Here is a 113750-nt window from a genome sequence, read left to right as displayed (position 1 = left end):
CGGCGGCGCCGGCGATCTTGGCCAGGTAGGCGGATCGGGACTCGGCGCTGCGGTCGGCGAGGCGACGGGTGACCTCGGCGACGACAGGGTGGACGGTGGGGATGTGCGCGGTCATCAGGCTTGCTCCTCTTCGTACCACGTACGGCCGGTACGGCCGATGAGCCGGTCGGCGCCCGCGGGGCCGGCGCTCCCGGCCGGATAGGTCTCGGGGACGAGGTCCAGGTCGGACCAGGCGGCGATGACGGGATCCGTCCACCGCCAGGCGGCCTCGACCTCGTCGCGGCGCATGAACAGGGTGGAATCGCCGCTCAGCACGTCCATGAGCAACCGCTCGTAGGCCTCGGGAGAGCGGGTGGCGAACGTGTCGGCGAAGCTGAGCTCCAGCGGGACCGACCGCAACCGCAGCGCGCCCGCGCCGGGGGTCTTGGCCAGCATGGTGAGGTGTATGCCCTCGTCCGGCTGGAGGCGGATGACGAGACTGCCACCGCCGGTCGCGGCGCCGGGGAAGATCGTGTGCGGCACGTCCCGGAACCGGATGACGATCTCCGAGCGGGCGCGGTCCATGCGCTTGCCGGTGCGCAGGTAGAAGGGCACGCCGGCCCAGCGCCAGTTGGCGATCTCGGCGCGCAGCGCCACGTAGGTCTCGGTGGTGCTGTCGGTGGGGCCGCCGGGCTCGTCGAGGTAGCCGAGCACCTCGGTGCCGTGCAGGACACCGCTTCCGTAGCGGCCCCGCACGGTGTCCTCGCGGACGTTCTCGCCGGCGAGGGGCTTGAGGGCTTGGAGGACCTTGAGCTTCTCGTCGCGCACGGCCTCGCGGTCGTAGCTCGCCGGGGGCTCCATGGCGGTCAGGCACAGCAGTTGCAGCAGGTGGTTCTGGACCATGTCGCGCATGGCCCCGGCGGTGTCGTAGTACCCCTTGCGGCCACCGACGCCGACGGTCTCGGCCGCGGTGATCTGCACGTGGTCGATCCACCGGGAGTTCCACAGGGGTTCGAGGAAGACGTTGGCGAAACGCAGCACCAGGAGGTTCTGCACCGTCTCCTTCCCCAGGTAGTGGTCGATCCGGTAGGTCTGCTCCTCGGTGAAGATCGCGCCGACCTCGGCGTTGACGGCCTGCGCGGAGGCGAGGTCGCGGCCCAGGGGCTTCTCCATGACGACCCGGGAGTCGGCGGTGACCAGACCGGCGTCGGCCAGGCCCCGGCAGATGGCACCGGAGATCATCGGCGGGACCGCGAGATAGAAGACGCGGTCGCGGTCGGGGTCGAGGGTGTCGGCCAGCTCGGTCCAGCCGGTGGGGTCGCCGCCGACGTCGACGGTGATGTGGGAGAGCCGGTCCAGGAACCGACGCAGTACAACGGTTTCGGGGACCTGGACGGCGTGGTGGCCCTGGACCGCGGCGTCGGCCTTGTGCCGCAGATCGGCGTCGGTGAGCCCGTCGCGGGAGACCGCGATGACGCGGGTGCTCGGGTGGAGGTGGCCGTCGCGGTCCAGCAGGTACAGGGAGGGCAGGAGTTTGCGCATGGACAGGTCACCGGTGCCACCGAAGACCACCAGATCGGTGGGGCGGGGCGCGGACTGCTGCGGCATGTCGAGGTGCTCCAGCGTGGGGATGAGGTGACGGAAGGGACGGAAAGCGTGCGGGGTTCGCCGAGCCGGAGAGGCGGGAGGTCCTCCGAGCGGCGTGGTCCGTTCGTCCCTTTCGACCTTAAGCCCCGATATGGTAAAAAACCAAGCACACTTCAGAACACTTCTTTACAGAAGATCCCATGTTCGGAAACCTGACCGAGTGGTTGAATGAGATATGGCCAGAACCCCGGGACGCCTGTCCTCCGCTGCCACGACGAGCGGTCATCTCCTGGAGCTCATCCGCACCGGCGCGGCGACCAACCGGTCCGAGCTCTCCCGCGCGACCGGGCTCTCCCGTCCCTCCGTCGCCCTCCGCCTGACCGAGCTCATCGACAGCGGCCTGGTGATCGAGGGCAGCGGCACCGTGTCCAGCGGTGGTCGCCCCCCGTCGCTCCTGGAGTTCAACGCCGACAGCGGACTGCTGCTCACCGCGGCCCTGGGCATGGCGCGCAGCCAGGCCGCCGTCTGCGACCTCAACGGTGAGATCCTCGTCCGCACCCCCGGTTCCCCCAACATGGCCTCGGGCCCCGACGCCACCGTCCCCTGGCTGCTCGAAACCTGGGCCGAGCAGCTCACCTCCCTGGGCCGGGACCGCGCCGAGGTGCGCGGTGCCGGCATCGGCCTGCCCGGCACCGTCGAGTTCCACGCCGGACGCGCCGACGACCGCCCCCTTCTCGGCAAATGGGCCGGCGTGCCGCTGGCCCCGCTCATCGCCGAACGCTTCCCCGTGCCCGTCATGGTCGACAACGACGTGAACGTGATGGCCTTGGGCGAACACCTCGCCGGCGGTCACGGTCACCCCGGCGACATGGTCTTCGTCAAGGTCTCCACCGGTATCGGCGCCGGCCTGATCTCCGGCGGCCGACTACTGCGCGGCGCACTCGGCGCGGCGGGAGAGATCGGCCACATCCCCGTCCGCGACGGCCAGGGACTGCCCTGCCGCTGCGGCAACACCGACTGTCTGGAGGCCGTCGCGGGCGGTCCACGTCTGCTGGAGCTCGCCGCGGAGGAGGGCCGGGAACTCGACAGCATCAAGGAGTTGATCGCCTTGGCCGCGGCGGGGGATCCGGTCGCGGTGACGCTCGTCCGCGATGCCGGCCGACGGCTCGGCGAGGCCCTCGCCGGGGCCGTCAACCTGCTCAACCCCGAGGTCGTCGTGCTCGGCGGAGACCTGTCCGAGGCCTACGACCACCTGGTCGCGGGGGTGCGGGAGATGGTGTTCCAGCGGTGCACCGCGCTGGCCACCCGGCAGTTGCGGGTGGTGGCCAGCAGTCTGTGGGACGACGCGGGGGTGCGTGGCTGCGCGGCCATGGTGGCCGAGGAGATCCTCTCCCCCGAAGCGGTGAACAAATTCCTGGCGGGATAGATCCCACCCCGAGGGGAAGACCCCTCTCGGCGGTCCCGCACCGGGCCCACCGACCGTGACCGACGGCGCCCCCGCGCGCCACCCCTCCACCTGCGACGACGCCGTCGCCTCCGTGCCGCGTGCCCGCGACGGCACTTGACAAGCACCCCCTGCGTGCCGAATAGTCACCCACCACCCGGCCCCGCTACCGCACGCCTCCCCGCCCCCCACCGTGCGGATCCCCGCCCGGAAAGGTCTCCGAACCCGTGCCAGACGTCCTAGCGAACCCGATCGTCCTGATCCTGCTCGGCGCCGTGATCAGCCTGGTCACCAGCGTCGTCGTGACCGGCTTCCAGGCCCGTCTGCTGCGCCGGAACGAGGTCCGCGAGGCCTCCCGGGCCTCGGCCCGTCGGCTCACCAGCACCTTCATCGCCGAGCGCGACTCCTCCGACACCACGGACGGTTTCCTCGCCGAGGCCGAGATGACGGTCATGTCGATGACCGAACGCAAGACGCGGGAGCGACTCACCTCCATCCTGCGCCTCCTGCGCGAGCGTGCGATGCCCGAACTGGAGGAGCTGAGCGGTGTCCGGGCCGACCGGGCGCGCCTGCTGCTGTGCGAGCACGCCTTGGAGGTACTGGGCGCCCACCTGCGTTCCGAGCGACTGCCCGAGACGCCCGCCGAGGTCAAGCAGATGCTGCGCGTGGAGGAGGAGGCGCTCAACATCCGCTCGGGTGACAAGGCGCTCCCGGTCGCCCCCGCCGAACCCATCACCAAGAGCCAGGTCACCCCGCGCCCCCGGCACACCGGGGCCAAGGCCCCGAGTGCCTCGGCTGCTTCGGGTACCTCCGGGACCTCCCGCAAGAACACCAAGACGACCGGCCGGACCACCGCCAAGTCCGCGGCCAAGACCACCGCCGCGACCGACGAGCAGCCCGGCAAGGACAGCGCGTTCTGGGACGACTGATCCCGGCGCACGGATCGTTCGTACCGAACCCCCCTGACCCGCCGCCCGTGCCAAGGCTTGGTCAGGGAGGCGGGTCGGAAGTGCTCTTTGCGGGCATCGGTGAGAAAGTCGGGCATGCGAGCGTCGACCGACGGCGCATACCGGCGAAAGTTGTGCGGCGCAATTGTGGTCACCAGCCCCGCGCTCGGACATCTTGAGCGCGCACTCCGCGAGAACTTCACCTAGGATCACCACCACACGCGGGTTCCCCCGTCGACGGCCGTGCCCTCCCCTCGGCGCATCCTCGTCCCCCGAGGTCACCGCCCGTCGCACCGCCACCGCCCATGGCATCCCGCGATCAGATCACGCGCGACCTCCGCCCTCCCCCGGACACGGACTCACGGCCCTCCCTTGGGGCCGGTGTCCGACCGTTGGCACGTCCCGCCGTCCGAACTCACCGAGATTGCACGATGACCGCTGACGAGAACGTCTCCGCCACAGCAGGAGCGGACACCCTGCCGGAACCCGAAAAGGGTCCGGCGCACACCACCGAACGGGCCGGGGAACCCCCCGACCCGGAACCGTCCGTGACGGAGTCCGGTGGCGGGATCGACCCCACCACCGAGAACGGGCCCCGGCAGGACCCGGAGCCCGTGCCCGGTCCGGAACCCGCGCGGGGCCCGAAACGCGCCGAGCCGGTCTGGCGGATCGGCCGCTCCGGCCGGCTGGAGCGGGTCGGGGACGCACCGGACGACGGCTACGACGAGGACGACGTGATGGCCCTCGTCAACGCCACCGCGACCACCGGCGCGCGAGCCGGGAACGACGCGCCCGGGCTGAGGCACGCGTCCGGACCGAAGCACGCGTCCGAGAACGACGGCACCGATGACGCGAAGGCCGACGCGCCCTCCTCGGCACAGGCGACCGGTCGGGCCGCCGAGCACGGGGAACCGGACCCGCCCGCGGGGGCCGGCGGGTCCGGCGGTTCCGGCGGCGAAGGCCCTCCGAACGCCCCCGTCCCGGCCGCTCCCGGGGGCGGAGGAGGGGACGGACGCCGCCGACGACGCCTGCGGCGGGCCGTGGCGTGGACCGCGGCCGGGCTGGCCGTGGTGCTGACCGCCGGGGTCGCCACCGCCTACGGCTACTATCACTCGCTGCGTTCCGGCATGGTGCGGCACGATCTGGAGGCCGCCCTCGACGAGGGCGAACGCCCGGAGAAGATCAACGACGCGGTCAACATCCTCTTCATGGGATCGGACGGGTACGAGGAGGGCAGCACCGCCTACAGCAGCGAGTTCGAGGGCGAGCGTTCGGACTCGATCATGCTGGCGCACATCTCGCCGGACGACCGCGTCTCGGTGATCAGCTTCCCCAGGGACTCCCTGGTGGACCTGCCGCAGTGCGACCCCTACGGCACCGCGCAGGGGACCTACGGCTACTTCGGGATGATCAACGCCGCCATGTACCACGGCGGTCCGCCGTGCGTGGTCCGCACCATCGAGACGCTCACCGACATCCGTGTCGACCACTTCGTGCACCTGAGCTTCATGAGCTTCCGGGACGTGGTGGACGCCATCGGCGGAGTCGACATCTGCATCCCCGAACCGATCAAGGACGAACGCTCCAAGCTCGACCTGGACGCCGGGGAACAGACCCTCGACGGGGACCAGGCGCTGTCGTTCGTCCGGGCCCGTTACGAGATCGGCGACGGCGGTGACATCGGCCGGATCGACCGCCAGCAGATGTTCATGGCCGCGCTGGCCGACCAGGCCATGCGGGGCGAGGTCCTGGGCAACCCGAGCAGGCTGCACGGCATTCTGACGGCGGTGGCCCAGCACAGCGCGACCGACGAGCAGCTCACCCTGGACCGGATGCTGTCGATCGCGGTGTCGCTGTCCGACGTGGACCTGAGCGACATCGAGTTCCACACCGTGCCCTGGTACCAGGCCCCCTTCGACCCCAACCGCATCCTCTGGTACGAGGACCGGGCCGCGGAACTGTTCGAGGCGGTGCGCGAGGACCGGCCGCTGCCGTCGCTCGTGGCGGCCGACGACGCGCCGGTGCCGTTGGAGCCGCCGGGCGCCTCCCCGAGCGCGGTGGACTCCCCCAGTGCCGTGGCCTCGCCGTCGCCGGACCTTCCGGCCGCCCGCGCCGGCGAGGGGCGCGACGCCACCTCCGACCCGTGTTCCGACGGTCTGGGTTTCGGTACGAACGAAGAGTTCGAGTAGACGACGAGAAGCGGCCCCGGACGCCCATGGGCGTCCGGGGCCGCGGTGCGCCCGGGGCGACGGTGATCCCGCTCCCGCGTCGTGCGCCGAGGAACCCCCACAGTCCTTCGGTGTCACCCGCGCGGGCGGATCCCGCTCATCGCCCCGGGCGGTGTGCGCCCGCCACGACCCGCGGGCGCACTATCCGGTGAGGCTTCAGACGAGGTCGCCGATCGGGGCGTCGGCCACGGTGGGCTCACCCAGGGCGGGCAGGCCGTTCACGCCGACCAGGTCGCCGCCGACGGAGTCGGTGGCGGGCAGGGTCGCGGGCAGGTCGGTCGGCGCGGGCAGGGCGAGCAGGTCGTTCGCGGCGGCGTCCTCGACCAGCACGGCGGCGTCGTCCCCGAGGACCACGGCGGGCAGCTCCGACAGCGTGTCGTCGGGGGCCGCCTGGGGCAGCACGCCGTCGACCGGCAGGGCGTCCGCGATGGGAAGGTCGTCGGTGAGGTACAGCTCGGGCAGGCCGCCGACGGGCGCGGACTGGGGCAGGGTGACGGCGTCGGAGCCCAGGACCAGGTCGGAGACGATGTCCGCGGCACCGCCGCTGAGGTCGGTGTTCTGGCCGGTGACGGGCAGGACCGGGCCGTTCATCGGGACGACCGCGCCCAGGTCGGCGGCGTCCAGGTCGGTCAGCCCGGCACCGGTCTCGTGGGTGCCCCGGCCGACGGCCGCGCCCAGCTCGTTCACGGTGCCGTCGAGCTGCCCGGCCACGCCCTCCATGGACAGCGGGCTCTGGGCGGGGTGGCTCAGCGGCAGCGCGCCGCCGGTGTTCGGACCGACCGCGTCGAGCAGGCCCAGCCCACCGAGCCCGTCGAGGAGGCCCAGCCCACCGACCGCACCACCCAACGGGTCGCTCTGCGGAACGGTCGGCGCGGACAACGGCAGCAGACCGCCGGTACCCAGGCCGAGCCCGTCGAGCAGGCCCAACCCACCGACCGCGCCACCCAACGGGTCGCTCTGCGGAACGGTCGGAACGTCCACGGGCAGGGATCCGGTGACGGCGTCCAGCCCGAGGTCGGTGCTGTTGCCGTCGAGGGCGACGGGGGCGTCGGCGGGCAGGGAGTCGGTGAGCGCGTCGGTCACGGGGGTGACGGCGCCGCTCTGGGGCACGGTGGGAACGCCCGCGGGCAGGGCGTCGGTGACCCCCGAGCCCTCGACGGCGTCGAACACGGGGGCGAGCTCGGACGTGGAGGCGCCCAGGGGCGAGCCGGTCACCGGGGCGGAGTTGTGCTGGACGTCGGGGGCCGCGGAGATGGTTCCGGGCTGCACCTTGGCCAGGTCGCCGACCGGAGAGCCGATGCCCTCGGTGAGGACGGCGGGCAACTGCCCGCCCAGGTCGTTCAGGGGAAGGCCGTCGGTGACACCGCCGAGGGTGTCGGCGCCGGCGATGCCGGAGCCGAAGGCGATGAATCCCGCCGCGCCGGCGGCCACCAGCAGGGTCTTGGCTGAAGTGCGGGCGGTGGTGTACATGAGTGTCCTTCCGAGGTGGCCGCGTGGTGCGGCTCGTGATGTGTCCTGTCGAGTGGGCGGTGGGCGGGTGTCGGTTCCCACCGCCCGGGGAGAGCCCCTCCCCTGGCCAAGAAGGAGGTGCTCGGTTTCTCAGTGATCGACCTGGCGGGCCGTCGACTGATGTGAACCTCGCGAGGACGCGCGGCTCACATCAATCCCCAGAAGGGTGCGGACGGGGTCGCTCACCGTGAGGGACCATGGGCGTTCCGCGGCTGGGAAGGGTGTGCCAGGAATGGTCGACGTGCGACCGGGAACGCCGCTCTAGTCGGGTGAGAAGGTGGGCTCGTCGGCGTCCTCGGCCGGAACCGAGCGCAGGACGTGCCAGGCGGCCTGGACGAGGCCGGGAGCCGGGGCCGGAGCCGCGGAGGCGGGCAGGTAGCCCGCGAAGAACGCGCCGCCCTGGGCGACCCCGGAGGGGGCGGCCGAAGCGGCGGAGGTGGTGCCGCCGGTGACGCCGAGCGGAGCCGAGGCGACCGTGCCGCCGGCGTCGGCGGTCCGCACCGGGGTGTCGCCCTCGACGAAGGGCGGTACGGCGGTGACCCGGACGACCGGAACGTCCGGCGCGACCTCGGTGATCCCGGTGGCTCCGCTGTCGGCGACGCGTTCCGGCGCGGGGACGTCGTCCCGTTCGGCGGACGGCACGGTCTCCACGGCGGTGTCCGGCGGGACGACCTCGGACGGTCCGGCGATCGGGACCTCCGCGATGGGCGCGGTGACGACCTGTCGCACGGCCTCGTCGAGGTGGCGGGCGACGTCCTCGGTTCCGGCGGGCGCCTGCGGCGTCGCGGCCGTGGACTCCTCCAGGACCGCCCGGGTCCGTTCGACCTCGGCGCCGACCGTGGAGACGGTCTCGGTCAGCGGTCGTCCGAGTTCGGCGACGGCCGCACCGTGGCGCGGATCGACGACCCCGACGGGTACCGTGACATCGGCGCCCGGTCCCTCCGCGGCCCCGGCCGGCTCGGCGCCGGCCAGCCACAGGGCGCACAGCACGCCCGCCACCAGAGCGGCGAGCAGAAGCGCCCGACGCACCGGTGCGGGGCACACGACGGAGCGGGCGCCGTGAGCGCTCGCGATGCCGTGGGCTGTGAACACCGGGGTTCCTTCCGTGGACGGGGAGCCGGGAGCGCGATGGGGGCCGGGCCTCCGGTGTCGTGGACACCTGGGCATCGCGGGCTCGTCGGGGGGTCGGACGCGGAGTCCGGGAGACCCTTCCTGCGTCGACTGACGGCGACGTTAGCATGAATTGGGGAGGCCGTGGCTCGATTCCGCGGCAATTCCCGCCCAGGTGAGATGGCGTCTGTACGGACAGATGTGGCAAACCGGGAAAAAAACAACGACAATTCATCTATATACGTCCGAGGAAAAGCACGCATTGCGAGACCGCCCGATCGGCTCTGCGGAGGTTGACCCACACATGACCGAACTCCCCCAGAGTCCCCGGCTGTCCCCCGGCCACCTGGAAGACCTCCTCACCGATGCGCACGGCCGGCATCGGGACATGTCCGACCAGGCCAGAATGCGCTCCCTGCTCCAAGCGGTGCTCACCATCGGGGGCGACCTCGATCTGGCGACCGTGCTGCGCCGGCTCACCGAGATGGCCGCCCAACTGGTCGGCGCCCGTTACGCCGGTCTGGGGGTGATCGACGGGGACGGTGGTTTCAGTGAGTTCATCCCGGTGGGGATCGGCCGGGAACAGGCCGAACGGATCTCCCGGTTCCCCCACGGCAAAGGCGTCCTGGGCGCACCCCTGCACGACCGTTCCCCGTTGCGTCTGGCGGACCTGCGCGATCACCCCGATTTCGGGGGTTTTCCCGACGGGCACCCGCCCATGTCGAGCTTCCTCGGGGTGCCCATCCAGGTGCGGGACGAGATCTTCGGAAACCTGTACCTGACCGAGAAGGCCGACGGCGGCGAGTTCGACGAGGACGACGAGTCGGTCGTCCTCGCACTCGCCACGGCCGCCGGGGTGGCCATCGAGAACGCCCGCCTGTACGAGGAGGCGCGGCTGCGCGAACGGTGGTTGGCCGCCTCCACCGAGATCACCACGCGTCTGCTCTCCGGGGCCGCCACCGGGGAGGTACTGACCTACATGGCCGCGCAGGCGCGCGAGATCGGCGGCGCGGACACCGCCGTGATCCTGCTGCCGGACCCTCGTGCCCGGGACCACCTGTTCGCGGAGATCGCCGACGGCCCCATCGCGCAGGAGATCCTGGGCACCCCCGTGGAGATCCACGGAACCGGGTGCGGTCGGGTCTACGAGTCGGGAGAGCCGATGAGCATCCCCGACCTGCGGCTGGTCGACTGCCCGATGCTCACCCAGCGCGGTTACGGCCCGGGGCTGCTGGTGCCGTTGGGCACCCCCGGGAACACGCGGGGGGTCCTGCTGCTCGGGAAACTGTCGGAGCGGGCGCCGTTCCCCTCGACGGTACGCCGGATGCTGCACTCCTTCTCGGTCCAGGCGGGCATCGCGCTCGAACTGGCCGAGGCCCGTCAGGACACCGAACGGCTGGTGGTGCTGGAGGAGCGCGACCGGATCGCCAAGGACCTGCACGACGTGGTCATCCAGCGGTTGTTCGCGTCGGCGATGACGCTGATGAGCACGATGCGGCTGATCTCGTCCCAGGAGGCGGGGGAACGGGTGCAGCGCACCATAGACGAACTCGACGCCACGATCAGGGAGATCCGCTCGACGATCTTCGCGCTCCAGAATCCGCCGAGCCGGCAGGACACCTCGTTGCGCGGACGCATCCTCAAACTCGCCGAGAACACCGCCTACAGCCTGGGGTGCCACCCCGGGGTGAGCCTGGACGGGCCGATCGACGCGTCGGTACCGGACGAGGTCGGAGAGCAGTTGCTGGCGGTCCTCGGGGAGTCGCTCAGCAACGTCGCCCGACACGCGCGGGCCACGGAGGTGCACGTCTCGGTCACGGTGGAGGAGACCGCGACGACCGGTCGGCCCACCACGCTGACGCTCACCGTGACCGACAACGGGGTGGGGCTGCCCGAGGAGGGGCGGCGCAGCGGACTGCGCAACATGGACGAACGGGCCCGCGCGTTGGGCGGTGGTTTCTCCGCGCGGCGCGGGGAGACCGGCGGCACGGTGCTCACCTGGAAGGTGCCGGTGCCCGACGACGGGACACCCCCGTTCGACACGTTCCACTGACGGTCGAAGGCCGTCCGCGGAGGGCCGTGGGGACGACGGGCGGGCGAGGAGGCCGCCCCGGCGGCGACCGTGCCTCGAACCCGGTCGCCGTTCTCCGGGAGCCCGGTCGCGCCGCAGGCCACGGCCTCCCGCGGGGGCGGCGGGCGGGCGCACGAGTCAGTAGCGACGGCCCCGCAGTTCGGCGACCAGGACGGCGGCCTGGGTGCGACGCTTGAGGTCGAGCTTGGACAGCAGGGCCGACACGTAGTTCTTGACGGTCTTCTCCGCCAGGTAGAGGCGTTCGCCGATCTGACGGTTGGTCATCCCCTCGCCGATGAGGTCGAGGATCTGGCGCTCCTGCGGCGTGAGCTCGGCCAACGGGTCGGGTTCGGCCTGGGCGCCGCGCAGCCGCTCCATCATGGCGCCGGTGCTGCCGGAGTCGAGCAGGGAGCCGCCGGAGGCGACGGTGCGCACGGCGCCCACGAGGTCGGCGCCGTGGATCTGCTTGAGCACGTACCCGGCGGCCCCGGCCATGACGGCGTCGTACAGGGCGTCCTCGTCGGCGAACGAGGTGAGCATGAGGCAGGCGATCTCGGGGTGATCGGAGCGGATCTCCCGGCACACCTGGACGCCCGAACCGCCGGGCAGGCGCACGTCGAGGACGGCGACGTCGGGTACCACGACGGGGATGCGGGCCAACGCCTGTTCGGCGGTGCCGGCCTCACCGACGACGGTCATGTCCTCCTCGGTCTCCAGCAGGGCCGCGACCCCGCGTCGGACCACCTCGTGGTCGTCCACGAGGAACACCCTGATCGGCTTCCGAGCGTTCTCGGGTGCACCGCCCGTCATCCCGTTCATCCTCATTCCTGTGCCATCCCCGCATCACCGCGCCTCGGACACGTCTCCGGGATAGACGGTAGTACGTGCGCGGGGCCACGCGGGGGCCTTATGACACAGAACTCCTCCGACAAAGGTCCTGCACACGGACATATCACCCAAGATGAGGGCGAAAACTCCGAAGCGGTCCGGTCTCAGGGGCGGCGCTCCGACCACGGTCGCGCGAGTTCCAGCGCGCGACAGGCCGCCAGGACCCGGGCGTCCGCGTGACGCGGGCCCACCACCTGGAGCCCCACCGGCAGTCCCGCCGACGTGAACCCGCACGGCACGCTCGCCGCCGGTTGCTGGGTCATGTTGAACGGGTGGCTGAACCCCGCCCACGCCGTCCACCGCTCCCCCGCGAGTTCCGGCGGGCACTCCCGACCGGCTTCGAACGCCGGGAACGGGGTCGCCGGGGTGAGCAACAGGTCGTGCTCCGTGTGGAAGCGCCCCATCCGGGCGCCCATCTCCATGCGCGACGCCATCGCGGTCAGGTAGTCCTGCGCCGAGAAGGCGAGCCCCTCCTCGATGATCTCCCGCAGTCCCGGGTCCAGCAGGTCGCGGTCGGGGCCGGTGACGCGCTCGGTGGCCTTGGCCGCGCCCGCGTACCACAGCACGTGGAACTCCCATCGGGCGTCGGGCAGCCCCGGGTCGGCCTCCACCACGTGCGCGCCCAGGTCGGACAGGACGTCGGCGGCAGCGAGGACCGCCGCCGTCACCTCCGGGTCCACGGCGAGCCCGCCCAGGGTGGGGGCCAGCGCGATCCGCGTCCCCCGGATCAGGTCCCCGGGTTCGGTGCGCAGGCGCACATCGCCCAGGCCCGGCCCCGGCGGGGCCAGCGCGGCCCAGTCCCGGTGGTCGGATCCGGTCATGACCTCCAGCATGAGCGCGGTGTCGCCGACGGTACGGGTCATCGGCCCGGTGTGGGCGAGCGAGCCGAAGGGGCTGGCCGGATAGTGCGGGACCAGCCCCCAGGTCGGCTTGATCCCGACGATTCCGCTGAAGGACGCGGGAATGCGGATGGAGCCGCCGCCGTCGGTCCCCGTGGCCATCGGGACCATACCGGCGGCCACGGCTGCCGCCGAACCGCCGCTGGACCCGCCCGGGGTGGTCGCCGGGTCCCACGGGTTGCGGGTGACTCCGGTGAGCGGGGAGTCGGTGACGGCCTTCCAGGCCAGTTCGGGGGTGGTGGTCTTGCCCACGAAGATCGCGCCGGCCTCCCGGAGCCGGGCGACGGCGGGGGAGTCCTCCTCCCAGGGGCCCTCCGACGGCGTGGTCAGGGAACCCTTGAGGGTGGGATGACCGCGCAGCAGGTGCACGTCCTTGACCGCGACGGGGACCCCGTCCAGCGGGCCGACCGGCGCACCGCGCTCCCAACGCTCGGCGGAGGCCCGGGCGGCGGCGCGCGCCTCGTCGGCCAGGACCAGGCAGAAGGCGTTGAGGCCGGGATCGTCGCGGTCGATGCGGGCCAGCGCCGCGTCGACCGCGGTCACCGGGGAACCCTCCCCGGTGGCGTAGTCGGCCAGCAGACGCTCGGCGGAGACGTCGGTCGCGGTGGCGGGAACGGGTGCGCGTCCGTCGGTCGCGGCCCGGTCGGAACGTAGCGTCACTTCGGCCTCCCATAGGGGGTTCAGCCGGGAACGTAACCCCGGCGCTTGTCGACGACGTTGCGCGGTTCGCGCCCGTCCAGGTAATGGGAGAGCTCGTCCAGGAACAGGTCGACCAGTTCCTCACGCCAGCCGACGACGTCGCCGGACATGTGGGGGGAGACCACGGATCCCGGCCGGCTCCAGAGCGGGCTGGAGGCCTTGAGGGGTTCACGCTCGAACACGTCGAGCGCGGCTCCGGCGATGACGCCCGAATCCAGGGCGTCGACCAGGTCGGCCTGGTCGACGATGGGCCCGCGGGCCACGTTGATGAGACGGGCGGTCGGTTTCATCAGGTCGAGGAAGTGCCGGTCGACCAGGCCGCGTGTGTCGTCGGTGAGCGGGGCGGCGATGATGACGTGGTCGGCCTCGGGGAGTTCCCCGAACAGGGTCGGCTCGCCTCGGGGACCGCGTTCGGCGATGCCGGAGAGCACGACGGCGCCGAAGTCGGGGTCGCCGTCGCGAGCGCGACTGCCCGACGCACGCACCTCCATGCCCACGGCGGTGAGCAGGCGACCGATCCGTCGGGCGATGGGGCCGGTGCCGACGATGAGGACGCGTTTGCCCCCGACCCGTTCGGTCTCGCGGTGCTCCCAGCGGTGTTCGCGCTGGTACTCCCAGGTGCGGTGGAAGTCCTTGGCGTAGGCGATGATCAGGCCCAGGACGTATTCGGCGATGGGCTGCTCGAAGATGCCGCGCGAGTTGGTGACCACGACGTCGGATTCCACCAGGGCCGGGAACATGAGGTTGTCCACCCCGGCGGTGGCGGCGTGCACCCAGGTGAGGGTGTCGGCCTTGGGCCAGGCGGCGGCCAGGGCCTCGGAGAAGAGGTCCCAGACGAAGAGCACGTGGGTCCCGGGCAGTTTGGCGGCCAAGTCCTCGGCGGTGGCGTACACGACCCGGCCCAGAGCCGGGTGGTCGTCGATCCGTTCACGGCCGGGCGGCAGGTCGCCCTCACCGTGCAGGACCAGCAGCCGGGGGCGGTCGGGCGGGGACGGGACGGCACTGTTCACTGGGCTCGCGCTCTCCGGTCGGCGTCGTCTGTCGGCAACGCTAGGGAGCCGACATGGGATTGTCAACAATCGACAAACAGGCGCTTCCGGGAGGACCGGGACGCCGGGGCCCGCCTCGGTGGTGCGGCTTGTCTCGAAGAACGACTTGATCGTAAGATTGTCGACAATCAACAGTCCGCCGGGGCACCCGCGTCCCGGCGCGGAATCATCCGCGCGACCGCACCGTTGGACCGGACCGTCCGCGCCGACAGCACTCGTCCCGTGGTCTCCGGGCCTGTGAGGAGAGCCATGACCCGCGTCGGGTTCCTGTATCCCGGTTCCAGCGCCGAGGACGATTACAAGGCCTTCGAGGAGCTCCTCGGCAAGGACGTCGAACTCCCCGTCGTGCACACCCCGCTGCGCGACGACCGGCATCGCCTGGACACCCTGCTCGAAGCCGGCAGCGAGGAGTCCCTCGTCAAGGGCGCCCAGGAGATGGCCGCGCTGAACGTGGAGGCCGTCGTCCAGGCGTGCGCCGGCAGCGGCTTCGTGCACGGCTGGAAGGGGGCCCGCCGCCAGGTGGAGTGGGTCCGGAACACCACGGGGACCCCGGCGTCGAGCACCTCGTGCGCGTTCGTGCACGCACTGGCCCGGCTGCGGCTGTCGAGGGTGGCGATCGCCGCCACCTACCCCGACGAGATCTCCCAGCGGCTGGTGGAGTTCCTCTCCGAGGCCGGGGTGACCGTCGTGTCCGTGGCGGACCACGACGTCACCAGCGCCGCGGAGGTCGCCCACCTCGACCCGAACGAGGTGCTCGACTTCGTCATCTCCAACGATCACCCGCGCGCCGAGACCGTGCTCGTCCCGGACACCGCCCTGCACAGCGCCCACCTCATCGACCCCATGGAGGCCCTGCTCGGCAAGACCGTGCTCACCGCCAACCAGGTGAGCGTGTGGGAGGGGCTGCGGCTGGCCGGACGCACCGCGCCGCGGGCGGGCGGTCCGGGCATGCTGTTCCGTGCCGGATCGGCCGCCGTCACGAGCGTGCTGCCGCCCGGTTGACCTCGACGCCCAGCAGGAACCCCACCACACCGACAGGAAGACGCCCATGCCCGCCCACGGTCGACTCACACCGGTCCCCCGCAGATCCACCGCCGAGCTCATCGCCGAGCAGCTGCGTTCGGCGATCATGTACGGCTCCCTCGCCCCGGGCGACCAGCTCGGCGAGGCGGACCTGGCCGGACGGCTGGGGGTGAGCCGCGGCCCGCTGCGCGAGGCCATGCAGCGCCTCGTCCAAGAGGGCCTGTTGCGCAGCGAACGCCACCGAGGACTGTTCGTGCGCGAGCTGACCCCCGCCGACGTGCGCGACATCTACGTGGCCAGGCTCGCCGTGGAACGCGCGGCGTGCGAGCTGATCATGCGCGGCAACCGGGGGGAGGCCGTCGCCCGGCTGACCCCGGCCGTGCACCTGCTGGCGGAGGCCGCCGCCTCCGGCGACCGGAGTGCCATGAGCGACGCCGACCAGGAGTTCCACCGGACCCTCGTCAGCTGCGCGGGCAACACCCGGCTGGAACGCATGGCGCAGACCCTCCTGGTGGAGACGCGGATGTGCCTCACCGTGATGCAGACGGTCTACCCCGAACCCGACGAACTGCTGGAGGAGCACCGCCGCATCCTCGACGCCATAGCCGACGGTGCCGAGGACCGGTTGCTGGAGCTCATCGAGGCGCACATGAACGACACCGTCGAGCGCGTCAACGGGCAGGTCCCCGTCGATCCCCCCACCCCCTGAACCCTCACTCGACCGAGTCGTCCGGCATGGCGCGCGGCGGCCCTCCCGACCGGTTCGGTGAGGAACACCGGCGATCCGTCGCGCGTCCCGGCGACGCCGAGAACGGCGGGGATCTTCGCGCCCCTGCTCCGCACACGAGAAGTCGCACGGTCTCTTCGGGCGGCGAAGATCCCCGGACGAGGGATCACAGGCCGCCGATGCCGACGTACTTGGTCTCCAGGAACTCGTCGATGCCCACACGGCCGCCCTCGCGGCCCAGGCCGGACTGCTTGACCCCGCCGAACGGCGCCGCCGGGTTGGAGACCACGCCCTGGTTGAGGCCGACCATGCCCGTCTCCAGGTTCTCGCTCACCCTCATGGCCCGGTTGAGGTCACGGGTGTAGAGGTAGCTCACCAGACCGAACTCGGTGTCGTTGGCGGCGTGGACAGCCTCCTCCTCGGTGTCGAAGGTCAGTACCGGGGCGACCGGGCCGAAGATCTCGGTGGAGGACAGCTCGCTGGCGAACGGTACGTTCGCCAGCACCGTCGGCCGGTAGAAGTGGCCCGGACCGTCGCCGGGACCGCCGCCGACCAGGACGGTGGCTCCGCGTTCGACCGCGTCGTCCACCAGGTGCTGCACCTTCTGGCGGGCCTTGTCGTCGATGAGCGGACCCACGTCCACCCCCTCGTCCAGGCCGCGCCCCAGCCGCAGGGCCCCCATGCGCTCGCTCAGCCGGCGGGAGAACTCCTCGGCGATGCCCGCCTGGGCGTAGATGCGGTTGGCGGCCGTGCAGGCCTCGCCGATGTTGCGCATCTTCGCGAGCATCGCGCCGTCGACCGCCGCGTCCAGGTCGGCGTCGTCGAACACCAGGAAGGGCGCGTTGCCGCCCAGTTCCATGGAGGTGCGCAGCACCTGGCCCGCGCTCTGCTCCAGCAGGCGGCGCCCCACCCCCGTGGACCCGGTGAAGGACAGCTTGCGGATGCGACCGTCGCTCAGCAGGGGTTCGGTGACCGCGCCCGGATCGGTGGTGGGGATGACGCTCAGCACGCCCTCGGGCAGGCCCGCCTCGGCCAGGATCCCCGCCAGGGCCAGCGCCGACAGCGGCGTCTGGTGGGCGGGCTTGAGGATCATGGTGCACCCGGCGGCGATGGCCGGGCCGATCTTGCGGGTGCCCATCGCCATGGGGAAGTTCCACGGGGTGATGAGCATGCAGGGCCCCACCGCCTGGCGCATGATGAGGAACCGGGACCTGCCGTCGGGCGAGGTGGCGAACCCGCCCTCGATCCGCACCGACTCCTCGGAGAACCAGCGCAGGAACTCGGCGGCGTAGGCGATCTCGCCGCGCGCCTCCGCCAGCGGCTTGCCCATCTCCAGGGTCATGAGGACGGCCAGGTCCTCCTGGCGCTCCATGAGCAGTTCGTAGCCCCGGCGCAGGATCTCCCCACGTTCCCGGGGGGCGGTGCGCGCCCAGGACGGTTGGGCCCGGTGCGCGGCCTCCAAGGCGGTGAGCGCGTCCCCCTTGCCCGCGTCGGCGACCTCGCAGAGCACTTCGCGGGTGGAGGGGTCCTCCACCTCGAAGACGGCGCCCGACGCGGCGTCGCGCCACGTTCCGCCCACGAACAGTCGCTTGTCCACCTGTGCGACGACCCGTGCTTCCTGATCCGACATGTTCACCGCTCCCGGTCGAGACATCGTTGGGGTCAGACCTGCCCGGCGTGCGTCCCCTGGACACCGCCACGGGACGGATGTTTCCATAGCCGTGTCGATTGTCAACAATCCTACGGACATGCGCGACAACGAATCGAGGCATCGTATGGCGGAGCTCTCCCCTGTCCTCAAGCAGGCCACCCCGGTGGTCGCGGCACGAGGCGAGGGCGCCTACATCCACGACGAGGACGGCCGCCGCTATCTCGACTTCACCGCCGGCATCGGCGTCACGAGCACCGGACACTGCCACCCCCGGGTGGTGGCCGCGGCTCAGGAACAGGTGGCCACGCTCGTCCACGGCCAGTACACCACCGTGATGCACCGCCCCCTGCTGCGGCTCACCGAACGCCTCGGCGAGGTCCTGCCCGCCGGGCTGGACCGGTTGTTCTACGTCAACTCCGGCAGCGAGGCCGTGGAGGCCGCGCTGCGGCTGGCACGCCAGGCCACCGGTCGGCAGAACGCGATCGTGTTCCAGGGGTCGTTCCACGGCCGGACCATGGGCGCGGCATCGCTCACCACCTCCGGAAGCAAGATCCGGGCGGGCATCGGGCCGTTGATGCCGGGCGTGGTGGTCGCCCCGTTCCCGTACGCCTACCGACTGGGGATGCCGGAGGAGGAGGCCGTCGCGTACGCGCTGCGCGAGTTCGACGAACTGCTCATCACGGTGACCTCCCCCAAGGACGTCGCGGCGGTCTTCATCGAACCGGTCCTCGGCGAGGGCGGTTACGTGCCCGCGCCGGACGCCTTCCTGCACGGTCTGCGCGAACGCGCCGACGCACACGGGTTCCTGCTGGTCGCCGACGAGGTGCAGACCGGGTTCGGGCGCACCGGGACGTTCTGGGGGCATGAGCCCTCGGGGATCACCCCCGACATCGTCATCACCGCCAAAGGCCTGGCCAGCGGGTTCCCGCTGTCCGCGATCGCCGCGCCCGAGGCGATCATGGCCAAGGCGTGGCCGGGATCCCAGGGCGGGACCTACGGCGGCAACGCCGTCTCGTGCGCGGCCGCCCTGGCCACCCTCGACGTGATCCAGGAGGAAGGGCTCGTGGGCAACGCCGCGCGCATGGGAGACCGGCTCCGTCAGGGGCTGGAGAAGGTCGCCGCGGCCTCTCCCCTCATCGGGGACGTGCGCGGTCGAGGGCTCATGCTCGCCAGCGAGTTCACCACCGACGGGCGGCCGGACGGCGCGGCGGCGCTGCGCGCCCAGCAGGCGGCGGTCCGCCACGGGCTCCTCCTGCTGACCTGCGGCCCGGCCGGGAACGTGGTGCGGATGATCCCGCCGCTCATCGTCACCGGGGAACAGGTCGACGCGGCGCTCACCGCGTGGGAGGCGTCGGTGGCCGAGGCCGGCTAACCGGAGGCGATCGCGAGGTCGGCGAGCACGTGGACGCCGACCCCGAGCGGGATCAGCGCGGCGAGCACCGCCAGCGCCCGCGCGCGACCCTTCCATCCGTCCCCGAGCAGGAGGGGGACGGCCGGGCCCAGCAGCGTCTGGGTCCAGGCCGTCCCCATCATGTGCGTGAAGTGCTCGTGGTTCACGAGCTTGAAGACGCCCTCGGCGGCCAGGACCGCACCGAGCAGGGCGATCGCGCCCGCCCGCCACCAACCGTCCCGTTTCCGCCACACGGCCCCGGCCAGCCCGAACAACGGACCGGACACCGCGCCGGCCGCCATCCAGACCAGCGGGGCCCACAGGTCCTGCGCGCCGAGCCACATCAACGAGGTACCGCCGTAGTAGCCGATCACCGCGCCCCACTGGGTGAGCAGACCGGCCACGGCGCATTCCCACGGACGCGCGGCGGCCCCCACCGCCCCGGCCACGAACGCGGCCGCCGCCCAGACCGCTCCGGAGTTGGCCGGCCAGGCCACGGCATCGGGCAGCAGGCCCTGGGCGAGGATGGTGGCGATCCCGATGATCAGCCCGCCGGTCCCGGCCAGGAGGAACAACGCCCACAGGGGGAAGGTCCGACCGGGGGTCTCCCGGTCCGACTCGGTTTCGACGCTCATGCACGACCTATCGTGTTCACGCCGGTCCCCGGTTCCGGGCCACGTCCGGATGACAGGGGTCACACGCATAAATGGCACGAAGCCACTCCGGCCCCGTGATAGAGTCGGAGACGTCGCCAGGGAGGACCAGGTCCGCCAGGGCGACGACAACTGAACAACATGCACTCGTAGCTCAATGGATAGAGCATCTGACTACGGATCAGAAGGTTGGGGGTTCGAATCCTCCCGAGTGCGCCACCTTGAGACAGTGGCATTGCGGCCCTGAACAGCGGAAACGCGGTTCGGGGCCGTTCTGTGTGCGGTGTCGGTGCACACTCGGCTTCGGCATGGGAGCCAAGTGGACTCCAAGCCACACCAGCTCTGAGCTGCGGTTATTCCTGTGAGCTCCGGTGGGAGCCAACCGTTTCAGATGTTCGGCCGACTTTCGTCGGATTGCGATTACCGTATCCACGCCCCCAGAACCCCGCCCTTTGGCCCAAAGGTGGGGATCAGGCCTCCAGCAGGCCCTTCAAGGTCGATTCCCACCTGGGAGCGGAAAAACTCCGTACGGAGGATGTCCTCGTCCGGCGCAGGGCAGCGACCGCCTGTGTCCGGGCCAACGCTGAACCACCCGAGGTTGCACGTGGACGGTCCTGGCGGTCAGTCGGCCTTCTTACGCGGTGACACGACGGCCCAGGAGTCGGTATCACCCGGGTGTGCCGCCTGACCGGCCGCTCCCGCGTCACCCACCGCCGACGCCTCGACCTGGCCCCGCCCACCGAACCGGCCCCACGGCCCCCGCACCCGGCGGTCCTGACCCCCGAAGGAGCGGTCCCGAGTGTTGAGTCGGTGAACAGCGCCCCCTACGCCGACCTGCCGCCCGCCCAGATCTGGGCCCGGGAACTGGACGAGGGCCGCTACCACTGCTCGGTGGCGACCATGTACCGGATCCTGCGCTCCCACGGCCAGGCCGGAGAGCGCCGCCGCACCGCCACCCACCCGCCCAAGACCGTGCCCGAACTGCGGGCCGACGCACCGGGGCAGGTGTTCACCTCCGGCATCACCCGCCTCAAAGGCCCCCGGCCCCGGGAGTACTTCCACGCCTACGTGGTCATCGACATCTACTCGCGGTACGTGGCGGCGTTCACGGTGGAGCGGGCCGAGTCCGGGGCCCGGGCCGCGGAGCTGATCGCCGATCTGGCCGCCGCGAACGGGGTGGCGCCCGGGGTGGCGCACGCCGACCGGGGTGCGGCGATGACCTCCAAGGAGGTGTCCCAGTTGCTGCTGGACCTGGGGATCGAGCGGTCGCACTCGCGGCCCGAGAACTCCAACGACAACCCCTACTCCGAGGCGTAGTTCAAGACCCTGAAGTACGTGTCGGACTACCCGCGCGAGTTCGCGTCGTTGGCGCACGCGCGTGAGTGGTTGGAGGGGTTCATGGCCTACTACAACCACGAGCACCGCCATTCGGGGATCGGTTACCACACCCCGGCGTCGGTGCACTTCGGTACTGCCGAGCAGGTCCGTGACCAGCGAGCCCGGACTCTGGCCGAGGCGTACGCGGCCCACCCGGAGCGGTTCTCCCGCCGACCGGAACCACCCAGGCTGCCCGAGACGGTGTGGATCAACGACCCGGCCAAACGTCGGGAGGCAGCACCACAGACTTCATGACAAGACCGATGTCTCATTTGATTTGACATCTTCCGGGGCGGGATCGGCGGTTCGGCCACCTGGTGGTCCATCCGGCACGGCCACGCCTGCGCCTACCTGACGCGCCGTTTGGACGACCACTCCCGCGCCTCCGCGATCGCGGCGGTCCTGGGTGATGACCTCACCCCCGTACCGAACGACTGAGGAGGGGCGCACCCGAGGTCCGCCCCACCCGCCTCACCGAAAGCCCCGGACCGCGACGGCCCGGGACCCCGGCCATCCCACACACCCGGTGACAGACCAGACCGGACAACTGGCGCGCCCGCAACGACACCACGGATGAGGGAGCGCACACGGCCACCGGTAGCGACAGCAAGACCCGCAACCTTTAAAGACCGAACCGCGTCGAGAGGCAGGTCCGAGCATCTCCCGCATGGTCGAGTTCGACCGGCGCCCGAGCCGACCTGCGCAAGCCGCTCGGCGCGGACCGCCTCGGCAGGACACACGGGCAAAGGGCCCATCGGTGTCACGCACGGCCGTGCACGCGACACCGACGGGCCTTAGTTGTTTCCAGGACCAGCTCTCACCAGGAACGGAAGGTGGCCCCGGCGTCGGTGGACCGGGTCACCCTGTGGTCGGCGACCACGACGAGCTGCTCGGCGTCGGCGTGGAGTGCCTGTGCCTCCCCCTCGACCAGGCCGGTCGACTCCCAGGTCACACCGGAGTCCTCACTTCGGTGCACTCTCCCGTCCAGCGCCACACCGAAAACGACCTCCGTGTCCGGAACCCAGTCGACCAACGCCAGGGGCGGTGCCCCCTCGACGGGAGCGAAGGCCGCCCCGCCGTCGGTCGAGCGCATCAGTCCGCCCTGCGTGGTGGCCATGACGGTCCGGCCATCATCGGCCATCGACAGGGAGAACGGTTCGATGCCGTCGTCGAGCGTCTCCCAGGTGCTTCCGTCCTCGGTTGCCTGGAGGCTGCCGTCGAATCCGACCACGCGCTCGGCGTTCGCGACCAGGGCGTGGAAGTCCGACTCCCCCGCTCTGGAGAGGGACTGCCAGGTCGCCCCGCCGTCGCGGGACTCGATCAGGCCCACCGGGTTCGGCATGTCGAAACCCTCGTGGGGGTGGCCGCTCGCCACGTAACGTCCCGGTTCGGCGACCGAGAAGCCCATCAGGTCGATGTCCGGGCCGATCCGCTCCGGCACCACCGACTCTTCTCCCGGCCCCTCTGGAGCCGGTAGGACGTAGAGGCCCTCGTGGGAGGCGACCAGGATGTCACCGGTCTCGGGATCGACCCCGACCCCGTGGACGTGCGACACCGCCGTCGGTAGCTTGATGCCCACCACTGCGGATTCCGGGTCCCCGCCCTGTCCCACACCGCCGGAACCGGCCGACGTACACCCGGCCGACGCGACGACCAGGCCCGCGCTCACCACGACGGCGACCGCCAGCCGAGGCCTCTTCTTCAAGTTCACTGCTTCGTCCCCATCCCTCATCCGGACATCGTGCAACGCGGAACGGGTGCCGGGCGGGCCGCCCGGCACCCTCGACGGGCGGGTCAGTGCCCGCTGTGGCTGTCATCCTCGGGGGACGATTCCTCCGCGCCGCTGTCGCCACCACCGGTTCCGAGCATGTCGTTCATCTGCTCGATCTCGGTTCGCTGCGCATCGACGATCTCCTGCGCCAGCTCCTGGGCCTCAGGGTCGGCACCCTGTTCGATCTCGGTCTCGGCCATGGCGATGGCACCTTCGTGGTGCTCGATCATCATCTCCAGGAACATCGTGTCGAAGGCGTCGCCCTCGGCCTGCTCCAGGTCGGCCATCTGGTCCTCGGACATCATGCCGTCCATGCCGCCGTGGTCCATTCCACCCATGTCGTCCATGGGCTCCTCGCCCCACGACTCCAACAGACCGGTCATCTGGTCGATCTCGGGACCTTGGGCCGCCTCGATCTCCGCGGCCAGCCCCCGGACGTCCTCACCGGCCCGGGTCTGGGCCAGCTCCGACATCTCCACGGCCTGCTCGTGGTGCGGGATCATCATCTGCGCGAAGCTGACGTCCGCGTCGTTGAACTCGGTCGCACTCTGCTCGGAAGACTCCGGCGCCCCGGTCGTCGACCCGTCCTCGGCCCCGCCGCAGGCGGCCAGGAACACGGCTGCAGTGACGGCGACGGCCGCCGGGGCGAGGGCACGCTTGTACACGCTCATAGTCGATTCTTCTCTCTCCGTGGTCATTTCGCCGCGCGCGCGAACCAGCGTCGTCGTAGCGGCTGTGGTGCACGTGTCACGACAGACGTCGCTTTCGGACCGGCCGGTCGACATCCGCCGATCGGCCTCCTATATGCGGAACACCTGTAACTGCGTCAGAGAGAGGGCGCCGGGTGGAGGAGAGAGGGTCCGGACGGATCGGCGAAGCAGGCACACCGCGCGCTGCGGCGCCTCGGGCCAACGGTGGAACACCACCGCGGCCACGCCCAGCGGTGTGATCGCGGCAGCCATGATCGCCAGGCACATCAACGTGGGATCCATGGGAGGCGGATCGGTGTCGACGGCGGAGTGGGCCGGCTCCGGTGCCGTGGCCATGGCCATGGCCATGGCCACCGTCTCATGGCCTCCGCCGTGCTCGTCCTCATGCGGATGGCCGAGCGTGTGCATGGCGCCCACGCCCAGCACCAGCGCCGCCAGGAACAGGATTCGCACCCAAACGAGTCCTACGCGACGGCTCCGCCATGACGTGGACAACGGCATAGCCGCAGGGTAATACCACTGTCTCCGCGGCCTCGGTGATCGCGATCCGCCACGACGCCGGAGCGAGACGCCGAAGACCGCGCAAACGTGTTCCACCCTCTCTCCTCCTATCTCGGTTCGGCCGACACCCGTCAGGGACGCCGGGCGCCGACGAAGTGCTGCGCCCAGTAGTCGGCGAGCCGCACCTCGGAGACGGTCTTACCGCTGCTGGGGGCGTGGACCATCAGGCCGTTTCCGACGTAGAGGCCGTTGTGGCCAAGGTCGGGGAAGAAGAACAGGATGTCGCCGGGCTGGATGTTCTCCCACGAGACCTGGTTGGGCAGGTCGTACTGGGTGTAGGTCGTTCGGGGGATGCTCACCCCGGCGGCTCCCCAGGAGGCCTGCGTCAGTCCGGAGCAGTCATAGCCGTTGGGACCCGTTCCACCCCACAGGTACGGTGTGCCGATCTTGCTGTAAGCGAAGTCGATGGCGGCACGCGCGTTGCCCGAGGCCGAACCGGTGTAGGTGGGGGCGTCCCCTCCCTCCGCGGCCGTCTCACCCGCGTTGACAGGGCTCTCCCCGCCGAACGAGGCCAGGAGTTCCTCCTGCTCGGTGAGGCTGGAGTCCACCTCTTCCTTCTGCTCCTCCAATTCCTCCAACAGCTCGGCGGCCTCATCGCGGGCGAGCTCGGCCTCGGCTTTGAGGGCGATCAGGCGCGCGTCGCTCTCGGCGAAGGCCTCCAGCTCTCTCCTGTTCGACTCGGAGAGGTAGGACAGGTCGGCGGACTGCTCGTAGATCTCCTCGGGGTTGTCGACGAACAGCGAGGTCCGCACCGAGTCGGGGTCGTTGGACTGGTAGCTGGCGCTGGCCAGCCGGGCCACCTTCGTCTGGAGCTCCTCGTAGTGCTCCTCCTCCGAGCCGACCTGCTCGTCCAGTTCCTCGGCCTTGTACTCGGTGACTTCCAGGTTCTCCTCGGCCTTGTTGTACTCCTGCACAAGGGTGCTCGACTCCTGGAGGAGTTCTTCGATCCGCTCCTCGACCTCCTCACGAGTGGGTTCGGGTTCGGCCTGGGCCACGGCGGAGGGAAGGAGCAGGCTTCCGATGATCGTGAAGACCAGACCGGAGAAGATCCGTTTTCTGGCAGCAGTGCGGCGGTCGTTCTTCATGAAGGCCTCATAGTCAGGTACCGCGCTCACCGAAGCGCGGAAATCAGGGGAAAGCTCAAGATGGGGGCCGACACGGCGCAGCTCTCTGGTGTCGGGGCGGCGCGCGAGTGCTCGGCGCGAGGGCGCCGGAGGCGCGCTGATCAGCCCGGGTCGCCGAACGGTCGGCAAGGGCAGCCGTTCAGAGAGCGGCTGGTCCGGAACCGTTCGGGGCGCCGGGAATATCGCGCGCACGACAGGCGAACACGCACACGCGCGTGTTCGGTCGGGTGTGCTGGGTCGGCCCGTCTACACCCGGCGCACGCACAGGGACACGAGTGCCCTGGTGCCGCCGAGCGGAAGGGTGCGGTGGTACCAGGGGGCGCGGTGACCGGCGACCGGGCGCGGTGAAGGCAAGAGGGGGCCGACGAACGCGAAGACGCCGAAGCCCAGCAGCGTGGATGCCGACAGCGATCCCACGCGCTGGTCCGACAGGACGTCCGCGCCGTCATCGCACGCATCGTGCTCATGGCTGTGCACGGTGTCGGAGGAAGCCCTCACGTGCTCAGACGCGTGACTGGACCCGACCGGGGACGCGACCCCGTCGGCGGCCGAGGCCGCGTGGGGGTGGCACAGGGAAATGGTCACAACGCCCAGGGCCAACAGCATGGTGAGGACCGCTCTGATCCAGAGCGGCGTCACTGACGTCGGTGATGCTATGGGCACGAGTGACAGGCTACCGAAACTGTCAAGGAACCATGATCAGATCGGAGACCGACGACCCCAGGGCTGGGGCGGCCCGCCAAGGGTGGGCCGCCCCTGTTCAGCCGCCCGGGCCAGGCATCCGACCAGGCAGACAGGGACGCTAAGAGCTGGCCGGTAGGCCGGTGGCGGATCTCGTTGCGGTTCTCGCCCACGCCCACCGGATGAATCCGCACGCACCGGTCTCGTACCGGATCGACCCGATGAGGGGAACACGCGCCGCTCATCGGTCAGGCCAGAGGGGTGGGTCGGGCGTCGCGGCATGGGGAGGCATGCTCACGGTCTGCCGGTACGCCAGAGTTCAGATACCCCGACCCCCGCCTACACACCTCCCGAACGCGGGGCTGCGCGTGATGAGCACGTGTCAAGACACCTGACACGTCCCGAGAAAATGTTAAGTTCATCCAGGATTCTTAACACGTGGCGTGGATATGTCGAAGGAGTCGACGCATGCCCTGGAGCCCTGACGTTCCCTTCAACGACCTGCCCCCGCTGCCGCCGGCCGGCCTCGACCTTGAGCCCAAGCCCGTGCTGAAGTCGACCATCGAAGCCCGAACGGCACTGGCCACACTCGCCCAGGCCGGCCGACTGCTGCCCAACCCCAACGTCCTGATCCACGCCGTTCCGCTGCTCGAAGCGCAAGCCAGCTCCGAGATCGAGAACATCGTGACCACGGCCGATGAACTGTTCAAGCACGCCGACTCCGGCGGGGGAGACCACGCCACCAAGGAGGCGCTGCGCTACCGCAGCGCACTGTTCGCAGGAGTCGAATCGATCAGGAACCGGCCGCTCACCTCCGCGACGGCTATCCGGATCTGCTCCGAGTTGCAGGGCCGGGAGATGACCATCCGCGCGGTGACCGGCACGCGCATCGCGAACCCGACCACACGGCAGGTCGTGTACGCCCCGCCCGAGGGCGCCGACCTCATCCGCGAGAAGCTGTCGGCCTGGGAGCGGTTCGTTCACGCTGAGGACGACCTCGATCCGCTGGTGCGCATGGCGGTGACCCACTACCAGTTCGAGGCGATCCACCCCTTCCACGACGGCAACGGACGCACCGGCCGCGTCATCAACATCCTGATGCTGATCGAGGCCGGTCTACTGCACGACCCGATCCTCTATCTCTCACGCGCCATCATCGCCCGCAAGAACGACTACTACCGGCTCCTGCGAGCCGTGACGGCCGACGGCGCCTGGATCGAATGGGTCCTCTACATGCTCGACGTCGTCCGCGACTCCGCGGTGTCGACGACGCAAAAGATCGGAGCCATCCGCACGTGCCAGGAGGACATCGCCGAGCGGGCTCGTGCCGCCACCCTGGGTGGTCGGGACGCGCGGTTCTTGGCCGTGCTGTTCGAGCAGCCCTACTGCCGTATCAACCTTGTCGCCGACCGGTGCGAGGTCTCGCGCCAGACCGCGTCGTCCTGGCTGCACGCCCTGGTCAAAGCGGGGCTTCTCCGCGACGTCAAGGTCGGTCGCGAACGCCTCTTCGTGAACCATGAGTTCCTGGACGTGTTGACACGCCCCGAGTGAGCCGACACAAGCCACGATCGGCGATCACGGTCGAACACGTTGTCCGCAAACGCCTGTTCGTTGAGCCCGGCGCGCTCGCGAGGCCGCCCTGAAGTCGGCGCCGACGTCGTCCGGCGACTCATGCGGGTTGCCCTGTTTCTGCGCGAGTGTCGTCGATGTCGACCTGGTGGGCATCTTCGATGACCCCTTCCGTAGGTACATCGAAACAGAGAACCCACTCAACTGCCGGAACTGATGCCGGGGAGGCACGATGGCCGACAGGGCGCTGTTCTGTGCGTTGCACGGAACCATGGAGCCCCACCCCTGGTACGACCCCGCCACCGCCGACCCCTACATCCTGTTCCACGCACGGTCCCACACCCGCCGATGGCTGGCCGCGCCCGACGACGGAAGGCCCGAAGCGGGGCTGTGGGGCATGAACGACGCCGGCCTGGACCCCCTCGACGAGGACAGCCGGCGGCTGTGGTTCCAGGTCTCCCAGCAGCCGCTTGCCCGACCTCGCCGGGCGGTGCCCGCCCAGCAGATGCTGGACTGCGCCGGGGCGGTCGCCGACCGCGTGGGGCGGCTCGACCTGGAGGCCGCCCAACTGCTCGTCCCCCTCCAGGAGTTGCCCCCGGGACCTCACGAAGGCGCCTACGGCGACCTCGTGAGCGCACTTCCCTGGTTCGCTGAACTTCCCGCCCGGGCCCGCACCGCCGTAACGGTCAGCCTGGACTCCGGAACCGGCACAGAGGCCGCCGACGCCGCACCGGCCATGGTGGAGCGGCTGCGCGAGATCCGCCAGCAGGTCTTCACCGACATCACTGCCGCGCCCGGCCGAGACGCGGCCCGCGGGCTGACCCCCGGGATCCCCGACTTCCCGGCCGTGGGGGCTGAGGGTCACCGCGCCACCTTCGAGGGATACCTGGCGGAGTGGTCCTGCGAAGCGACCGGATGGCTGATGGCCTTGATCTGCGAGGCCGCGATCGAGCAGGGAGTGCGCGTCCCCGTAGTGGCCACCATTCGACTGAGCCCGCGCCCCGGCGGGTGAGCGTGCGGCCTGACACGATCCTGCGAGCCAACCCGGGGCGATGGGACAGGCTCCACACCTTCCGACTCCGTGTACCACTGCTGTACCAAGGTGGACCATTCCGGCTCAGGGGTGTTCCAACGCGGACCAGGGCCGAACCACGATCCGGGAACACGTGCCATCGCATCCCCGCCTTGTTCGTACAGTAGACGAAGCTCTCAGAGCAGTGGCCGGGGAGATAGCGGGCGAAGCCTTCGAAGAATGAGAATTAGGTCCTGCGCTGGGACGCCCGGTCCCGACGTGGGTCGGCCACAAGTGGAGTACGCCCGCACGAGCCGCCAGGGCCGACCATCTGAACCCCAGGGGGAACCGGGTATCTCGCACCGAAGTACCGAGCTTGGGTCGCCGCGTCGGGACGAACTCCTTCGGCACCACATTTTCCGTTGTCCTCGTTCGAGGACCTTCGAGGTTCGTCCTCGAACGAGGACACACGGAGACCGTCATCGCACAAGGACAGTGCACCAGGGAAACAGCGGACCCTTGTGAGCGGCGTCGTGTCGACCATCGTCGACGACCAGGGCGGCCCTGTGGGCGCTTGTTGGTTTCCTACTTGTTTGACACAATCAGCATCATGTCCGAGACGACGTACGGCATCGGTGAAGGGCCGGCGACCCGGGTCAGTCTTTCCCTGCCCGAGGGGACCGCGGAGGCGATCCGGACCCGGGTCGGCAAACGGGAGTTCTCCGCGTTCATCGCCGCGGCCGTCGAGCGGGAACTGCGGGGACAGGTGCTGGACGAGTACCTGGCCGACTACGAGAGTCGCAAAGGCCCGGTATCCGAGCAGGCGAGGCTGCGGGCGCGGCAGGTCTTCGACGAGGTGTTCGCCGAGGAGGACCAGTGGCCCGCCGTCGGCTGAGCCACGAGGGGACACTGGTCCTGGACAGCGAAGGGCTCTCCAGGCTGCTCGCCGATGACGAGACCGTGGTGGCCCTGGTCGCCGAGGCGCGCTCGCGCGGCATGGAGGTGATGATCTGCGCGCTCACCATCATCGAGGCCGTGCACACCCGAACGAACAAGGCCCGACTGAACTGGGTGCTGTCCGGTTTGCGCACCGTCCCGGTGGGCGATGAGGAGGCGAAGGCCGCTTCGGCGCTGTTGATGGGGGCCGGGCTGCACGGCCACACGTACGCCATCGACGCGGCCGTGGCCGAGACCGCGCTCCGGCAGCACCGTCCCGTGGTCATGCTGACCTCCGACATCGACGACATGACCAAGCTCTGCGGCGACCGGGTTCGCCTTGTCTCCGTGTGAGCCACTATGGGTTGCTTCGATCCGACAAGCTGTCCGCTCATTCCCCGGCGGGACATCAGGCGTGAATGGGGGCCTCGCCCTGGCCTTACCCGCGAGACTCTGTGGGTTTCGTACGGCATGGCCTGCGTAGCGGCTGCAAGGCCATCTCGCGCCCGCCGTCTGACGTCGGTCATGGGACTCGAACCGGTTCCCAACGCATGAGGGGCGCAAGGGGGCGGAGCCCTCATGAGCTGCTCGGGAGACGGATTCCGGCGGTGTGGCGAATGCGTGGCGAAGGGTGGCTCTGGCTGGGTTGATGCGGTATCACTGACCTGGGCTTATTCATGGGATTATCGGATCACTACGGATCAGAAGGTTGGGGGTTCGAATCCTCCCGAGTGCGCCACCTTGAGACAGTGGAGACCTAGCCCTACCTGGTAAAACAGGTGGGGCTTCGTCTTTTTCGGCGCACTTCTGCGGGGATGCCACAAGCCGCTGGTACGTATTCGGTACACATGCCGCCGGAGCGACGGGGGTCAGGCTGCGCGCGCCAGGGTCCACGCGACCTGCTCGGTACGCCGGGCGTCGATGACGTCGGCGACCTCGTCGAGGCGATCGGGCCACAGGTGCCCGTAGGTGTCCAGGGTCATCGACGGCTTGGCGTGCCCCAGCATCCGTTGCACCACGTACACGTCCGCCCCGCCGGAGATCGACAGCGACGCAGCCGTGTGCCGGAGCTTGTGGATGGTGAGGCCCATGTCGTCGAGCCCCGCTTCGGTGCGGGCCTTGTTGAACTCCCGGTTCCGCCGGTTGCGGATGCGCAGGGGCTTGCCCCGGGCGGTGCGGAACACGAGGGTGTCGGGGTCCCGGCCGACGACGAGGGGGTTCCCCTCGGGCGGAGGCGCCCAGGAGGGTTCCGGGTCTGTGGCCGAGGCCCCGGTCCGGGGGAAACCCCCCGGGCCCGGGGCCGGAGTGTTGCCCGCCTCCACCCCCTGGACCGGAGGGGACGACGCGCCCTGCGGCCGTGCCAGGGCCCCCGCCAGACACACCCCGGCCCGCAACAGCGTCAAAGGACCCGAAGGACACGCGCCTGGCGGCGGGCGGGGCGGGGCGGGAGCGGGGAGGGTTCCGCTCAGCGGGCGCGGTGGAACTCGGTGAGCAGCACCCCGTCCCCGTAGGCCGTCGCCCCGGCGAACCTCCACGACGACTTGTCCGTCGTCTCGCCGAACAGCCTGCGCCCGTGCCCCAGCAGCACCGGGAACGTCATCAGCCGGATCCCGTCCACGAGGTCGTGCTCGATGAGGCTCCGCACGAGGCCGAGGCTGCCCGGGACGGAGATCTCCCCCTCCACTTCCGCCTTCAAGCGCGTCACGGCCTCGACCAGGTCCCCCGAGAGCACCGTCGTGTTGTTCCACTCCGGACCGGTGAGCGTGTTCGAGACGACGTACTTGGGCATCCCGTTGTACTTGTCCGCGAGCGCCCCCTCGTACTTCGGCCAGGCCGCCGCGAACCCCTCGTACGTCCGCCGCCCCAGCAGCAGCGCCTCCGCCCCGAACGCCTCGTCCTCCTTGAACTTCTCCCCTTCCGGACCCCGCTCGACCTCGAAGCTCCAGTTCGGATACCTGAAGTCCTCACCGCCCGGCGCCTCGGCGACGCCGTCCAGGGACACGAACTCGGTTACCACCACCCGCCCCATGTCAGGCCTCTTTCCCGGCGAACGCCCGCAGCACCGGCGCGAGCACTTCGGGCGCCGCGCTGTGGTTCTCGCCCGGCACCACCTCCAGGGCCGCCGTCGGCAGGTGCTCGGCGACCGCCCGCGCCCCCGCCGCCAGGAACGGCCAGGTCGCGTCCCCGTGCAAAACCAGCACCGGTACGTCGACCCGGTCCCACAGGTCCGCGCGCAGCGGTCGGCCGGACATCGTGTCGCCGATGTTCCTGCCGTCGTAGGCGATCGTGTGCGCGATCGCCTCCAGCCCCGGCCACATCTCGCTCTCGCGCATCCCACCGACGAATTCCCCCGGCATCCCCACGGCCGCCGTCATGAACAGCTCCACCGCGTCCCCCGGCCGCCCCGCGGCCACGGCCGCGTCGAGCCGCTCCACGTAGTCGTCCGGCAGCGGCGGCCGAGAGCCGTCGACCACGACCGGCGGCTCGAACAGCACCAGCCGCGCGACCGGCGCCCCCGCCTGCGCCGCGTTGAGCGCCAGGTGTCCGCCCGAGGACCACGCGAACACCGTCGCGGGCCGCCCGCCGCCCTCCTGCCCGATCACCGCGGCCAGGTCCTCGACCTCCCGCTCCACGGCGTACGGGGCGGTGTCACCGCTCTCACCCCGGCCGCGCCGGTCATAGTCGACCACCCGGAACCCGTCGGCGATCAGCTCGCCCAGCCCCGCGTTCTCCAGGGTCGTCGCGCGGTGGGCGGTCGCCCCGCCGACGATGACGATCGGATCGCCCTCGCCCCAGGCGGTGTAAGCGATGACGGTGCCGTCGGCCGAGGTGGCCGTTCCTTCAGACATGTCGTGCGGACCCTTCCCGTGTCGTCCGCGGTGCTCGTCCACCGCGTCGACGCCAGATTAGGGACCGGCCGGGGGCTCGGTCTTGTACAGAAGCGACATCGATCCGTCGGCCTGCTGGAGCTCGGTCGCCGTGCGGCCGATGAACCGGCGCAGTGAGCGGGACAGGTGCGGCTGGTCGTAGTAGCCCAGCCGGTGCACCACGTCCAGCGGCGCCAGGCCCTCGCCGAGCAGCACCGCCGCCTCCCTCGCCCGTTCGATCTGCCGGATCGCACCCTGGGTGAGCCCGGTGGCGGTGGCGACGCGCCGCTGCACCGATCGGGTCCCCACGCGGGCGATCCCGCCCCACACCACCTCGTCGACCAGCGGGTCGCGCGAGATCATCCCCTCCCGGGCCAGCCGCACGACGAGGTCCTCGGCACTGTCGAAGTCCGGGATCTCCCACTCCCGGCCGCCCAGCGCGAACGTGCGCTCGGTGACGTGAGGGCTCTCCGCAGCGGAGTCGACCAGCCGGGGCAGGGGTGACAGCACGGTCCCGTGCGCGAAGATGATCCCCAGCGACTCCGAGTCGCCCGCGAGCTCGACGGTGGACGCCGCGGTCTCGGGCCCGCGGACGGCGGCGCGGACCGCGCCCCCGTCCTCCCAGAACACCAGCTCCCAGGTGGACGTCGCGACCGAGGTCATGGTCCCCGTCCCCGACGCCCGCCCCCGCCAGACGAGCGCCACGTGGGGCGAGTCCGACACCCGGTGCTCGCTCTCGATCGCCATGACAGCCCCGCCTTCGCACGTCCGATCCCGTGGTGCCCATCCTTCCCGACGGCACCGTCGCCTGCTCCAGGCAGGATGCACCGCTAGAGCACCACGGATGCAGGTACTGAGCAGGAGACCGTACCCGATCCAGGTGTACTGACCACAGAGGTCAGATACAGCCCGGCAGCGATTTGACAGCGAAAGAGGGCCTCCGACATAGGTGTGGATCGTCGAGATCAACACCTGAAGAAGGTCAGGAGGCCCTCCGTGGCCCACACTACCCACGCCAACGGCCGCGATCAGGACGGTCGCCTCGTAACGGCTGGTAAGACGGTCATGCCGCGCGGCCACAGTGCCGGCCTTGGGCCGCCCCGAGTGAACTCCTTCGGCATTCTGTGGATTTCGTGTGACACAGGGGTCGCGGCGCAGGAAGAGCCCTTTGAGACGGCCCGCGGACATCGTCTGACTCAGGTCAGTGCAGGCGGGAGGCATGGACGCGGTGGACCGCGCAGACCCTGCCGTGCAGAACGGGAAGCGCACCGAAGGCTTCCTCACGCGACCGATCGGGGCCGCTACGGATGAGAAGGTGGGGGGTTCGGATCCTCCCGAGTGCGCCACCATGGGGCAGTGGCATTACGGCTCTGAAATGCGAAAACGAGGTTCGGAGCCGTTGTGTGCGCCGTGCCCGCCCCAGCGTTGACCGGCCGCGCCGGCCACCGGGGTGAGAGCTCGTCCGCGCTTGCGGGGCGCACGGGCGGGGCCGCTCGAAGTCGCCCGCTGCCGGCGGTGGACGGGGCGCCAGGCGGAGGAAACCGCCCGCCCCGGCAGGTCGTCGGGCCACCACGACAAGGGAACAAAATATACAGAGAAACGATCTCATCACCGAGAAGTAACAAATGATTCTTCTCGGGTGGTGATCCGCGTCTCGGGTATCTACGTTCACAGGAGCCGCGAGGACCGCCCGGCGGATCCCCGCGCACCCCCGCTCCCTCTCCGCACCCACCCCCCGTGCGGCGAAAGGTCCCCCGCCGATGATCCGTCGTCTGTGTTCGACCCTGCTCCTCACCCTTGCGCTACTCACCTCCTCGGTCGTCTCGGCGGTCTCCGCCGGCGCGGCGTCGGGCGTCGACTACGTCGCGCTCGGCGACTCGTACTCCTCCGGTGTGGGCGCGGGGTCCTACGACCTCTCGTCCTCCTGTAAGCGCTCCTCCAAGGCCTATCCCGCACTGTGGGCCGCCCAGCGGTCCGTCGCCTCCTTCAGCTTCCAGGCCTGCGGCGGCGCGACGTCGGCGTCCGTGCGCAGCGGGCAGCTCGGCACCCTGTCGGCGGCGACGGACCTGGTCAGCGTGACCAGCGGCGGCAACGACGCCGGGTTCGTCGACGTGGTCGTCTCCTGCCGGACCGGATCCGACAGCGCCTGTTTCTCCGCCCTGGACAACGCCAACCGGTACATCGCCCAGAACCTGCCGGGCGAACTGAACCTCCTCTACTCCGACATCCGGACCAGGGCCCCCGGCGCCCACGTCGTCGTCCTGGGCTACCCCCGCCTGTACGAGACGACGAGCTGCTTCGGGGCCATCACCGTCGAGCGCCGCAAGCGCATCAACTCCACCGCCGACACCCTGAACTCGGCGCTCCGCGACCGGGCCCAGGCCCACGGCTTCGTTTTCGCCGACGTCAGCCCGGCCTTCGAGGGCCACCGCATCTGCGCGTCCTCAAGCTGGATCCACGGGCCGAAGTGGCCGGTGGGCGACTCCTACCACCCCAACGGAACCGGCCACGCCTCCGGCTACCTGCCCGTCATGTCCGGGGCCGCCGGATGAGACCGGGCCCGTCCCACGAACGCCGCAGGCCGAGGTCGCGCTTCCACCCGGTAGGGGACGTGACCGGACCGCGACGGTGACCGTGTCGGGCCCGGCAGAAGGGGCGGACGGATCATCGACCCGTCCGCCCCTTCGCCCGGGGACGGGCCCGCTGATCCGGAACCGCCCCTCTCCGCGCTCCGGGCCGCGGTAACGGAGCAGGATGTACCAGGTGTAACTTCTGTTACATGCTGGGAGAAGATACGGCGTCGCCGAGTATCGCGGACATGGTGCGGACCCGTGAGGGCGGCCTGAGCACGGGGGAGCGCAGGGTCGCCCGCGCTCTGTTGGCCGACTATCCGACCGCCGGGCTGGAGACCGTCCGTCTGCTGGCCGAACGGGCCGGTGTCAGTGGCCCCACGGTGCTGCGTTTCGTCTCGCGCCTCGGGTTCGAGAGCTACCCGGCCTTCCAGCGCCGCCTTCTCGACGAACTCGGGGAACGCGAGCGGTCGCCCCTTCAGGCGTACACCTCCTCCCACAGCGGGGAACCGCGTGACACGGGCGGTGCCGACCTACCGGGCACGGCGGCCCGGGTGCTGTCCGAGGCCGTGCGCACCACCCTGGAGGGCCTGCCCGCCTTCGAGCTGGGAGAGGCGGTGCGCCTGCTGAGCGAGCCCGAGCACAGGATCGTCTCCTGGGGCGGGCGTTTCTCCCGGCTCCAGTCCCACTACCTCGTCCTCCACCTGATGCAGATCAGGGGGCGCGCCGTCGCCCTGCCGGACACACCGGTGGAGAGGGCCGACCTGCTCTCGGAGGCGGGCCGCAAGGACGTCTTCGTGGTCTTCGACTTCCGCAGATACGAGGCGTGGTCCCTGAAGGCGGCCGAGGAGGTCTCCCGGCGGGAGGCCAAGGTGGTCCTGGTGACAGACCGGTGGCTGTCCCCGATCTCGGCGGTCGCCGACGTCGTGTTGCCCGTCCACGTGGACTCGGTGTCGGCGTACGACTCCCAGGTTCCGGTCACCGCCGTGTGCGAGGTCCTGGTCGCCGGCGTGATGGACTCCCTCGAAGGGCTCGCCGAGGGGCGGATGCGCCGTTTCGAGGAGGCGAGCCGCACGTTCGGCCTGCTCTGAGGACGATGTCGGTTTCCGGATGGTCCGCACGGGTGGATCTCGCCCACGTAACGTTTCATACGTTACATATTGTTCTAAGCCTGGCGTATATGTAACTTCTGTTCCATCCCCCGGGGTTCCGGCCCCTGTCCGAGGAGGAACAGATGACCACACGTACGCGCGGCCTCGCCGCCACCGCCCTGCTCGCACTGATGGCCACGGCCTGCGGCGGCTCCGACGGCGAAGGGGCCGCGGAGGCCTTCGGCCCCGTCACCGTCGAAGGCGTGGGGTCCGTCGAGCCGGATCCGGAGCTCGTGGAAGGGCTCCCCGCCCACATCCGTGACGCGGGCCGGGTGGCCGTGGCGACGAACGCTCCCTACGAACCCTTCATCGCCTTCGTCGAGGAGGGGAACCAGGAGGACTTCACCGGCCTGGACCACGACCTGATGGTCGCCGCCTCCGCCAAGCTGGGCCTGGACACCGACTTCCAGCAGCAACCCTTCGACGGCCTCGTCCCCGGCCTCCAGGCGGGCCGCTACGACGTCATCGTCGGCGGTATCACGGACAACCGTGAGCGCCAGGAGGTCGCGTCCTTCGTCGACTACACCGCCTCGGGCACCGGCGTGCTCGTGGCCGACGGCAACCCGCTCGGCATCGGCTCCATCGCCGACCTGTGCGGCCTGCGCGTGGGCGTCCAGCAGGCCTCGCGCCAGCAGGAGATCCTGGAGGGCTTCGCCGCGGAAGAGTGCGACGAACCGATCGAGATCACCGACTACCCCGAGAACCCCCAGGCGGTGACCGCCCTCAAGGCGGGCATGGTCGACGCGGTGGCCGCCACCCAGGTCAACCTGGTGGAGATCGCCGCCTCCCTGGAGGGCGAGGCCGAGCTGGTCATCGACCCGGAGAACCCCAACGGCTACCTGGCCAGCCCCAACGGGTTCGGCTTCCTCAAGGGCGAGGAGGAACTGGTCGAGTCCTACCGCGCCGCCGTGCAGTCCCTCATCGACGACGGCACCTACACGGAGATCCTCGCCAAATGGGGGCAGGAGCCCATCGCGCTGGACGAGGCCACCGTCAACCAGGCGATCGACTGACCCCGCCCCGAACACCGCGCACGCACCACGCCCCGGAAGGAACCACGATGCACGCCCCGACCGCGCCGCCGACCCCGGCGACCGAATCCCCGCCCCCGGCCGCCGAACTCACCGTCGTCCCGGTGCGCCACTACGGGCGCTGGGTCGCGGCGGCGGCCGTCAGCGCGTGTGCGGCGGCCCTGCTGTGGTCGCTGCTGACCAACCCGAACCTGGACATCCGGCTGGTCCTGAGCTACCTGACCCGGGACTTCGTGTTCCGGGGCATCGGCATCACGATCGTCCTCACCGTCGTCGCCATGGCCATCGGTGTGGTGGGCGGCATCGTGGTCGCGGCCATGCGGATGTCGGCCAACCCGGTGCTGAGCACGGTGGCCTGGGTGTTCCTGTGGTTCTTCCGCGGTACCCCCCTGCTGGTACAGATCATCTTCTGGGGCTTCCTCGGCGCGCTCTACCCCCGCCTGTTCATCGGCATCCCCTTCACCGACATCGCGCTGGTGAACCAGCCCACGAGCATGATCATCACCCCGTTCGTCGCCGCGGTGCTGGGATTGGCGCTCAACGAGGTGGCCTACGCGGCGGAGATCATCCGCGGAGGGATGCTCTCGGTGGACCGCGGGCAGACCGAGGCCGCCCAGGCGCTGGGCATGGGGCCGGTGAAGATCCTGCGCCGCATCGTCCTGCCGCAGGCGATGAGGATCATCATCCCGCCCATGGGCAACGACACGATCAACATGCTCAAGATGACCGCGCTGGTCTCGGTCATCGGCGGAAGCGACCTGCTCACCGCCGTCCAGAACGTGTACGCCCAGAACTTCCAGGTCATCCCCCTGCTCACGGTGGCGGTGTTCTGGTACCTGGTGCTGACCAGCCTGCTCTCGCTCGGCCAGCACCACTTGGAGAAGCGCTTCGGACGCGGATTCGGCACGGGGTCGACGGGCACCGTCTCCCGTCTCCTGGGCCGCGGGGAGAGGATCTGATGGACCGCGAGACGATGGTGGCCGCCGAAGGCGTGCGCAAACGCTTCGGCAGGACCGAGGTCCTCAAGGGCATCGACCTGAAGGTGCGCGCGGGAGAGGTCTGCTGTGTCCTGGGCCCCTCGGGCTCGGGCAAGTCGACCTTCCTGCGGTGCGTCAACCACCTGGAGAAGATCAACGGCGGACGCCTGTGGGTGAACGGCCGCCTCGTGGGCTACCGCCACCGCGGCGACCGACTGTACGAGATGCGCGAGCACGAGATCGCCGCCCAGCGGCGCGAGATCGGCATGGTCTTCCAACGGTTCAACCTGTTCCCGCACATGACGGCACTGGAGAACGTCATCGAGGGCCCCGTCCAGGTCAAGCGCGAACCGGTGGAGCGGGCCCGTCGCCATGGCCTGGAACTGCTCGACCGGGTCGGCCTCGCCGACCGGGCCGACGCCTACCCCGGCCACCTGTCCGGCGGGCAGCAGCAGCGGGTGGCGATCGCACGGTCGCTGGCCATGCGCCCCGAGTTGATGCTCTTCGACGAGCCGACCTCCGCCCTGGACCCGGAGCTGGTCGGCGAGGTCCTCGAAGTCATGCGCGACCTCGCCCGGGACGGCATGACCATGATCGTCGTGACCCACGAGATCGGCTTCGCCCGCGAGGTCGCCGACCACCTCGTGTTCATGGACGGCGGAGTCGTGGTGGAGGAGGGCGACCCGACCGCGGTGCTGGATTCCCCCCGTCAGGAGCGCACCCGTGCCTTCCTGTCGAAGGTCCTGTGATGGGCACGGTGACACCGATCCACGACGAGGCCCGGGAACTGCTGCCCGAGTACGTGGAACGCCTGCGCGCCCTGGTCGGTGTGGACAGCGGGTCGCTGGACCCCGGCGGCGTCGACGCGGTCGGCGACCTGGTGTCGGGCTACCTCGCCGACGCGGGGGCCGAGGTGGAGCGGGTCCCCGTGCGCCACCCGGACGGCGGTCCGCTCGGGCACGCGGTCGTGGGCCGACTGAGCGGGCCCGAGCCCGGACCGACCCTCCTCCTGGCCGGCCATCTGGACACGGTCTTCGAACGGGGGACCGCCGCGCGGCGCCCGTTCACCGTCGAGAACGGCAGATGGGCCAGGGGGCCGGGCGTCTGCGACGACAAGGGCGGGCTGCTGGCGGGCATCACGGCCATGAAGATCGCGGCACCCCGCCTGCGTGCCGGAGACCTGGTTCTCTACTGCGGACCGGATGAGGAGATCGGCTCGCTCGGCAGCCGGCCCCTGCTGGCCTCGCTCACCGACGGGGCCGACCTGGCCCTGTGCCTGGAGTGCGCGCGGGAGGACGGGAGTGTGGTCACCGGCCGCAAGGGCGTCGCCGACGTGGAGGTGACTTTCCGCGGGCGCGCCGCCCACGCGGGCATCGAACGCGAGGCGGGGGCCAACGCCGCGCTGGCCTGCGCCCGGGCCGCCGTCCGGATCGAACGGCTCAACGGCCGCTGGCCCGACGCGGGGATCAACATCGGCGTCATGCGTTCGGGCCACCGGCCCAACGTCGTCCCGGACACGGCGACCCTCGTCCTGGACGTGCGCGCCGACCTGCCTTCCACCTACACGGCCGTGCTCGACGCGATCGACCGCATCGCCTCGGACGTCCTGGTGCCGGGGGTCGAGGCGAAGACCGCCGTGGTGGCGCCGGCCCCGCCATGGTCCCCCGGAGCGGGCGACACCCTGCTCCGGGACCACTACCTGGCGCTGGCCGAACAGGCCGGGGTCGACCTGGCGGCGGTGTCGACGGGCGGCAGCGCGGATGCCAACCTCATCGCCGCACGGGGGATCCCCGTGCTCGACGGACTCGGCCCGGTGGGCGGCGGCGACCACGGCCCCGACGAATGGCTCGACCTCGATTCGGTGGCCCCGCGCACGGCCCTGCTCGCGGAACTGATCCTGTGGACGGCCGACGGGGGTGTGCTCGGATCCGGCACCCGCGGGGCCTCGGCCGTCCAGAGCTGAACCGGGCCCCGGAAGCGTGTTCCGGAGCCTCCCCCCGTCCCGCGCCACGGCGCGGGACACCACGGGGACGGCGCCCCGGGCCGCCCGCCGACCACGGCGGCCCCCTTTCTCCCGAAAGGATGCCCATGTCCACGACCCACCCCCCGACACCGCCGCGCCGAGCGGTGGTGATCGCGGCAGCCGCGCTGGCGACCGCATTGCTGGGCCCGGCTGCCCCGGCCACCGCCGAGCCAGGCTCCGCCGGGCCGCGCCCGACGGAGCCGACCGCCGGACCCGTCATCCTGATCGGCGGTTCGCTGTCCGACGAGCGGGTCTACGAGGAGATCGTGCGGCTCGCGGGAGGCGAGGACGCGCGCATCGGCGTCATCACCGCCTCCTCCGTGCCCGAGTCCCAGGACCCCGACGCGGGAACACCCGACTGCAACAACAGCCGTTGCAACGGCGACTACTACGCCGACCTCCTCGAAGGCCACGGAGCCGGCGACGCGGAGTGGATCCCCGTCGACCTGGACCACGTCGAGAACGCCGAGTCGGCCGAGATCGCGGCACGGGTCGGCGACATGACCGGCTTCTTCTTCGGCGGAGGCGACCAGTATCGCTACGTCACCACCCTGCTGCGCGGGGACCGGCACGAGGACAGCGCCGTTCTCTCGGCCATCCGCGCACGCGCCGCACAGGGCGCCGTGGTGGCAGGAACCAGCGCCGGAGCCGCCATCCAGCAGGCAGGCCCCATGGTAACCGGAGGCGACAGCCATCCCGGGATCGTCGACGGCTCCCGCCCCGGGTACTTCGAGGACCCCTCCGTCCTCGGTCACCTGCCGCGGGGAGGGTTCGGGTTCTTCACCCACGGCCTGGTCGACACCCACTTCGCCGAGCGCGGCCGACAGGGCCGGATGGCCAGGCTCGCCCTGGACACCGGGCAGGAGAGGGTGTTCGGCGTGGACGAGGACACCGCCCTGGTCGCCTCGCCCGACGGCCGATTCCGGGTGGTCGGCTCGGGGGCCGTGCACGTCCTCGACCTGCGCGGTGCGTCGGTCGGCTCCCACCAGGGCGTGTGGACCGCCGACGACGTGCGGTGGACCTCTCTCACCCACGGCGACGCCTACCGGGCCGACACCTGGACGGCCGTTCCGGCCGACGACAAGTCGGCCCCGGCGTCGGAGCCCGGCCGGATCCGTGTCGGGCGCGATGTCTTCTCGTCCCCGGACGCCCGCTCCGGTGAACCGGGGCAGATGCTGAGGCTGGCCCGCGAACTCTCCGTCTCGGATCTGACCGCCGCCTACGGCCTGTCCCACGAGCGACGGCCCCGCCTGCGCGTCGACCTCTCCCTGGACTCTCGCTCCGCCGCGTACGTGGGCGGGGACGGGGCGGTGTCGTTCACCGGTATCAGGGTGGACATCGGGCCCGCATAGCGATGGTGTCCGCTTCGCGGGGTGCCGGGCACGGGGGCGCCCCCGTGCCCGGCACCCCGCCGGCCGCTGTCCCGTGGCGGCGCTGTGTCCCCGTCGGCCGCGAGGCCCCGGCCCGCGAGCGGTTCAGGTCCAGGCGCGCTCGTCGAAGACGGTCCGGTGATCCCGGGCCCATTCCTCCATCGTGGTGGCCGGACGCCCCAGCAGCTCGGGCAACGTCGTGGTGAGGGTGTCGTTCCCGCCCCGGCGGGTGAGCGTGTACACGATCGTCATGAAACCCACCGTGTCCCAGGACACGCCCCGTCGGAGCAGGCGCGCGGCGAAGCGGAACGGGTCCGGCCTCGTGTAGCGGACCGGCCGTTCCAGGGCCGTCGAGAGCACCGATGCCACCTCGTCCATGTCCAGGCTCCGGGGGCCGGTGAGGGTCAGAGTACGCCCCGTGTGAGCGGCGGGATCCCTCAGGATGACGCGGACGGCCTCGGCCACGTCCCGGGCGTCGAGGAAGGCGGTCCGTCCCCGGCCGGCGGGGACGAACAGCTCACCGCGCTCGACGATGTCCACCCCGTGCGTGGATACGGCCCGGCACAGGTTCTGCATGAAGAACCCGCAGCGCAGGATGGTGTATCCGGTGCCGCCGGCGCGGAGAGGGCGTCACGGCTTCTATAACGAAAAAATCACGAAGTCGCGGGCGGGGTCTCCCCGCGCCCCTCTGATCCGAATCCCGTGGTGAACGAACAGGGAAGGCCGGTGGTCCGGTGATACGGGCGGGATCGCACCCGGCCCCGAAAGGGCAGGGATGTGGCGGGCCGCCCCCTGGCGTGCCGACCCCCTCGACGGGTCCGGCCTCGGTCAGGACACCGGCCACGACCACCCTGGACAGCGGAGAGCCACCTTCGAACGGGACGGCGGCTCCTTCACCGACCACCGGATCGGGAGCCGCTGGTACATCTCCGGCCGCGCCGTGGACGGCGAACCGGCGGGCGGTGCGCTCACTCCGGTCGACCAGGTGGACACGTTCCGGTTCGCATGGTGACCTTCAACCCCGACACCGACATCCTGAGGTGATGATGAAAACGGACCCCCGCTCCTTCACCGCCGCGGCGACCGCACTGGTCGCGGCCCTGGGCCTGGCGGCCTGCTCCGCCCCCGAGCCCGAACCCGAGTCCGCACCCGAACCCGAGGCGAGCACGGTCGAGCAGACGCGGCCCGAGACCGAGACCGGCTCCGAGACGGTGGAGTCCGCGTTGCCCGCGTTCGACGCCCAGACCCTGGACGGGCAGGGTCTGGCCTCCACCGCGCTGGCGGGCGAGCCGCTCGTGCTGTGGTTCTGGGCGCCGTGGTGCAGCGTGTGCCGGGGTGAGGCCAGCGGTATCGCCGAGGCCGCCGAACGCTACGACGGACAGGTGGACTTCATCGGCGTGGCCGGCCTGGGCGAGGTCCAGGACATGCACGCCTTCACCACCGACACCGGCACCGACCACATGACCCACATCGTCGACGAGGACGGCACCATCTGGTCCGACTTCGGCGTCGTGGGCCAGCCCGCGTTCGCGTTCGTCAACCCCGACGGCACCTTCGAGACCGTGGCCGGCACCCTGACCGAGGACGACCTGGACGCCCACGTCAACGCCGGGCCGCTGGCCGAATGAGCCAGCTCCCGTTCGCGATCGCGCTGGTGGCCGGGATGCTGGCCGCCCTGAACCCGTGCGGGTTCGCCATGCTCCCCGGCTACCTGGCACTCCTGGTCGCCTCCGACGACGACACCGGCGCCGGGGGGCGCCTGCGCCCCCTGGGGCGGGCGCTGGCCACCACGGCCGCGATGACGGGCGGGTTCACCGTCGTGTTCGCCGCCTTCGGCCTGGTCGCCGTCCCCCTCGCCCTGTCGTTGGAACGCCACCTGCCCTGGGCGACCGTGGTCATCGGGGTCGCCCTGGTCGGCATGGGCGCGTGGCTGCTGGCCGGGCGCGAGATCGGGTTCCTCATGCCCCGGCCCTCCCCGGGCCGCCCGGTCCGCTCCCTGCGCTGGGCCACCGCCTACGGCGTCACCTACGCCATCGCGTCCCTGTCCTGCACCATCGGCCCGTTCTTGGCGCTTACCACCAGCGCCCTGCGCACCACCAGCGCCCTGGGGATGGTGGGGGTGTTCGCGACCTACGCGGCCGGGATGGGCCTGGTCGTGGGCACCCTGACCGTCGCCGTGGCCCTGGCCCGGGACTCGGTGGCCTCCCGGCTGCGCTCGGCCCTGCCGTACGTGACCCGCGCCGGCGGCGCCCTGCTGGTCCTGGCCGGCGCCTACGTCACCTACTACGGATGGTTCGAGCTACGGGTCCTGTCCGGGGCCGCCGGCACCGATCCGGTCGTGGGCACCGCGGTGCGCTGGCAGGGCGAACTCGCCCGCCTGCTCCAGGACATCGGAGCGGGATGGATCGCGCTCGCCCTGGCCCTGCTGATCGCGGTGGCGGCCGTGGTCCTGCTCCGCCGCCGGCGAGCCGACCCGGCGGACCGGCCCACCGCTCCCGTCCCGGAGGAATGACCGCCCCAGAGCGGGTACCCGGACCCACGCCATCATCGGTCTCCCCGTACGGGGCGTCCGGCGGCTCCCGTGCCGGAAGGCAAGCGGCAAAGGAACGGAGACGGCCGTCCAGCGCGTCGGCGTCGGTTCGTCGGGCTCCGTCTCGACGGCCCTCGAAGGGCCGGTCCCTTGCCCATTCCAAGGGAAGAGTTGGCCTTCTCCTGCTCTTCGGGGACGGTGCGACCCGGGCATGCCGTACACGCACAAGGTCCGTCATGGGCCGACGGCGGGCCGGGCCCGTCACCGGGACGCGCCATCGCGCCGGGCGGTCCCGCGCCCATGACGGCATCGTTCTGAGACACGGGGGGCGATTCGATGACCGCTTCTACACCATCGGACGACGCGGTGAGCGGGGACGGCACATCAGGGCGGAGGTTCTCCGCGGGTTCCATCCCGCCCCGGGTGTGGATCGCCCTGGTCCTGCTCGTCGTGGCGGTCCTCTTCGTGGCCCAGAACCGGGACTCGACCGAGATCCAGGTCCTGCTCATCTCCCTGGTGGCGCCCTTGTGGGCCGTCCTCACCGTCGCCGTCGGGGTCGGCCTGCTCATCGGGCTCCTCCTACGCCCTTCGGAACGCAGGAGGCGGAAGGCGGCGGGCGGGAGGTGACCGTGCGGCCCACCCGGACAGACCGGCCGGCCTCGGTACACCCGGGGAGGAGCCACCGCCGGTTCCGCCCCCGGAGAGGAGAGCGCCCCGTTTTCCGGCAAAGCGGATGTTGACCGTGCCTTGGCCCTGACTCAGGTGCGCCTCGGGTAGGTCCGCCCCCGGACTCTCAGACCACCGGCGCCCACCGGCGGTCGAACAGCACACCGAGGAGGGGTTCATGGCGCGTGCCGGCGAGACCGACAGCAGGACCGCGGGCGTCCCCCGACCGACCAGGTCGGGGGACGACCACGGGGGCGTGGCGGGGCCGCCCCTGGAGGACACCACCGACTTCGACAACGCGAACCGGGGGTTCATCGCCGCAGGCCCGCAGCACGTCACCGGCGAGGACGGCAAGACCGTCTGGGACCTGCGCGACCACTCCTTCCTCCTGGACGGGGACGAGACCGCCCCGCCGACCGTCCACCCGCACCTGTGGCGCCAGGGCAGGCTGACCGCGATCAACGGCCTGTTCGAGGTCGTGGAGGGGATCTACCAGATCCGCGGCATGGACCTGTCCAACATGACCCTTATCGAGGGTGACACCGGCGTGATCGTCGTCGACCCCCTGGTCTCAGAAGAGGTCGCCGCCGCAGGCCTGGAGCTGTACCGGAGGCACCGCTCGGACCGCCCGGTCACCGCCGTCATCTACACCCACCCGCACCTGGACCACTTCGGCGGTGTGGCCGGCGTCGTGGACGAGGCCGACGTCGAATCCGGCAAGGTCCCGGTCGTGGCGCCGGAGCACTTCATGGAACACGCGGTCTCGGAGAACGTCTACGCCGGTACGGCGATGATCCGGCGCGGCATGTACTTCACCGCCTTCGCCCTCGACACCGGCCCCGAGGGCTTCGTGGGCGTGGGCCTGGGGCCGGGCACCTCCCAGGGCAGGGTGGGACTGATCCCCCCGACCCTGGAGATCACCCGCACCGGCCAGGAGGAGACCCTGGACGGGGTCCGGTTCGTCTTCCAGATGACGCCGGGCACCGAGGCCCCGGCGGAGATGAACTTCCACCTCCCCGACAGACGCGCCCTGTGCACCGCCGAGAACGCCTGCCATACCCTGCACAACCTGCTCACCCTCCGTGGCGCCCAGGTCCGTGACGCCCGCATGTGGTCGCGGTACCTCAACGAGACCATCGAACTGTTCGCCGACGACTCCGACGTCGTCTTCGCCTCCCACCACTGGCCCATCTGGGGCCCGGCGGACATCCGCGGATTCCTCGCCGAACAGCGCGACGTCTACGCCTACCTGCACGATCAGACGCTCCGGATGATGAACAAGGGCTCGACGGGCATCGAGATCGCCGAGGAACTGCCGATACCGCCCGGCCTGGAAGAGGCCTGGAGCGCCCGCGGCTACTACGGTTCGATCTCGCACAACGTCAAGGCCGTCTACCAGCGGTACATGGGCTGGTTCGACGGCAACCCCGCCCACCTGTGGCAGCACCCGCCCCAGGCCCAGGGGGAACGCTACGCCCGCGCCATGGGCGGGATCGAGGCCCTGCTGGACCGGGCACGCTCCTTCGCCGACGAGGGCGACCTGCGCTTCGCGGCCGAACTGGCCTCACACGCGGTCTTCGCCGAACCCGGCCGGGACGACGCCAAGGAACTGCTGGCGGAGGTGCTGACCCGGCTCGGCCACGGCGCCGAGTGCGCCACATGGCGCAACTTCTTCCTGGTCGGGGCCAAGGAACTGCGGGAGGGTGTGCCGCCCACGGCCATCGCCCTGGCCGAGAGCATGGCCTCCGCGCTCAGCGTCACCCAGATGCTCGACTCGGTGGCCATCCGAGTGGACGGACCGCGAGCGTGGAAGGAGGAGTTGTCCCTGGACCTGAACATCACCGACAGCGGCGAGCGGTACCGGGCGATGCTCTCCAACGGGGTGCTCATCCACTACCCCGACCCCAAGGGCGGGGGTGCGGACCTGAGCCTGACCCTGACCAAGCGGCAACTGTTGGAGCTCCTCGCCACGGGGGAACCGGACGGGTTGGAGCACGAGGGGGACACGGGGGTGATCCAGAGGCTGATGTCCGTCCTCGACGAGCCGCGCCCCGACTTCCCGATCGTCACACCCTGATCAGAGGACACCCGTTCTCAGCGGGAGGGTCCGCGGCCGGGAAGCCCGTTCCCGGCCGTTCCGCCCGGTCGCGGCGGCCGTGGTCATCCACCGACCGGACCGGCCTCGACACGCTCGCCACGGGTGGTCTCCACCACGACCGTCAGCCGGTCGGGCACCCGACCGCGCAGATCCGCGAGGAGGGCGTCGACCGGGGGCGGCGCTTCCTGGACGCGCACCTCGACGTACATCGTCCGTGAGACCGTGTACACGCGGGTCACCGAGGCGTTCGGCCGCTCGGAGACCCAGCGGTCGGCGGCCTCCTCGACCCGGTGCGTCCACACCGCGATCAGTACGGTGACGGTCGTGTTGACGGCCAGCAGGGCGAACACGAACGCGAACAGTCCGCCCAGGACCAGGCGCGTCCTGCGCCCTGCTCGCGTGTCCCGTGCCTCGGGCGGTACGCCGTGGCCGGAGGCCGCGAACACCACCATTCCCGCGAAGACCAGCGCGAGCAGGTTGGACAGGAACAGCAACGCCGCGCCTCCCGCCGGCCACATCGCCCCCTGGCCCAGGCACACGCCCACGACCACCAGGGGAGGGACCAGGGAGATCGCGATGGCCACACCCGGTAGGACGGCGGCGACGTCACGGCGGGCCAGGCCCACCGCTCCGGCCGCCCCGGTCGCCAGGGCGGAGACGAGGTCCAGCAGCCCGGGTGAGGTCCGCCCGGCGACCTGACCGTTCTTCATCAGGTCGTAGCTCCCGGGAACGACAAGGGAGAACACCACACCGACGCCGATCACCAGCAGACAGCCCAGGACGACCGTCCGTACCGCTCCCGTCCGCTCCTGGCGGACGATGCCCAGGGCGATCCCCATGATGGGGGTGGACAGGGGTGCGATGATCATCGCCCCGATCACCGTGGCCGTGGAGTCGGTGAGCACGCCTCCGGCGGCGATGAGCGCCGACAACGTCAACATCGTCCAGAACGCCGACCTCTTGGCGCGGCTGTCGCCCGTCGACAGGTCGAGGTCGTGCACCAGGTCGTCCGAGGCGCGTAGCTGTGAGGCGGGCAGGACGCGTTCGAGGATTCCACTGAGCATGTGTCGAGTATCGTGACGCGATCTGCGAAAACACCGAAGGCACCACGGCAGGGTCCGGGGGTTCTCATCCTGCCGGATGCGGCGCCTTGAGACGGTGGAGGAACCGCCCGACCCGCGGGACCGGGGCCGGAGGTTCCTTGCGCCCCGCCACACGGCATCCGACCGGCCGCCGGCCTCGCCGGTGGAACGGCGGCCGTACCGCCGCTGACGGAGCCGGGGCAGGTGTCGACCCCGGAGCGGGAGCGGCCGAAGCCCCCGGTATGAGCACGATCTCGTCGACCCTCCGGGTGACCGGGCCGGTGTTCCTCTTCGTCGAAGTGGCCACCTACCGGATCGGTCGGGCTGCGCCGGCCGGGGAACGTCACGGACGAAGCCCCCGAGCGGTCAGCGACCACAGCCCGCCGGTGAGTCGGGACCGACCCTGCCGGGGTCGGGCTCCGGCACCTCGTCCATGTCCAGTTCGGCCAGTACGCGGTCCCACACCCGCTCGGGAGGACTGACGAGAGGCTCCCGGTCCCCCGACGTCATCAACGTGATGGTCGCGCGAAAGCGCTCCACTTCCTCGGCGCAGTGCGCGCATCCCTCGATGTGCGCCTGCTCTGCTCGTACGGGTGCCTCCAACCGCGCGGCCAGGGCCGCGAGACGGTCGGCGTCAGGGTGTTCCACCCTCCACCTCCTCCAGCCTGGCCCGCAGAAGGCGCAGGCCACGCTTGATGTGGCTTTTCACCGTTCCCAAGGGCAGGGACAGCACAGAAGCGATCTGACTGTGCGTGCACCCCTCGAAGAACGCCAGCCTGAGTATGGACCTACAGGGCTCGTTCATCCGGGCCAGCTCCGATTGCAGGGTCAGCCGCAAGGCCAGACGGTGTTCCTCGTCCACCCACGTCTGATAGGGCTGCGCGACGATGGCCGAGAACGAGCGGCGGTCACGTTGGACGGCGGCGTACCGGTCGGCGATACGCCGCCGGGTGATGCCCACCAGCCACGCCGCCAGACTTCCGTACCGCGGGTCGTAGTTCGCGCGGCCACGCCAGGCGGAGACGAACACCTGCTGGGTGATGTCCTCGGCTTCGTGGGTATCGGGAAAAGCCTTGCGCGCCATCCCGTAGACCAGGGGTGACCACCTCCGATAGGCCTCGGCCAGATAGAACTGATCACCAGTGGAAAAGGCGAGCGCCAGCTCGTCGTCATCCAACTCGGCGGTGTTCGAATTCATGAGGGAAATCTTAGATCGCTTCTGATCGTTCGCCCTCTACCGCTCACGGCGATTCCACGAGAACAGCGGTGACGACGACGTTATGACTGTACGAAGTTATTTTTGAGTCAAAATTCCCTCCGCAGGTGATAAGGGTGAGCCTGGGCGGACCGTGGTCAGCGAAGATCTCCTCGGTCGGCAGTTCCTCCTTGTCGATCAGTTCTCGCGCCACGACCCGGTAGTCGTGTGCGGTCCCGTCGGAGAGTTCGACCTCCACCACGTCGTCCACCTCCGCTTCGCCCAGTGGCCACAGGGCCCCGTGACCCTGCGCGGCGGAGTCGACGTGTCCGACGAGAACGGCCGACCCCGTCGTGGACCCCGGCCTCGGTCCGAATCGGTACCAGCCCACGCGTGTGATGTCGGCCGGCACGTCGACCTGGCGGTCGGCGTCCACGCCGACCGGGTCGACCGGTGCGGACAGTCCGAGGTCGCGAGAGACCAGTCTCTCCGGTTCCGCAGGCGTTTCCCGTTCTTCTCGGGGTGCGCCCGAGGAGGGTGCGGTCGAGGGGGCCGGGGGGTTCTCCGACGGGGCTCCGGGACCGCCGGGCCGGGCTCCGACATCACCGGGTCCGGTGGGCGCACCGATCAGGATCGCGGCCGAGGCGGCCAGAAGCGACATTCCGAACGCGGAGAGGAACCGTGGATGTCCCACAGGGGTTTCCATGGAGGTGCCGCACGCGGGGAGGTCCCCGCGTGCGGCGTTCGCCGATGACTCCATGCGCCTAGACCCGGCGACGCAGGGTGAACCGCTCACGCAGCGTGTACCCGATCACCGCGGCCCCGGCCAGGCCGAGCAGCGCGGCGACGGCGGTCCAGGTGGCGGAACCGTCCGCGGCTCCGCCCGTACCGCCGGGCACGCCTTCGGGCGCGGAACCCATACCATCGATGACCTGCACGATGAGGTCGAGGTTCTCGTCCTCCGCGCTTCCCCAGGCGTAGACGACGGTGTTGTCGCCTTCGGCCAGGTCCAGGTCGGCCGGGCCGATCACCACATCGTCGGTTCCGGCGAGGACGACATCGGCCGAGATCGTACCGGCGCCCACTTCGAGTGTCTCCTCGTCGGGGTTGGACAACCCCTCGATGACCGCCTCTCCGTCCGCGCGCACGTCCACCTCGGGGGCGGCTGCGGTGTGCCGCACCGTGAGCCGGGCGTCACCCGCGTCGATCCGCGAGGTGTCGTTCACGAAGGGCGTGAGCGCCGGGTCGCCCTCGGCGTCGAGATGGGCCACCACGCTCGCGTTGGCACCCGCGGGCACGTCGACGCCCTCGGCCTCGACGAGCGCCTCCGCATCGGCTCCCGCCCCGGCCTCCGTGACCTTCAGGTCGTAGGAACCCGCGGGGAGGGTGAGCGTGTCGGAGACGGTGCCCGGCTGGAAATCCTCCAGAACGGCGTCGCCGTCGACGTAGACGTCGACGGCCGCGTCGGGCACGGCGTGCACGACGGACACCTGCGCGTCCTGCGAATCCGAGAAGGCCGGTACGGCCGAACTCAGCAGAAGGGCCGTACCAGCGACGGTGACACCGCTGACAGTCCAGAGAAAGCGTTGCATCGTGACCTCCGGTTCGAGCAGCCGGTTTCAGGTTTCACCGTCTCTTCTCTCGCGGAGGGCGTATCGGATGCGTTGTCCCTCGGTTTTTGGATGTGTTTACACGGAACACCGACTTCTCGAAGTGACCTCGCCCCCGGGAACCGAGAGGCCCTTCCCCCGGGAGGGGCCTCATCGAGGACGGAAGCGGTGTCGGGGACGACGGCGGCATGGACGACCCCACCGGGTGCGGGCGGGACGGCGACCGGGGCGTGCGAGCGCACGGGTCGAACCGATCACGTGACCCGCCGCGATACCTCCGATGGGCACGACGGTCGATCCCGGAAACTCATGGAGTCCTCCGTACACCGGGGTCGGGGCGCGACGGGGCGGTCCCGGAACACCGGTCGTACGGCGAGACCAGGACGCCGCGCGGAGACCCGTGCGTCGAGACGGAAAGAGGGGCACGTCGTTGAACGGATCAGGCGAACGGAACGGACGGGGCGTGCGCGTCCCGCGCACGATCCCCCGTGCCACGGCGGCGGCACTGCTCCCGGTCCTCGCCCTCACCCTGGTGGGCTCGACACAGACCGATCAGGCGGTGACGGTGGAGGAGGCTCGGGCCGCCGGGGAGGTCCCCCAGGAGATTCTGGACAGGTCGGGTTTCGCGCCTGCCGTGGACCGTTTCACCCGGGAACTGCGCACCGCCCACGACGCCGAGCACGCGGCCGCGGTCGTCGAGCGCCACGGGGACGCGCTCTGGCGGGCCGCGGTCGACCGGGTCGGCGGGGCCGGTGGGACCGAGGGGGACCTGAGCGCCGGGGACGACCGACCGCTCTACTGGGCGAGGCTCGGCATGACCTCCGCGCTCCACCGTTGGGAACCGGGGTTCACGCTCGACCGGGACGACCGTGCCGCGCTCGTGGCCGACCTGGAGCGCCGCTCACGGGGGCACCACGACGCGGACTTCTCCGCCGGCCACCGCGAGGACGCGATGCTCCGCGTCGTCGTCACCGGTTTCGACCCCTTCGGCCTCGACGGCGACATCCGCCAGGCCAACCCCTCCGGTGCGGCGGCCCTCGCCCTGGACGGGGCGGTGATCGAGACCGGTGAGGGCCTCGCGGTCGTCGAGGCTCTGCTCTTCCCCGTGCGCTGGCGCGACTTCTCCGACGGCATGGTGGAGGAGGCCCTGCTTCCGCATTACACGGGCGACCGTCCGGCCGACGCGGTCATCACCATCAGTCAGGGCGGGGGCGAGGGATTCGACCTGGAGGCGCACAACGGAGCCTGGCGAGGGGGCTTCGAGGACAACGAGCGTGCGGGCGAACAGGGCCTGATCCCCGTGCCCGAGGACGTCCCCACCGTCGCCCCGCAACCGCAGTGGTCCGATTCCTCGCTGGACCGGGCCGCGATCGTCGAGGCGACGGACGGGGCGCCGTTCGCCGTGTTCGACAACACCATGGTGGTCGAGATCCCCGAGGGCGAGACGGAGGAGGTCGTGCGATGGGACGGTCCGACCCCGGGCTCCCGAGCACGCGCCGGCGGCGGGGGCGACTACCTGTCCAACGAGATCGCCTATCGCAACACCCTGCTGCGGGACGCCACCGGGCGGGACGTCCCCGCGGGCCACGTGCACACCCCGGTGCTGTCCTTCGGGCCGGGTGACGAGGTCACCGATCCGGAGTTCGAGGAGAACCGGGCCGCCATCGTCGGTCAGGTGGAGGACATCATCGCGGTCGCCGTTCGGCCGTGACACGCGGGGCGCGGTCCCGGCGCACCGGAGGAACCGTGTGCGTCGGGGCGGCCCCCCCCCGGACGACACCGTCGATGATGACGGCCGGCCGGAAGGCGCGGACCGGTGTCAAGGCGTGCGGGCCGGTGCCGGGGCGTCCCACGCGAAACCGTCCGGATCCGTGCAGGACCCGATGCCGCCTCCGATCATGATGCGGTGCGAGCCGCTGCCCTCCGGTGAGACGCCGATGGTCCTGGCGAGGGCGCGGCGACGGTAGAGCGCCAACTTGACGGAGCCGGGGCCGGTGTCGAACTCGACGTAGGAGCGGCCGAAGCCCTTGCCCACGCTCAACCCTCGCTCCACGTAGAAGCGCTTGCTCGCGGTCACGTCCTCGACCCCCAGCAGGAGCACGATCTCGTCGACCTTCCGGGTGGCCGGGCCGATGTTCCTCTTCCTCGATGTGGCCACCTGCCAGACGGCCCCGTCCGGGGCCTGGATAACGGCGCCGTAACCCCAGAGCGACTTGGCGGCGGGCTTCAGGGCGACGCCGCCGGCGTCGAGGGCGGCCTCGACGAGGGCGTCGACGTCGGCGGGCTGGGACGTGATGAGCGACAGGGTGAACCCGCGGAACCCGGTCGTGGGCGCGTCCGCGGCCCGCAGGCGGAGCAGCCCGCCCAGGTCGAAGGCGGCGGTGTAGAAGCGGTCGGCGGCCTCGGTGTCGGTCGCGTCGAGGGTGATGGAGGCGATGTTCGTCATGACCACGACGTTATGGGAGGACCCACCGCCGGCGCTTCTCGATTCCTGACCGGTCACGCGTCCGTTTTCGCCACCCCCGCCGTGCCCCCGACGAGCCGGTGCGAGAACGTGGGGCACCGCCGGCCGCGCGACCCCCGTCGCGCGCGGACACGACGGACCCTCGAAGCGCGGCGGGAGTACGGAGCGAGAAGAGACATGTCAGCAGCCACCGTCATCATCTCCGGAGCCCGTGTCTTCGACGGCGAGTCCTTCCTCCCGCGTGCGGACGTGGCGTTCGCCGGGGACACCGTGCTCGATGTGGGTCCGGGACTCACCGAGAGACACCCGGGCGCGCGCACGGTCGACGCGACCGGTAAGACCGTCATCCCCGGCATCATCGACCTCCACGTGCACATGACGGCGCGGCACGCGGGCTCGCTCAACTCCTTCGCCGAGCCGTTCTCCCTCCAGTTCTACGACTCCGCCGCGCACCTCGGGCGCACGCTCAGAGCAGGTGTGACCAGCGTGCGCGACGCGGGCGGCACCGACCTCGGCGCCAAGGTGGCCGTGGAGTCGGGCGTCATCCCCGGGCCCCGCCTGCGGATCGCGGTCACCATCATGAGTCAGACCGGTGGGCACGGCGACATGCGATTGCCCTCGGGGGCCGAGAACCCGATGCTGGCACCGCACGCCGGGCGTCCCTCCGGTGTCGCCGACGGCGTCGAGGAGGTGCGCAAGACCGTGCGCTCGATCCTGCGCGCGGGGGCCGATCAGATCAAGATCTGCTCCACGGGTGGTGTGCTCTCCCCCGCCGACGACCCGCGGCACTCCCAGTTCACCGAGGACGAGATCCGTGTGATCGTCGAGGAGGCCGCGGCTCAGGGCGCGTACGTCATGGCGCACGCGCAGGGCAGCGAGGGCATCAAGAGCGCTCTGCGGGCCGGGGTGCGCTCGATCGAGCACGGCATCTACCTCGATGAGGAGGCGATCGGACTCCTGCTCGACCGGGGCGCCTACCTCGTGCCGACGCTCTCCGCGCCGCTCGCGGTCATCGAGCGGGCGGAGCGGCCGGGATCAGGGCTCTCGCAGGCCGTCATCGACAAGGCCCACCGGGTGGTCGACACCCACCGGGAGTCGGTCGCGAACGCGGTCGCCGCCGGCGTGAAGGTCGCCATGGGCACCGACTCGGGGGTGGGTCCGCACGGCGAGAACCTCAAGGAGCTCGCGCTGATGGCCGACGTCGGCATGGGACTGGAGGAGGTACTGCGCGCGAGCACGTCCCTGGCGGGCGAGCTCATCCGGAACGCGCGGGTCGGCAGGCTCGCACCGGGGCACGCCGCCGACGCCGTCGTGCTCGACGGTGAGCTCACCGGCACCGCGCGGCTCGCCTCGTTGCCGGCGATGGTGCGGCAGGTCTGGAAGGACGGCGAGGCGGCGTTCACCCGGGCAGGGGACTGACCGCGCGGCCGGGGCGGGACGACGGCGGAGGGCGTGCTCGCCCGGTGGGACGGGGACGCTGCCCGGGGGCGAGCGGCCGACCGTGAAGCAGATCTCGGTGACGCTGAGGTCGCCGCGTCGCAGCAGCGCCGCCGCGCACTCGATGCGGCGCGTCATCAGGTACGGGTACGGGGACTCGCCGTACGCCTGCCGGAACCGTCGGCTGAGATGACCGGCGGACACGTGCGTCCCGCGGGCGAGCGTCTCGACGTTCAACGGCCGCGCGCGCTCCCACCGGTCACGGACGCGGCGCGTCAGGGCGAGGTCGTCCAGGCGTTGCGCTTCGGCGCGGGCGTGGCCCCACGAGGGACGTCACATGGGGAGGCTCCTTTCCGCCGGTGCGCGGCTCAGCGCGTCTCCTGAACGCGGATGAGGTTGCCCGCGGGGTCGCGGAAGGCGCAGTCGCGGATGCCGTACGGCTGCTCGGTCGGGTCCTGGACGACCTCGGCCCCCTGGGCCCGCACCTTGTCGAAGGTGACGTCGAGGTCCCGGGTCGCCAGCAGGATCCAGCCGTAGGTGCCCTTGGCCATCATCTCCGCGATGGTGCGGCGCTCGTCCTCGCTGATGCCGGGGTCGACCGCCGGGGGCGCCAGGAGGATCGACGTGTCGGGCCGGTCGACGGGGCCGACCGTGATCCAGCGCATTCGCCCCTGGCCGACGTCGCCGCGGACCTCGAAGCCGAGGACGTCGCGGTAGAAGACCAGGGACGCGTCCGGGTCGTCGTGCGGAAGGAAACTGGTGTGAATCGTGAGGTCCATGCCGACCAGACTAGGGCGACGTCCCGACGCGCGCTTCTGGATCCCTGATCGACCCCGGGCGCCTCTCCCCCGCTCCGGGCGCCCTTGGCGGGCCTTCCACGGAAACGGATATCGAACCTGATTTCGACACGGGGGGAACTCCCGCACCACCGTTGGCGGCGTGGGCATCACGTCCGCCGAGCGGAAATGGCTTTCTTCTCCTTATTCGCGTCTTCGATTCGCCGCAATGGGTATGTTCATTTCACGGACGCCCCGTTGTCCACAGGGACGAGATGGCGGGTCATCCCACGACCGAGGACCGCTCCCCTGCGCCCGCCCCAGGGAGAAACCCCACCCCCGCCCCGGTGACACGCCTTCGGACCCGACACCCGCACGCAACGGGAGATGAGCCGTGAAAGGAATTCCGAGGCGGAGAGAACCAACGCCGTAGAACCTTCTCACCGAAAGGTTTCGACCGTGGATTGGATCCGTTTTCTCCAAGGCGTCGGCGAGGTCGCGCAGGGCACGGCCTCCGTCATGGCCGTTCGTCGACTTCTCGAACTGGACGACAACACGGCGTTCGCCCGGATCGCCGACTTCGTCGAGAACTCGGGGACGGCCGAGATCGACGCCTTCGACGGCGTCCTTCTCTCGACCGCGACGGGCGAGATCAACCTGCACGACAGGGCCCGACTGATCAAGTTCTACGCGCTCTTCAAGATGCTGGAGTACATGAAGTTCAACCAGTTCCGAGGGTTCCCCCACTGATCGGCCCGGACCGTCCTCCGGTCCGGCGGACCCTCCGCCGACCCGGGCCACCGGTCGTGTTCGGCACCGCCGATGGCCCGGGCCCGGAGATCAGGGGAGGTCGACGCGGAAGAGGGTGGTGGTGCCGGAGACCTCGTTGGCGACGGCGAGGAGGGGAACGCCCGGGAGCGGGGAGTCCTCGGCGGCGATGAAGGTCAGCCCCTCGGCGCCCAGGTCACCGGCCTCGGGGGTGCCCGGGGTCGCCGAGAAGTCCCGGTTGTTGACGTAGTCGACGAAGGCGGCGCCCTCGGGGTCGGTGATGTCGTAGACCATCACGCCGCCGACGCGCTCCAGACCGACGAAGGCGTAGGTGCGGCCGTCGATCACGCCGAGGGTGACGCCCTCGGGCTCGGGACCCTTGTCGTCGCTGCGGGTCTCGAAGGTGTTCTCGGTGTGGTTGGAGTTGAAGAAGTCCGGGTTCGCCTCGGCCGTGATGCGCTCGAAGTCGGAACCCGAGTCGAAGACCACCTCGCCGTCGGTGGTGAAGATCGAGAAGGAGCGACCGCCGAAGGCGTGGAGTTCGTCGTGGCAGCCGTCCTCGGTGAGCCCTTCGGCCGCGGAGACCGTCAGGCGGCCGAGGTTCTCGTCACGCTGGAGGTCCGCGAGGGTGAGGCCGTTCGCGTCGAGGTAGGGCCGCAGGCGCGGGGAGTCCTCGCAGAGTTCGAGGTTCTTGACGCGGACCCCCTCCGCGTAGTCGCCCCATTCCCGGACGTCGCCCTCGTTGGCGGTGACCAGGAGGGTACGGCCCTCATGCCGGTAGGAGTCGAAGCCGTCGGGCTGGTACATCCCGTACACCGGGAGGTTCTCGATACGGATCGCGCCATCGCGGTCGGAGGCGTCGAGTCCGTTGCCCGGCTCCATGTGGTCCTTGAGGCCGAAGGGCACGATCTCGGTGACCTCGGCGGTGCGCAGGTCGATGACCGCGAACGCGTTGGCCTCCTGAAGGACCGCGTAGGCGCTGTGGGCGGTGTCCGCGACGATGTACTCGGGTTCGAGATTGCGCGCGACCCGGCCCGGAGTGCCGGGTTCGCCGGTGGACAGGTCCGGACCGAACACGCGGACGCCCTCGGGGAGTTCACGGCCCTCGTCCCAGGCGCGGAAGTCGGCGGTGCGCACGTCCCTCTGGGTGACGGAGGCCGGACGGCGGTTCACCTTGATGACGCTGATGGAGCCCTCGGGGTCGACCGTGAAGTCGTCGTTCGGTTCTCCCTCGTTGGCGACGAGGAGGAGGCGGCCGTCCGGGGTGAAGGTGGCCATGTCCGGAAGGGCGCCGACCCGGACGGCGTTGAGGGCGTTGCCCCGGGTGTCGTAGAAGACCACCCAGCCGGGATCGGTGCCGTCGGCGGCCTCCACGGCGACGGCGACCGTGTCGCCGTGGATCGCGACGGAGTTGGCGACCACGCCCTCCTCGACGACCGAGCCGTCGGCCGCCGGGACCCCCGGGGCGGCCAGGTCGAAGAGCTTCGTGGGGGCCGTGGGGTCGGAGATGTCGACGACCTCGACGGTGGCGGCGAGGGCGTTGACCACGTACAGGCGCTGGTGGCGCGGGTCGTGGGCGACGATCTCGGCCGCGGACCGGTCGAAGGCGCCGGTGGCGTAGGTGCCGAGCGGCGACAGTGCGGTGCCGTCCGAGCGCTCGTCGGCGTGGGCCGCCGCTCCCGTGAGGGCGACGGTCAACGCCGTCGCGACCGCCGTGGTCTTGCGCATGGTGCTTCCTTCCGGGGGAACGGGCGCGAGCGCGCCCGGGCGGAAGCCAACCAGGCTCGCCCGAACGGCCGGTGTCGGCCGGGTGAAGCAGCGGGGATCAGGACCAGGTGAGGCGGTGGGCGGTGACGGCGTCCTCGATCGGCGAGGAACCGTAGTGGGCGGCCAGGATGGTGGCCCCCGGATCGGTGTCGGTACGGATCACGGTGGTCGGGGCGATCCAGCGGGCCCAGGCGGGCTCGAAGGCGTCCCGGTGGAGCCGGTTCCGGCTCAACAGGGCCGGGACCACGTGGTACACGACCGGGTTGGCGGGGAGGTCGCCGTCGAGAAGGGCGCGGGCGTTCTCCTCGGTGGGGGCGGGCGGCAACGGCCGGGGGACCAGGTGGGTCGGCGTGCCGACGACGGGTCCGACGAGTTCCTCCAGGGCGATGGCGAACTCCTCCGCGGCGTCGGGGAGCGTGAAGCGGTAGACGCCGTCGGTGTCGATGTGCACGCGCACCCCGGCCGCGCCGGTCGTGGACCGACCCGTCCCCCGAAGGGCGTCGGCGACGACGCAGGCGTAGCGGATCGCGTCGTCGGGCGTGGCCGCGTCGGCGAGCAGTTCCCGCGCGTGGCGCACGCGCGCCGCGGCGTGGGCCCGGAACGCGATGGGGACGAGGGCCACGGCGATCACCGCCGCGATCAGGCTCCAGGGGGCGAGCAGTCCGAGCACGAGGGAGAGGGTGGTGATGATCCCCAGGAGGATGACGATGTCCGGGAACGACCTCGGCGGCGGGTCCGAGGGGGACGCGCCCGACAGGGACACGCCCCGCTCGGCGGGCAGGACCCGGGGAGGGTCGGGCAGGGCGACGTCCACGCCGCGGACGGTGACGGGGCGGGGGCGGCGGACCCGCAGGGTGGGCAGGAGTGCGTCCTCGTAGGGTTCGCCGATGCGCCAGCGCGCGCGGGTGAGGTCGCGGCGACCGACCCGGTCGAGCATGCGCAGGTTGACCGCGTCGAGGTCGTCCGGCGGGGTGTAGGGCGAGAGCGACGGGTCGACGTGCGCGATACCGCTCATCACCTCGCCGTCGGCGTCCACCCCCAGGTAGCCCTGGTGCTTGCGGACGAACCGCTCCCAGTCGGCGTCCCCGCGCGGATGATCCCGGCTGACGCAGACGACCGTCCACGTGTGCGCGGTCTTGTCCGGCCAGGTCGGGTCCAGGCGCAGGGCCCTCCCCCGGCTCTGCACGACGGCGGTGGGGGTGGTGGCGGTGGTGAGGTCGACGACGGTGTTCACGCCCCGCGCGTCCCAGCCCTCGCCGAGCAGGGCGCGGGTGCCCACCAGGATCCGGCCGCCACCGGATTCGAAGAACCGGGTGACCACGGCGACCCGGGTGCGGGACGACCAGGAGCCCTCGATGTCGCACAGGCCGTCGGGTCGGTCGACGGCGACGAGCCCGGCGTCCGGGAGTTCGGCACGGATCGACTCCAGGAAGACCATGGCCGTACCGGGCGCCATCGCCACGGTGCGACCGGTGAGCAGGATCGGGTCCAGGTGCCCGGTACGGGGGTCGCCGACCAGGGTGGAGAGCTGGAGGCGGGCCGATCCGGCGTCGGCGTCGAGGATGCCGAGCAGCGCGGCGGGAGGACGGGAGGACGCGCGTTCGTGGTCGCACAGGACGAGGGCGCGCAGACGGTCCCCCAGGGCGGTGTGCTCGGCGGCGAGGATCTCGACGGTGGCGTGGGCCTTGGAATCGCTGCGGGCCAGTACCCGGTCCACCGGGGACACGCCGCGTCGGACACCGTTGCGGGTGAGGTGGTGGCCGACGGCGGGCAGGGCGGCGCGCAGGCGGTCGCGGGCCGCGCGGTCGTGGGCGGAACCGGGGTCCAGGCAGCGCCGGGCGTAGTCGTCGATGACGGCGATCCAGTCGGCGGCGGTGGGCGGCCGACGGTGTTCCTCAAGGGGTCGGGCGCCCTCGGGGAGGGCGCACAGTCCGATGTGGTGCAGGCGCAGGACGGCGGCGGCCAGGTCGGGTTCGGCGGCGGCGATCCGCGACCAGGGCAGGCGACCGCCCTCGGCCATGTCCCGGTGGACGAACCGGGCGTCGATCCAGGGCAGCAGGTCGGTGGTGGCGAAGCCCGGGGTGAGCAGTTCGTCGCACATCCGGGCGAACCGTTCACCCTGTTCCTTGAGGTAGACGAGTTCGGTGTGCGTGGGTTCGGTGAGGTAGGCGAGTTCGGCGAAGGGGGCGAGGTAGCCGTCCCGCACCAGGGCGGGGATGGAGGCGCCCGTGACGGGTTCGCCGAAGAGGCGGTCCACCAGCGTCCGCTCGGCCGTGGTGAGGTTCGTGGCCGGGGTCCCGGTCAGACCGATGACGCGGGCGTCGGGCAGTTCGTCGAGGATCTCGGAGAGGAGCCGGCCCCACACCTGGAGCAGGTGGTGGCACTCGTCGAGCAGGACGGTGAGGGGGCCGGCGTCGTGCAGGGCGGCGACGAGGGCCCGCCCGTTTGGGTGCAGTCGATCGCGGACGGGGGCGGTCCCGCGCCCTTCCTCATCGTTCTCGGCCTCGGGGTCGAACACCGCCAGGGACTGGTACGTGAGGACGTTGACGTGGTGCGCGAGGTCGCGGTCGGCGCCGGCGGTGCGGTCGTCGTCCGGACACAGGGCGGACCATTGGCGGATCCACTGCCCCTGGATGGCGGTGTTGGGCACGAGGACGACGGTCCGGCGGCCGAGCCGGCGGGCGGCCTCCAGGCCGACGAGGGTCTTGCCCGCACCCGGCGGAAGCACGATCCAGGTGCGCCGGTGGCCGTTCGACCAGCGGTCCTGGACCGCCGTCAACGCGGCGCGCTGATAGGGCCGGAGTATCCCGGCCGGATGATCCACCTGGGGTGAGGACACCCGTCCACGGTAGCGAGGAGGGGCCAGAGGTCAATCGGCGGTCAGGCGCAACCGCTGCCAGGCGGCGACCCAGCGCCGCCGTTCGGCCTCGTCCTCGCCGGCGCAGGCGGTGACGAACGCCATCAGGAACACGTACCTGGGCAGCCGGTCCCCTTCGAGGACCTGCCGGAAGGTGGTGTGCTTGACCGCTCCGCCGCACAGGTACTCCAGCTCCCGGTAGGACCAGTCGCCGGCCCACACCACGTAGCGGCGCATGGTGAGCAGGAATCCGGCGGCGGTGCGGGCGTGCAGGGGGTTGGGGCGGTGTTCGTAGCCGTCGATGTCGCGCAGCGGGCGGGAGCGTTCGACGGGGGTGACCACCGGGGTGGACAGCAGCCGATCCAGCCATCCGGTGCCGTTGAGGGCGCGGTTCGGGCCGGTCGGTTCAAGGACGCCCGTGGGGGTCACGCCGTCTCCTTTTCCGGTTCTCGCTTCAAGGAAGGTGGTCAATCGTTCTTCCGGGTATGGGGTGCCGAAGGGCGCGCGTATGAGCAGTGGTGTGCGAAGAGAACACCGAGCCGGGTGGGGACGTTGTGGAGTAACCCCGACTGTTCGGTTACCGGGAAATCTACCGGATGAACACGACAGGCGAAAGCGCCTGTGGCGTGGGCATCTCGGCGTTCTCCGCCACACGGTGGTGTGACGCGCGAAGGGCGCCCGAGGGTTCTCTGAATTTTTCAGGAGAAATCCATTGAATGTGATCTGAATCCACTGGAAAAACGTCGCCGATGATCAATGCCCATGACATGCGTCCCACCTGGTGACGGTGTGTGTGGATCATGATCACCACGCAGAGAGAAATCCGAATACCCCTATTTCGGACACCCGAAAACGGGGTTCAAAGGTCCCGGATTCCCGGCTCCCGCCTCGGCACGGACACGCTCTCGCCGACGCGCGTGCTCCGTCACCTCGCGCGAACCCCCCTAGCGCACGAGGGCTTCCGGCTCCCAGAACACGACGGTGGCGTCGTCCCGGACCTTGCCCCGGGGGTGGGAACCCCCCTCGGGGTCGGCCGCCTCCAGGGCGCGCACCCGCTCGATCAACGCCCTCGGCCCCTTGTCCGAAACCAAGGAGAAGGCCTGTCCCCAATCCAGGTCCCCGAACACCTCGACCGCCCGGGTGGCCCCGTCGGTCATCAGGGCGAAGGGGCCGGCCGCGGCTGTTCCGGTGAGGGCCTCGTCGGCCGCCCTGGGGTCGGAACCGGCCGTCCAGAATCCGCCCGGCACACCGCGCAGCGCGCGGATCGCCCCGGCGGGTTCGCCACGGCGGAGCAGGTCGGCGCGGAGGGCGTCCAGCCGGGTGTCGGCGACCAGGCCGACCCCGTCCACCGCCACGGGATCGCCGACGTTCGGGGCGTCCGCCACGGTCGGCCGCCCCGCGGGGCGGCCGTCTCCCGTCGGCCGACCCGCCGGATGGGGGGCGCCGTGGCGCCCATCGGCGCGAAGGGCCTTGCCGGCGCGGGCCACGGGGCGAGGGTCGGCGACCAGCAGTACCGAATCCGACAGCACCAGGTACTCCAGGCCCTCACCGGTCATCCGGACGGCCGCCACCGTCGCCGAGGGGGTGTCCCGGTGCGCGGTGTCGCAGGTGCCGGCGTGCAGGGCGGTGGTCGCCGTGATCGCCTCGGCCAGCGCGGAACGCAGCGGTCGACCGGTGTCGGCGCCCGCCAGCAGCAGGGCGCCGAGCCTTCGGACGTACCAGGCCACCCCGTGGGAGCAGCCGCCGTCACCGTCGAGGGGCCCGCTCACCCCGTCCAGTACCACCGCGCAGCGCGCGGTCACCGCCGCGAAGTCCTCGTTGGGCCGGTCGACGCGACCGGGCTCGGTGGCGATCAGGAAAGGCATACGGGTCCCCTTCGCGCCGGTCGGCCTCTCCGCCCGGCCGTGCTCTCTCCTTCCCCGGGGTCGTGTCCGGTCACCCGGCCGGCGGCCACGCGCCACCGCGCCCGGTCACCGGGCCTGCCCCGAGAGCGGTTCCCGCCCGCGGTTCGAGGCCGGGGCGTTCGGGGGGTACGGCCGGACGGGGGGAACCGGGTCGATCGTGCCCGGCCGAACCCGCGGGGCGCGGTCCGGTACGGCCCGAACGCCACCGCCCACCGGGGACGACCGGCGCCCGGGGGCATCGCCCCGGACACCGGAGACCCGCGGTTCCCGGCACGATCAGCGAACGACGATCGTGGTGCCCACCTCGATGTGTCCCTCCTCGCGGAGCCAGTCCATCGCGGACAGGCTCACTCGGGCGCATCCGTGCGAGGCCGGTTGCGCCGGCACGCTCGGGTAGCCGTGGACGGCGATGCCGCCGTTGAAGTACATGGGGGCGTACAGGGCCCCGTAGGGACCCGGATCCCAGCCGGCGACCTGCCGGAAAACCGTGTAGGTGCCGGTGGGGGTGACCGCGATCCGCTCCGAGCCGTCGGCGCCCTGGTAGGGCCTTCCGGACCCGGTGGAGGTGTTGAGCGCGTACCGCACCTCGCCGTCGGAGACCACCAGGAGCAGCTGGCGCTCCAGGTCGATCTCCAGCACGTCACCGGAGGTACTGGAGGCCGATGGTCGGATCCCGTCGGCCAGCGCGGCCCGGGTGTCCGGGCCGACCACACCGTCACGGTCGATGCCGGCCGCCTTCTGGAGGGCGACCACGGCCTGCGCGGTGTGGTGTCCGAACCGGCCGTCCGCCCCGTCGAGCCAGTACCCGAGGCCGAGAAGGCGCTCTTGCAGTTCGGTGACGGCCGGCCCGGAGGCGCCGTTGCGGAGTTCGCGGGCGTCGGCGTGGGCGGGCGGGGCGAGCAGGAGCACGCCCAGCAGGACGGTGAGCAGGATCGCGAGGGTCGATCGCGGATGTCGGAGGGACGGGACGGAGGGTGTTCGGGGGGTAGCCATACGTCTCTTTTACCCTCCTGCGGCGGATCATGGGGGATTTTCCACAGCCTGTGGACGAAAGCACACGGGCCGGGATCCGATCCCGGGGGTCGGCGGACCCGACTCCCCGGAGTCCGCCGCCGGGGAGTCGGGTCAGGACCGTTCGCTGCTGTTGCGCAGGGTGGCGGCGACCTGGACGAGCGCTCGGCAGCGGGCGAACTCCACCGAGGTGAACGGCACCCCGGAACGGCGGACGACCAACACCCGGCCGTCAGGGGCGGGCAGGGTCATGACGGCCCCGGCCAGGTCCTCGCGGCCCAGGCCCGGGGGCGGCCCGTCGGCGGCGTCCACCCGCTCGGCCGTCGCCAGTGAGATGAGCGAGTTCTCCAGAGTCGTGTTCCCACCGACGAGCGCTCCGACCAGGGCCAGCGTGCGACTCGTGGTGTCGCTGAGTTCGTGCGGGTCGGCGGTGCGCACGATGGCGTCGCGACCACCCGCCTCCCGGACCACCGCGTGCAGGGCGTGCGCCCCGACGTGGACGGGCGCGCTGACGAAGAACTCGTCGACCGCGTCGGTGCCGGCGGGGTGGACGTGCATGAGTCGGATGTCTATGCCCAGCACGGCGAATCCGGCGGTGAGCGCCGCGAGTCCGCCGGGCACGTCGGCGACGGTGACCCGCACGCTCCACAGTCGGTCGCCGGTCGGGTCGGTCGGGACGATCGGCCGGTGCGGCGCGACCGGGGGCCGGGTCGAGGTGGCGGAACGACGGTGCCGGTGCCAGCGGTGCAGGATCGAGACCACGATGAGCAGGACGCCCACCGCGATCAGGGCGCGGACCCCGCCGTCGCTGTGCCCGAGGGAGAGCACCACCATGTGCGCCGCCCCGGCGGCGAGCAGCAGGACCCCCATGTCGAGGGCCTCCCTGCCGAGGAAGCCGGTGCGTCGGTCGTCGGTCCCGTGGTGGCCTTCGGAAAAGTCCATGGGTCCGACGATGCCGAGTCGACGTTGCGCCCGTGCTCCGACGCGTGACGGAACGGTAACGGCGAGGTGTGAGTCCGGTCACCGAGCATGGGCCCGAGCCCGGGCCGAGGGCCCGCTCAGCCGGGCTCGACGAGTCCGGTGACGTCGATGTCGATCCGCGGGACGGCCAGGCGCAGGCGCTCCTCCAGGAGGGCGCGCACGGTGCGGCGCAGGCGCTCGGCCGCCTCCACGATGGGCGTTCCGCCGACGACCAGCACGGTCAGCGACACCACGAGCCCGTCCGGGGTCCGCCTCACCCGACAGCGGCCGACGAGGACGTCGGGGACGTCGCGGGCGGAGAGGCGCACCAGGGTGGCGACGGCCGACTCGCGGATCTCGGTGGTCCCCGGCCCGGCGCCGCCCAGCGTGAGCGTGCGGGTGTTCCTGCGCTCGCTTCGGACGATGCGCATCACGTCGTCGACGAGGCCGACGGGGGCGGTGGTCTCCTCATCCGGCGGTTCGCGCAGGACGGAGATCAACGGCTCCAGGTCCCGGGCCGCCGAACGGCAGTGGGAGCAGCCGGCCTCATGGTCCGTGGTCCGACCGGCCATCAGGTGCCGCGCCAGCGCGTCCTCGCCGTTCCCGCAGGGCAGGAGGTCGTCGTTGTCGTCGGGCGGTTCTAACGCCATGGTGCAAGCGCCTTCACGAGATGGGCGCGAGCGCGGTGGATGCGCCCGCGCACGGCGGTCGGGGTCGCGTCGACGACGTCGGCTATCTCTTCATATCCCCATCCTTCCATCTCACGGAGAACCCAACAGGTGCGCTGCGAGGGGGGCAGACCGGACAGGGCACGGGACAGGGCCTCGCGGAGGTCGCCGGCCAGGACCTCGGCGTCGGGCCCACGGCCCGGAAGGTCCGGTGCGCTCTCCTCGTCGATGGGATCGGTGTCGGCGCGGGCGCGCAGCACGTTGAGGGCCCTCCGACCGGCGATACGACGCAGCCAGGCGCCGAACCCGGCGGGTTCCCTCAGGGTGGGGAGCTTGCGCCACGCCGTGATGAGCGCTTCCTGTGCCGCGTCCCGCGCGTCTCCGGGGTCCCTCAGGATGCGCAGGGTGATCCGGTAGACGGTGTCCTGATGCCGGCGCAGGAGGATCTCGAACGCGCTGTCGTCACCGTCCTGAGCCCGTTCCACCAGGACCGGTTCGGGGAGGGCGGTGTCCGGGACGGACGACGGCGCGGTCACCTCGTGACGCTCACCTGACAAGGGCCACCCACTCCGAGTATGTATTCAGTTACTTTGAGTATCCACCCACGACCCGAACAAACGTGACGTGGATCACCGGAAGGGCGCCGTGAGCCCACCGGCTCCAGCGGTGTCCTCCCTCATGACGGCGCCGGAACGACCGACGCCACGACGGGAGGGGCGGGACGTGCGAGGGACCGGGATGTTCCTTGCGCGCGAGTCGGCAAGGTCGCGCACGACCTCCGAGACCGCGAAGAGGGGACCCGCAGACCGATCAGGTGACGTCGCCACCCTCCACGACGGCCCGACCGCCGGCCCTCGGCGCACGGTCACGGACGAGGCGACGCGCCTCCCCTCCGGTCGGGACACACCCCCTCCGAAGGCGGGATCCGGGACCGTCCGGCGCTGAGACACCGTCACCGACGCATCAGGACAAGGAAGAGGAGAGGCCCATGGCCGCGAAGAACCCGCAGGAGAACGACACCGTCGGCACCGAGCTGCGCCGGGTGGACTCGGCCCGCGCCGGGTCCGCCCAGGGCCGTACCGTGATCGCCGACCACGTGGTCGCCAAGATCGCGGGCATGGCCGCGCGTCAGATCCGGGGCGTCCACCACATGGGCGGCAACACCGCCCGTGCCTTCGACGCCGTGCGCGAGCGCATTCCCGGCTCGACCTCGACGTCCACCGCCGCCCGGGGGGTCGCGGTCGAGGTGGGAGAGCGCCAGGCGGCCGTCGACATCAACCTGATCGTCGAGTACGGGTCCGTCATCCCCGACCTGGCCACCGAGGTCCGACGCAACGTGGTCTCGGCCGTGGAGCGCATGACCGGGCTGGAGGTCACCGAGGTGAACGTGACCGTCGACGACATCCACCTGCCCGGCGAGGGCGAGGAGACCTCCGGGGGCGAGCCCCGTGTGCGGTGACGGGGGCGTCGTGCACTTCGGAGCGACCGACCGGGAATGAGGAGTCATGTGGCCGATCGTCGGACTCGCCTTCGGCGTCGTACTGGGACTGACCGCAGCGTTCGGGGGTTTCTGGGCCCTCCTGCTGGTCCTGTCGTTCGGAATCGCCGGGTTCCTCGGCGGTAGGGCGTACGCGGGCGAGGTGGACCTCGCGGCGTTGTTCACCGCGAAGGGGCGGGGTGGTCTCCGATGAGTCCGCCCATCGCCGGGTTCCGGGACGGGAGCGTGGAACCCGGCGGCCCCGGCAGGACCGTGGTCGCCGACCGGGTGATCGAGCGCCTGGTCCGCCACGCGTCCCTCGAACACGAGGCGGTGCGCCCGTTGGAGGCGCCGCTGCCCGGCGGGATCGGCGGGGCCCCGGTCCGCGTGGAGGTGCGCAGGGGCGGCTCCCGGGTCTCCCTGCGCGTGGAGGTCGCGATGGCCTACCCCTGCCCGCTTGAGGAGACGGCGGACGGATTGCGCCGCCACATCGTCGCCACGGTGGAGCGGACGACCGGCCTGTCGGTCCACACGACCGACATCCGGATCGCGCGGTTCGTCCTCGCCCCACGCCTGCGTTGAGACACGGAAGGTCTTCCATGGGATCCACGATGAACGCCGACGGCGCCGCGCGACGCACCGCCCTGAGAATGCTGAGGCCGCAGCGGATCGGCACCGCCTCGATCTGCGCCTCGGCTCTGGTCCTCGGCGGCGGCGCCACCCTCGTGATCGCCGTTCTCGGTGTCGTCGATCCGGACCATCCGGTGGTCCGGGGCTTCTCGGACGTCGTGACGGGTTCCTCGGGCCTCGGTTCGGCGGCCCCGGCGATCGCGGCCGTCGCCGCGGTGGTCGCCGGGGCCGCCTTGATCACGTGGGCGGTCGCGCCCGGATCGCGGGGGCCCGTCGCGCTGCGGACCGACGACCCGTCGATCGTGCTCGGTCTGACCCGTAGGGGCGTCGCTCGCCTGTTGACGGAGGAGGCGTTGGGCGTGGACGGCGTGAGCGACGCGCGGGTCCGGGTCGGGCGCCGACGCGTCCGAATACGGGTCTCGACCCCTCTTCGCGGGGACGGGGGCCCGCTGCGCGAGCGGGTGGAGGCGTCGGTGCGCGAGCGATGCGAGGGGCTGGGCGTGCTCACCCCTCCTCGGGTGAGCGCGCGCGTACGAGAGGTGGGATCGACATGACGACGACAGCGGCGCGGCCGGCACGGACGCGGGAGCGTGTGGAGGACGGAAGGGCCCGGCCCGGCGCGCGGCGGTTCCGCGGGGCACGCCGCAGGTCCCGCCTGAACCGTTCGCTGTCGTTCCTCCTGGGAGCGGCCCTGATCGGGTCGGGCGCCCTGGGGGCGGTCGCGACCGGGGCCGTCGTCCCGGTCCCGGTCGCCCTCCCGGCGGGGCCGCCCCTTCCCGAGGTCCCCCCCGAGTGGATCCCTTACGTCGTCATCGTCGCGGCGCTCGTCGGCACGGTGCTCGGCGCCTGGTGGCTGTCGGCGCAACGGGACGCCGACCGGCTGCACCGGATCGTGCGGGGGCGGGACACGGCGTCGGGTTCCACGGTGCTCTCGGGCCGCGCGCTGGCGGACGCGGTGGCGGACACCGTCGCGCGATCGCCCGAGGTGCTCAGGGCCCGAGCGCGCCTCAACGGCGCGGGGCACGCGCCACGCCTGTACGTGGAGGCGACCGTGACCGGGGACGTCGACGTCCGGTCGTTCCTGCGCGCCTGCGAGGAGACGGTGATCGAGGCGTTGCGCGTGTCCCTCGGCGTGCCCGAGGTACCCGCGATCATCGTCGTCACCGTGGCGGAGGGGGCCCGGACGCGCGTGCGGTGAGGGGCCGCCGGGCCGGGCGGGGTGTCCGGTGGCGGCGTTCGGCACCGTGCGCGCAACCCCTCCGCAACGTTCGTCATGCTAGGAGTGAACGTAAAATCACCGTCCTCGGGAGATTTCTTTCCCAGGAACGGGAAGGTGAACTACATCACCCAGATCAGGGCGTGAGTTGATCAAGCCCGAGCGTGTCCTAAGGACCGACGGCAAAGACCGCGTGACCGATACAGGGAGGTCCACATGAGAGTCCCTGCCGGGCTCACCTCGACGGGCGTGACGACCACCGCGAAAACAGAGGAATCCGAGAACGGCGACGAGAAGACGGTGCTGATGCGTCCGCCCTCGGCGGCCACGACCATCGGCGTGTTCGTCGCCGTGGGCTTCCTGACCGGATTCATCGCCGTCCTCGGAGTGGTGCTCCTGGCCCGCCCCGAGTCCATCACCCTGCTCAGCGGTTTCGGCCCCGTGTCGGCATGGGCCATGCCCGCGACCGCCGTCGCCTCCGCGCTGGGCCTGACCTTCCTGATCTCCGCCGTCATCGCGGACCATCGCGCGGAGGACGACCTCCGCCGCTCCCACCGGGACACCGAAGGAACACGGAACCCCATGGGCCTCTGATCCGAACCGTCCTCGCCCCGTACCCCACCGTGCTATGTTCGCCCTTTGCGGCGACCCGGACCTGAGCCCCTTCGCGCGTCAGGGACGTGCCGGACACACCGTGCCCCACGGGCACGACCGTTCCCACCTGCACGTCTCTCACCAGGGAGTCCTTTCCCGTGCGCGTCTATCCGGCCGTGTACATCAGAGGGTTGCGCCGATACTCCACCTATCGCGCGGCCACGATCGCCGGCATCCTCACCAACTCCGTCTTCGGCTGCATCAACGCCGCCGTCCTGATCGCCCTGTTCTCGGTCCGCCCCGAGATCAACGGCTACGACATGGGCGACGCCGTCACCCAGGTGTTCGTCTGCCAGGCCCTGATCGCCACGGTCGCGGTCATGGGCCCTCCGCTCGACCTGGGCGAGCGCATCCGCACCGGCGCCGTCGGCGTCGACCTGTTGCGACCGGTGTCCCTGATGGGCTGGTGGTTGTCCGAGGATCTCGGCCGGGCCACGTTCAGCCTGGTCTTTCGCGGCACGCCCACCTTTCTCGTCGGAACGGTCCTGTTCGACCTGGTCCTGCCGAAGACGCTCGGGCACTGGGCGTTGGTCCTGGCCTCCTGCGGCCTGGCCGCGATCATCGGGTTCGCCCTGCGCTACCTGTACGAACTCGCCGGGTTCTGGATCCTGGACACCCGGGGCATCTGGGCGATCGTCGGCATGCTCGGCCCGGTGGCCGCCGGAATGCTGCTCCCGCTCGCGCTCTACCCGCCGGCGGTGTCCGGGGTGCTGCGCGCCCTGCCCTGGGCGTCGACGATCCAGATCCCCGCCGAGATCCTCCTGGGCAAGGAGAGCCTGCCCGGCGGGAGCGTCGCGGGCGGGCTGGCCCTTCAGGCCGGTTGGGCGCTCGGGCTGTTGCTGCTCGGCGCCTGGATCACCTCCGTCGCCACGCGGAAGGTGGTGGTTCAGGGTGGCTGACACCTTCGCGCGCCCGGGACCCCGCCCGGCTCGCCGGTGGGGCGGACACGTCGAGCGCCTGTCGCGTCCGATCCGCGTCCACCTCCTCCTGGCCTGGACCTGGAGCCGGGCACTGGCCCAGTACCCGACCTCCCTGCTGTTGATGACCCTCGGAACGTCGTTGGGCGCGATCGCCGAGGTCTTCGCGGTGTTCGTCGTGTTCCGGCACGCCGGCGCCCTCGACGGCTTCTCCCTGGCCGAAGGCCTGCTCATCGCGGGCCTGGCCAACCTGATGTTCGCCACCGCCGACATGCTCATGGGCACGGTGGAGGGCCTGGGGCAGCACATCCGCACCGGGAGCCTCGACGTCATGCTCGTGCGCCCGGTCTCACCGCTGATCCAGATCATCACCGACCGGTTCGCTCTGCGCCGACTGGGCCGGGTGATCCCGGCGGGCGTGATCACCGGTATCGCCCTCCACCACTGCGACATCGACTGGACCCTCGGCAAGATCCTGTTCCTGCCCGTCCTGCTGGTGTCGGGGGTGGCGATCGCCGCCGCGATCTGGCTGGCCGGCTCCTGTCTCCAGTTCTTCGTCATCGACGCCCGCGAGGCCGCCAACTCGGTGACCTACGGCGGGCAGGCCCTCACCGAGTACCCGCTGTCCATCTACGGCAAGGGGGTCGTGACCGCGGTGACGTTCGCCGTCCCCCTGGCCTTCGTGGGCTGGCAGCCCGTCCTGTACCTGCTGGACCGGCCGGACCCGACCGGGCTGCCCGAGTCCCTGCGTTTCGCGCCGCCCCTCGTCGCCGTCGTCGCCGGTACCGCCGCCGCCCTGTTGTGGCGCCTGGGACTGCGCCGCTACCGATCCACCGGGAGTTGACCGATGACCTCAACGCACACCCCCGAGACCGTCATCGAGGCGGTCGGGCTGGGTCGTGACTTCGTCCTGTCCGAAGGCCCCCTGTTCCGCCGCCGCAGGCGCACCGTGTCCGCCGTGCGCGACATCGACCTCACCGTCCGGTCCGGCGAGATCGTCGGCTACCTGGGCCCCAACGGGGCCGGCAAGAGCAGCACCATGAAGATGCTGACCGGCATCCTCACCCCCACCACCGGGCACCTGCGGGTGCTGGGCATGGAACCGTCACGGGAACGCACCCGGTTGGCCGCCCGGATCGGGGTGGTGTTCGGCCAGCGCACCACCCTGTGGTGGGACCTGCCGTTGCGGGACAGCCTGGAACTGGCCCGGCACATGTACCGGGTCCCGGCCGCCGACCACGCACGGCGCCTGGCCGAACTCACCGAGCTGCTGGAACTGGGACCGTTCCTGGACACACCGGTGCGCCAGCTCAGCCTGGGGCAGCGGATGCGCGGTGACCTCACCGCCGCCCTGCTGCACGGTCCCCGCCTGCTGGTGCTCGACGAACCCACCATCGGTCTGGACGTGGTGAGCAAGTCGACGATCCGGGAGTTCCTCCTGCGGTCGAACGCGGAGGAGGGCACGACGATCCTGCTCACCACCCACGACCTGGGTGACGTGGAACGCCTGTGCCACCGGGTCGTGGTGATCGACAGGGGCTCGATGGCCTATGACGGCGACCTGGCCGGGCTGCGCGCGACCGTGCCCGTCCCCCGGGTCCTGGTGGTGGACCTGACCGCACCCGCGCCCGCCCTGCACGTGGAGGGCGCCCGGTGCGTGCGGGTGGAGGGGCCCCGTCAGTGGCTGGAGCTGTCGGACAACCCGACGGCGGTGATCGGGCGGGTCACCGCCGAGCACGAGATCGCCGACCTGACCGTGCAGGAACCGGACATCGAGGGTGTGGTGGCGTCCCTGTACCGGGGGGCCGCGGCCGGGGAGCCTTCCCCCTCCCCCTCATGAACCCCGGCTCCGGCTCGGCCCGTCCGAGGGCTTTCGTTGGCGGGGCCCGGTGGGCACGGTGCGAACCCCGGGTGACGAAACCAACGGGGACGGCGTTCGCGGTTTCGTTGCGTTGTTGCGTCACCCGGGGATCCGTCACCGTCCGTGTTCGTCGGGCGCGACGGGGAACCCGATCGTGACGGCCGGTCCGCCCTCGGGGCGCGGCAGCGCCGACACCGTACCGCCGTGCGCCTCCGCGATCGACCGGACGATGGACGACCCCGGACAACTGCCCGAACGACTCCGATGCGGGCGGGCGTCGTCGCCCCGGTGGAAGGGCTCGAACTCGACAACGTGGCGCTGGGTGCGCTGGTGACCCTGGTGTTCGCGCTGCTGCGCGGGTGGCCGTTCGCCCTGCCCTGGTGGGCGCGGGCGGGCGCGGTGGCCGGGCTGCCGCCCGCCCCGCGGGCCGCGGCCCGGCACCCCGTGGAGGCACCGAGCGCGGACTGACCGCGACGGGCCGTCCCCGTGCCTCAGGCGTCGGGGACGGCCCAGGGGTCCACCGGAACCCCGCCCGTTCGGTAACCGCGCTGGTCCAGCCGCTGCCCCTGGAGCTTGGCCTGCCACAGGGCGATCGCCCGGTCGCCCACGACCAGCTCGGGCACCACCCGCATCAGCTCCGCCTCGAACCGCTGGGAGTCCTCCACCGACCGGCTCCAGGCGGCGATCAGCAGGTTGTGCCGCCCGGTCACGCCGGCGCACAGCCGGACCTCGCGCATGGCGGTGATGCGCTGGGCCGCCTCGGTGATGGCGTCGGCCGGGACGCCCGCCCACAGGAGGACGACGGACGGCCAGTCCGACAGCGGCCGGGCCACCTCGCAGCGGGCCTGCACCATACGGGCGGCGAACAGGTGGCGGACCCGGCGGCGAACCGTGTCGGGGCTGCTGGCGCAGCGTTCGGCCAGGGTCGTGTACGACATGCGCCCGTCCATGGACAGCTCCACCATGATCCGGCGGTCCAGCTCGTCGGGCAGGCCGGCGGCCTCCACCGGCAGCGCCTCGGCGGACAGCCGTTCCGCCTGGGCGGGGGTGAGCGCGCGCAGCCGCCAGCGGCTGCCCTCGGTGAACACCGAGCCCGCCAGGTGGGTGCGACTGGCGCGCACCCCGTCCATGGTGTCCAGGGAGCCCACCACCCACCGGGACAGCGCCCCCACGTCCCCGGTCATCACCGTGAGCAGCAGGTCCCGGTCCCCGGTGACGTGCTCGACGGTGGACACGTGCGGCAGCTCGGTGAACGCGCGGGCCACCGGGAGCAGGTGGCCGCTCGCGCAGTCGACCTCGACGAACGCCAGGCAGCCACCCGCACCCGCCATCACCGGACCCGGATAGCACGTGATCCAGGCCGCCCCGGAGTCCCGCAGCCGCTGCCAGCGCCGGGCGACCGTCGCCGCGTCGATCCCCAGAACCCGGCCCAGCACGGTCCAGGAGGCACGCGGGGCGATCTGGAGGGCGTGGACCAACTGCTGGTCCACATCGTCCAGAATACGGTTTTCCGGCATGAATCTCTCCTGATCTGCGATTTTCCAATGAAATCGGAGCCCCTACAGGTATACCGCCCCATCCTGGCCCGGTCGGAGGACGTGAACGACGGGGGGACCCGAGCATGCGGATGGTGGAACGAGCGGAGAAGTACCGCGAGGACATGGTGGAGCTCCGCCGCGCCCTGCACCGCGAACCGGAGATCGGCCTGGCGCTGCCGCTGACCAAGGCCAAGGTCGTGGCCGCGCTGGAGGACCTGCCCCTGGAGATCACCGAGGGCCGGGCGCTGGGCTCGGTCACGGCCGTGCTGCGCGGCGGCCGTCCCGGCGGGGCGGTCCTGCTGCGCGGCGACATGGACGCCCTGCCGGTGCGCGAGGACACCGGCCTGGAGTACGCCTCCCGGTTCGACGGGGTCATGCACGGGTGCGGACACGACCTGCACGTCGCCGGCCTGGTCGGGGCGGCACGCCTGCTGTGCGAGGTGCGCGGGGAACTGCCCGGCGATGTCGTGTTCATGTTCCAGCCCGGCGAGGAGGGACACGACGGCGCCCGCCTGATGATCGAGGAGGGCGTGCTGGACGCCGCCGGTCGGCCGCTCGACGCCGCCTACGCGGTGCACGTGGCCGCCAACCTGCTGCCCGCCGGGTTCTGGGCGACCAAGCCGGACGTGGTCATGAGCGCCTCCGACGTGCTGAGGGTGACCGTGCGCGGCGAGGGCGGACACGGTTCGGCCCCGCACAAGGGGAGGGACCCGGTGCCGGCCGTCGCCGAGATGGTCCTGGCCCTCCAGAGCCATGTCACCCGCACCTACGACATCTTCGACCCGGTGGTCGTCACCGTGGGCCGGCTGACCGCCGGGAGCCAGCAGAACGTGCTGGCGCACGAGGCGGAGTTCGAGGCCACCGTGCGCAGTTACTCCCAGGCCAACCAGGACCGGCTCCGGGAGGCGCTTCCCGCCCTGGTGCGCGGGATCGCCACCGCCCACGGACTGGAGGTCGACGTGGAGTACCGGGTGCTGTACCCGGTCACCGTCAACGACGCCGTCGAGGCCGGGTTCGCGATGGACACCGTGCACGACCTGTTCGGCGCCGACGCCGGGTTCGTGTCGCCGGTCCCCGCCTCCGGTTCGGAGGACTTCTCCCTGGTGCTGCGCGAGGTGCCCGGGGCGATGCTCATGCTCGGTGCCACCCCGCCCGGCCTGGACCCGGCGGACGCGCCCGCCAACCACTCGCCGCTGGCCCGCTACGACGACGCGGTGCTGCCCGCCCAGGCCGCGCTGCTGGCCGAACTCGCGGTGCGCCGCCTGGCGCGCACCGCCCGATCCGCCTGACCCGCACCGCGTCCAGGGCGTCCCCCGACACCGTTCCCCCGAGCCCCCGCAAGAGCCGCACAGAAGGGTGCCGCACATGAGTGTTCCCCCCGCACCGAACGAGCCCGGTCCCACCGGGACGGCCGGCGCCGTCACCGGGAGCGTGGTCGCCGTGGTGGGCCTCCTGGTCTTCTTCGAGCTGACCAGTGGCCTGCTCCAGGGCTCCATCACCCCGTTGCTGCCTCCGCTGCGCGACGAACTCGACATCCCCGGCGCCGACCTGCACTGGATCCACGCCGTGCAGTACCTGGCGGCGGCGGTGAGCGTCCCGGTGTTCGGCCGGCTGGGCGACCTGTACGGCTACCGGCGCATGCTCCGGGTCTCCTTGGCCTGCATCGCCGTGGGCAGTGTCATCGTCGCCGCGGCACCCACCCTGGGAGTGCTCCTGGTGGGGCGGGCCCTGCTCGGCCCACTGGCGGCCCTGCTGCCGTTGGAGATCGGCCTGGTCCGCGACCGTCTCTCCCCCGAGCAGGGACGCAAGGCCATCGGCATGCTGGTCGGCTCCCTCACTCTGGGGTCCCTGCTGGGGACCCTCCTGGTGGGCGTGATCCAGACCGTGGTCGGCGACGTGCGCGTCACCCTGGGGCTGCTGGCCGCGCTGGCGGTGGGCTGTCTGCTCCTGTCGTACTTCAAGGTGCCGGAGTCGGAGAAACGGGCGCCGGGGCGCATGGACTGGGCGGGCGGTGTCCTCTTGGGTCTGGCCCTGCTCAGCCTGTTGGGCGGGGTGTCCCAGGGCAACGAGCTGGGATGGACCTCACCGCTGGTGATCGGTGGCGCCGTGCTCGCGGCCGTCCTGCTGGTGCTGTGGGTGCGGGTGGAGCTGCGCAGCGAGAACCCGCTGGTGGACGTACGGGCGGTGGCGCACCCGCGGATCGCGCCGCAGTACCTGGGCGGCTTCACCCTGGGCCTGATCATGCTGGGCGGGCAGAGCATCGCCGTGACCTACCTGTCGAGCCGGCCGGAGGAGACCGGCTATGGGTTCGGGCTGGACGTGATGAGCATCGGCCTGGTCATCGCGGTGCCGACGGTGCTGGCGTTCGTCGGGGCGAGCGGCATCGCGCCGATCGCCACCAGGCTGGGGTACCGGCGAACGGTGTTCGCGTCGTTCGCGCTCATGGCGGCGGGAACGCTGGGTCTGGCGGCGGCGTGGGCGTCGCTGCCGGCCTTCGTCGCCTGTTTCGCGGTGGCCGGACTCGGTTTCGGGCTGGCGCTGGGGGCCCTGCCCACGGTGATCGTGGAGGACAGTGCCGAGGACCGCGCGGGCAGCGCGGTGGCGTTCTACAACAACCTCAAGACGCTGGGCGGCAGCGTCGGCGGCGCGCTGACCGCGTCACTGCTGGGGATGTTCCTGATCCAGGGGACGGACGTGCCCACCGTGGACGCCTACCGACTGGTGTGGGCGATCAGCGCCGCGATGGCCGTGGGCACCGCCCTCCTGGCCGTTCGCGCGCCGCGCGAGCGGGAGGCGGCCCGCGCCTGACCCGGCGGACGCGGTGGACCCCGGACCGATGGAGGTGAACGCGCGGGGCGGACGCGGACCGATGTTTCACGTGAAACCCCGGATCGCCTTCTCGGTAGGGGATACGGGCCGAAAGCGGACGAAAGCACACGCATCGATGGCCCGCCCCGCACGGCCGCCGCCGGGACGCCCGGAAGGCCGTCGCCGAGCGGACGGCCCGGATGCCGGGCGGGCGTCCGGAGCCACTACGCCCTCGTGCGCAGGAGGATGACGGGCGCAGGACGGAGAAGAGGCTCCCGCGACCCGTTCCCTCCGGGCCCTGGCCGCTGCGATCACCACCCGCGTGCTCGCCCCCACGGCGCTGGATCCACAAGGACCACCCTGATCACGACCCGGCGTGGAAGAGCACGGCCGGGGCGGGGTGAGGAAAGGGCCGCCGTCCCGTATCCGAAGCGGGACGGGGCCCGTCGACCGCCCCTTCCCGCTACAGAGGGGAGGATCGACCTTTCGATCCTCCCCTCTCCCCGGGCCGTGCGCCACTCCCCCGCCTGGCCGACTGAGGACATCCGTCATTCCGTCGGGGTCAGGTCCACCCGCCGCAGCAACTGCGCGTTGAGCGCGACGATGACGGTCGACAGACTCATCAGCACCGCGCCGACCGCCGGTGCCAGGACGATGCCGATCGGGGCCAGCACACCGGCGGCCAACGGCACCGCGATGACGTTGTAGCCGGCCGCCCACACCAGGTTCTGGATCATCTTGCGGTAGCCCGCCCGGGACAGGGCGCGGACCGAGACGACACCGCGCGGGTCGTCGGAGGCCAGCACCACACCCGCCGACTCGATGGCCACGTCGGTACCGGCACCGATGGCGATGCCGACGTCCGCGCGGGCCAGGGCCGGGGCGTCGTTGACGCCGTCGCCGACCATCGCCACCGTGCGACCGCGCTCCTGGAGATCGCGGACCACGGCGTCCTTCTGGTCCGGCAGGACCTGGGCGAAGACCTCGTCCAGGTCCAGTTCGGCGGCGACCGCGTCGGCCACGTTACGGGCGTCTCCGGTGACCATCGCCACCCGGACACCCTGCTCCCTCAGCTGCCGGACGGCCGCCCGCGACTCGGGACGGATCGCGTCGGCCAGCGCCAGCGCCCCCACCACGGCGTCGTCGACGACCACGTACAGCACCGTCGCCCCGCGCTCGCGCCACGGTCCCGTCCGCGCCTCCAGGCCTTCCGGTGCGATCGACCCGAGGGAGTCCAGCAGGGCGGGACCGCCCACGTGCACGGTGGCGCCGTCCACCACGGCCCGCACTCCGCGCCCGGTCAACGAGCGGAAACCGTCGGCCGTCGGCACGTCCCCGACCTCCTTCGCCGCCCGGACGACGGCCTTGGCCAACGGGTGCTCGGAGTCGGCCTCCACCGCACCGGCCAACGCGAGCACCCGGGCGGCGTCCCCGCCGGGGGCGGCGGCGTGCCCGATGACGGCCGGGGCGCCCTTGGTCAGGGTTCCGGTCTTGTCGAACAGGACGGTGTCCACGAGGCGGGTGCGCTCCAACGCCATCCGATCCTTGATCAGGATGCCGTTGCGCGCCGACAGGGCCGTGGAGATCGCGATGACCAGTGGGATCGCCAGCCCGAGCGCGTGCGGGCAGGCGATCACCAGCACCGTCACGGTCCGTTCGACGGCCTCGGTGGGCTCCCCCAGTGCCGCCCAGACGACGGCGGTGATGATCGCGGACCCGAGCGCGAACCAGAACAGCAGTCCCGCCGCGCGGTCGGCCAGCACCTGGGAGCGGGAGGTGGACGCCTGTGCCTCGGCGACCAGCCGCCGGATCCCCGCCAGCGTGGTGTCCTCGCCGACGGCGTCGACGCGCACGCGTACGGAGGAGTCGGTGGCCACGGTGCCCGCGACGACCCGGTCCCCCTCCGCTCGGGTGACGGTGCGGGACTCTCCGGTGATCATCGACTCGTCCATGGCGGCGGAGCCCCGCACGACGGTGCCGTCCGCGGGCACCCGACCGCCGGAGCGGACCAGCACGGTGTCTCCGGCGCCCAGGTCGGAGACGGCCACCTCCTCGGCCCCACCGTCAGCGCCGATCCGCTCGGCCCGGTCGGGCAGGAGGGCGGCCAGCGCCTCCAGGGCGCCGGAGGCCTGGCCGAGGGCGCGCATCTCCAGCCAGTGGCCGAGGAGCATCACCACGACCAGCAGGACGAGCTCCCACCAGAAGTCGAGCGCCGTGCCCACCACACCGAGGGTGGCGAGCGTGCTGGCGCCGAAGGCGACGGTGATGGCCATCGCGACCAGGGTCATCATCCCGGGTCGGCGCGCCCGGATCTCCCCGGCGACCCCCGAGAGGAAGGGCCACCCGCCGTACAGGTAGACGCCGGTGCCGAGCACCGGCGGCACCCAGGCGAGCGCCTCGGGCACGTGGTAGCCGAGCCACCCCGAGACCATGTGGCTGGTGAACACCACGGGCAGGCTGAGGAGCAGGCTCCACCAGAATCGGATCCGGAACATCGCCGCGTGGTCCCCGTGTCCGCCACCGTGCCCCGTGTGCCCGCCGTGGTCGGAACCCTCCCCGTGGTCGGAGTGCCCGACGTGTTCGCCGTGGCCCTGTGCGCTCATGCCCCTCCCCTTTCCCTTCATATACCCCCAAGGGGTATTTTTCGGACGGATCTCCGCGCCATGCGACTCCCACCCTTCAAGGAATATACCCCCCTAGGGTATTCCCGCAAGGGCTCCGACTCCCGAGAACGCGGGCGAACGGGAACGGCGCCCCGGACCATGTCCGTGGGCGCCGTTGGAAGTGCGCGAGACCCCCGGGGACCCGGGGCGTGTTCCTTCGAACCTCCGCCCGGTCCGCGCTCGGCCGCCCGAAGAACGCGAACCTTCGGCCGCCACGTCGACCTCCGGAACCCCGTGGTCGGCCTCGCGATCCCCCGAGAGCGCGGAAGGGCGTGCGAAGAGCGGGCCCTAGTCCTCCTGGCGGCCGTACCAGGGCCACCATTCGACGGTGCGCCCGTGCGGGATCATCCGGTCCAACCGGATCGTCAGCCGCAGCGCGAAACCACCCGCGATCATCCCCGCGACCAGGTCCGAGAACCAGTGGAAGTGCAGGTAGATCGAGACCGCCGACTGGAGCAGGGCGATCCCGACGATGCAGTAGCCCAGGCGCCGGATGATGTGCGGTCGGGCCGCGCCGAAGCGGATGATGAGGAACAGCACCAGCCCGTAGATGAGGATCGCGTTGGACCCGTGCCCGGAGGGGAACGCCACGTTCCCCGCCCCGGCGAAGAATTCCGGGTCGTAGTGCTTGGCGTGGCCGCGGTTGATGCCCAGCTTCATGATCGATACCAGCGACATGATGCCGACCACGCCCACACCGCTCAACACGATCGGCCGCCAGCTGCGATGCCAGTACGCCAACTGGAGGGCGACCACCCCCAGCACCGGCAGCGCCACGTAACGGGAGGCCACGTTGTCCGGCCAGTGGATGAGCGGTTCGCGGATCAGATCCCAGTAGGGCCGGGGGAGCTCGTTGAGGAAATCGTCCACGGGATGCAGCGGACCGGCCGCGAGCATCGTCACCACGATCAGCGCGACCGCCAGGATGATGGCGATCCGGTCCGAGGCCAGACCCCACGCGATCTCGCTGACGCTCGGCCACTTGACCGCGCGGACGACCGGGGGCCCCGGGGTGAGCGGAACATCGCGCACGACGGGGATGGGGCCGCTGTAGGGACCCGGTTCCGGGGTCCTCTTTTCCCTGTCGTGCGTCGTGGTCACGTGTCTCGCCCTCGGATGCCGGGTCCTTGAAGAGTGCGTCATGTGCTCAGTGCTGTCTCACGTGTCGTGGGCTCGCCTGTGGCACTGGTCGGGGGAAGGGCCAGCCGCGGTTTCCGGAAACGGGATTCCCAACGCCCTCGGGGTCGACGGGGTGAGGGATGACCCCTCACCTCCCTTCGACGGCCGAACCTTCGAGCCGGTTCACCCCTTTGTGAACGGCCCTCGGCAGGTCCGGTCTCCGAGGAACGGAAGAAGAACGTCTGCGATGCGTCGTCTGCTCCTGCGGTGCCCCCCGCACCGCTTCATGTCCCGAACGCGGTTCACGCGCTCTCGGTCGTTCCTTTACCGTCGCGTGCGTCACATGGGCGCGACGTGGTGTGAACATTGCCGACAGATGAGCCTACCCGGACACTTCGCCCCCTCGGTGACCCTGGCGGCCAAGTGTGACCCTTCCACCTCGGACTTTGCCGCATGCCCGGATACTGGACCCAGGCGGTTCACCGCCATGCGACACGTTCGTGAGCTTTCCGTTAGCGCTTCGAGTCCGATCGGCGAAGCGGCCCCCGCGCGTGTGGCACTCTTCAAGGAGTTTCCGAGACGACGAGTGAACCGGCCGCGCACGCGCTGTGCGCGGCCGGGAACGGGAAGGGCCCTGGATGGTCGACCTGCCGATGTTGCCGGATGATCCCTCGAAGTTGGCCAGGGAGCCGCTGCGGGAGCAGATCCGGCAGGTCCTGGTCGAGGGCCTGTTGTCCGGCCGCTGGCAGCCGGGCGAGCGGATCGTCGAGCGCCGGATCGCCACCGAGCTGCGGGTCAGCCAGGCACCGGTCCGCGAGGCGTTGCGCGAGTTGGAGACGTTGCGGCTCATCGAGACGGTGCCCAACAAGGGTGCCCGGGTGAGGGACTTCGGCGTCCGGGACATGGCCGAGATCTATCCGGTGCGCGCCGGCCTGGAACTGGTGGCGGCCCAACTGGCGGCCCCGCGCCTCCGGGCCGACCCCTCCCCGTTGGAGCGAGAGGTGGAGCTGCTCAAGCGGGCGACCGCCGAGGGCGACGTGTCCGCGCAGATCAAGCACAGCGTGGAGTTCCACCGGGAGGTCGTGCGGGCCGCCGACAACAGTGTGCTCCTCCACACCTGGGAGTCGCTGGGCGTCGAGGTGTGGACGACCCTGTCCGTGCGCTGGCTGAACATGGAGCTGCACGCCAAGGCCGCCGACCACGACCAGATCACGAAGGCCTTCCGGGAGGGCGACGCGGAGGTCGGTCACATGCTGAGCGATCACGTGCTCAACTACGTCGAAGCCGCCCTGAAGTCGCACGAGGGCACGCACTGACCCAGGCCCGACACGGGCGTTTCGCACCGATGACCGGCCCTCCCGGGCCAAGGTCCGGGTATCTGCCGTAAAGTCTTATTGATCGATCATCGATCAGACCGTAGAGTGTGGCGCGACGCACGTCACACACCGCACGGCCCCTTACGGGTGTCCGGAATCGTTCATCCGGCCGGTGAACGAACCCGACGCACTCATCGCCGCGCACTCTCGCCACCCCATGCTTAGCGCGGTGGAGACCGGGAAGCATGCGATGAAGGGGTCCGGTGACAACCGCATACGAGACCCCGCGAGTCTTTCGCGCCCAGGAGAGGACGAGCCACGCTCCCCGGGGCGCACCCCGACAGCCACAGGAGCGTCACCGCCGTTGAGCCCGGCGGTGACGCGTGCCGGAGCCGCACCCGACAGCGCGACCCCGGCGGGCCTCCCGCACCTCGGCCCACAGGCCGGGTTGCCGGGCCCTCTCGTACGTAGAAAGGCACACCATGGCTGACACCACGGCCAAGCCGAAGGGCGCCGCCGTCAGGTCCGCAGGAACCCGGCGCCGGAGCCGCAAGAGCGCCCCCGGTCTCGGCGCCGAGAAGCCCGAGGCCCTGCTCGACTACTACCGTCGGATGCTCTTCATCCGCCGCTTCGAGGAGCGCACCGCCCAGGCCTACACCCAGGCGCGCATCGGCGGCTACTGTCACCTCAACCTGGGTGAGGAGGCCACCGTCGTCGGCCTGCTCGACGCCCTGCACGAGAACGACTACCTCTTCACGAACTATCGCGACCACGGGTACGCGATCGAGAAGGGCATGGACCCCAAGAGGGTCATGGCCGAGCTCTACGGACGCTCCGACGGCGTCTCCAAGGGCTGGGGCGGGTCCATGCACATGTACGACACCAAGACCCGCATGCTCGGCGGTTACGGCATCGTCGGCGGCCAGCTGCCGCTGGCCACCGGGGCCGCGCTGGCCATCTCCTACCGGGGCGGCGACGAGGTCGTCATGTGCCAGATGGGGGACGGCACCACCAACATCGGCGCCTGGCACGAGTCCCTCAACATCGCCAAGCTGTGGAACCTGCCGATCGTGTTCGTGGTGATCAACAACTTCACCGGCATGGGCACCACCGTCGAGATGTCCTCCGCCGAGCCCGAGCTGTACAAGCGCGGCTCCGCCTTCCGCATCGAGGGCGTGCGCGTGGACGGCCGTGACGTGCTCGCGGTCCGCGACACCGCGGCCGAGCTGGTCGAGCGCGCCCGCAAGGAGCAGACCCCGTTCCTGCTGGAGGCGTGGAGTTACCGACAGAAGGGCCACTCCGTCGTCGACCCCGCCAAGTACCGCACCGAGGAGCAGCGGGAGCAGGCCCGGTCCGACGAGAACGACCCGATCACGCTCTTCGAGGCCAGGCTGACCGAGGCGGGCGTCCTCACGGACGAACTGCGCGAGGAGATCGCGGCCTCCGTCAAGGCCGAGGTCACCGAGGCCGCCGACTTCGCGGAGAACAGCCCGACGCCGGACGTGTCGACCCTCTTCGACTACACGTACGCCACCCCGGTCCCCAACGAGTCGCGGCGCATGCCGGCCGACCCGGTGTTCGCAGAGTAGAGAAGGACGACGACACATGTCTGTGATCACTTACCGTCAGGCCCTGCGCGACACCCTGCGCGCCGAGATGGTCCGTGACGAGAACGTCCTCGTCATGGGCGAGGAGATCGGCGTCTTCGAGGGCTCCTACAAGATCACCGAGGGCCTGCTCAAGGAGTTCGGCCCCCGTCGGGTCAAGGACACCCCGATCGCCGAGGAGGGATTCGTCGGCGCCGCCATCGGCGCGGCCATGCTGGGCCTGCGCCCGGTGGTCGAGCTGATGACGATCAACTTCTCGCTCATCGCGATCGACCAGATCATCAACCACGCCGCCAAGATCTACGGCATGTTCGGCGGCCAGACCAGCGTGCCCATGGTCATCCGCACCCCCGGTGGCGGCGGCCAGCAGCTCGGCGCGACCCACTCGCAGAACATCGAGCTGTTCTACTCCTTCATCCCGGGTCTGAAGGTGCTCGCGCCCAGCACGCCCGCAGAGGCGTCGTCGATGCTGCGCGCGGCCATCCGCGACGACGACCCGGTGCTGTTCCTGGAGAACCTGGGGCTGTACAACACCAAGGGCGAGGTCCCCGAGGACTACGCACAGCCCGAGAACGACGACGTCGCGACCATCGGCCGCGCCGCCGTCACCCGTGAGGGCACCGACATCACCCTCATCGGATACTCCCGAATGGCCATGGTCGCCACCCAGGTGGCCGAGAGGCTCGCCAAGGAGGACATCAGCGTCGAGGTCGTCGACCTGCGCAGCCTCCGCCCTCTCGACCGCCAGACCTTCGTGGACTCGGTCAAGAAGACCGGCGCCGCCGTCGTCTGCGAGGACGACTGGCTGACGTACGGGATCGGCGCGGAGATCGCCGCGTCCATCCAGGAGGGCGCCTTCGACCACCTGGACGCCCCCGTGCGACGGGTGGCCATGGCCGAGGTGCCCATGCCCTACGCCAAACCGCTGGAGACCGCGGCCCTGCCGTCCATCGAGTCGATCAGCACCGCCATCAAGGAGACCCTGAGCGCCGTCGGCAAGCGGGTCGGGTAGAGGGAGTTCCATTTCATGAGCGAGATCTACATGCCGCGCCTCTCCGACACCATGGAGGAAGGCGTCATCAGCACCTGGGTCAAACAGGTGGGTGACAAGGTCGCGTCCGGTGACGTCCTGGTCGAGATCGAGACCGACAAGGCCGTCATGGAGTACGAGGCCTACGAGGACGGTTTCCTCGTCGCGCAGTCGGTGTCCGAGGGCGAGACGGTACAGATCGGCACCGTCATCGGTGTGATCGGCGACTCCCCCGACGCCGTCCCGGACGGCTCCGGGAACGGGGAGCCGGCCGCCGAGGAGACGGACGAGGAGGACGAGGGGACCACCTCCGAGGAGACCGCACCCGCCGAGGAGGCCCCGGCGGAGTCGTCCGCCCCCGCCGAGACCGGATCCGAGAGCGGTGAACGTCCGCGCACCTCCCCGCTGGCCCGTCGGCTGGCCAAGGAGTACGGCCTGGACATCACCAAGATCAAGGGCTCGGGCCCTCGGGGTCGGATCGTGCGCGCCGACATCGAGGCCGCGGCCAAGGAGGGCACCGCCGAGGCGCCCGCCCCGGCCGCGAAGGAGAAGGCGGCCCCGGCCGCGCCCGCCGCCCCGGCGTCGCAGGCCCCCGCCTTCGACGACGGCCGCGCCTCCGAAGAGGTCCAGATCGGCAACGTGCGCAAGGTGATCGCGCGCCGACTGACCGAGAGCAAGCAGCAGGTGCCGCACTTCTACCTGCGCCGGACGATCGACGCCGAGGCCCTCAAGGCCTTCCGCTCGCAGATCAACGAGCAGCTGGCGAGCACCGGGGCGAAGATCAGCTTCAACGACCTCATCGTCAAGGCCAGTGCCACGGCGCTGAAGCTGCACCCGGCCGTCAACTCCTCGTGGGTGGACGGGAAGCTGCTCCAGCACGGGCGGATCAACGTCGGTGTGGCCGTCGCGGTCGACTCCGGGCTGGTGGTGCCGGTCCTGCACGACACCGACAAGGCCACGCTGTCGGAGATCTCCGGCCGTACCCGTGAGCTGGCGGGCAAGGCCAGGGACGGCAAGCTCAAGCCGCAGGAGATGGGCGGCGGCACGTTCAGCGTGTCCAACCTGGGCATGTTCGGCGTGGACAGCTTCTCCGCCGTGATCAACCCGCCGGAGGCGGCGATCCTTGCGGTCGGCGCGATGCGCCAGGAGGCCGTGGTGGTGGACGGCGAGATCGCCGTGCGCAACCGGATCTCCCTGGAGCTGTCGGTGGACCACCGCGCGGTGGACGGCGCCGTGGGCGCGGCGTTCCTCAAGGACCTCGCGGAGATCCTGGAGGAGCCGATGCGGATCATCCTGTAGGGATCCGCACGTCTTCGCGAACGCCCCGGCCGGGTTTCCCGGCCGGGGCGTTCGCGCCGTTCACGGCCCCTGTGGACGAGATCCTCCACAGGGTGGGGTGAGGGGGCGGCCGGCGGACCGTCACGCGCCTCTGCCAGGATCGTCCCCGACCGTAGGGGAGAAGAACGGAGGGACACCGTGGAACAGAGAGCACTGCCGGTCGCCGAACGGCTTCTGAGCCTGCGCCCCGTTTCCTGGTCCGAGGAGGAGGTCCGCACCGGGACCGCCGGCCTGGGCTGGGAGTGGGTCGCCACCGAGCGCGGGGTGTCCCTGAGCACCGGGCATCCCGCCGGTGACGCCCGCCTGACCCGGGTGGAGTCGCACAACGTCGACCACACCGACGGGGAGGAGGTCCTGGGCCTCCACCAGCCGTTGGAGACGGTCGAGGGCGGTACCCGGGAGCACGTCGAGGCCTTCCGCAGGGCCTTCGGGGAACTGCGCGAGGGCTATGGTCACCCCGGGGTCATGGGCGCCTACGACACCCTGGCGTCCCACTTCTCGGGCTCCCCCTCATGGGGCGCACCGTTCGCGCGCTGGCGGGACGGGGAACTGTCCCTGGAACTGCGCGCCGCCCTCACCGGACCGGTCCTGACCCTGCTCCCCTCGGGGCCGTTGGAGTCCTGGTACCGGCGCAGCTACGAGAACTGCGACGGACGGATGAGCGGGTTCCTCGCCATCGCGCTGGAGCCCCTTCCCTTCGGAGACCTGAGCGGCATGACCATGCCCGGGGTGAACCGGCACGAGGACTGGAAGGAGTACGCCCGCCTGCTGTCCGCCTCCCTGGGGACGATGGCCGCCGAGATGACCGCGCTGGGGCTGGAACGCTCCTTCGGTCTCCACGGGCGCCTCCCCGGCGCCGGCGGCCCCTGGGTCTTCGGTTTCGACATCGGCGAGACCATGCGCCTGGCACTGTACGCGGCGGCGGGCGAGGGCGAGGTGGACCTGGAGGACCTGGAGCCGGAGGAGCGGGGCTGGATCAGGGCCACCGCCCCCGAGGACCTGGAGTACGAGATCGCCTTCCACACCGAGCCGACCCCCTACGACGAGGTCAACGGGACCCGGTTGGCCATGATGGTGATGGAGATGGCCGAGGACCTGGGCATCCCCTTCCCCTCGGACCTCTCGCTGACCGACTGGGCCGATCGCGTCCAGGGCGGGGACGGCCGACCGGAGTACCACCTGTACCACCACGGTCTGGGTGTCATCGGCAACCCCTGAGCGGTACGGTCGGCGGCATGGCCCACATCCTGCACATGACCGAACTGGAGCGCTGGAAGGCCGGCGGCGACGTCGAGGCCGACTCGCTCGCCGCCCAGGGGTTCGTGCACGCGTCACCCGACGACAAGACCCTGCTCGCGGTCGCCAACGCCCTGTACACGAGTGTGTCCGAGCCCTTGGTCGCCCTGGTCGTGGACACCGGGGTCCTGGACTCCCTGGGCGTGGAGACCCGTTGGGAGGCCGCCGATCCCGCACCGCCGCCCGGGACGGACGGGGACGTGCTCTTCCCGCACGTCTACGGTGCCGTACCCCGGGAGGCGGTGAGGGAGGTCCGCCACCTGCGTCGCGCTCCGGACGGTCGGTTCACGGCGGTCGAGGACCGACCGTCCACCGCCGAGGCGCTGGACCTGCTGCCGCACCCCGAGGGCGGCTGGTACCGGCGAACCTGGGAGTCGGGGGTGCGGATCCGGCCCGAGGGGTATCCGAGCCATCGCCCGAGTGCCACCGGAATCCACTTCCTGCTGTGTCCGGGCGAGGAGTCGCGGTGGCACCGGGTGCGCTCCGACGAGATGTGGGTCTTCCAGCGGGGCGGCCCGCTGCGGCTGGACTTCGGCGGTACGGGTCCCGCCCCGGTGCCCTCCGGCGGCCGGATCCTGGGCTCGGACCTCGCGGCGGGAGAGTCGCTCCAGGTCCTGGTGCCCGCCGGGACCTGGCAGTCGGCCCGCCCGGCGGTCGCCGAAGAGGTCCTGGTGGGCTGCTTCGTGTCGCCGGGCTTCGACTTCGCCGACTTCGAGTCGGTCTAGGGCGGCGCGCGGCCGGGTGGGTGACCGGGGAACGCGCCCTGCGGCCCCTCGACCGGGGGCGTGGGGCCTTCGCCCCGCCCGGCGGGCGTCCCCGAGCGGTTCGCCGGTGGTCGGAGCCGCTTTCCCCGTGCCCCTCTCGGGACCGGGATCACGCCCGGTGACCCGCGCGACCCGGTCGGCGGACGTACCCCGGGCGACGAAGGTGCCCTCGACGGCGCGGTCCCGGCCGTGCGCGGCGGGGAGCGGAAGGATCGGGAGGGCCGGTCAGTAACGCCCGGTCTGCTGCGGAGCGGCCGTGTACCGCTCCGTTCCCGACTGCGGGATCGGCCCGGTGCCGCGGATGTCGCCGTGCGGACCCGTACCGGGCCGGTCGGTGTCGTGGTGGTCGCCGTACGGACCCATGTCGGACCGGTCGGTGTCGTGGTGGTCGCCCTGCGGACCCATGTCGGGCCGGTCGGTGACGCGGATGTCGCTGTGCGAACCGACGCTGGGCGGGCTGGTGTGCCGGACCTTGCCCTTGTCCACGCCCAGGATGCGGTTCAGGTAGCCCTTCTTGCCGACCACGAACCAGGCGATCGCTCCGAAGAACGGGAACCAGAGGATGAAGATCACCCACAGGAGCTTCCCGCCGGCGGTCGTGTTGTCGTCGATCACCGCCGAGATGACGGCGGCGATGAGCAGGATGAGGAGCGCCAGACCGATGGCGACGATGGCGATGCCCGTGATACCGGTCATCCAGGCGACGGCCGTGCCGACCGGGTCCGTCGTGTTCGCGAGGGCGATGCGGTCCGTGAGGTGTTCGATCATGACTCCCCCAAGCATGCAGTGATCGTATCGACACTAAGGGTAATCACCAGGAGGGCACACTCACCCCCATTTCACGGTTTTCGGGCGTTTCCTCGGCGCCGGATCGGTGGGCTACTCATCGGTACCGCCCCCCACCAGCGCTTTCCACTGCTTTACTGAGAGACATGGGCTCTCCTCCCCTCGAAGCGAACCCGCTCCGTCCTCCTCCCCGGACGCGCAGAGCCGAGCCGGGAGGCGTCGAAGTCGCGTGACCGTGACCAGGAAACCCCGCTACCTGTGGTTGGCCGATCAGCTCCGTACCCCGATCCTGCGCGGCGAGATGCCCCCGGGCACTCGCCTGCCCTCGCGCACCCGCCTGGCCCGGACGTATCGGGTGAGCGAACAGATCTCCCGCACCGCGCTGCGCCTGTTGGTCACCGAGGGCCTGGTGGAGGCCCGACCCGGTTCCGGTTACTACGTGCGCGACGTGCCCGACGTCTTCCGCCTCTGCCGCACCGACGCCACCTCCGGCTCCGGCCTGGGCCGCCTCTCCCGGGAGCCCTTCGGCACCGAGCAGGAGATCGGTGAGCATCCGATCAACGAGCGGCTGCGCATGCGCGAGGGCGAACCCGTGTATCGGACCACCTCGCGCGGACTGGCCGAAGGTCGGCCCCTCACCCTGCACCGTTCCTGGGAACCCGCCTCCCTCACCGTCGGAACCCTGCGCACCCCCTTCGACTCCGCTCCCGAGGTGGGCCTGCTCGAACGCCTGGCCTCCGCCGGGTACCCGGTGGACCGGGTCGTGGAGGAGGTGGGGGTGCGGGTGCTGCGCGACTCCGAGGCGGCGCTGCTCGACTCCGCCCCCGGCATCACCGTCCTGGTGGTGGAACGCACCCACTTCAGCGGCGACCGCCCGGTGGAGACCTCCGATCTCATCGGCTCCGCCGACCAGTGTCGACTCCTCTACAAACTGACACTCGCCCGGCCCCGGCCGCGAGGGCGCGCCTGACCCCGTACACGCCGACGGGGGCGGGCGCCGAAGCGACCACCCCCGAGGGACGGAGGACCACCGAGCGCTAGGAGGTGAACTCCTTCGCGACGACCTCGGCGATCTGCGCGGTGTTGAGCGCGGCACCCTTGCGCAGGTTGTCGCCGCACAGGAACAGGTCCAGCGACTTCGGGTCGTCCAGCGACTGCCGGATGCGCCCCACCCAGGTGGGGTCGGTGCCCACCACGTCGGCCGGGGTCGGGAACTCGCCCTTGGCCGGGTCGTCCAGGACGGTCACGCCCTCGGCCTTGCCCAGCAGCTCGCGGGCGGCGTCGGCGGTCACCTCCTCGGCGAAGGTGGCGTGCACGGTCAGCGAGTGGGTGGTGATGACCGGGACGCGGACGCAGGTGGCCGAGACGCGCAGGTCGGGCAGGCCCAGGATCTTGCGGGACTCGTTGCGGACCTTCAGCTCCTCCGAGGACCAGCCCTCGTCCTTGAGCGAACCCGCCCACGGCACGACGTTGTAGGCCAGCGGCGCCGGGAAGGGGCCGAGCTCGCCCGCGGCGGCGCGGACGTCGCCGGCCTTCTCGCCGAGGGTGCGGTCGGCGCCCGCCTTGGCCATCTGGTCGCGGAGGGTGTCGATGCCCTCCTGGCCCGCGCCGGAGGCGGCCTGGTAGGAGGAGACCACCAGGTCGGTGACACCGAAGGTGCGGTGCAGGGCGCCGATGGCGACGATCATCGACAGGGTGGTGCAGTTGGGGTTGCTGATGATGCCGCGCGGCCGGTTACGGACCTGCTCCGCGTTGACCTCGGGCACCACGAGCGGAACGTCGGCGTCCATGCGGAACGCACCGGAGTTGTCGACGGCGACCGCACCGCGCGCGGCGGCGATCGGCGCCCACTCCTTGGACACCTCGTCGGGGACGTCGAACATGGCGACGTCGACGCCGTCGAACACCTCGGGGGCCAGGGCCTGCACCACGACGTCCTCGCCGCGTACTCGGAGCACCTTGCCGGCGCTGCGCGGGGAGGCGATGAGGCGGATCTCGCCCCACACGTTCTCCCGCTGGGTGAGGATGTCCAGCATCACGGTGCCGACGGCGCCGGTCGCGCCGACGATGGCCAGGGTGGGAAGACGGTTGCTCATCGGCCGGTACCTCCGTACACGACAGCCTCGACCTGGTCGGCGTCGAGCTGGAACTCGGTGTGGGCGGCCTGGACGGCCGCGTCGATCTGGTCTTCCGCGACGATGACGGAGATGCGGATCTCCGAGGTCGAGATCATCTCGATGTTGGTGCCCGAACCGGCGATGGCGTCGAAGAAACGGGCGGTGACCCCCGGGTAGGAGCGCATGCCGGCGCCGATGAGGGAGACCTTGCCGATCTTGTCGTCGTAACGCAGCGACTCGAAGCCGACCTTGTCCTGGACCTTCTTCAGCGCGGACAGGGCCTGCTTGCCGAAGTCCTTGGGCACCGTGAAGGAGATGTCGGTGCGGGAGGTGGAGACCGCGGACACGTTCTGCACGATCATGTCGATGTTGATCTCGGCGTCGGCGAGCGCCTTGAAGATCGTGGCGGCCTCACCGACCTTGTCCGGAACCCCGACGACGGTGACCTTGGCTTCGCTCCGGTCGTGGGAGACCCCGGAGATGATCGGCTGTTCCATGCCTTCGCTTTCCTCGACTTCCGGAACGACCCAGGTCCCGGGCTTCTGGCTGAACGACGAACGGACGTGCAGGGGGATGTTGTACCGACGCGCGTACTCCACGCAGCGCAGGTGCAGGATCTTGGTCCCGCTGGCGGCCATCTCCAGCATCTCCTCGTAGGAGACCTGGGGGATGCGCCGTGCGGTGGGAACGATGCGCGGGTCGGCGGTGAACACGCCGTCCACGTCCGTGTAGATCTCGCAGGCGTCCGCCTCCAGGGCGGCGGCGAGGGCCACGGCCGTGGTGTCCGACCCGCCCCTGCCCAGGGTGGTGATGTCCTTGGTGTCCTGGGAGACGCCCTGGAAACCGGCGACGATACAGATCGCGCCCTCGTCCACGGCCTCCTTGATGCGGCCGGGCGTGACGTCGATGATCTTGGCGTTGCCGTGCAGGGACGTGGTGATCACACCGGCCTGGGAACCGGTGAACGACCGCGCCTCGAAGCCCAGGTTCGTGATGGCCATCGCGACGACGGCCATGGACATGCGCTCACCCGCGGTGAGGAGCATGTCGAGTTCGCGGGCCGGCGGCATCGGGGACACCTGCTCGGCGAGGTCGATGAGCTCGTCGGTGGTGTCGCCCATGGCCGAGACCACGACGACGACGTCATATCCCGCTTTTTTCTGAGCGACGATCCGCTGGGCTACTCGCTTGATGGCTTCCGCGTCGGCCACGGAAGACCCACCGTACTTCTGCACGATCAAGGCCACGGTCGATGCTCCTGAAGAGTTGGGATCAAAGACGATTGCAAGGGAGTGTAACCGGTGACGTCTTCGTCAGCCCGTCCCACCTGGGACGGAAGGCGTAGTCGAGCACGGCGCACCAGCGCTCGGGCCTACCCGGCGATCGGGAGAGTACTCATATTTCGACGAAATCAAGGCGAAATGTGAGCTAGAACTCCAGGCTGCGGCGCCCCTCGAAGGCGCGTCCCAGAGTGACCTCGTCGGCGTATTCGAGATCGCCGCCGACGGGCAGGCCGCTGGCCAGCCGGGTCACCGTGAGACCCATGGGTTTGACCAGGCGGGCGAGGTAGGTGGCGGTGGCCTCCCCCTCCAGGTTGGGGTCGGTGGCCAGGATCAGCTCGGTGATCTCGCCGTCGGCGAGACGTTTCATGAGCTCCTTGACGCGCAGGTCGTCCGGGCCCACACCTTCGATCGGGCTGATCGCCCCGCCCAGGACGTGGTAGCGACCCCGGAACTCGCGGGTGCGCTCGATGGCCACGACGTCCTTGGACTCCTCGACGACGCAGATGACGGCGGCGTCACGCCGGGGATCACGGCAGATCCGGCACTGCTCCTCCTCCGCGACGTTGCCGCAGATGGAGCAGAAGCGCACCTTCTCCTTGACCTCGACCAGCGCGCCGACGAGGCGCTTGACGTCCGCGTGCTCGGCGGACAGCAGGTGGAAGGCGATGCGCTGCGCGCTTTTCGGACCGACGCCGGGCAGCCGCCCGAGCTCGTCGATCAGATTCTGCACCGCGCCTTCGTACATCGCCCGCCCATTCGGTCGGACCGTCTGGCTCGGGGCGGTCCGTCACCCCTACCACCACCGTATAGGGAACGACGACCTTCCGCGTACGCGTCGGGTCGTCGTCTTCGTCCCTCGGTGGGGCGGTGTCTAGAAACCGGGGAGACCGGGGATCCCGCCGCCGCCCAGGCCCTGGGCGAGCGGGCCCATCTTCTCCTGCTGGAGCCGCTCGACCTGCGCCTCGGCATCCCGGATGGCCGCCAGGACCAGGTCCGCGATGGTCTCGGCGGTGTCGGCCGCGTCGTCGGGGTCGACGGCCTTGGGGTCGATGGTGATGTCCTCGACCTGTCCGCGCCCGCTCAGCTTGACCTTGACCAGGCCGCCGCCGGAGGTGCCCTCCACTTCGGCCTCCTCCAGGGCCTGCTGTGCCTCCACGAGCTGCTGCTGCATCTGCTGGGCCTGCTGGAGCAGGGCCTGCATGTCCATTCCGCCAGGGTTCACGGCCGTCTCCTCGTCGCACCCGCGGTGACGGGTCTCGGTGTCATGTCCGTATGGGTGTGAGCGTAACCGGTTCCCGGGCGGAGGGCGGGGCCGCCGACGCCTCCCGGGCGAGGACGGTCTCGTCGATGACCGTGTCGAGGGAGTCGCGGGTCCGTTCCAGGGAGCGGATGGCGGCGTCGATCCGCCGGCGTTCGTCGCGGAACATGTCGAGCAGGTCGGGGGCGGGCTCACCGCGCTCGTTGGCGTACATGCACGGCATGAGGCGACGGACGGTGTCGCTGTTGAGGCCGGCCGAGTACAGGCAGCGAATGCGATCGACCCGTTCGACCACGCCTTCGGCGTACTCGCGGTGCCCGCCCGGGGTGCGGGTGGAGACCAGGAGCCCCTGTTCCTCGTAGTAGCGCAGGGAACGGGGGCTGGCCCCGGTCCGTCGAGAGAGTTCGCCGATCCGCATCGTGCCCTCCGAGGTGATCTACCGCACAAGCCCTTGAATCTCACACGGATGTCAGATTTTACGCTCGTCCCATGACGACGACAACGACGTGGACCGACCGGCGCACCACCGCCCCGACCGGCCACCCACTGCTCTCCCCCCACGACCTGGCCGGGCTCGCCCTGCCCAATCGTGTGGTCATGGCCCCCATGACCCGGATGCGCGCCGATCACCGCGGCGTGCCCACCCCGCTGATGATCGAGTACTACCGCCAGCGCGCGGGGGCCGCGCTCATCGTCTCCGAGGGGATCTCACCGAACATCGCCGGTCGGCATCACCCCCTCCAACCCGGACTGGACACGGAGGAGCAGGTCGCGGCGTGGCGTTCGGTGACCGGGGCCGTGCACACGGCCGGAGGACGGATCTTCGCCCAGCTCATGCACAGCGGACGCAACACCCATCCCGCCAACCGTCCGGACGGGGGGATCCCGGTCGCCCCGTCGGCGGTCGTCGCGCCCGGTCCGGTGCACACCCTCGACGGCAAGGTCGATCCGGTGGTCCCGCGCGCCCTGACGACGGAGGAGGTCCGTCGGACCGTGGCCGATCACGCGGAGGCGGCGCGGGCGGCGATCCGGGCCGGGTTCGACGGGGTCGAGATCCACGGTGCCAACGGTTATCTCGTGCACCAGTTCCTGGCCGACGGCACCAACCTGCGCGCCGACCGTTACGGCGGCCCGGTCAGCGGGCGGATCCGGTTCGCCGTGGAGGTGGTCGAGGCGGTCGCCGACGCGATCGGGGCCCACCGGGTGGGGTTGCGGATCTCCCCCGGCAACAAGGAAGGTGGAATGGTGGAGCGGGACCCGGCACCGACCTACCGGGCGCTGCTCGCGGCGATCGCCCCGCTGGGTCCGGCCTACCTGCACCTCACGGACGATCCGCGTTATCCGGCCTTGGACGACCTGCGCCCCCGGTGGTCCGGGACCCTGGTGGGCAACACCGGTGAACACGTGGAGACGACACAGGAGAGCGCCACCGCGCTCGTCGCCTCCGGGCGCGCGGACCTGGTGTCGGTGGGGCGGCCCTACATCTTCAATCCCGACGTGGTGGAACGCATCGCGGCGGGAGTGGCGTGGGCACCGATCCGGGGAAAGGATTACCACTACGGGAGCGGTCCGCACGGGTATGTGGACCTTCCGCGGCACGACGCGGGGACGACTCTCCGAACACCCGCTCCCATCAGCGAAAAGCTCGAAGAGTAGCGATAACATCACTGCCGGTTGAAATCGTGCCTCCCGGGGCACAACCGTCCCGGTGGTGCACTCGGGCACCACCGCCACAGCGAGAGGCACGGGGGTCGAGGACGTGTTGACCGCACGAGAACGCCACTCGGCACTGATCGAGGCGATGATCGCGGACGGCACCCTGGTCGATGCCTCCCTCATCGAGACGTTCAGAGCGGTGCCCAGACACCGGTTCATCCCCGAGTCCGGGGCGTTGACGGCGCACGGGACGACGCTCAACGCCGCCAGCGACCCGGACCTGTGGCTGTCGGCGGTCTACGCCGACAACGCCCTCGTGACGCGGATCGACGATCCCGCCGTCCTCACCGAACGGGACGAGCCGCGCGGCCGTGAGGGCGGCGTGCCCGGACCGCGTGGACCCGCGCCGTCCCGGGCCACCTCCTCCAGTGCCGCGCCCACGGTGCTGGCCCGGATGCTGGGACTGGCCGACCTGGCCCACGGGCTCAAGGTCCTGGAGGTCGGCACCGGGACCGGGTGGAACACGGCGCTGTTGGCGTGCCGACTGGGCGACTCCGCCGTGGTCTCCGTGGAGATCGACGAACGCCTGGCCCGGACGGCCCGGCAGACCCTGCACTCGGAGGGCTACGACCCCGCGGTGCTCACCGGCGACGGCCACGAGGGACTTCCGGAGCAGGCACCCTACGACCGCGTCATCTCGCCCTGCGGGGTGCGACGCGTCCCGCCCGCGTGGATCGGACAGCTCTCACCCGGCGGTCTGATCGTGTGCCCGTGGGGGCTGCTGGAGGGGACGGGCGTACTGGCCCGCCTGGTGTGCCCCGGCGACGGGACGGCCCGGGCGAGCTTCCACGGCGGGGTCGGCTTCGTGCCGCTGCGCACCCCCGGCTCCCGGCTTCCGCCCGTCCGGGACACCGGACAACAGCCCGACGAGTACCGCCTCACCCAGGTGGACCCGGTGGCACCGCTCATGGCGTTCCCGTCGGCGTTCGCGCTGTCGGTGATGGTGCCCGGGTGGCGGGTGCGCCGCAGGTGGATCGGCACCGGGTCGGGGGTGTGGGTGTGCGACCGCGCCGGGGACTCGTGGGTGCGGGTCTACCCCTACGGCACGTCGTGGATGATCGAGCAGGGCGGCCCGCGCAGCATCTGGGACGAGTTCGAGGAGGCCCTTCAGGAGTGGGCCCGGCTGGGTTCGCCCGCTCCGGACCGCTTCGGGCTGTCGGTGGCGGCCGACGGAACGCACCGGGTGTGGCTGGACTCGCCCGAGCAACCCGGATGGCGGGTGTGAACCGCGTCGCCCCGGACGGTGAACGCACACGACGACGCCCCCGGACCGGGCGCGGTCCGGGGGCGCGGGTGGTCGTTCACTCGCCGTCGGTGGCCTCGGCGCCCGCGGCGCCGTCATCGCCCTGATTGCGCTCCTTGATCTTGCGCAGCAGGTCCTCCTTGCGGCGACGGGCGTCGTCGCTGGGGCCGGTGGGGCCGCTCTTGGCGCCCTTGGCGTTGGAGCGGGAGACGCCCCGCCCGCCGCCCAGGCCGAGAAGATTGTCGTTGTTGCGGGACATGGGACCTCCCCCTGGGGCGAGGCCTGCCTCGCCCGATGCCGTGTGGGTCCCTTGAAGGGTACCTTTTCACAAGACGATACGTCTCGTCATTTATCAGGGATACCGTGGGACGTATGGCACAGACGAGCACCCCGGAGGAGCCGGCCCGGACCCGACCGAACCCCCGTCGCCGCAGCGAGCGGGCGCGCAAGGCCATTCTCACCGCCGCGGGCGAACTCCTGGGCGAGGTGGGGTACAACCGATTGACCATGGAGGCGATCGCCGCCCGGGCCAAGGTCGGAAAACAGACCATCTACCGATGGTGGCCCGCCAAGTCCGCCGTGGTGTTGGACGTGTTCGCCGAATTGACCGGGGGAAGCGCCGGAGAGCCCCTGCCGGACACCGGTGACCTGCCCGCCGACCTGCGCACGGTCATGCACGGAATCGTCGACGAACTCGCCGACCCGCTCATGGACCGTATCAACAGGGCCGTCATCGCCGAGATGCAGGCCGACCCCGAACTGGCCGAACACCTCACGCGGACCCTGCTGCGCCCCAATCTGGACGCGTTCGGGGAACGGTTGCGCGCCGCCCGCGACGCCGGGCAGATCGACCCGGGCCTGGACCCGGCCATCACGGTGGAACTGCTGCTCGCGCCGATCCAGAACCGGTGGATGATGCGCACCGGGGCGCTGTCGCACGCCTACGTGGACACCCTCATCGACACGGTGATGCGGGCCCTGCGCCCGCGCGACTGACGCACGGCGCGGGCCTCACGGGGAGACGTCGGGGGCCTCGTGCTCGATCTCCTCGATGACCCTTCCGCCCAGCGCCGTCTCGATGAGGGAGGCGCCCGAACCCGGGGGCAGCGGCGCGGAGACCTTCGCCGTCGACACCGACTTCTCGCGGGGAACGGGGCTCGGGACCGGCTCCGAAGCGGGTCGCCGCGCTTCGGGCTCCGGTTCCCGCCGGTCCGGTGCGGTCGGCGGAGCCGACCGTTCGGCGGCCGGGACGCGCCGAGGCTCGGTCGGGGGGCCGGCGTCCTCCGGGGGCGGCGCGGCCACGGCGTCCTCGTAGGGGTCCGGCGGCGGTTCCTGGAGACCGGTGACGATGCGGTCCGACGGCGGTCCGGCGGGCGCGGCGGAACCGTTGGCGACGGGGTCCGGCGCAGTCGGTGGGGTGGTCGGCGCGGGTGCGGGCTCCGGGGTCGGCTGCGGGGTCGGGGCGTCCCAGCCCACGGGCTCGCGGGGCGCCGGTTCGGTGGCGCGGTGGGCGGGCGCGGCGGTGGCACCGGCGGAGGCCGTCACGCGCACCTCCACCCCGAGCACCTGCCGGACGGCGTTCGCGACCACCTGGTCGCTGCCGCTGTTACCGAACCCCTTGGCCTCGTTGGCGCGGGAGAAGCCCAGGACGATGGCGTTGCCCTCCACCCCGATGGGGCGGACGTCGCCACCGCTCAACACCATCCAGGTGAACCGGCGCAGACCCTTGACCGCGTCCAGGATCTGGGGCCAGGCGCTCTGGACCCGGCCCAGGTCCACTGTGCCGCCACCGCCCGGAGCCGGGGTCGCGGGCGCGGAGACCGGCGCGACGGGGGTCGGGGCCTGTTCGCGGCGGGCGGGGGCCGCGTCCCAGCCGTCGGGCTCGGCCGCGCTGGGCGCCGCCCGCGGGGCGGGCTCGGGCCGCGCGGCGTCGGGCTCGGGGGCGGAGGGCGGCGGGGTGGGAGACCGCGGGGCGGAAGGCCGCGGCTCCGCGATGGCCTGCGGGGCCGGAGGCTGCGCCGCCGGGGCCCGGTGGGCGATCGGAGCGGCCACGGCGCCCGCGGCGACCCCGCGCTCCACCTGCTCCAGCCGGGCCAGCAGCGCCGCGCCCTGAGCGCCGTCGGTGGCCGGCAGCAGGATGCGCGAGCACATGAGCTCCAGCACCAGCCGGGGCGCGGTCGACCCGCGCATGTCGGTCAGTCCCTGGTTGAGGATGTCGGCCGCGCGGGTCAGCTCGGCGGGGCCCAGCCGACCGGCCTGCGCCTTCATCTGCTCGGTGGCCTCGGCCGCCACGTTGACCAGACCCTTGTCCAAGGCGTCCGGCACCGCCGCCAGCACCACCAGGTCTCGGAAACGCTCCAACAGGTCCGTGGCGAACCGCCGGGGATCATGCCCCCCCTCCACCACCCGGTCGATGAGGGAGAACACGGCGGCGCCGTCCCGGGCGCCGAGCGAGTCGACCATCTCGCCGAGCAGGCTCGAATCGGTGTACCCGAGCAGGGACACCGCGCCCTCGCGGGTGATCCCCTCATCACCCGAACCGGCGATGAGCTGGTCGAGGACCGACAGGGTGTCGCGCGCCGAACCGGCGCCCGCCCGCACCACCAGCGGCAGCGCCGCCGGATCGTAGGGCACCTTCTCCTGGCCGAGGAGATCCTCCATCAGCTCGCGGAGGGTGCTCGGCGGAATGAGACGGAAGGGGTAGTGGTGGGTGCGCGACCGGATGGTGCCGATGACCTTCTCGGGTTCGGTCGTCGCGAACACGAACTTCAGGTGCGGCGGGGGTTCCTCCACCAACTTCAGCAGCGCGTTGAAACCCTCGCGGGTCACCATGTGCGCCTCGTCGATGATGTAGATCTTGTAGCGCGAGCTCACCGGCGCGAAGAACGCGCGTTCGCGCAGGTCGCGCGCATCGTCCACACCACCGTGGGAGGCGGCGTCGATCTCCATGACGTCGATGCTGCCGCCGCCGTCGGGGGCCAGCGCCACGCACGAGTCGCACACACCGCACGGGTCCGGGGTGGGGCCCTCGACGCAGTTGAGGGAGCGGGCCAGGATGCGGGCGCTGGTGGTCTTGCCACAGCCCCGGGGGCCGCTGAACAGATAGGCGTGATTGATGCGACCGCTGCGCAGCGCCTGCCGCAACGGGTCGGTCACGTGCTCCTGCCCGCGCACCTCGGCGAACGTCGCGGGACGGTACTTGCGGTACAGCGCGATGCTCACGGCGTGATCACTCCCCTGGTCCCTGCCACGGGTCCATTCAACCCGCGAGCACCGACAGCTCGCGCCGATTCCGGGGAGGAATCCGGAGTGGACCGGGCCGGAGAAAACAGAAAGGACCCCCCGCGCACCCGCCAGAGCCCATTTATCCTTGCTGCCTTCCGGCCCTGGGGAGGTTCATGAGGTGACGCCGCACGAGGGGTCTGCCCAGAGTCTATCCGAACCCGGGGGTGCTCGGGCAACCGACCGCGTCCGTCACCCGGAGGGGACCTTCATCCCAGGGACCGTGTTCGACGCTCACTCCCCGGCCGACCGTTCTCCCGCGCGCAGCGACCTCGCCGTCTCCGTAACGGAGGACGCCTCCGCCGACCTGATGACCTTCGAGCACGCGGTGACGGGGATGCCGGGTGGACACGGGCAGGAGTGCGCTGGACTTCCCGCACGCGCACCCGGGCCGGGTGCGCGCCGACCAGCGCTGTTCATCGGCCCGGCACCCTCTTCGGCACCCTCTCCGGCGCGCGTTCCGACCGGGGCCGACCCCCGTCGGGGAAGCCCGTTCGAAGTACACCCGGACAGCCTGTAGAGTTGTGCGCGGAGGATTCGCCTAGTGGCCTAGGGCGCACGCTTGGAAAGCGTGTTGGTGGCAACGCCTCAGGGGTTCGAATCCCCTATCCTCCGCCACGGCTACCAGCCGAAACGTTGGCCCGGAGCGCACAGCGCCCCGGGCCTTCGTCGTTCCTAGTCTCAGTTTTAGTCTCAGTTGGCCTCTGCGGGGCTGCCCTCCCCCTCCTGGGGAGACTCCCAGATCAGCCCTCCGACGCGGTCGGCCACGTCCGTGCGGACCTCGTCGAGTCGCCCACCTGTTCCCCGGGCCTGGGCCCGCGGTGTCCGGGTCCTAGCGACCCGACCCCCAGGGGACGGTCGGCTGGAGGACCGCCTCCGCCAACGCGCGCGAGCGCAGCGCGGTGATCTCCCGGTATCCGGGGTCGGCGATCATGCGGCGGAACGCCTCCCTGCTGGGGTAGCGGACCAGGAGCACCGCGTCCCAGCCCTGCCCGGCTTCGGCCACCAGCGGGGTGTCGCCGTCGCCGGCGTAGAGGAGTTCACCCCCGTACTCGGCCAGGAAGCGGGACGCGGCCCGCGAGTACTCCTCGTAGGAGGCGCGGCCGTCGGGGGCGAAGCGCAGCAGGTTCAGCATCACGACGGGACCGCCCGGGTCCTCGTCCATCAGGGTCGCGAGGTCGGCTCCGGTGGGGTCGACGGCCATGGGGGGGCTCCTTGCCGGGTCGGGGGTGACGCGGTCAACGCACGGCCACCAGGGTAACCGACTGGTCGGTATGCCCCCTGGGTCCCCTACCGGATGGACTCCGCCGGGAGCGGCTCGGAGCGCGGCCTCCGACGGATCCGGGCCGGGCCGTCCGGGCGGTGACACGACCTCGTCCCCGCTCCGGTGAAGCCGAGCGGGGACGAGCGTCTTCCGGGGGCCCTCCCCTTCACAGGGGCGGCACGGCCGTCCCCCGGCGTCCCCGCAGCCCACCCCGCGGGGACGGGTCCGGCAGGGCGCGACCCCAGGTCGCGCGCCCGCCGGCCCGGTGGCATCGGGTCACTTACTGCCCTCTTCGAGGCGAAGGGCGACGCCCAAGGCGAAGAAGGTGGGCGCCCACTGGCCGACGAAGATCCCCCACCGGTCGGCCCGGTCGATGCCGGCGTCCTCCTTCTGCTTCGAGAGGGCCCAGCTCAGGAAGGCCAACCCGATGCTGGCGGTCCCGGCGCTGTAAGCCATTTCCGAGGTGACGCCGAGCTCGGACAGTTTCGCGATCACGATGTCCTCCATGGTGTCGGATGCAGGTCTGTGGACTACTGCCCGAGGGGCGTCAATGTATGAGCACGAGCGGGCAAAACGTTGACGGGCGGTGGGGTCGCCCTCCCCGGGCGCGCAAGCCTCGGACGTGCGGGATCGTCCGGCGCACCACCGTCGAGGTCGACCCGGCGGTGGCCCGGGGGCGGGGGTTCCTCGCGGTGGTGACGGTCGACGCGTCCGCCCGGATGGGCGACACCGGATCGGCGCCGGCCGCCGTCCCCGGGATCCGGGGGTCGCGCGTCGTCGCGGGCGACGCGATGCCGTTGTCGGAAGGCCCGCGCGATGACCGGCCTCCCCCGGTCAGGGCCGGGGGAGGTTGCGCAGGTTCGAGCGGGCCAGGTCGATCATCGAGCCGACACCGCCCTGGAGCACCGTCCGCCCGGCGGACAGGGCGAACCCGGCGACCTGGTCGGCGGTGATCCGTGAGGGGATGGACAGCGCGTTCGGATCGGTGACCACGTCCACCAGCACCGCCTCGGGCGCGGCGATCGCCTCGTGCAGGGCGTCGCGCACCTCGTCCGGGCGGGTGACGCGCAGGGCGCGCATCCCGATCGCGCCGGCGATCGCCGCGTAGTCGACGGGCGGGTGATCGGTCTGCAAGGCGGGCATCCCGTCCACCATCATCTCCAGCCGCACCATCCCCAGCGAGGAGTTGTCGAACACGACCGTGGTGATGGGCAGCCCGTGCTGGTGAACGGTGATGAGCTCGCCGAGCAGCATGCTCAGCCCGCCGTCGCCGGACAGGGAGATCACGCGACGGTCGGGCGCGGCGTAGGCGGCGCCGATCGCATGCGGCAGGGCGTTGGCCATGCTGCCGTGCGTGAACGACCCGATGACCCGGCGACGACCGTTGGGGGTGAGGTACCGGGCGGCCCACACGTTGTTCATGCCGGTGTCGACGGTGAACACGGCGTCGTCGGGGGCGGCCTCGTCCAGGAGACGGGCCACGTACTCCGGATGGATCGGGGTCCGGTCGGCGATGTTCCCCGTATAGGCCTCCACCACCTTGGTCAGGGCCCGCTCGTGGCGGCGCAGCATGTCGTGCAGGAAACGGGTGTCGGACTTGTGGCCGATGAGCGGCAGCACCGAGCGCAGAGTGGCGGCGACGTCGCCGTGGACGCCCAGGGTGAGCGGCACCCGACAGCCCAGACGGCGGGGATCGCGGTCGACCTGGACGACGTTGCGCCTGGGCAGGAAGGCGTCGTAGGGGAAGTCGCAGCCGAGCAGGAGCACCAGGTCCGCCTCGTGGAGGGCCTCGTGGCAGGCCCCGTAGCCGAGCAGGCCGATCATGCCGACGTCGTACGGGTTGTCGTACTGGATCCACTCCTTGCCTCGCAGGGTGTGCCCCACAGGGGCGTTCACCCGGTTGGCGAGCGTCATGACCTCGCCGTGGGCGCCGCGCGTGCCTGCGCCGCAGAAGAGGGCGACCTTCTCGGCCGTGTTGATCCGTTTGGCGAGTTCGCGAACATCGTCCTCGGCGGGCCAGGCGGTGGCGCGCACGGGGACGACCGGGGTGGTGTCGGCGTCGCCGGTCGCCTTGCGTCCGGCGACGTCGCCGGGCAGGACGAGCACGGCGACGCCGGGGGTGCCCAGGGCGTGCTGGATCGCGACGCGGGCCAGGCGGGGCATCTGCTCGGGGTGGGAGACCAGCTCGCGGAAGCCGGTGACGTCGCCGAACAGCCGCTCGGGGTGGGTCTCCTGGAAGTACCCGGTGCCGATCTGCCGGGAGGGGATGTGGGAGGCCAGGGCCAGGACGGGAACGCCGCTGCGCTGGGCGTCGTAGAGGCCCTGGACGAGGTGGGTGTTGCCGGGCCCGCAGGAACCGGCGCACACGGCGAGGTTCCCGTCGACCTGGGCCTGGGCCGCGGCGGCGAAGGCGGCCGTCTCCTCGTTGCGCACGTGGATCCACTCGATGCCGTCGGTCTCGTGCACGGCGTCGACGACGGGGTTGAGACTGTCGCCGACCACGCCGTAGATCCGGTTCACCCCCGCGGCGACCAGCGTGCGGACGAGTTGTTCGGCGACGGTGTTCCTGGCCATGGCGGTCTCCCCCGGAGCGCGGCGACGGTGCGCGGGTGCGCCGCCCCGGCGCCCCCGCTCCACGCTAGGAGCGCGCCCCGGCCGAGCCCCGGACCGCCACGCCCACCGGAGGTCGGGCGTAGGTGTCGGTGATCCCGCGCGGGCGGGCGAGGGCGAGCACGTGGAGGGGCCGAGCGGTTCCTTCCCGCCGCCGCTCACCGGACGCACCACGCCGGTGGACGGACCGTCCGGCCCGGAGGCGGGGATCCCGTGCCCCGCCCCACGCCCCCCTTGGTCCATAAGTCGACTAGTCACTTTGTGGAATAGTCTGCTTTGACGACCACGATGCGAGGAGTCCGGAATGGGACCTGGGGACAGGGTGCGCTATGTCGCGATCGGCGACAGCCACACCGAGGGGGTCGGGGACGGCGACGACGTCCTCGGCGTGCGCGGGTGGGCGGACCGGCTGGCCGAGCGGATGGCGGCGACCGGGGCGCGCGTGGAGTACGCGAACCTGGCGATCCGCGGGCGACTGTCCGCGCAGGTCCGGGCGGAGCAACTGGCGCCCGCGCTGGCCTTGGAGCCGACCGTGGCCACGGTGTTCGCCGGGGTCAACGACGTGATCCGGTCCGGGTACGACGCCGACAAGGTGATCGGCGACCTGGAGGCGATGTTCGCCGCCCTGACCGGGGCCGGCGCCCGGGTGGCCACGCTGACCTTCCCCGACATCGCCAGAGTGGCCCCCTTGACGCGTCCCCTGGTGCCACGGGTGCTGGACTTCAACGAGCGGATCCGGGCGGCGGCCGATCGGCACGGCGTGGTGGTCGCGGACGTCGCGAAGCACGAGATCTCCACCGACCGGCGGCTGTGGGCGACCGACCGGTTGCACTGCACCCCGCTCGGGCACGCGCGGATCTCCGGGGCGCTGGCCTCGGCCCTGGAACTGCCCGGGGCGGACGGGTCCTGGTCCGACCCGCTGCCGGCGGCGCCCCGCCCGGGGGCCCTCCTCACGGTGGCCGAGGAGGTCCGGTGGCTGGGCGCCTTCCTCGGACCGTGGGCGATGCGGCGGCTGCGCGGACGGTCGTCCGGGGACGGCCGGGTGGCCAAGCGCCCGGAACCGCTACCGGTCGAGGTGGGCTGACCGGGGACACCCCCCGTCTCCGGGGGCGACCCGCGAGGCATTTTGCAACTTGTTGCATAATGAGATGGCGGGCCGCCCGGACAGCGGCCCGCGAGGCACCCCGCGCGAGGAGACACGATGAGCGACTACCCCCACCTGTTGGCGCCCCTGGACCTGGGCTTCACCACCCTGCCCAACCGGGCCATCATGGGCTCGATGCACCTCGGCCTGGAGGAGCACCCCGGCGGCTTCGAGCGGATGGCCGCCTTCTACGCCGAACGCGCCCGCGGTGGGGTCGGTCTCATCATCACCGGCGGCATCGGCCCCAACGATCACGGCGCCACCTTCAAGGGCGCCGCCAAACTGACCAACGCCGAGGAGGTCGCCCGGCACCGGATCATCACCGAGGCCGTGCACCGCGAAGGCGGCCGCATCGCCATGCAGATCCTGCACACCGGCCGCTACTCGTTCAACGAGGACCTCGTCGCCCCCAGCGCGATCCAGGCCCCCATCAACCCCTTCACCCCGCACGAGCTCACCGCCGACGAGGTCGAGCGGACCATCGAGGACTTCGCGAACGCCGCCGCCCTGGCCCGCGAGGCCGGCTACGACGGTGTCGAGATCATGGGCTCCGAGGGCTACCTCATCAACCAGTTCATCGCCGCCGCCACGAACAGGCGCGAGGACGAGTGGGGCGGATCCTACGAGAACCGCATGCGCTTCCCCGTGGAGATCGTGCGCCGGGTCCGCGAGCGGGTCGGCACCGACTTCATCATCGTGTACCGCCTGTCCATGCTCGACCTGGTCCCCGACGGCTCCACCTTCGACGAGGTCGTCCGGCTCGCCAAGGCCGTCGAGGCGGCCGGGGCCACCATCATCAACACCGGCATCGGCTGGCACGAGGCGCGCATCCCCACCATCGCCACCTCCGTCCCGCGCGGCGCCTACGGCTGGGTGACCGAGAAACTCATGGGCGAGGTGTCCGTCCCGCTCGTGGCCGTCAACCGCATCAACACCCCCGAGGTGGCCGAGGAGATCATCGCGAGCGGCAAGGCCGACATGGTCGCCATGGCCCGCCCCTTCCTCGCCGACCCGGAGTTCGTGGCCAAGGCCGCCGCCGGCCGCTCCGAGGAGATCAACACCTGCATCGGCTGCAACCAGGCCTGCCTCGACCACACCTTCAACCTCAAGATCACCTCCTGCCTGGTCAACCCGCGCGCCTGCCACGAGACCGAACTCGTGCTCTCCCCCACCCGCCTGCGCAAGCGGATCGCCGTCGTCGGCGCCGGACCCGCCGGGCTGGCGTTCTCGGTGTCGGCCGCGGAACGCGGCCACGAGGTCACCCTGTTCGACTCCGCCGACGAGATCGGCGGCCAGCTGAACATGGCCCGCCGGGTGCCCGGCAAGGAGGAGTTCGACGAGACCCTGCGCTACTTCCGTGTCCGGCTCGACGGGCAGGGGGTGGACGTGCGTCTCAAGACCGAGGTGGGCGTCGACGACCTGACCGGTTACGACGAGGTCGTCCTGGCCACCGGTGTCGCCCCCCGCACACCCGAGATCCCGGGCGTCGACCACCCGAAGGTCGTCGGCTACGTCGACGTGCTCCGGAAGAACGCCGAGGTCGGCGCGCGGGTCGCGATCATCGGCGCCGGCGGCATCGGGTTCGACGTCGCCGAGTTCCTCACCGATGACGGCGGGCGGGCGTCCCTGGACCCCGACGAGTTCTTCCGTCAGTGGGGCGTGGACACCGACCACACCACCCCGGGTGGTCTGCGCTCCCCCGAGCGGCCCGCCCCGCCGCGCCGCGTCCACCTGCTCCAGCGCAAGACCAGCAAGGTCGGCGCGGGCCTGGGCAAGACCACCGGGTGGATCCACCGTCTGGAGCTGCGCCACCGGGGCGTGGAGATGCTCGCGGGCGTGGAGTACACCCGCGTCGACGACGAGGGCCTGCACATCGTCGTCGCGGGAGAACCGCGCGTGCTGGAGGTGGACACCGTCGTGCTGTGCGCCGGGCAGGACCCGCGCCGCGACCTCCTCGACGGCCTGGCCGAACGCGGTGTGACGGCGCACCTCATCGGCGGCGCCGACGTGGCCGCCGAACTGGACGCCAAGCGCGCCATCGATCAGGGCACCCGCCTGGCGGCCACCCTGTAGCGGCCGGTCGCCGGCCCCTCACTCCGGCGGCGGGCGCGCGACCGGCGCGTCCGCCGCCCGAACCTAGAATGCGCACATGTCCCTGCCCCACGCCATCCTGACCGCCCTGCTGGAGAAACCCTCGTCCGGGTCGGAGCTGACCCGACGGTTCGACCGGTCCATCGGCTACTTCTGGTCGGCCACCCACCAGCAGATCTACCGGGAACTGGGCAAGTTGGAGAAGGCCGGACTGATCCGCGCGCTGCCCTCGCCGATCCCCACCCGGGGACAGAAGAAGGAGTACGAGGTCCTCCCGAAGGGACGCGAGGAACTGCGTTCCTGGGTGAACCGGCGCGAGGACCCCAAGGTCGCGCGCGACCCGCTGCCGCTGCGCCTGCGCGCCGCCGGGGTCGTGGGCGTGGGCGACCTGCTCCCCGAGATCGTCCGCCACCGCGATCTGCACCGCGCCCGGCTGGACGAGTACCGGGAGTTCGAGAGGCGCGACTTCACCGACGGACCCCGCACCGAGCAGGAGCGCATCCACCTGCTGGTGCTGCGCGGCGGCATCGACATCGAGAACGGGTGGATCTCCTGGCTCACCCGCGCCATCGACGAACTCTCCGAGATCTCCGGGGACCGCGGGGGACCCGTGTCGACCGCCGAGGAACGGTGACCTCAGTGGACCGGAACGGGACCCGACTCGGACAGGTCGTCGGGCAGTCGTAGCCCCGGCGTGCGCAGCGGCGTCAGCCGGGACCGCAGGACCATCGCGGCAGCCCCGATCGCCGGCGCGGTGTCGGCGAAGGTGGACAGCCGTACCCGTACCGGTCCCCCGCCCCGGCCGGCGAACGCCGTCCCCAGCTCCCGGCGCACGGCCGGGAGGTAGGTCTCGCCCGCGACGGCCTGCCCCACACCGGTGAGCACCACCAGGTCCGGGTCGACGATGCCGACGAGGGTGCGCACCGCCACCGCCGTGTACCGGGCGGACCGGTCCACCAGGGCGCGAGCGGTGGGGTCCCCGCTCCGGGCCGCCCGCACCACCGCGGTGAACCCCCCGACGACCGATGACCGTTCGCGGCCGACCAGGCCGGCCGCACCGGCGGTGCGCTCGTCGGCACGGGCCGCCGCGACGATCGCCTCCGGTCCGGCGATCGCCTCCAGACAGCCCCTGGCCCCGCACCGGCACTCCGGTCCGTCGACGTCCAGGCACACGTGCCCGAGGTCGCCGGCGTTCCCGTGCGCGCCCCGGTAGGGGATGCCGTCGACCAGCACGCCCGCGCCGATGGTGGCGCCCATGTACACGGCGGCCAGGACCGACGCGCCGCCCGCCTCACCCGACCAGTACTCGCCCAGGGCCGACGCCGTCGCGTCGTCGCCGGTGACCACCGAGAGCCCGGTGGCCCGTTCCAGGTCCTGCGCCGAGAGGGAGACCGGGGCGGGAACGCCCGCCGCGGTGACGAGGCCGATGCCCAGGAGCCGTTCGCGGTCCACACCCGCGCCGTCGACGAGGGCGTCCACCTGGCGGACCATGCGGGCCGGAACCTCCTCGGGGTCCTCCTCACGTGTTCCGACGTGGGCCATGCGGGAGACGACGGCGCCGGTGAGGTCGGTCAGCGCGTACGTGGTGCCGCCGGCGTCCAGATGCACGCCGACCGCGTACCGCGAGCTGGGGACCAGGCGCAGCAGCACCCGGGGTTTGCCACCGGTGGACTCGGCGCGGCCGACCTCGGTCACCAGCTCGTCGGCGAGGAGTCCGCGCACGACGTTGGAGATCGTCGCCGCCGTCAATCCCGTGGCGCTCGCCAGACCCGCCCGGCTGATGGTGCCGGCCGCCCGGATGACGTCGAGGACCGTGGCCCGGCTCGACGTGTGGGGAATGGCCCGACCCAAGAGAACCTCCGGCTGTGCCGCGTCCGACGCGCGATGCGACCCCAGCGTACCGAGGGGTTCCGGAAACCCACCGTTGACTTACTTAGTTCATTGAAGTAAGAATCCTCAGACCACCTGCTCGCACTTGAGGAGCGAGATGCACCGTCACACCCTGCACGACGGCTGGCGACTGACCGCCACCGCCGGCCCCGTCCCCGAGCACATCGCGGACCGGGAGATCCCCGCCGAGGTGCCCGGGAGCACCCACCTCGACCTGCTCGCCGCGGACCTGATCCCCGAGCCCTACCTGGACGAGTCCGAGACCGGGCTCGCCTGGGTCCACCGCGCCGACTGGCGTTACGCCCTCACCTTCGAAGCCGAGGCCCCCGGCGACGGGGAACGCGTCGACCTGGCCTTCGACGGCCTGGACACCATCGCCACCGTCACCCTCAACGGCCACGTGCTCGGCACCACCGCCAACATGCACCGCGCCCACCGGTTCGACGTCCGCTCCGCGCTGCGCGCCGGGACCAACGAACTGACCGTGGACCTGCGTTCGGCCCTGGCGTACGCCGAGGAGAACCGCGCCGAACTCGGTGCCCGCCCGCACGTCAACGCCCACCCGTACAACATGGTGCGCAAGATGGCCTGCTCCTTCGGCTGGGACTGGGGGCCCGACCTCCAGACCGCCGGCATCTGGAAGCCGGTGCGGCTCGAACGCTGGAACACCGCCCGGCTCTCCCGGGTGCGTCCCCTGGTCACCGTCTCCCCCGACGGCACCGGCCGGGTCGAGGTCCACGTCGACGTCGAACGCTCCGGCCCTGACGTCGACCTCCGCCTCACCGCCGAGGTCGCCGACCGCACCGCCACCGCGACCATCGCCGCCGGCGCCCGCACCGGCACCGTGGTCGTCGAGGTGGCCGACGCCGACCTGTGGTGGCCCGTCGGATACGGCGACCAGCCCCTGTACGACCTCGACGTCACCCTCGCCGCCGACGACACCCCCCTGGACGGCGCGCACCGCCGGATCGGTTTCCGCACCATCACCGTGGACACCGCGCCCGACGCGCACGGCACGCCCTTCACCGTCGAGGTCAACGGTCGGCCGATCTTCGTCAAGGGCGCCAACTGGATCCCCGACGACCACTTCCTCACCCGGATCACCCGTGACCGCCTCGCGCACCGCGTCGACCAGGCCGTCGACGCGCACATGAACATGTTGCGCGTGTGGGGCGGCGGCATCTACGAGACCGAGGACTTCTACGACGTCTGCGACGAGCGCGGCGTCCTCGTCTGGCAGGACTTCCTCCTGGCCTGCGCGGCCTACCCCGAGGAGGAACCGCTGTGGAGCGAGTTCGAGGCCGAGGCGCGCGAGAACGTCGCCCGCCTCACCTCGCACGCCTCCCTCGCCCTGTGGAACGGCGGCAACGAGAATCTGTGGGGCCACGAGGACTGGGGCTGGAAGGAGCAGCTGGGCGACCTCACGTGGGGCCACCGCTACTACACCGAACTGTTCCCCCGGATCGTCGCCGAACTCGACCCCACCCGGTTCTACTCCGACGGCAGTCCCTACTCCCCGGGCCTCACACCGGAGGAGTCCCACCCCAACGCCGAAGCGCACGGCACCCGGCACGAATGGGAGGTGTGGAACCGCGTCGACTACCGCGGCTACCGCGACAACGTGCCCCGGTTCTGCTCCGAGTTCGGCTTCCAGGGACCCCCGACCTGGTCCACCCTCACCGACTGGATCCACGACGAGCCGCTCACCCCGGAGTCCCCCGCCTTCCTCCTCCACCAGAAGGCCGAGGACGGCAACGGCAAGCTCGGCCGCGGGCTGTCCGGCCACCTGCCGACGCCCACCACCTTCGCCGACTGGCACTGGGCCACCCAGCTCAACCAGGCCCGCGCCGTGGCGTTCGGCGTCGAGCACTTCCGTTCCTGGTGGCCGCGCACCGCCGGCACCCTCGTGTGGCAGCTCAACGACTGCTGGCCGGTCACCTCCTGGGCGGCCGTCGACGGCGAGGGGCGGCGCAAGCCCCTGTGGTACGCGCTGCGGGCGGCCTACGCGCCCCGTCTGCTCACGGTCCAGCCCCGGGACGGACGCCTCGTCCTCATCGCGATCAACGACACCGACGAACCGTGGGAGACGACGGTGCGGCTGGAGCGGCTGCACTTCGAGGGCGGGATACTGGACGGTACCCAGATCGACATCGCCGTTCCGCCCCGGTCCACGGCGGAGCACGAACCGGCCCGATCGCTCTTCGCGGCCGGCGACGACACCCGGGAGGCGCTGGTGGCGACCACCGACGACACCCGCCTCGTGCACACCCTCCGCGAGGACGTCCACCTGGCCTACGACCCCGAGTCGCTCACCGCGACGGCCGCGGCCGTCCCCGGCGGGTACCGGGTGGAGGTCCGCGCGGCCTCGCTGACCCGAGGCGTGTCCGTGCTCGCCGACCGGGTCGCCCCGGACGCGGAGGTGGACGACATGCTCGTGGACCTGCTCGCGGGCGAGTCGCACACCTTCCTGGTGCGCACCTCGGCGGAGGTCGACCCGGCGGAGTTCACCCGGGCACCGGTGCTGCGCTCCTCCGGTTCCACGCACCCCCGTGGGAAGCGATGACCGCGCACGAGCGCGCCGGCGCGGTCGGGCTGATCCTGGCCCGACCGCCCCGGTTGTTGAGCGCCGAGCCTTTCTTCATGGAGTTCATCGCGGGCATCGAGGAGCGCCTGGCGGACCACGACATGTGGGTCATGCTGCACCTGGTCTCCACGCTCGATGAAGAGATCGCCGCCTACCGCCGCTGGGTACGGCGCCGGGTGGTGGACGCGGTGGCGGTGGTCAACCCGACCGCGGACGACCCCCGGCCCGCGCTGCTGCGCGACCTGGGGCTTCCGTTCGTGGTGGCCGGCGCCCTCGCGGGAGCGGACGTCCCGGCGGTGTCCGCCGACCACGCGGCGCCCGTCCGGGAGGCCGTGGACCGGCTGCGGGCCCTGGGGCACCGCCGCATCGCCCGGGTGAGCGGCCCCGAACCACTGCTGCACACCCGCGCCCGCACCGAGGCTCTCATCTCGACCTGCGCCGACACGGGGCTGCCCGCGCCGGCGATCCTGACGGGCGACTACTCGCACGAGGAGGGTGAGCGGCTCACCACCGCCCTGTTGTCCGCTCCGGAGCCGCCCACCGCGATCCTGTACGACAACGACGTGATGGCGGTCGGCGGGCTGGCGGCAGCCCGCGCCCTGGGCGTGGACGTCCCCTCCGGGGTGAGCCTGGTCGCCTGGGACGACTCCACCCGCTGCCGACTGTCCTCCCCCACGCTGACCGCGATGAGCGTGGACGTCCACAGCTACGGGACCGCCGTCGCCGAGGCCGCCCTGGAGGCGGCGGAGGGCCGACCGATCACCGAACGGTGGTCCCCGGCCGCACGCTTCACCCCCCGGGGCAGCACCGGCCCCGCCCCGGAGTCGATCTGACCGCGAGTCGCCGAAGCCCTTTGTCGACACGGGCCCGGACATGAAAGAACCGCCCCCGGCTGTGCCGGGGGCGGCTGGTGGCGGTGGAGGAGGGATTTGAACCCTCGAAGGGTTGCCCCTTACCCGCTTTCGAGGCGGGCGCCATCGGCCACTAGGCGACTCCACCGTGGGCAACTCTACCGGATGTGGACCAGTGCGGAAAACCTGTTACCCGCGCCGTTCGGAGAAGAAGCGGGTGAGCAGCCCGGCGCAGTCGGCGGCGACCTCGGCCCCCACCAGGTCGGGCGGGACGACCTCGGGCCGGTGGTTCAGCCGGGGGTCCCGGACCAGGTCCCACAGGGATCCCGCCGCGCCGGCCTTGGGGTCGCGCGCACCGTAGACGAGACGGTCGACCCGGGAGAGCACCGTGGCGCCCGCGCACATGACGCAGGGTTCCAGGGTGACGACCAGGGTGCAGCCCGAGAGCCGCCATTCGCCGCGGGTTCGGGCCGCCGCCCGCAGGGCGAGGACCTCGGCGTGGCCGGTCGGATCGCCGGTGGCCTCGCGTTCGTTGTGCCCGCGACCGATGATCGCGCCCTCGGAGTCCAGCACCACGGCGCCGACCGGAACGTCCCCCGCGGCGAGGGCCCGCTCGCCCTCGGTCAGGGCCGCGCGCAGCGCGGCGTCGAGGGCGTGGTTCACAGCCTCATGCCGTCGAGCAGGTCGCCGAACCCGGCGCGGTCGGCCACGACCGCCAGGACGTCGGCGGGCAGGACTCCCCCGCCCACGGACAGCGAACGCAGTTCGTCGGACGGCATCCCGAACTCCTCCAGCAGTCCCGGGTCCCCGCCCGGGGCGGGCCCGCGGGAGGTCTCGGCCGGGCCGGCCGCCACGAGCATCCCCGTCTCGGCGAGCACCTCGGCCAGGGGATGTTCCTCCACCGCGCGGGCGTCGGACAGGTACACACGGGGCTCCCCGTCCTCGCCGACCCGCACGACGGCGAACCATTCGTCGTCGGCCTCGATGAGGATGACGGCGGATTCGGCTCCCGTGTCGGTGGCGAAGTCGAGCGCCGGGTCGATGACGTCGTCGATGACGTCCACCTCCCCGAGTTCGAGTTCGGTTCCCCGCCACGCCTGCCCATCGGGCGCGAAGACGGCTGCGAAGGTCGACACCGCGTGCTCTCCTAGCTCTCCGGCCTGCGCTTCCCGGGATTCCCTACCCCATCGCGTCAAGGACACGCTGGAAGGACTGTGCGAATCCGAGCCGTTCGGAGATGCTGGCCAGCACCTCGTCCGGGTACAGGTCGAGGTCGCCCGCCAAGGCGCCCAGTTCCATCTCGTCCAGCCCCAGATCGGCGACGATCGACAGGTCTCCCGCGGGCAGGACCTGATCGAGGTCGTCGTCGTCGGGCTGGTCGATGTCCAGGTGGTCCAGGACGTCCCGGGCCACCTGCCAGTCGACGGACGCGGTCACGTCGGAGAGGAACAGGGACACCTCACCGCCGTACACCCGGACGATGATGAAGAAGTCGTCCCCGACCGAGACCAGACCGATCGTCCCGCTGATGCTGGGTTGTTGGCGCAGGGCATGGATGAGGCCCTTGAGGTCGTGCGTCAGCGCCACCGGGAGGAGATCGACCTCCCAGTACTCCTCTTCCCGGAACGCGACGGCCGCGAAGTCACCCGAGTCGTCACCATGATCGAGCACTGTCATCGTCACCCCAACCCGGCCGGTGCCATCAGTCCGGACGATGGAACCCCGGATCGCCCGTGCGAGTGACATGGTAACGATCACTCAGTGCCCACCGTGGTCCTTGTCCGCTTCAGTCCGACAACGCTCTCACGAGTTGGGAGGACGCGCTCCCACGGGGGGTTCCCGTGAGCGCCCCGTGGGCTCGCGAGCGCACGTCGGCGGGTGGGTGCCCACGGTTAGACTCTGGCTGGCTCAGCTCCCCGGCCACCGTCCCGTCGTCCCAGCTCACCCGGAGACCACCTTGGAAACCCTGGTCGTCGATCACCCCTTGGTCGCGCACAAACTCACCACCCTGCGCGATGTG

Annotated in this window: 106 protein-coding genes, 3 tRNA genes, 1 other RNA gene and 3 pseudogenes (2 of these 113 cut by a window edge); 58 read left to right on the top strand and 55 right to left on the bottom strand. The window is 71.2% G+C overall.

Annotation, left to right across the window (positions count from 1 at the left end):
- Together edd and zwf are read right to left on the bottom strand one after the other, a co-directional pair.
- Positions 1-115: the 5' end (the start) of a phosphogluconate dehydratase gene (gene edd / locus RM479_RS15715; protein ID WP_311512463.1), read on the bottom strand. 1706 nt of this gene lie to the left of the window's left edge; the window shows 115 of its 1821 coding nt (coding positions 1-115); it begins with the start codon at positions 113-115; its stop codon lies off the left edge, out of view.
- Positions 115-1587 carry a glucose-6-phosphate dehydrogenase gene (gene zwf / locus RM479_RS15710; RefSeq protein ID WP_311512462.1) on the bottom strand — a complete coding sequence of 491 codons (1473 nt, stop codon included), beginning with the start codon at positions 1585-1587 and terminating at the stop codon, positions 115-117. The genes edd and zwf overlap by 1 nt, the downstream gene beginning before the upstream one ends.
- Before the next feature lie 214 nt (positions 1588-1801).
- On the opposite strand from zwf, the gene RM479_RS15705 reads away from it, so the two are divergent.
- The 3 genes from RM479_RS15705 to RM479_RS15695 all read left to right on the top strand — a co-directional run bounded on the left by RM479_RS15705 (position 1802) and on the right by RM479_RS15695 (position 6146).
- Positions 1802-2992, top strand: a complete 1191-nt coding sequence (locus RM479_RS15705) for an ROK family transcriptional regulator (protein WP_311512461.1) — start codon at positions 1802-1804, stop codon at positions 2990-2992.
- A gap of 245 nt (positions 2993-3237) precedes the next feature.
- Positions 3238-3939, top strand: a complete 702-nt coding sequence (locus RM479_RS15700) for a hypothetical protein (protein WP_311512460.1) — start codon at positions 3238-3240, stop codon at positions 3937-3939.
- Positions 3940-4388: 449 nt separating this feature from the next.
- Positions 4389-6146 carry an LCP family glycopolymer transferase gene (locus RM479_RS15695; RefSeq protein ID WP_311512459.1) on the top strand — a complete coding sequence of 586 codons (1758 nt, stop codon included), beginning with the start codon at positions 4389-4391 and terminating at the stop codon, positions 6144-6146.
- Between the two features lie 195 nt (positions 6147-6341).
- On the opposite strand, the gene RM479_RS15690 is transcribed toward RM479_RS15695, so the two are convergent.
- Together RM479_RS15690 and RM479_RS15685 are read right to left on the bottom strand one after the other, a co-directional pair.
- A complete protein-coding gene (locus RM479_RS15690) occupies positions 6342-7655 on the bottom strand; it encodes a hypothetical protein (protein ID WP_311512458.1) in 1314 nt (437 codons plus the stop codon).
- A gap of 300 nt (positions 7656-7955) precedes the next feature.
- Positions 7956-8786: a hypothetical protein gene (locus RM479_RS15685; RefSeq protein WP_311512457.1), complete on the bottom strand. Its 831-nt coding sequence runs from the start codon at positions 8784-8786 to the stop codon at positions 7956-7958.
- Positions 8787-9108: 322 nt separating this feature from the next.
- Here RM479_RS15685 and RM479_RS15680 point away from each other — a divergent pair, with 322 nt between their 5' ends.
- Positions 9109-10857 (top strand): sensor histidine kinase, encoded by a 1749-nt coding sequence (locus RM479_RS15680; RefSeq protein ID WP_274811753.1) that lies wholly within the window; start codon positions 9109-9111, stop codon positions 10855-10857.
- Positions 10858-11013: 156 nt separating this feature from the next.
- Here RM479_RS15680 and RM479_RS15675 read toward each other — a convergent pair whose 3' ends face one another.
- From RM479_RS15675 to RM479_RS15665, 3 genes are all read right to left on the bottom strand, one after another.
- Positions 11014-11685, bottom strand: coding sequence for a response regulator (locus tag RM479_RS15675; RefSeq protein ID WP_274811754.1), 672 nt, complete (start codon positions 11683-11685; stop codon positions 11014-11016).
- Between the two features lie 182 nt (positions 11686-11867).
- Complete coding sequence (locus RM479_RS15670; protein ID WP_311512456.1) at positions 11868-13322, bottom strand: amidase; 1455 nt, start codon at positions 13320-13322, stop codon at positions 11868-11870.
- 20 nt (positions 13323-13342) lie between these two features.
- Complete coding sequence (locus RM479_RS15665; protein ID WP_311512455.1) at positions 13343-14371, bottom strand: D-2-hydroxyacid dehydrogenase; 1029 nt, start codon at positions 14369-14371, stop codon at positions 13343-13345.
- A gap of 288 nt (positions 14372-14659) precedes the next feature.
- On the opposite strand from RM479_RS15665, the gene RM479_RS15660 reads away from it, so the two are divergent.
- Positions 14660-15412, top strand: coding sequence for a maleate cis-trans isomerase family protein (locus RM479_RS15660; RefSeq protein ID WP_311512454.1), 753 nt, complete (start codon positions 14660-14662; stop codon positions 15410-15412).
- A gap of 46 nt (positions 15413-15458) precedes the next feature.
- The gene (locus RM479_RS15655; RefSeq protein ID WP_311512453.1) at positions 15459-16142 is read left to right on the top strand and encodes a GntR family transcriptional regulator; all 684 of its coding nucleotides are present in this window, start codon (positions 15459-15461) and stop codon (positions 16140-16142) included.
- A gap of 184 nt (positions 16143-16326) precedes the next feature.
- On the opposite strand, the gene RM479_RS15650 is transcribed toward RM479_RS15655, so the two are convergent.
- Positions 16327-17790, bottom strand: a complete 1464-nt coding sequence (locus RM479_RS15650; RefSeq protein WP_311512452.1) for an NAD-dependent succinate-semialdehyde dehydrogenase — start codon at positions 17788-17790, stop codon at positions 16327-16329.
- Between the two features lie 145 nt (positions 17791-17935).
- On the opposite strand from RM479_RS15650, the gene RM479_RS15645 reads away from it, so the two are divergent.
- Entirely contained in the window at positions 17936-19183 is a 1248-nt protein-coding gene (locus RM479_RS15645; protein WP_311512495.1) for an aspartate aminotransferase family protein, read from the top strand.
- On the opposite strand, the gene RM479_RS15640 is transcribed toward RM479_RS15645, so the two are convergent.
- On the bottom strand, positions 19180-19836 hold the full coding sequence (locus tag RM479_RS15640) for a DUF6518 family protein (protein ID WP_311512451.1): 657 nt from the start codon (positions 19834-19836) through the stop codon (positions 19180-19182). The genes RM479_RS15645 and RM479_RS15640 overlap by 4 nt on opposite strands.
- A 161-nt stretch (positions 19837-19997) precedes the next feature.
- Here RM479_RS15640 and RM479_RS15635 point away from each other — a divergent pair.
- From RM479_RS15635 to RM479_RS15625, 3 genes are all read left to right on the top strand, one after another.
- Positions 19998-20073 (top strand) — tRNA-Arg (locus RM479_RS15635).
- Positions 20074-20529: 456 nt separating this feature from the next.
- Positions 20530-21171 (top strand): DDE-type integrase/transposase/recombinase, encoded by a 642-nt coding sequence (locus RM479_RS15630; protein WP_311512450.1) that lies wholly within the window; start codon positions 20530-20532, stop codon positions 21169-21171.
- Positions 21172-21180: 9 nt separating this feature from the next.
- Positions 21181-21486: an integrase core domain-containing protein gene (locus RM479_RS15625; protein WP_311512494.1), complete on the top strand. Its 306-nt coding sequence runs from the start codon at positions 21181-21183 to the stop codon at positions 21484-21486.
- Between the two features lie 562 nt (positions 21487-22048).
- Here the strand turns inward: RM479_RS15625 and RM479_RS15620 are convergent.
- The 5 genes from RM479_RS15620 to RM479_RS15600 all read right to left on the bottom strand — a co-directional run bounded on the left by RM479_RS15620 (position 22049) and on the right by RM479_RS15600 (position 25895).
- Positions 22049-22936 carry a F510_1955 family glycosylhydrolase gene (locus tag RM479_RS15620; protein ID WP_397222275.1) on the bottom strand — a complete coding sequence of 296 codons (888 nt, stop codon included), beginning with the start codon at positions 22934-22936 and terminating at the stop codon, positions 22049-22051.
- Between the two features lie 89 nt (positions 22937-23025).
- On the bottom strand, positions 23026-23673 hold the full coding sequence (locus tag RM479_RS15615) for a DUF305 domain-containing protein (protein ID WP_274811763.1): 648 nt from the start codon (positions 23671-23673) through the stop codon (positions 23026-23028).
- 129 nt (positions 23674-23802) lie between these two features.
- Positions 23803-24165, bottom strand: coding sequence for a DUF6153 family protein (locus tag RM479_RS15610; protein WP_311512448.1), 363 nt, complete (start codon positions 24163-24165; stop codon positions 23803-23805).
- Positions 24166-24344: 179 nt separating this feature from the next.
- Positions 24345-25358: a C40 family peptidase gene (locus RM479_RS15605; RefSeq protein ID WP_274811765.1), complete on the bottom strand. Its 1014-nt coding sequence runs from the start codon at positions 25356-25358 to the stop codon at positions 24345-24347.
- 285 nt (positions 25359-25643) lie between these two features.
- Complete coding sequence (locus tag RM479_RS15600; protein WP_311512447.1) at positions 25644-25895, bottom strand: hypothetical protein; 252 nt, start codon at positions 25893-25895, stop codon at positions 25644-25646.
- Between the two features lie 651 nt (positions 25896-26546).
- On the opposite strand from RM479_RS15600, the gene RM479_RS15595 reads away from it, so the two are divergent.
- The 4 genes from RM479_RS15595 (at position 26547) to RM479_RS15580 (ending at position 29949) form a co-directional block, all read left to right on the top strand.
- On the top strand, positions 26547-27629 hold the full coding sequence (locus tag RM479_RS15595) for a Fic family protein (protein ID WP_311512446.1): 1083 nt from the start codon (positions 26547-26549) through the stop codon (positions 27627-27629).
- Between the two features lie 250 nt (positions 27630-27879).
- Positions 27880-28659 carry a hypothetical protein gene (locus RM479_RS15590; protein WP_311512445.1) on the top strand — a complete coding sequence of 260 codons (780 nt, stop codon included), beginning with the start codon at positions 27880-27882 and terminating at the stop codon, positions 28657-28659.
- Between the two features lie 610 nt (positions 28660-29269).
- Positions 29270-29554 carry a hypothetical protein gene (locus RM479_RS15585; RefSeq protein ID WP_311512444.1) on the top strand — a complete coding sequence of 95 codons (285 nt, stop codon included), beginning with the start codon at positions 29270-29272 and terminating at the stop codon, positions 29552-29554.
- A complete protein-coding gene (locus RM479_RS15580; protein WP_311512443.1) occupies positions 29536-29949 on the top strand; it encodes a DNA-binding protein in 414 nt (137 codons plus the stop codon). The genes RM479_RS15585 and RM479_RS15580 overlap by 19 nt, the downstream gene beginning before the upstream one ends.
- Positions 29950-30464: 515 nt before the next feature.
- On the opposite strand, the gene RM479_RS15575 is transcribed toward RM479_RS15580, so the two are convergent.
- The 4 genes from RM479_RS15575 to RM479_RS15560 form a co-directional block, all read right to left on the bottom strand.
- Positions 30465-30998, bottom strand: coding sequence for a tyrosine-type recombinase/integrase (locus RM479_RS15575; protein ID WP_311512442.1), 534 nt, complete (start codon positions 30996-30998; stop codon positions 30465-30467).
- Between the two features lie 62 nt (positions 30999-31060).
- Positions 31061-31615 (bottom strand): dihydrofolate reductase family protein, encoded by a 555-nt coding sequence (locus tag RM479_RS15570; RefSeq protein ID WP_311512441.1) that lies wholly within the window; start codon positions 31613-31615, stop codon positions 31061-31063.
- 10 nt (positions 31616-31625) lie between these two features.
- Entirely contained in the window at positions 31626-32444 is an 819-nt protein-coding gene (locus RM479_RS15565; RefSeq protein WP_311512440.1) for an alpha/beta fold hydrolase, read from the bottom strand.
- Between the two features lie 57 nt (positions 32445-32501).
- Positions 32502-33209 carry an AraC family transcriptional regulator gene (locus tag RM479_RS15560; RefSeq protein ID WP_311512439.1) on the bottom strand — a complete coding sequence of 236 codons (708 nt, stop codon included), beginning with the start codon at positions 33207-33209 and terminating at the stop codon, positions 32502-32504.
- A gap of 1013 nt (positions 33210-34222) precedes the next feature.
- Between RM479_RS15560 and RM479_RS15555 the strand changes: the two genes are divergently transcribed.
- From RM479_RS15555 to RM479_RS15525, 7 genes are all read left to right on the top strand, one after another.
- Complete coding sequence (locus tag RM479_RS15555) at positions 34223-35014, top strand: SGNH/GDSL hydrolase family protein (RefSeq protein ID WP_311512438.1); 792 nt, start codon at positions 34223-34225, stop codon at positions 35012-35014.
- A 266-nt stretch (positions 35015-35280) separates the two neighbouring features.
- Positions 35281-36123, top strand: coding sequence for a MurR/RpiR family transcriptional regulator (locus RM479_RS15550; protein WP_311512437.1), 843 nt, complete (start codon positions 35281-35283; stop codon positions 36121-36123).
- A 143-nt stretch (positions 36124-36266) separates the two neighbouring features.
- Entirely contained in the window at positions 36267-37196 is a 930-nt protein-coding gene (locus tag RM479_RS15545; protein ID WP_311512436.1) for a transporter substrate-binding domain-containing protein, read from the top strand.
- A gap of 47 nt (positions 37197-37243) precedes the next feature.
- The gene (locus tag RM479_RS15540; protein ID WP_311512435.1) at positions 37244-38173 is read left to right on the top strand and encodes an amino acid ABC transporter permease; all 930 of its coding nucleotides are present in this window, start codon (positions 37244-37246) and stop codon (positions 38171-38173) included.
- The gene (locus tag RM479_RS15535; protein ID WP_311512434.1) at positions 38173-38940 is read left to right on the top strand and encodes an amino acid ABC transporter ATP-binding protein; all 768 of its coding nucleotides are present in this window, start codon (positions 38173-38175) and stop codon (positions 38938-38940) included. The genes RM479_RS15540 and RM479_RS15535 overlap by 1 nt, the downstream gene beginning before the upstream one ends.
- Positions 38940-40154, top strand: coding sequence for a M20/M25/M40 family metallo-hydrolase (locus RM479_RS15530; protein ID WP_311512433.1), 1215 nt, complete (start codon positions 38940-38942; stop codon positions 40152-40154). The genes RM479_RS15535 and RM479_RS15530 overlap by 1 nt, the downstream gene beginning before the upstream one ends.
- Before the next feature lie 125 nt (positions 40155-40279).
- On the top strand, positions 40280-41566 hold the full coding sequence (locus RM479_RS15525) for a cyanophycinase (RefSeq protein ID WP_311512432.1): 1287 nt from the start codon (positions 40280-40282) through the stop codon (positions 41564-41566).
- Positions 41567-41689: 123 nt separating this feature from the next.
- Here the strand turns inward: RM479_RS15525 and RM479_RS15520 are convergent.
- A pseudogene (locus tag RM479_RS15520) lies at positions 41690-42193 on the bottom strand (NmrA family NAD(P)-binding protein); the annotation flags it as partial.
- A gap of 166 nt (positions 42194-42359) precedes the next feature.
- On the opposite strand from RM479_RS15520, the gene RM479_RS15515 reads away from it, so the two are divergent.
- From RM479_RS15515 to RM479_RS15495, 5 genes are all read left to right on the top strand, one after another.
- Complete coding sequence (locus tag RM479_RS15515) at positions 42360-42596, top strand: hypothetical protein (protein ID WP_311512431.1); 237 nt, start codon at positions 42360-42362, stop codon at positions 42594-42596.
- A gap of 34 nt (positions 42597-42630) precedes the next feature.
- Positions 42631-43212 carry a redoxin domain-containing protein gene (locus RM479_RS15510; protein ID WP_397222303.1) on the top strand — a complete coding sequence of 194 codons (582 nt, stop codon included), beginning with the start codon at positions 42631-42633 and terminating at the stop codon, positions 43210-43212.
- Positions 43209-44096, top strand: coding sequence for a cytochrome c biogenesis CcdA family protein (locus tag RM479_RS15505; protein WP_311512429.1), 888 nt, complete (start codon positions 43209-43211; stop codon positions 44094-44096). The genes RM479_RS15510 and RM479_RS15505 overlap by 4 nt, the downstream gene beginning before the upstream one ends.
- A gap of 354 nt (positions 44097-44450) precedes the next feature.
- Positions 44451-44741: a LapA family protein gene (locus RM479_RS15500; protein ID WP_311512428.1), complete on the top strand. Its 291-nt coding sequence runs from the start codon at positions 44451-44453 to the stop codon at positions 44739-44741.
- A 217-nt stretch (positions 44742-44958) separates the two neighbouring features.
- On the top strand, positions 44959-46857 hold the full coding sequence (locus RM479_RS15495; protein WP_311512427.1) for an alkyl/aryl-sulfatase: 1899 nt from the start codon (positions 44959-44961) through the stop codon (positions 46855-46857).
- A gap of 83 nt (positions 46858-46940) precedes the next feature.
- On the opposite strand, the gene RM479_RS15490 is transcribed toward RM479_RS15495, so the two are convergent.
- From RM479_RS15490 to RM479_RS15470, 5 genes are all read right to left on the bottom strand, one after another.
- Entirely contained in the window at positions 46941-47942 is a 1002-nt protein-coding gene (locus RM479_RS15490; protein WP_311512426.1) for a DUF389 domain-containing protein, read from the bottom strand.
- 384 nt (positions 47943-48326) lie between these two features.
- A complete protein-coding gene (locus RM479_RS15485; protein ID WP_311512425.1) occupies positions 48327-48608 on the bottom strand; it encodes a hypothetical protein in 282 nt (93 codons plus the stop codon).
- Positions 48595-49158: an RNA polymerase sigma factor gene (locus RM479_RS15480; RefSeq protein WP_311512424.1), complete on the bottom strand. Its 564-nt coding sequence runs from the start codon at positions 49156-49158 to the stop codon at positions 48595-48597. The genes RM479_RS15485 and RM479_RS15480 overlap by 14 nt, the downstream gene beginning before the upstream one ends.
- A 43-nt stretch (positions 49159-49201) precedes the next feature.
- Positions 49202-49591, bottom strand: coding sequence for a class F sortase (locus tag RM479_RS15475; protein WP_311512423.1), 390 nt, complete (start codon positions 49589-49591; stop codon positions 49202-49204).
- Between the two features lie 328 nt (positions 49592-49919).
- Positions 49920-50645 carry a DUF4397 domain-containing protein gene (locus RM479_RS15470; RefSeq protein WP_311512422.1) on the bottom strand — a complete coding sequence of 242 codons (726 nt, stop codon included), beginning with the start codon at positions 50643-50645 and terminating at the stop codon, positions 49920-49922.
- A 583-nt stretch (positions 50646-51228) separates the two neighbouring features.
- Between RM479_RS15470 and RM479_RS15465 the strand changes: the two genes are divergently transcribed.
- The gene (locus tag RM479_RS15465) at positions 51229-52476 is read left to right on the top strand and encodes a pyroglutamyl peptidase (RefSeq protein WP_311512421.1); all 1248 of its coding nucleotides are present in this window, start codon (positions 51229-51231) and stop codon (positions 52474-52476) included.
- Between the two features lie 108 nt (positions 52477-52584).
- Here the strand turns inward: RM479_RS15465 and RM479_RS15460 are convergent, their stop codons facing one another.
- On the bottom strand, positions 52585-53211 hold the full coding sequence (locus RM479_RS15460; protein ID WP_311512420.1) for a glyoxalase: 627 nt from the start codon (positions 53209-53211) through the stop codon (positions 52585-52587).
- A 12-nt stretch (positions 53212-53223) separates the two neighbouring features.
- Here RM479_RS15460 and RM479_RS15455 point away from each other — a divergent pair, with 12 nt between their 5' ends.
- On the top strand, positions 53224-54648 hold the full coding sequence (locus tag RM479_RS15455) for an amidohydrolase family protein (protein WP_449590050.1): 1425 nt from the start codon (positions 53224-53226) through the stop codon (positions 54646-54648).
- Here the strand turns inward: RM479_RS15455 and RM479_RS15450 are convergent.
- Positions 54640-54960 (bottom strand): annotated as a pseudogene (locus tag RM479_RS15450) (helix-turn-helix transcriptional regulator); the annotation flags it as partial. The gene RM479_RS15455 and the pseudogene RM479_RS15450 overlap by 9 nt on opposite strands.
- Before the next feature lie 74 nt (positions 54961-55034).
- Entirely contained in the window at positions 55035-55445 is a 411-nt protein-coding gene (locus RM479_RS15445; RefSeq protein ID WP_311512418.1) for a VOC family protein, read from the bottom strand.
- Between the two features lie 456 nt (positions 55446-55901).
- Here RM479_RS15445 and RM479_RS15440 point away from each other — a divergent pair, with 456 nt between their 5' ends.
- Positions 55902-56192, top strand: a complete 291-nt coding sequence (locus tag RM479_RS15440) for a hypothetical protein (RefSeq protein WP_311512417.1) — start codon at positions 55902-55904, stop codon at positions 56190-56192.
- A gap of 90 nt (positions 56193-56282) precedes the next feature.
- Here RM479_RS15440 and RM479_RS15435 read toward each other — a convergent pair whose 3' ends face one another.
- The 8 genes from RM479_RS15435 to RM479_RS15400 all read right to left on the bottom strand — a co-directional run bounded on the left by RM479_RS15435 (position 56283) and on the right by RM479_RS15400 (position 65913).
- On the bottom strand, positions 56283-57938 hold the full coding sequence (locus RM479_RS15435) for a choice-of-anchor I family protein (protein WP_311512416.1): 1656 nt from the start codon (positions 57936-57938) through the stop codon (positions 56283-56285).
- A 97-nt stretch (positions 57939-58035) separates the two neighbouring features.
- Complete coding sequence (locus RM479_RS15430) at positions 58036-60816, bottom strand: DEAD/DEAH box helicase family protein (RefSeq protein ID WP_311512415.1); 2781 nt, start codon at positions 60814-60816, stop codon at positions 58036-58038.
- Positions 60817-60846: 30 nt separating this feature from the next.
- On the bottom strand, positions 60847-61263 hold the full coding sequence (locus RM479_RS15425) for a hypothetical protein (RefSeq protein WP_311512414.1): 417 nt from the start codon (positions 61261-61263) through the stop codon (positions 60847-60849).
- A gap of 515 nt (positions 61264-61778) precedes the next feature.
- Positions 61779-62699 (bottom strand): hypothetical protein, encoded by a 921-nt coding sequence (locus RM479_RS15420; protein ID WP_311512413.1) that lies wholly within the window; start codon positions 62697-62699, stop codon positions 61779-61781.
- A gap of 315 nt (positions 62700-63014) precedes the next feature.
- On the bottom strand, positions 63015-63731 hold the full coding sequence (locus RM479_RS15415) for a L,D-transpeptidase family protein (RefSeq protein WP_311512412.1): 717 nt from the start codon (positions 63729-63731) through the stop codon (positions 63015-63017).
- A gap of 132 nt (positions 63732-63863) precedes the next feature.
- The gene (locus RM479_RS15410; RefSeq protein ID WP_311512411.1) at positions 63864-64691 is read right to left on the bottom strand and encodes an ACT domain-containing protein; all 828 of its coding nucleotides are present in this window, start codon (positions 64689-64691) and stop codon (positions 63864-63866) included.
- Positions 64692-64807: 116 nt separating this feature from the next.
- Positions 64808-65359 (bottom strand): Asp23/Gls24 family envelope stress response protein, encoded by a 552-nt coding sequence (locus RM479_RS15405; protein WP_311512410.1) that lies wholly within the window; start codon positions 65357-65359, stop codon positions 64808-64810.
- Positions 65350-65913 (bottom strand): RNA polymerase sigma factor, encoded by a 564-nt coding sequence (locus RM479_RS15400; protein WP_311512409.1) that lies wholly within the window; start codon positions 65911-65913, stop codon positions 65350-65352. Before RM479_RS15400 ends, RM479_RS15405 begins: the two co-directional genes overlap by 10 nt.
- 452 nt (positions 65914-66365) lie before the next feature.
- On the opposite strand from RM479_RS15400, the gene RM479_RS15395 reads away from it, so the two are divergent.
- The 10 genes from RM479_RS15395 to RM479_RS15350 all read left to right on the top strand — a co-directional run bounded on the left by RM479_RS15395 (position 66366) and on the right by RM479_RS15350 (position 72600).
- Positions 66366-66836 carry an Asp23/Gls24 family envelope stress response protein gene (locus RM479_RS15395; protein ID WP_311512408.1) on the top strand — a complete coding sequence of 157 codons (471 nt, stop codon included), beginning with the start codon at positions 66366-66368 and terminating at the stop codon, positions 66834-66836.
- Positions 66837-66882: 46 nt separating this feature from the next.
- The gene (locus RM479_RS15390) at positions 66883-67068 is read left to right on the top strand and encodes a hypothetical protein (protein ID WP_274811215.1); all 186 of its coding nucleotides are present in this window, start codon (positions 66883-66885) and stop codon (positions 67066-67068) included.
- Positions 67065-67436, top strand: coding sequence for an Asp23/Gls24 family envelope stress response protein (locus RM479_RS15385; RefSeq protein ID WP_311512407.1), 372 nt, complete (start codon positions 67065-67067; stop codon positions 67434-67436). The genes RM479_RS15390 and RM479_RS15385 overlap by 4 nt, the downstream gene beginning before the upstream one ends.
- Before the next feature lie 17 nt (positions 67437-67453).
- On the top strand, positions 67454-68038 hold the full coding sequence (locus RM479_RS15380) for a DUF6286 domain-containing protein (RefSeq protein ID WP_311512406.1): 585 nt from the start codon (positions 67454-67456) through the stop codon (positions 68036-68038).
- Complete coding sequence (locus RM479_RS15375) at positions 68035-68682, top strand: Asp23/Gls24 family envelope stress response protein (RefSeq protein WP_311512405.1); 648 nt, start codon at positions 68035-68037, stop codon at positions 68680-68682. Before RM479_RS15380 ends, RM479_RS15375 begins: the two co-directional genes overlap by 4 nt.
- 234 nt (positions 68683-68916) lie before the next feature.
- Complete coding sequence (locus RM479_RS15370; protein WP_311512404.1) at positions 68917-69294, top strand: hypothetical protein; 378 nt, start codon at positions 68917-68919, stop codon at positions 69292-69294.
- A gap of 158 nt (positions 69295-69452) precedes the next feature.
- On the top strand, positions 69453-70253 hold the full coding sequence (locus tag RM479_RS15365) for an ABC transporter permease (protein ID WP_311512403.1): 801 nt from the start codon (positions 69453-69455) through the stop codon (positions 70251-70253).
- On the top strand, positions 70246-71115 hold the full coding sequence (locus tag RM479_RS15360) for an ABC transporter permease (protein ID WP_397222257.1): 870 nt from the start codon (positions 70246-70248) through the stop codon (positions 71113-71115). Before RM479_RS15365 ends, RM479_RS15360 begins: the two co-directional genes overlap by 8 nt.
- Positions 71116-71118: 3 nt before the next feature.
- On the top strand, positions 71119-72111 hold the full coding sequence (locus tag RM479_RS15355; protein ID WP_311512402.1) for an ABC transporter ATP-binding protein: 993 nt from the start codon (positions 71119-71121) through the stop codon (positions 72109-72111).
- 285 nt (positions 72112-72396) lie between these two features.
- Positions 72397-72600, top strand: a complete 204-nt coding sequence (locus RM479_RS15350; protein WP_311512401.1) for a hypothetical protein — start codon at positions 72397-72399, stop codon at positions 72598-72600.
- A gap of 23 nt (positions 72601-72623) precedes the next feature.
- Here RM479_RS15350 and RM479_RS15345 read toward each other — a convergent pair whose 3' ends face one another.
- Positions 72624-73649, bottom strand: coding sequence for an Lrp/AsnC family transcriptional regulator (locus RM479_RS15345; protein WP_311512400.1), 1026 nt, complete (start codon positions 73647-73649; stop codon positions 72624-72626).
- Positions 73650-73759: 110 nt separating this feature from the next.
- Between RM479_RS15345 and RM479_RS15340 the strand changes: the two genes are divergently transcribed.
- Both RM479_RS15340 and RM479_RS15335 read left to right on the top strand, forming a co-directional pair.
- Positions 73760-74959: a M20 metallopeptidase family protein gene (locus RM479_RS15340; protein ID WP_449590049.1), complete on the top strand. Its 1200-nt coding sequence runs from the start codon at positions 73760-73762 to the stop codon at positions 74957-74959.
- A 76-nt stretch (positions 74960-75035) separates the two neighbouring features.
- On the top strand, positions 75036-76478 hold the full coding sequence (locus tag RM479_RS15335) for an MFS transporter (RefSeq protein ID WP_311512398.1): 1443 nt from the start codon (positions 75036-75038) through the stop codon (positions 76476-76478).
- Positions 76479-77026: 548 nt separating this feature from the next.
- On the opposite strand, the gene RM479_RS15330 is transcribed toward RM479_RS15335, so the two are convergent.
- Both RM479_RS15330 and RM479_RS15325 read right to left on the bottom strand, forming a co-directional pair.
- A complete protein-coding gene (locus RM479_RS15330; RefSeq protein WP_311512397.1) occupies positions 77027-79081 on the bottom strand; it encodes a heavy metal translocating P-type ATPase in 2055 nt (684 codons plus the stop codon).
- A 348-nt stretch (positions 79082-79429) separates the two neighbouring features.
- On the bottom strand, positions 79430-80173 hold the full coding sequence (locus RM479_RS15325; protein WP_274811193.1) for a phosphatase PAP2 family protein: 744 nt from the start codon (positions 80171-80173) through the stop codon (positions 79430-79432).
- Positions 80174-80898: 725 nt separating this feature from the next.
- Here RM479_RS15325 and RM479_RS15320 point away from each other — a divergent pair.
- The 6 genes from RM479_RS15320 to RM479_RS15295 all read left to right on the top strand — a co-directional run bounded on the left by RM479_RS15320 (position 80899) and on the right by RM479_RS15295 (position 87572).
- Complete coding sequence (locus RM479_RS15320; RefSeq protein ID WP_274811192.1) at positions 80899-81576, top strand: GntR family transcriptional regulator; 678 nt, start codon at positions 80899-80901, stop codon at positions 81574-81576.
- A 482-nt stretch (positions 81577-82058) separates the two neighbouring features.
- Positions 82059-83165, top strand: a complete 1107-nt coding sequence (gene pdhA / locus RM479_RS15315; RefSeq protein WP_311512396.1) for a pyruvate dehydrogenase (acetyl-transferring) E1 component subunit alpha — start codon at positions 82059-82061, stop codon at positions 83163-83165.
- Between the two features lie 16 nt (positions 83166-83181).
- Positions 83182-84195 carry an alpha-ketoacid dehydrogenase subunit beta gene (locus tag RM479_RS15310; protein ID WP_311512395.1) on the top strand — a complete coding sequence of 338 codons (1014 nt, stop codon included), beginning with the start codon at positions 83182-83184 and terminating at the stop codon, positions 84193-84195.
- A gap of 15 nt (positions 84196-84210) precedes the next feature.
- Positions 84211-85512, top strand: coding sequence for a dihydrolipoamide acetyltransferase family protein (locus tag RM479_RS15305; RefSeq protein ID WP_311512394.1), 1302 nt, complete (start codon positions 84211-84213; stop codon positions 85510-85512).
- 177 nt (positions 85513-85689) lie between these two features.
- The gene (locus RM479_RS15300; RefSeq protein ID WP_311512393.1) at positions 85690-86769 is read left to right on the top strand and encodes a hypothetical protein; all 1080 of its coding nucleotides are present in this window, start codon (positions 85690-85692) and stop codon (positions 86767-86769) included.
- A 17-nt stretch (positions 86770-86786) separates the two neighbouring features.
- Entirely contained in the window at positions 86787-87572 is a 786-nt protein-coding gene (locus RM479_RS15295; protein WP_311512392.1) for a cupin domain-containing protein, read from the top strand.
- A gap of 465 nt (positions 87573-88037) precedes the next feature.
- Here the strand turns inward: RM479_RS15295 and RM479_RS15290 are convergent.
- Positions 88038-88379: pseudogene (locus RM479_RS15290) on the bottom strand (PLD nuclease N-terminal domain-containing protein); the annotation flags it as partial.
- A gap of 253 nt (positions 88380-88632) precedes the next feature.
- Between RM479_RS15290 and RM479_RS15285 the strand changes: the two are divergent.
- Positions 88633-89367, top strand: a complete 735-nt coding sequence (locus RM479_RS15285) for a GntR family transcriptional regulator (protein WP_311512391.1) — start codon at positions 88633-88635, stop codon at positions 89365-89367.
- Positions 89368-89434: 67 nt separating this feature from the next.
- Here the strand turns inward: RM479_RS15285 and RM479_RS15280 are convergent, their stop codons facing one another.
- The 5 genes from RM479_RS15280 to RM479_RS15260 form a co-directional block, all read right to left on the bottom strand.
- Positions 89435-90493 (bottom strand): aspartate-semialdehyde dehydrogenase, encoded by a 1059-nt coding sequence (locus tag RM479_RS15280; protein ID WP_274811179.1) that lies wholly within the window; start codon positions 90491-90493, stop codon positions 89435-89437.
- Entirely contained in the window at positions 90490-91761 is a 1272-nt protein-coding gene (locus tag RM479_RS15275) for an aspartate kinase (protein WP_311512390.1), read from the bottom strand. The genes RM479_RS15280 and RM479_RS15275 overlap by 4 nt, the downstream gene beginning before the upstream one ends.
- A gap of 181 nt (positions 91762-91942) precedes the next feature.
- On the bottom strand, positions 91943-92542 hold the full coding sequence (gene recR, locus RM479_RS15270; RefSeq protein WP_311512389.1) for a recombination mediator RecR: 600 nt from the start codon (positions 92540-92542) through the stop codon (positions 91943-91945).
- 126 nt (positions 92543-92668) lie between these two features.
- Positions 92669-93004: a YbaB/EbfC family nucleoid-associated protein gene (locus tag RM479_RS15265; RefSeq protein ID WP_274811244.1), complete on the bottom strand. Its 336-nt coding sequence runs from the start codon at positions 93002-93004 to the stop codon at positions 92669-92671.
- A gap of 55 nt (positions 93005-93059) precedes the next feature.
- Entirely contained in the window at positions 93060-93473 is a 414-nt protein-coding gene (locus RM479_RS15260; RefSeq protein WP_274811176.1) for a MerR family transcriptional regulator, read from the bottom strand.
- 71 nt (positions 93474-93544) lie between these two features.
- Here RM479_RS15260 and RM479_RS15255 point away from each other — a divergent pair, with 71 nt between their 5' ends.
- Together RM479_RS15255 and RM479_RS15250 are read left to right on the top strand one after the other, a co-directional pair.
- A complete protein-coding gene (locus RM479_RS15255; RefSeq protein WP_311512388.1) occupies positions 93545-94711 on the top strand; it encodes an alkene reductase in 1167 nt (388 codons plus the stop codon).
- Between the two features lie 106 nt (positions 94712-94817).
- On the top strand, positions 94818-95996 hold the full coding sequence (locus tag RM479_RS15250) for a methyltransferase domain-containing protein (RefSeq protein WP_311512387.1): 1179 nt from the start codon (positions 94818-94820) through the stop codon (positions 95994-95996).
- 76 nt (positions 95997-96072) lie between these two features.
- Here RM479_RS15250 and RM479_RS15245 read toward each other — a convergent pair whose 3' ends face one another.
- A complete protein-coding gene (locus tag RM479_RS15245) occupies positions 96073-96273 on the bottom strand; it encodes a DUF6243 family protein (RefSeq protein ID WP_274811172.1) in 201 nt (66 codons plus the stop codon).
- A gap of 113 nt (positions 96274-96386) precedes the next feature.
- On the opposite strand from RM479_RS15245, the gene RM479_RS15240 reads away from it, so the two are divergent.
- On the top strand, positions 96387-97010 hold the full coding sequence (locus RM479_RS15240; RefSeq protein ID WP_311512386.1) for a TetR/AcrR family transcriptional regulator: 624 nt from the start codon (positions 96387-96389) through the stop codon (positions 97008-97010).
- 15 nt (positions 97011-97025) lie between these two features.
- On the opposite strand, the gene RM479_RS15235 is transcribed toward RM479_RS15240, so the two are convergent.
- Both RM479_RS15235 and ffs read right to left on the bottom strand, forming a co-directional pair.
- Positions 97026-99236, bottom strand: coding sequence for a DNA polymerase III subunit gamma and tau (locus RM479_RS15235; RefSeq protein ID WP_311512385.1), 2211 nt, complete (start codon positions 99234-99236; stop codon positions 97026-97028).
- A gap of 108 nt (positions 99237-99344) precedes the next feature.
- Positions 99345-99440, bottom strand: an RNA gene (gene ffs, locus RM479_RS15230) — signal recognition particle sRNA small type.
- A gap of 386 nt (positions 99441-99826) precedes the next feature.
- Here ffs and RM479_RS15225 point away from each other — a divergent pair.
- Positions 99827-99914: transfer RNA gene (locus RM479_RS15225), tRNA-Ser, on the top strand.
- A gap of 214 nt (positions 99915-100128) precedes the next feature.
- Here the strand turns inward: RM479_RS15225 and RM479_RS15220 are convergent.
- The 3 genes from RM479_RS15220 to RM479_RS15210 form a co-directional block, all read right to left on the bottom strand.
- The gene (locus RM479_RS15220; protein ID WP_311512384.1) at positions 100129-100500 is read right to left on the bottom strand and encodes a DUF1330 domain-containing protein; all 372 of its coding nucleotides are present in this window, start codon (positions 100498-100500) and stop codon (positions 100129-100131) included.
- A 336-nt stretch (positions 100501-100836) separates the two neighbouring features.
- Positions 100837-101055 carry a hypothetical protein gene (locus tag RM479_RS15215; protein WP_311512383.1) on the bottom strand — a complete coding sequence of 73 codons (219 nt, stop codon included), beginning with the start codon at positions 101053-101055 and terminating at the stop codon, positions 100837-100839.
- A gap of 339 nt (positions 101056-101394) precedes the next feature.
- Positions 101395-103134 carry a pyruvate dehydrogenase gene (locus RM479_RS15210; RefSeq protein ID WP_311512382.1) on the bottom strand — a complete coding sequence of 580 codons (1740 nt, stop codon included), beginning with the start codon at positions 103132-103134 and terminating at the stop codon, positions 101395-101397.
- 340 nt (positions 103135-103474) lie between these two features.
- Here RM479_RS15210 and RM479_RS15205 point away from each other — a divergent pair, with 340 nt between their 5' ends.
- The 3 genes from RM479_RS15205 (at position 103475) to RM479_RS15195 (ending at position 107039) form a co-directional block, all read left to right on the top strand.
- On the top strand, positions 103475-104254 hold the full coding sequence (locus tag RM479_RS15205; RefSeq protein ID WP_311512381.1) for an SGNH/GDSL hydrolase family protein: 780 nt from the start codon (positions 103475-103477) through the stop codon (positions 104252-104254).
- A gap of 117 nt (positions 104255-104371) precedes the next feature.
- Positions 104372-106387 carry an NADPH-dependent 2,4-dienoyl-CoA reductase gene (locus RM479_RS15200; protein WP_311512380.1) on the top strand — a complete coding sequence of 672 codons (2016 nt, stop codon included), beginning with the start codon at positions 104372-104374 and terminating at the stop codon, positions 106385-106387.
- 76 nt (positions 106388-106463) lie between these two features.
- Positions 106464-107039 (top strand): PadR family transcriptional regulator, encoded by a 576-nt coding sequence (locus tag RM479_RS15195; RefSeq protein ID WP_311512379.1) that lies wholly within the window; start codon positions 106464-106466, stop codon positions 107037-107039.
- Between the two features lie 2 nt (positions 107040-107041).
- On the opposite strand, the gene RM479_RS15190 is transcribed toward RM479_RS15195, so the two are convergent.
- A complete protein-coding gene (locus RM479_RS15190) occupies positions 107042-108256 on the bottom strand; it encodes an ROK family transcriptional regulator (RefSeq protein ID WP_311512378.1) in 1215 nt (404 codons plus the stop codon).
- A 136-nt stretch (positions 108257-108392) separates the two neighbouring features.
- Here RM479_RS15190 and RM479_RS15185 point away from each other — a divergent pair, with 136 nt between their 5' ends.
- Together RM479_RS15185 and RM479_RS15180 are read left to right on the top strand one after the other, a co-directional pair.
- Positions 108393-110858 carry a glycoside hydrolase family 2 protein gene (locus RM479_RS15185; protein ID WP_311512377.1) on the top strand — a complete coding sequence of 822 codons (2466 nt, stop codon included), beginning with the start codon at positions 108393-108395 and terminating at the stop codon, positions 110856-110858.
- On the top strand, positions 110855-111712 hold the full coding sequence (locus tag RM479_RS15180; protein WP_311512376.1) for a LacI family DNA-binding transcriptional regulator: 858 nt from the start codon (positions 110855-110857) through the stop codon (positions 111710-111712). The genes RM479_RS15185 and RM479_RS15180 overlap by 4 nt, the downstream gene beginning before the upstream one ends.
- Before the next feature lie 78 nt (positions 111713-111790).
- On the opposite strand, the gene RM479_RS15175 is transcribed toward RM479_RS15180, so the two are convergent.
- The 4 genes from RM479_RS15175 to RM479_RS15160 form a co-directional block, all read right to left on the bottom strand.
- Positions 111791-111878 (bottom strand) — tRNA-Ser (locus RM479_RS15175).
- 41 nt (positions 111879-111919) lie between these two features.
- Positions 111920-112393 (bottom strand): nucleoside deaminase, encoded by a 474-nt coding sequence (locus RM479_RS15170; RefSeq protein WP_311512375.1) that lies wholly within the window; start codon positions 112391-112393, stop codon positions 111920-111922.
- The gene (locus RM479_RS15165) at positions 112390-112866 is read right to left on the bottom strand and encodes a tRNA adenosine deaminase-associated protein (RefSeq protein WP_311512374.1); all 477 of its coding nucleotides are present in this window, start codon (positions 112864-112866) and stop codon (positions 112390-112392) included. Before RM479_RS15165 ends, RM479_RS15170 begins: the two co-directional genes overlap by 4 nt.
- Positions 112867-112909: 43 nt before the next feature.
- The gene (locus tag RM479_RS15160) at positions 112910-113407 is read right to left on the bottom strand and encodes a tRNA adenosine deaminase-associated protein (protein WP_274811155.1); all 498 of its coding nucleotides are present in this window, start codon (positions 113405-113407) and stop codon (positions 112910-112912) included.
- A gap of 280 nt (positions 113408-113687) precedes the next feature.
- Between RM479_RS15160 and upp the strand changes: the two genes are divergently transcribed.
- A protein-coding gene (upp, locus tag RM479_RS15155) for a uracil phosphoribosyltransferase (protein WP_274811154.1) crosses the window boundary here: on the top strand, positions 113688-113750 show its 5' end (the start). The gene runs 591 nt beyond the window's last position; only the first 63 of its 654 coding nucleotides appear in the window; the start codon lies at positions 113688-113690; its stop codon lies beyond the right edge, outside the window.

It is taken from the genome of Nocardiopsis lambiniae (assembly GCF_031845465.1).
Taxonomy (GTDB): Bacteria; Actinomycetota; Actinomycetes; order Streptosporangiales; family Streptosporangiaceae; genus Nocardiopsis; species Nocardiopsis lambiniae.
Note: the sequence above shows the minus strand (reverse complement) of the source record. Positions and strands in the feature narration are given on the sequence as shown.

What these genes read in the sequence shown, in the direction of transcription:
- zwf (WP_311512462.1), bottom strand. Translation starts at nt 1,587, where the DNA reads ATGCCGCAGCAGTCCGCGCCCCGCCCCACCGATCTGGTGGTCTTCGGT.
- RM479_RS15705 (WP_311512461.1), top strand. Translation starts at nt 1,802, where the DNA reads ATGGCCAGAACCCCGGGACGCCTGTCCTCCGCTGCCACGACGAGCGGT.
- RM479_RS15695 (WP_311512459.1), top strand. Translation starts at nt 4,389, where the DNA reads ATGACCGCTGACGAGAACGTCTCCGCCACAGCAGGAGCGGACACCCTG.
- RM479_RS15690 (WP_311512458.1), bottom strand. Translation starts at nt 7,655, where the DNA reads ATGTACACCACCGCCCGCACTTCAGCCAAGACCCTGCTGGTGGCCGCC.
- RM479_RS15680 (WP_274811753.1), top strand. Translation starts at nt 9,109, where the DNA reads ATGACCGAACTCCCCCAGAGTCCCCGGCTGTCCCCCGGCCACCTGGAA.
- RM479_RS15675 (WP_274811754.1), bottom strand. Translation starts at nt 11,685, where the DNA reads ATGACGGGCGGTGCACCCGAGAACGCTCGGAAGCCGATCAGGGTGTTC.
- RM479_RS15660 (WP_311512454.1), top strand. Translation starts at nt 14,660, where the DNA reads ATGACCCGCGTCGGGTTCCTGTATCCCGGTTCCAGCGCCGAGGACGAT.
- RM479_RS15655 (WP_311512453.1), top strand. Translation starts at nt 15,459, where the DNA reads ATGCCCGCCCACGGTCGACTCACACCGGTCCCCCGCAGATCCACCGCC.
- RM479_RS15650 (WP_311512452.1), bottom strand. Translation starts at nt 17,790, where the DNA reads ATGTCGGATCAGGAAGCACGGGTCGTCGCACAGGTGGACAAGCGACTG.
- RM479_RS15645 (WP_311512495.1), top strand. Translation starts at nt 17,936, where the DNA reads ATGGCGGAGCTCTCCCCTGTCCTCAAGCAGGCCACCCCGGTGGTCGCG.
- RM479_RS15640 (WP_311512451.1), bottom strand. Translation starts at nt 19,836, where the DNA reads ATGAGCGTCGAAACCGAGTCGGACCGGGAGACCCCCGGTCGGACCTTC.
- RM479_RS15615 (WP_274811763.1), bottom strand. Translation starts at nt 23,673, where the DNA reads ATGAGCGTGTACAAGCGTGCCCTCGCCCCGGCGGCCGTCGCCGTCACT.
- RM479_RS15605 (WP_274811765.1), bottom strand. Translation starts at nt 25,358, where the DNA reads ATGAAGAACGACCGCCGCACTGCTGCCAGAAAACGGATCTTCTCCGGT.
- RM479_RS15595 (WP_311512446.1), top strand. Translation starts at nt 26,547, where the DNA reads ATGCCCTGGAGCCCTGACGTTCCCTTCAACGACCTGCCCCCGCTGCCG.
- RM479_RS15590 (WP_311512445.1), top strand. Translation starts at nt 27,880, where the DNA reads ATGGCCGACAGGGCGCTGTTCTGTGCGTTGCACGGAACCATGGAGCCC.
- RM479_RS15585 (WP_311512444.1), top strand. Translation starts at nt 29,270, where the DNA reads ATGTCCGAGACGACGTACGGCATCGGTGAAGGGCCGGCGACCCGGGTC.
- RM479_RS15565 (WP_311512440.1), bottom strand. Translation starts at nt 32,444, where the DNA reads ATGTCTGAAGGAACGGCCACCTCGGCCGACGGCACCGTCATCGCTTAC.
- RM479_RS15560 (WP_311512439.1), bottom strand. Translation starts at nt 33,209, where the DNA reads ATGGCGATCGAGAGCGAGCACCGGGTGTCGGACTCGCCCCACGTGGCG.
- RM479_RS15555 (WP_311512438.1), top strand. Translation starts at nt 34,223, where the DNA reads ATGATCCGTCGTCTGTGTTCGACCCTGCTCCTCACCCTTGCGCTACTC.
- RM479_RS15550 (WP_311512437.1), top strand. Translation starts at nt 35,281, where the DNA reads ATGGTGCGGACCCGTGAGGGCGGCCTGAGCACGGGGGAGCGCAGGGTC.
- RM479_RS15545 (WP_311512436.1), top strand. Translation starts at nt 36,267, where the DNA reads ATGACCACACGTACGCGCGGCCTCGCCGCCACCGCCCTGCTCGCACTG.
- RM479_RS15540 (WP_311512435.1), top strand. Translation starts at nt 37,244, where the DNA reads ATGCACGCCCCGACCGCGCCGCCGACCCCGGCGACCGAATCCCCGCCC.
- RM479_RS15535 (WP_311512434.1), top strand. Translation starts at nt 38,173, where the DNA reads ATGGACCGCGAGACGATGGTGGCCGCCGAAGGCGTGCGCAAACGCTTC.
- RM479_RS15530 (WP_311512433.1), top strand. Translation starts at nt 38,940, where the DNA reads ATGGGCACGGTGACACCGATCCACGACGAGGCCCGGGAACTGCTGCCC.
- RM479_RS15525 (WP_311512432.1), top strand. Translation starts at nt 40,280, where the DNA reads ATGTCCACGACCCACCCCCCGACACCGCCGCGCCGAGCGGTGGTGATC.
- RM479_RS15515 (WP_311512431.1), top strand. Translation starts at nt 42,360, where the DNA reads ATGTGGCGGGCCGCCCCCTGGCGTGCCGACCCCCTCGACGGGTCCGGC.
- RM479_RS15510 (WP_397222303.1), top strand. Translation starts at nt 42,631, where the DNA reads ATGAAAACGGACCCCCGCTCCTTCACCGCCGCGGCGACCGCACTGGTC.
- RM479_RS15505 (WP_311512429.1), top strand. Translation starts at nt 43,209, where the DNA reads ATGAGCCAGCTCCCGTTCGCGATCGCGCTGGTGGCCGGGATGCTGGCC.
- RM479_RS15500 (WP_311512428.1), top strand. Translation starts at nt 44,451, where the DNA reads ATGACCGCTTCTACACCATCGGACGACGCGGTGAGCGGGGACGGCACA.
- RM479_RS15495 (WP_311512427.1), top strand. Translation starts at nt 44,959, where the DNA reads ATGGCGCGTGCCGGCGAGACCGACAGCAGGACCGCGGGCGTCCCCCGA.
- RM479_RS15490 (WP_311512426.1), bottom strand. Translation starts at nt 47,942, where the DNA reads ATGCTCAGTGGAATCCTCGAACGCGTCCTGCCCGCCTCACAGCTACGC.
- RM479_RS15480 (WP_311512424.1), bottom strand. Translation starts at nt 49,158, where the DNA reads ATGAATTCGAACACCGCCGAGTTGGATGACGACGAGCTGGCGCTCGCC.
- RM479_RS15460 (WP_311512420.1), bottom strand. Translation starts at nt 53,211, where the DNA reads ATGACGAACATCGCCTCCATCACCCTCGACGCGACCGACACCGAGGCC.
- RM479_RS15455 (WP_449590050.1), top strand. Translation starts at nt 53,224, where the DNA reads ATGGGAGGACCCACCGCCGGCGCTTCTCGATTCCTGACCGGTCACGCG.
- RM479_RS15445 (WP_311512418.1), bottom strand. Translation starts at nt 55,445, where the DNA reads ATGGACCTCACGATTCACACCAGTTTCCTTCCGCACGACGACCCGGAC.
- RM479_RS15435 (WP_311512416.1), bottom strand. Translation starts at nt 57,938, where the DNA reads ATGCGCAAGACCACGGCGGTCGCGACGGCGTTGACCGTCGCCCTCACG.
- RM479_RS15420 (WP_311512413.1), bottom strand. Translation starts at nt 62,699, where the DNA reads ATGCCTTTCCTGATCGCCACCGAGCCCGGTCGCGTCGACCGGCCCAAC.
- RM479_RS15415 (WP_311512412.1), bottom strand. Translation starts at nt 63,731, where the DNA reads ATGGCTACCCCCCGAACACCCTCCGTCCCGTCCCTCCGACATCCGCGA.
- RM479_RS15410 (WP_311512411.1), bottom strand. Translation starts at nt 64,691, where the DNA reads ATGGACTTTTCCGAAGGCCACCACGGGACCGACGACCGACGCACCGGC.
- RM479_RS15405 (WP_311512410.1), bottom strand. Translation starts at nt 65,359, where the DNA reads ATGGCGTTAGAACCGCCCGACGACAACGACGACCTCCTGCCCTGCGGG.
- RM479_RS15395 (WP_311512408.1), top strand. Translation starts at nt 66,366, where the DNA reads ATGGCCGCGAAGAACCCGCAGGAGAACGACACCGTCGGCACCGAGCTG.
- RM479_RS15390 (WP_274811215.1), top strand. Translation starts at nt 66,883, where the DNA reads ATGTGGCCGATCGTCGGACTCGCCTTCGGCGTCGTACTGGGACTGACC.
- RM479_RS15385 (WP_311512407.1), top strand. Translation starts at nt 67,065, where the DNA reads ATGAGTCCGCCCATCGCCGGGTTCCGGGACGGGAGCGTGGAACCCGGC.
- RM479_RS15380 (WP_311512406.1), top strand. Translation starts at nt 67,454, where the DNA reads ATGGGATCCACGATGAACGCCGACGGCGCCGCGCGACGCACCGCCCTG.
- RM479_RS15375 (WP_311512405.1), top strand. Translation starts at nt 68,035, where the DNA reads ATGACGACGACAGCGGCGCGGCCGGCACGGACGCGGGAGCGTGTGGAG.
- RM479_RS15370 (WP_311512404.1), top strand. Translation starts at nt 68,917, where the DNA reads ATGAGAGTCCCTGCCGGGCTCACCTCGACGGGCGTGACGACCACCGCG.
- RM479_RS15355 (WP_311512402.1), top strand. Translation starts at nt 71,119, where the DNA reads ATGACCTCAACGCACACCCCCGAGACCGTCATCGAGGCGGTCGGGCTG.
- RM479_RS15350 (WP_311512401.1), top strand. Translation starts at nt 72,397, where the DNA reads ATGCGGGCGGGCGTCGTCGCCCCGGTGGAAGGGCTCGAACTCGACAAC.
- RM479_RS15345 (WP_311512400.1), bottom strand. Translation starts at nt 73,649, where the DNA reads ATGCCGGAAAACCGTATTCTGGACGATGTGGACCAGCAGTTGGTCCAC.
- RM479_RS15340 (WP_449590049.1), top strand. Translation starts at nt 73,760, where the DNA reads ATGGTGGAACGAGCGGAGAAGTACCGCGAGGACATGGTGGAGCTCCGC.
- RM479_RS15335 (WP_311512398.1), top strand. Translation starts at nt 75,036, where the DNA reads ATGAGTGTTCCCCCCGCACCGAACGAGCCCGGTCCCACCGGGACGGCC.
- RM479_RS15330 (WP_311512397.1), bottom strand. Translation starts at nt 79,081, where the DNA reads ATGAGCGCACAGGGCCACGGCGAACACGTCGGGCACTCCGACCACGGG.
- RM479_RS15320 (WP_274811192.1), top strand. Translation starts at nt 80,899, where the DNA reads ATGGTCGACCTGCCGATGTTGCCGGATGATCCCTCGAAGTTGGCCAGG.
- pdhA (WP_311512396.1), top strand. Translation starts at nt 82,059, where the DNA reads ATGGCTGACACCACGGCCAAGCCGAAGGGCGCCGCCGTCAGGTCCGCA.
- RM479_RS15310 (WP_311512395.1), top strand. Translation starts at nt 83,182, where the DNA reads ATGTCTGTGATCACTTACCGTCAGGCCCTGCGCGACACCCTGCGCGCC.
- RM479_RS15305 (WP_311512394.1), top strand. Translation starts at nt 84,211, where the DNA reads ATGAGCGAGATCTACATGCCGCGCCTCTCCGACACCATGGAGGAAGGC.
- RM479_RS15295 (WP_311512392.1), top strand. Translation starts at nt 86,787, where the DNA reads ATGGCCCACATCCTGCACATGACCGAACTGGAGCGCTGGAAGGCCGGC.
- RM479_RS15280 (WP_274811179.1), bottom strand. Translation starts at nt 90,493, where the DNA reads ATGAGCAACCGTCTTCCCACCCTGGCCATCGTCGGCGCGACCGGCGCC.
- recR (WP_311512389.1), bottom strand. Translation starts at nt 92,542, where the DNA reads ATGTACGAAGGCGCGGTGCAGAATCTGATCGACGAGCTCGGGCGGCTG.
- RM479_RS15265 (WP_274811244.1), bottom strand. Translation starts at nt 93,004, where the DNA reads ATGGACATGCAGGCCCTGCTCCAGCAGGCCCAGCAGATGCAGCAGCAG.
- RM479_RS15260 (WP_274811176.1), bottom strand. Translation starts at nt 93,473, where the DNA reads ATGCGGATCGGCGAACTCTCTCGACGGACCGGGGCCAGCCCCCGTTCC.
- RM479_RS15255 (WP_311512388.1), top strand. Translation starts at nt 93,545, where the DNA reads ATGACGACGACAACGACGTGGACCGACCGGCGCACCACCGCCCCGACC.
- RM479_RS15245 (WP_274811172.1), bottom strand. Translation starts at nt 96,273, where the DNA reads ATGTCCCGCAACAACGACAATCTTCTCGGCCTGGGCGGCGGGCGGGGC.
- RM479_RS15240 (WP_311512386.1), top strand. Translation starts at nt 96,387, where the DNA reads ATGGCACAGACGAGCACCCCGGAGGAGCCGGCCCGGACCCGACCGAAC.
- RM479_RS15220 (WP_311512384.1), bottom strand. Translation starts at nt 100,500, where the DNA reads ATGGCCGTCGACCCCACCGGAGCCGACCTCGCGACCCTGATGGACGAG.
- RM479_RS15210 (WP_311512382.1), bottom strand. Translation starts at nt 103,134, where the DNA reads ATGGCCAGGAACACCGTCGCCGAACAACTCGTCCGCACGCTGGTCGCC.
- RM479_RS15205 (WP_311512381.1), top strand. Translation starts at nt 103,475, where the DNA reads ATGGGACCTGGGGACAGGGTGCGCTATGTCGCGATCGGCGACAGCCAC.
- RM479_RS15200 (WP_311512380.1), top strand. Translation starts at nt 104,372, where the DNA reads ATGAGCGACTACCCCCACCTGTTGGCGCCCCTGGACCTGGGCTTCACC.
- RM479_RS15195 (WP_311512379.1), top strand. Translation starts at nt 106,464, where the DNA reads ATGTCCCTGCCCCACGCCATCCTGACCGCCCTGCTGGAGAAACCCTCG.
- RM479_RS15185 (WP_311512377.1), top strand. Translation starts at nt 108,393, where the DNA reads ATGCACCGTCACACCCTGCACGACGGCTGGCGACTGACCGCCACCGCC.
- RM479_RS15180 (WP_311512376.1), top strand. Translation starts at nt 110,855, where the DNA reads ATGACCGCGCACGAGCGCGCCGGCGCGGTCGGGCTGATCCTGGCCCGA.
- RM479_RS15160 (WP_274811155.1), bottom strand. Translation starts at nt 113,407, where the DNA reads ATGACAGTGCTCGATCATGGTGACGACTCGGGTGACTTCGCGGCCGTC.